The organism is Allomesorhizobium camelthorni (genome assembly GCF_011045125.1).
Classification (GTDB): domain Bacteria; phylum Pseudomonadota; class Alphaproteobacteria; order Rhizobiales; family Rhizobiaceae; genus Allomesorhizobium; species Allomesorhizobium camelthorni.
The window spans coordinates 55,573-163,027 of sequence record NZ_JAAKZF010000007.1 but is presented as its reverse complement, the minus strand read 5'-3'; the positions used below and the strand labels follow the sequence as shown (position 1 = coordinate 163,027).

Sequence of the window (107,455 nt, the reverse complement as noted above, 5' to 3'; positions counted from 1 at the left end):
AACACTTAAGCCTCGCCAGCGCCCTTCGGGCGCGGCAACTCGGCTATTTCTTCCCCGCAAGGGGGAAGATAGGAACCTCAAGCCCCCGCCGAATACGCTGCGATCGCGGCCATGTTGACGATGTCGCTGTCCTTGGCGTTGAGGCTGACGATCTGCACCGGCTTGTTGAGCCCCACCAGAAGCGGGCCGATGACCATCGAGCCGCCGAGCTCCTGAAGCATTTTTGTCGAGATCGAGGCCGAGTGGAAGGCCGGCATGATGAGGACGTTGGCCGGGCCCGACAGGCGGCAGAACGGATATTGCTGCATCGCCTTGGCGTTGAGCGCGACGTCGGCCGCCATTTCGCCGTCATACTCGAAATCGACGCGTCTTTTATCGAGGATTTGAACAGCCTCTTGTACGCGCGCAGAACGCTCGCCGGCGGGATGGCCGAAGGTCGAATAGGCGAGCATGGCCACGCGCGGCTCGTAGCCCATGCGGCGCGCGAAGCCCGCCGCCTCCTCGGCGATGTCGGCCATCTGCTCGGAATTGGGCATGTCGTGGACGGCGGTGTCGGCGACGATGACGGTGCGGCCGCGGCAGAGCGCGATCGACACGCCGATGACGCGGTGGCCAGGCTTGGCCTCGATGACGCGGCGGACATCGTCGAGCGCGGTCGAATAGTTGCGGGTGACGCCGGTGACCACCGCGTCGGCGTCGCCCAGCGCCAGCATGCAGGCTGCGAAATGGTTGCGGTCGTTGTTGATCAGCCGCTGGCAGTCGCGGAACAGGAAGCCTTTGCGCTGCATGCGCTCGTAGAGATAGTCGGCATAGATGGCGTTGCGCCGCGACAGGCGGGCGTTGATGATCTCGATGCCCGGCCGGTCTAGATCGACGCCGGCATGGCTGGCGGTCTCCTTGATGCGATCCTCGCGGCCGACCAGGATGGCGGCGCCCAGCCGCTGGTTGGCGTAGGAGACGGCGGCGCGCATGACCTGCTCCTCCTCGCCCTCGGCGAAGACGACGCGCTTGGGCTGGCGGCGCACGCGGTCGTAGATGCGCTGCAGGGTCGAGGCGATCGGATCGCGGCGGGCGGAAAGCTCCTGCGCGTATTTGTCGAGATCGAGGATGGGCCGGCGGGCGACGCCGGAATCCATGGCGGCGCGGGCGACGGCGACCGGAATGGCCGAGATCAGGCGCGGGTCGAACGGCACCGGGATGATGTAGTTCGGCCCGAATTTCGGGCGGTTGCCCTGATAGGCGGCGGCGACGTCGTCGGGCACGTCCTGGCGGGCGAGATCGGCCAGCGCCTGCGCGGCCGCGACCTTCATGGCGTCGTTGATGGTGGTGGCGCGGACATCGAGCGCGCCGCGGAAAATGTAGGGGAAGCCGAGAACGTTGTTGACCTGGTTGGGATAGTCGGAGCGGCCGGTCGCCATGATGGCGTCGGTGCGGATCTCGGCGACTTCCTCCGGCGTGATCTCGGGATCGGGATTGGCCATGGCGAAGATGATCGGGTTCTTGGCCATGGACTGGATCATGGCCGGCGTCAGCGCGCCCTTGGCGGACAGGCCGAAGATGATGTCGGCGCCGTCGAGGGCTTCGGCCAGCGTGCGGGCGTCGGTCTTTACGGCATGCGCCGACTTCCACTGGTTCATGCCTTCCTCGCGGCCCTGGTAAACGACGCCCTTGGTGTCGCAGAGGATGACGTTTTCCGGCGAGAAGCCCATGGATTTGATGAGCTCGATGCAGGCGATGCCGGCCGAACCGGCGCCGTTGCAGACGAGCTTGGCGGTCTTCATGTCGCGGCCGGTGAGGTGCAGCGCGTTGATGAGGCCGGCGGCCGAGATGATGGCGGTGCCGTGCTGGTCGTCATGGAAGACCGGTATGTCCATCAGTTCGCGCAGGCGGCTCTCGATGATGAAGCAGTCGGGCGCCCTGATGTCCTCGAGGTTGATGCCGCCGAAGGAGGGGCCGAGATAGCGCACGCAGTTGATGAACTCGTCGACATTCTCGGTGTCGACCTCAAGGTCGATGGCGTCGATGTCGGCGAAGCGCTTGAACAGCGCCGCCTTGCCTTCCATGACCGGCTTGGCGGCGAGCGCGCCGAGATTGCCGAGGCCCAGGATCGCGGTGCCGTTGGTAATGACGGCGACCATGTTGCCGCGCGTGGTGTAGTCGAAGGCGCGGGAGGGATCCTCGGCGATCGCCTTGACCGGCACGGCGACGCCCGGCGAATAGGCGAGCGACAGGTCGCGCTGCGTGGCCATCGGCTTGGTCGGGTTGATCTCCAGCTTGCCGGGGCGGCCCGAGGCGTGGAACTCCAGCGCCTCCTGCGCGCTGACGGACGGGCCGGCGTTTTCGGTTTTCTTGGCCATGATTTCGAGCCGTTCCCTTCCCCTGGGGTATTTTCGTTTCTTTTTGTGGAGCGTTCGGGATTAAGGCTACACTTCGCCGCCGTAAAGCGCCAAGCAGGGGGAAGCTTCTTTTTTCGGGGACACGGTGAACGACGAAACGCCGATACGCATCGAGGGCAGCGCGCCGGCAGCAGTCGGCGCGGCGACGCCGATGATGGAGCAGTTCATCGAGATCAAGGCGGCCAACCCGGATTGCCTGCTGTTCTACCGCATGGGCGATTTCTACGAGCTGTTCTTCGAGGACGCCGAGATCGCCAGCCGGGCGCTGGGCATCGTGCTCACCAAGCGCGGCAAGCACCAGGGCCACGACATTCCGATGTGCGGCGTGCCGGTGCATGCCGCCGACGATTATTTGCAGAAGCTGATCGGGCTCGGCCATCGCGTCGCCGTTTGCGAGCAGATCGAGGATCCGGCCGAGGCGAAGAAGCGCGGCTCAAAATCGGTGGTGAAGCGCGACGTGATCCGCCTGGTCACGCCCGGCACCATCACCGAGGACCGGCTGCTGGCGCCTTCGGAATCCAATTTCCTGATGGCGCTGGGCCGCGTGAAGGGGGGCTCCGAAAGCTCCTATGCGCTCGCGTGGATCGAGCTGTCGACGGGCGTGTTCCGCGTCGCCGAGACGAATGCCGAAGCGCTCGCCGCCGACATTTTCCGGGTCGATCCGCGCGAGCTCATCGTGGCCGAGCCGGTGTTCCACGACGAAGAACTGAAGCCGCTGTTCGACATGATCGGCCGGATGGCGAGCCCGCAGCCGCCGAGCCTGTTCGATTCGGCTTCGGCTCCCGGCCGCATCGCCCGCTTCTACGGCGTCGCCACGCCGGACAGTTTCGGCACGTTTTCCCGCGCAGAACTGTCGGCGATCTCGGGCGTCGTCGCTTATGTCGAGAAGACGCAGAAGGCGGAGCGGCCGCCGCTGTCGCGGCCGGAGCGCGAGCAGGCCGGCTCGACGCTGTTCATCGATCCGGCGACCAGGGCCAATCTCGAACTGCTGCGCACCATGTCGGGCGGGCGGGACGGCTCGCTGATCAAGGCCGTCGACCGTACGGTCACCGGGGCCGGCGCGCGGCTCCTGGCCGACCGGCTGATGTCGCCGCTGACCGACCCGAAGGCGATCAATGCGCGGCTTGATTCAGTGGCGTTCTTCGCCTCCGAATCTAGGTTATGCCAGGGCCTCCGCGCGGCTCTGAAAGAGGCAGCCGACATGCCGCGCGCGCTGACCAGGCTGGCGCTCAACCGCGGCGGGCCGCGCGATCTCGGCGCGTTGCGCTCCGGCTTCGAGGCCGCACTTGCGCTCCGGACGCTGTTTGCCGATGCCGAACTGCCGGCGGAACTGAAGGCGGCGCTGGACGCCATCTCGGCGCTGCCGATACGCTTTGCCGATCATCTCGGCGCCGCACTTGCCGACGAGCTGCCGCTGCTCAGGCGCGACGGCGGTTTTGTCCGCGCCGGCTACAACGCCGAGCTCGACGAGATGCGGGCGCTACGAGACGAGGCCCGCAAGGTGATCGCGGCGATGGAGCGCGAGCTGATCGAGGAAACCGGCATCCGCTCGCTGAAAATCCGGCACAACAATGTGCTCGGCTATTACATCGAAGTGACCGCCAACCACCAGGCGCTGATGATGGGGTCGGACGCGGCCAAGGCGCGCTTCATCCACCGCCAGACCATGGCGAACGCCATGCGCTTCACCACCACCGAACTGGCGGAGATGGAGACCAAGATCGCCAACGCCGCCGACCGGGCGCTGGCGATCGAGCTTAGCGTATTCGATGCGCTGACCGCCGAGGCGGTCGGCCATGCCGACGCCATCCGCTCCGGCGCGACGGCGCTTGCGGTGCTCGACGTTTCGGCAGCCCTTGCGGTGCTTGCCAGCGCCGAGGCGTGGCGGCGGCCCGTGGTCGACGACAGCCTCGCCTTCGAGATTTCCGGCGGCCGCCATCCGGTGGTCGAGCAGGCGTTGCGGCGCATGGCCGGCGCGCCGTTCGTGGCGAATGATTGCGATCTTTCGCCGGAGCAGGGCGGCAGGCACGGTGCGATCTGGCTTCTGACCGGCCCGAATATGGGCGGCAAGTCGACCTTCCTGCGCCAGAACGCGCTGATCGCCATCCTTGCCCAGACCGGCTCCTTCGTGCCCGCTAAATCGGCGCGGATCGGCGTGGTCGACCGGCTTTTTTCGCGCGTCGGAGCGTCGGACGATCTGGCGCGCGGGCGCTCGACCTTCATGGTCGAGATGGTCGAGACGGCGGCGATCCTGAACCAGGCGGGCGAGCGGGCGCTGGTCATACTCGACGAGATCGGCCGCGGCACGGCGACCTTCGACGGCCTGTCGATCGCCTGGGCCGCAGTCGAATATCTGCACGAGAAGAATTGCTGCCGGGCGATCTTCGCCACGCATTTCCACGAGATGACGGCGCTCGCCGGCAAGCTGGAACGGCTGCACAACGTCACCATGCGCGTCAAGGAATGGGAGGGCGACGTGGTCTTCCTGCACGAGGTCGCCAAGGGCGCGGCCGACCGCTCCTACGGCGTGCAGGTGGCGCGGCTCGCCGGCCTGCCCGACGCGGTGGTGCAAAGGGCGCGGGATGTGCTGCACCAGCTCGAAGCCGGCGAAACATCCGGCAAAGCCGACCGCCTCGTCGACGATCTGCCGCTGTTTTCGGCGGTGGTGAAGCGCGAGGAGCCGAAGCCGGCCAAGACCGACGCGCTGGGCGCCGCGCTGTCGGCGATCAATCCCGACGAACTCACCCCGCGCGAGGCGCTGGAAGCGCTGTACCGGCTGAAGGAAATGGCGGGGAAGTAGCCGCTGGGCGGTCATGGTGCTCGTCGGGCAGCGCGGCTCTCCACTGGAAGTTGGACCGCAGCCAATTTTTCATCGGCAGGAATTGGGCTATGCTTTGATTCGGCGCAGCCCACGCCACCCTCCTCCGTCGGGAAAGCATAATTCATGCGGGGCCGCCTGATTGTCGAACCGACTGTTCGAGCACCAAGCATAAGGAGGGATTGCGAAAACTGCTCGCACCAGGAGGTTTTTCGATGAAGCTGTCTGCGCCTGTTTATCATTTGAAACGCAAAGCCAAACTTCTATCCCGCGAAGAAAACATTCGACTTCACGAGGCGCTCGACCGGATTGCGGCCAAGGAAGGATTCAGCAGTTGGAGTTTGCTCGCAGCCAACATGTCAGCGACCGCGCCCGTCCGGGAATTGTTTGCGAGGCTCAGTCCCGGAGATCTGGTGCTGGTCGGGGCACGGCCGGCCCAGGGCAAGACCTTGATGAGCCTCCAACTGGCCGTGGAGGCAATGAAATCCGGCTGCCGAAGTGTCTTTTTCACACTTGAATACACCGAAAAAGACGTCCTGGATCGCTTTCGTTCCATCGGGGCAGAACCGGCACATTTCGGCGGGCTGTTCGAATTCGACAATTCCGACGTCATAAGCGCCGACTATATCGTAAACTCGATGGAACCGGCGCCTCGCGGCACGCTGGTGGTCATAGACTACCTGCAGCTGCTCGATCAGAAGCGTGAAAACCCGGAATTGAATGCTCAGGTTCGCAAGCGAAGTCGTTTGCCCGGGAGAGGGGGGTGATCCTCGTCTTTATTTCCCAGATCGATCGGTCATACGATCCGTCGACGAAGCCGTGTCCCGATATCAGCGACGTGCGGTTGCCAAACCCGCTGGATCTGGCGCTGTTCAACTGGATCTGGCGCTGTTCAACAAGACGTGCTTCCTGAACAATGGCGAGGTTCGGTTCCAAGCGGCGAGCTAACGAATCCAGCAAGATCCAACAACTCGCGGGCGGCATCGGTCGCCCGCGACACGTTCTTTCATCTGCAATGTATAAGTAGCTGGGCCATAGCGGGAACCAGCAACAAACATGTCGTTATGCTGCCTGATCGCCGCTCGGTACGCTCGATCATCTCTGACTTATTGTTTCGCCCGGACTCCAAACGTGTTCCTTTGTCATGGAACAAACAGGAACCTGCCGCATTTGCTGCCCCATTTTGGCTGCTAGCTGCCCCGATCATCTACTAACGGGGCAACCGACATAATGATTACGACAAGGGCCGCGACCGCCGCGGCAACGCTGGCGGCCGGGCTGATGCTCGCCGCTTCCACGGGTTCGGCATCGGCGCAGTGCGGCCGCGCGTCCTGGTACGCACTCCATTCCAAGACCGCGTCGGGCGAGCGCATGAATCCATCCGCCATGACCGCTGCCCACCGCAGCCTGCCTTTCGGCACCAAGGTCAAGGTCACCAACAAGAGGAACGGCAAAAGCGTCGTGGTCCGCATCAACGATCGCGGCCCCTTCATCAAAGGCCGGGTGATCGACGTTTCCAAAGGCGCCGCGCAGAAGCTCGGCTTCATCAAGTCCGGTCATACGTCGATCTGTTTGGATCGGCAGTAAGATTCAGGTGAGGCCGGCCTCCGGCTTTCTGCGCTCACGTACTTGAACGTACGTTGCGCTCCGGTTCTCGAAATCCACACTTTCGACTCGGCCTGACCTGAATCCAATCGCCGCAGGCGCTGCTTGGGCAAAGCGGCCTCCTCGATATTCGCCCTCTCTCAGTTTTGAGGTCGGCGCTGCCCCTCACCCTTACCCTCTCCCCGTGAAAAACGGGGAGAGGGGGCGTCATCGCCGATGCCAGTCTCCAGCACAGGCGATTTGCATCAACGCCGATTGTCCAGCCGATGGATGGGTTACAAATTGGACCGGATACATAGGTTACAGTTTTCCCCCTTGTTGGTCCGCAAAACCGGCGGCTGGTCGGGGTTGCAAGGCGGTTTTGCGGACCAGCCTGCCGTGCTTTTCGTCGATGAAGCCGAGGCGATGAGCGTAGAAGCGCATCGCCCATTCGCCGGCCTCGGTCTCCTCAATGGCGACCGGCTCGCCGGCCAGCGTCGCCGCGACGTAGATCTCGCCGCCCCGCCATTTGACGGCGCCGTTGTGGCGCACCTTGCGCACCGCCGCCTCGGCCAGATAGTCGGGCTCGGGCGCGCTGGCCGGCATTGGCCGCGTCGAGGGCCGGTAGTGCTCGGCCGGCGTGTCCATGCCCAGCGCTTCGTGCGGCTGTAGTCGCGGCGGAACGCCTCGAAGGCTTCGGCCTGCGCCGCCCGGTCGAGCGCCGGCGCTTTTGCCAGCGGCAGCATGCTTTCCGTTCTGCTGCGGCTTGCCCGGGTCGATGCGCTCCAGCGCAATCCCCAGCCGCACGAAACGCAGCGACAGCGGCGTCAGCCCGGTGACGCCGGCCGCTGCGAAGGGCGGACCGTTGTCGCTCCTGATGCGCTCCGGCAGGCCGTGCTCGCCAAACAGCCGCTCGAACACCGGCCAAGCCTCCGCCTCCCCGGTCGAGCCGGTCGCCTCCAGCGCCAGAAGATAGCGGCTCCTGGCGTCCATCACCGTCAGCGGCTCGCAGCGCCAGCCGTCGCGGGTGCGGAACCAGCCCTTGTGATCGCCCGTCCACACCGCGTTCGGCGCCTCCGGCTCAGGCCAGGGTCCGTTGCCGGCCCCCTTCCAGCGGGCACGCCGCCGCCCCACCAAGCCCCGCCGCGCAAGGATCGCGCCCGCCGTCGAGGCCGACGGCCAGGCCGTCGCTAGCTCCTGTCGCGAAAGCCGCGCCACAATCTTCTTGGGCCCCCACTGCGGATGTGCCTCCTTCTCCGCCACGATCCGATCGACAACCGCCGCCGGCGTTGCCCGCCCATGCACCAGCGGTGCCCGCGGCAGATCACGCAGACCCTCAGGACCCAGCTCACGGTAGCGCCCAAGCCACTTGTAGCCCGTCTTGCGCGATATCCCGTGCGCCGCGCACAGTCCCGTCATTGTCTCCTCGTCCTCAAGACATGCCGCAACAAACAAAAGCCGCTCGTCCATGACGCCAGTCTCTCGCCGTCCCATCGCCGGTCCTCCCGGCGGACAAGAAAACTGTCACCTATCTATCCGGTCCATTCCGTTACCTATCTATCCGGTTCGGACACGATGTCCCCTCTCCCCGTCCTTACGGGGAGAGGGTAAGGGTGAGGGGCAGCACAAGCGGGATTGGCTATCGCACCAGTCTGTTCGCCGCGGTTTCGGGCATCGCACCGGCAAGGCCGAACCGCCATTGCGAGCGGCCAGATAGGATGAAATCTTCAGCGCCTGCCGCTCAGAGAAGCCGCGTGCGGCAGGACGCTTCCGGTTCGTAGATCAGCACCAGTCGCGGCCGGCCCATGTTGTTTCAGATCGACACTTTCGGCTCGAAGCGGCCGCGCACCGGCAAATCGATAAGGAAGGTCTTGCCGGCATGCGGGTCGGCGCGGCGCACCTCGGCATCCATGCCCTTCCATGCCGAGGTGACGACCAGACGCGCCGCATCGGGGCCGGCGAAAGCCGGGCAGGAGGACTGGCTGGCCGGAATCGAGATCGACCGCAGACGCCTGCCCTCGGGCGACCAGGCGTCGACGGAGCCGGCGCCCCAGCGCGCATTCCACAGCACGCCGTCGGCGTCGACCACCGAGCCGTCGATCCAGCCTTCCTGGCCGCGCCAATCGAGAAAGACGGCAGGCTCGCCGGACGGCATGCCGGTCAGCGGATCGCAGGCGACCCGAAGGAGCAAACCGGAAGGCGTGTCGGTGAAATAGGCGGTGGCGCCGTCCGGCGAAAAGCAGATCGAATTGGGGATCGCGATGTCTGAATAGAGCAGGCGGATCTCGCCGGCGCGGAACCAGTAGATCGCCCCGGCTTTGGAACCCTCGTCCTTGGGCATGGTGCCGATCCACATGGCGCCGGAAGGATGCACCCGCGAATCGTTGGAGCGCGTCAGCGGATTGTCGGCTTCGAGCGGCGTGTGGAGCGTCAGCGCGGCGGTCCTGACGTCGCGCAGATAAAGCCCGTTCTCGGCGACCAGCAATTGCCGGTCGGCGTCGACGAAGGCGATGGCGCTCGCCATGAACGGCAGGTCATGCGCGATGGTGGCGCCGTCCGGGAACGCTTTCTCCATGAGCTTGCGGCCGACAATGTCGAACCAGAACAGCTTGCCGCTATCGGGATCGTAGGACGGCCCCTCGCCGAGTTCGCAGGCGACATCCGAGAAGATCGAGACGGCGGGCTCAGCCATGGGAGGACGGCCCGAAGGCGGCGCGCCAGGCGCTTACCGCGGCCACGGCGCGTTCGCGCACAGCCGCCGCGCTCATGCCGGGCGCAAACAGACTGGAGCCGAGACCGAATGTGCGCACGCCGATCTTCGCATAGTCGGCGAAGTCCTTATCCGAGACGCCGCCGACCGCGCCGATAACCGCATCGGGCGGCAACACCGCCATGATGGCGGCGATGCCCTTTGGGCCGAGAGCGCTGGCCGGGAAGAATTTCAGCGCCGATGCGCCGAGGCGGATCGCCTGGAAGGCCTCGCTGGGAGTGAACACGCCGGGCATGGTGACCAGGCCGTGGTGGGCGGCGCGATGCATGACAGCGGCATCGATATTGGGGCTGACCAGAAGCCTGCCGCCGGCAGCGGCGAGCCTGTCCACGTGCTCGGCGGTCAAAACTGTGCCGGCCCCGAGCAGCGCCGAGGACGGAAGTGCGGCGACGATGCGTTCGATCGACGTGAACGGGTCGGGCGAGTTGAGCGGCACCTCGATCGCCTCGATGCCCGCCTCGTAAATAGCCGTGGCCATGTCGACAGCCTCTTCGGGGCGCAGGCCGCGCAGGATCGCCACCAGGCCGTGGGCGAGCTTTGGAAAGGGGGTGGATGCGGTCATGCCGTCGCTCCCGCAGGCTCGCCCATGCCGAGATGGCGCGCCGCGGCGAAGAGGCCGGCGCGCACCGCCTCGTCAGCCTCGACGGGATGGAACTCGAGGCCAGCAAGGCCAAATGCTGCCTCGTAGAGCGGGCGCAGGGCTCCCGACGCGACCAGGACGACCGGTGCTCCGGACTTGGCGAAACGGCGGGACGCCGAGGCGACTTCCGCCCCTATCAGCAGGCCGGACAATGCGGCCGCCGCCTGGCCGGGTTTTAGGTCGAGCAGCAGCGTCGAGGCGCGGATCCGGAACAGGCGGGCGCTGACATCGCCCGGATCGGATAGGCTGTCCTGGCACCAGCGCCGGAAGAGCGGGTCCGTTGCGGAGACGGCATGCGATTCCGCGCCGAGCGAGTGGCTGAGGATCGAATGGCCGGCCAGCACGGAGAACAGCTCGCCGGTCATGTAGGTGGCGAAGCCGGCGATGGAGCCGTCAGCGATCTCCACCCATTTGGAATGTGTGCCCGGCATGCAGACAATGTGGCTGTCCGAGCCGAGCAGGCTGGCGATGCCGGCAAGCTGGGTTTCCTCGCCGCGCATGACGTCGGGCGATGCCGGATCGCGCTGGGCGACGCCCGGCAGGATGCGGATGTCGCGACGCGAACCGGGAATGGGAGCTGCGCCTGCGAAAATGCCCTGCATGGAGGCGGGGACGGCGACATAGGGCGCTTCGACCCAGCCCTGGCGCGAGCCCGCCATGCCGCAGATGATCGCCGGCAGGTCGACCGGCGCGCCGAGCGCGTCGAGATGTCCTTCGAGGATGCGTCCAAAGCCGTCTGGCCGCGCGGCGAGCATGCCCTCGTCGCTGCGGCGTTCGGCGAGAACGCTGCCGTCCTGGTCGAGCAGCCAGATGCGCAGGCGCGATGTTCCCCAATCGACGGCGACGACGCGGGCGCTCACAGGTAGCCACCATCGACGATCATCGTCTGCGCCGTCAGCTTCAGAGAGGCGTCTGAGGCCAGGAAAAGGCAGGGGCCGACCATGTCCTCGGGCTTCATCACCTCGCGGATGCACTGCTTGGCGACATGCGCCGAAAGCGCCTCGTCGGTCACCCAGAGGGCGCGCTGGCGCTCGGTGATCACCCAGCCCGGCGCGATCGCATTGACGCGAATGCCGTCCGGGCCGAGCTTTCCGGCAAGGCCCTTGGTCAACCCGATGATTCCTGCCTTGGCCGCCGTGTAGGACGGCATGTCGGGATGGTTGATGAGGAAGGAGGTCGAGGTGAAATTGATGATGGAGCCGCGGCCGGCCGCCTTCATGCCCGGCGCGACCGCCTGGGCGGTGAAGAAATGCGGGCGCAGATTGATCGCTTGGTTATCATCCCAAAATTCGGGAGTGACATCCTCGACGGCATGGCGCTGGTCGAAAGCGGCGTTGTTGATCAGCACCGTCGCCGGGCCATGCGCGGCTGCCGCGCGGGCCACGACGGCGCGCAGCGCCTCGATGTCGCGCAGGTCGCAATTCAGGAACAGCGGCCGCGCGCCGGCGCTTTTCTCGACCGCGTCGCACAGCGCTTCGCTCGCCGCCTCGGCGATGTCGATGAAGGCGACCTTGCAGCCCTGCAGCGCGAAGCCTTCGGTGAGTGCGGCGCCTATGCCCGATCCGCCGCCGGTGATGAGGACCGATGCGCCCTCGAGGTCGGGAAATCTGGCCGATGGCATCATGGCGATCTGCTCCGTGCGCTGCGCACGCTGGTTTAGCAGAAACGCAAGCCCGTTCAAGGCGGCGATGCCGTCTATCGCGGGGAGCTAGATCGCCTTGGCGCGGAGCGCGCCGCGGAAGGAATCGCGCAGGTAGCCGAGCGTCGCTTCGGCGTCGACCGGCTTGCCGAAGAAATAGCCCTGCCCGCCGCCACAGCCGAATTCGACCAACCGGTCGGCCTGCGCCTCCTCCTCGATGCCCTCGGCGACCACCTCCATGCCGAGGCCCTCGCACATGGCCAGGATGGCGCGGATGATGTGCTCGGACGGCCGGTCGTCGAGGATGGACGAGACGAAGGCGCGGTCGATCTTGAGCTTGTCGAAATGGAATTCGCGCAGGCGTCCGAGCGAGGACTGCCCCGTGCCGAAATCGTCGAGCGACACCCGGATGCCGCATCGGCGCAGGTCGTCGACGATCTTCTCCGCCGAAGCCGGATCGGTCATCAGACCGGTCTCGGTGATCTCGATCTCGAGGCGGCGCGGGTCGAAGCCGGTCCGGTCCAGGATCGCCAGTATGTGCAGGCCGGTATTCTGGTCGACGAGCTGCGAGGGCGACAGGTTGAACGACAGGAAAAGGTCGCTCGGCCAGTTGCGGGCGGCTTCCGTCGCCTTGCGCAGCACGAGTTGCGACAGCGGCCCGATAATGCCGCGCTCCTCCGCGATGGGGATGAACACAGCCGGCGAAACGAAGCCGAGGTCGCGGTCGGTCCAGCGCGCCAGCGTCTCGAAGCCGATGGTGCGGCGGTCTTTCAGGTCGACGATCGGCTGGAAATGCGGTTCGACCTCGCCGGCCGAGACGGCGCGGCGCAGCGCCTGCTCGATGCGGGTCACGCGCTTGGCCGCTTCCTCCATCTCGCGCGTGTAGACGACGACGCGGCCGCGGCCCGAGCGCTTGGCGTGGTAAAGCGCGGTCTCGGCCTTGTTGACCAGCACTTCCGTCGTCTCGTCGCCGGAGGAAAACAGCGAACAGCCGACCGACGCGGACAGCCTCGCGGTGCGCTCGCCGACATCGTAGGGCGCCGAGAGTATCTCGATCAGCATCTTCGCCTTTTCGGCGGCGGCGTCTTCCGAAAACACCATGGGATAGAGGAAGGCGAATTCGTCGGCGCCTATGCGGGTCACGGCGGAGTGGCCGTCCATGGAAGCGCGCAGCCGCATGGCGACCTGAACGAGAATGTCGTCGCCCGCCTTGCGGCCGAAAAGATCGTTGATCGGCTTGAAGCCGTCGAGGTCGAGAATGCCGACAGTGAAGGGCGCGGGATCCTCGGCGCGGTCGCTGATCAGGCGGTCGACCTTGTCGAAGAATCGGCGATCATTGCCGAGACCGGTCAGCGGATCGGTGAAGGCGAGATCGGAGCTGTCTCTGGTCTGGCCGAGGCCGAACGGCGGCTTCATCTGTATTCCTGGCTTTTACAATGTGCCGCGACCATGGCAGCAAACCGTTTAGGAAACGTATCCCGGGCAATCGCGTTTTGCTGGCAAATGCCGGCTTTGCGCTGACGCAAGGTCAGGGCGGGCTCAGTCCCGGGCTCGCACCCGGTAAAGCCGGAGCGGCTGGTCGGCGGTAGCGTCGACCAATTCCAGCCAATCCGGCGCAGCGCCATCGATGAGCATCGCCAGAAATCCCTCGGGCGCGCGCTGTTTAAGGAACAGGCTTTCAGCATTGGCCGGACACACCGCGACCAAGCCGATGCGGTGGCGCTCGATGATCGACCTCGCATCGTCGGCAGAACCTGTGTGCGCATCGAGAGCCAACCTGAAGCCCTCGACATTGCGGTGATAGGGGCCGGAAAGCGAGCGGTGTCCGCTGTAGGCCAAAATCGGCGAGCCGAGATTGGAGATCGCAAGAACCGTTGCTTCCGGCAATCGGGCCAGCGCCGCATAATCCTGGCGGCCTTCGCAATCGCCGTCGGCCGACCCCTCTGCCGCGTCCGGTGCATTGCGTTCGAAGGCGACGCTGGCTGCGGCGGCCGCGCCGGTCCAGCTCGCATTCAGCGAAACGAGCCACACGGCGATCATTTTTGCCGAGACCCAGCCCGACGGGCTCGCCACCGCCCGCTGGCGCCAGGTTGCTATCCAGGCCGACAGCGGAATGACTGCGAAAGCGATGGAGAATGTCGAGCCCCGCACCTGCCAGACGCTGACCGCGAAGGCGGCGGCGAGAACCGCGCCGACGAGAATGTCCGGCCGGCGCCAAGGCCTGCCGCGAAACGAAACCGCCATCCAGACAAGGCCGATAAGCGGCGTCGTGTAGCGTGCGATGACCGCGCCGGGCTCGGAAGCGATCAGCGTGAATAGCGACTTGGCTTCGGATACGTGATCGAGCCAGTCCTTGCGCAGCCTTTCATCGAGCATCGAATAGGGATCGGCGATGCATTGCGGGAACATCAGAAGGATGACCGCGCCGACCGCCCCGCCAAGCAGAGCCAGCGCCATTAGCCGCCGGGCACGCGTCCGGCTTGCGGCATCGACCGATGCGATGCTGGCCAGACCGAGTCCGGCGAGAGCCGCGACCGCGAACTGCACGACCGAAAAGGCGTCGCACTGCGCAACAGCCCAGCCGGACGCCGGAACCGTGACGAGGAACGCCAGCACCACGATGCCGGCAAAGCCCAGTCCGAAATTTCTGGCGACTTCCGCATCGCCCTTGCCGCCGAGCAGGAACAGTCCGGCCACGCAGAGGCCGATCACGGCAACGTAGGGCGCGGTTTCCATGCCAACCGCCAGCATCAGGGCGGCGCAGGCGCCGGAAAGCACCGCCGCCGGCCGTTTTCCGGGCGCTTCAACCAGCAGGCACAGGCTTGCCGACGACAGCATCAGTTGGACACTGTGATGGTCGAGCGCGCCGGGCGCGAAGATGCCGATGAAGTGGAGGGCGGCCGCGCCGATGACGACGGCAGGCAGAACGGCCGGTTCGTCGCCGAAAATGCGCGCGGTCCGCACGATGAAAAACAGGGTGAGGCAGAAAAGCAGCGCCGGCCACAGGATCAGCGCGACGGTTTCGGCCGCCGCCATGCCGCCGACCAAGGGAGATGCGGCAAGCATGATCGCCGCGATGGGCGCATCCACCAGCCGCGACCAGTGCATGGCGAAGCCGCCTTCGGGTCCCATGCGGTATTGATTGAGATCGAACCAGCCCTGTCCACCGATCATGTCGCGGACTTCGACAAGGCGCATCAGGCTGTCATTGTCGCCGCGAAGGTTATCAAGTGTCTCAAAACCGCCGATCGCCTGGAGCGCGAGCATCGCGATGGTGGCGATGACGGCCAGGCCGATTTCGGTTTTCGGGCGCGGCGCCCGGCCGGCTCCGGGTGTGACTACAGTCATTTCGGTCAACATTCACTGATTTCCCGCTGTTTTGTCGGCTCTTAAACCTAGCTTTAACGGCTTCAACAAATAGTGAATCGATCAGGGAAGCCGGGGCCCGTTCCATGCGGACTGCCGAGCGCGCCACCGGAGACACATATGCCGCTCAGCGTAGAGGACGATTTTGCGATCGCAGTGCTGCTTCCCTGTCACAACGAGGAACAGACTATTGGCGACGTTGTGAAGCGCTTTCGCGACGCGCTTCCAGGGGCGGCGCTTTATGTCTACGACAATAATTCCAGCGACCTGACTGCCCTGAAAGCCCGAGCGGCGGGCGCAACGGTCGTACGCGAATCGCGCCAGGGCAAAGGCAATGTCGTGCGGCGCATGTTCGCCGACATCGAGGCCGATATCTATCTGATGGCTGATGGCGACGGCACCTACGCGCCGGAGGACGCGCCGCTGCTTATCAACACTCTGATGACGGAACGGGCTGACATGGTGGTCGGAACGCGACGCGGCGTCACCGACAACGCAGGCCGAGCCGGCCATGCGGCCGGCAACCGGATTTTCAACGGACTCTACAAGCGCCTGTTCGGCCGTGATTTCACTGACATCTTTTCGGGCTACCGTGCCTTCACCCGGCGCTTCGTCAAGAGCTTCCCGGCAGTCTCCGGCGGATTCGAGATCGAGACGGAGATGTCGGTTCACGCATCGCAGCTCAAATTGCCTGTGAGTGAAATTGCGCTCGACTACGGCCGCCGGCCCGAGGGGTCGACGTCGAAACTTTCGACTTGCCGGGATGGCGCAAAAATCCTTCTGATGTTTGCGTTGCTGATGAAGGAGACGCAGCCGCTTCGCTTCTTCGGGACAGTCGCGGCGCTGTTCCTGATAGCCAGCACCGTACTCGGAGTTCCCGTCCTGATCGAGTTTTTAGAGACCGGCCTTGTGCCGCGCATCCCCACCTGGGTGCTGTCGGTCGGACTGCTGCTGCTTTCGATGCTGATGGTGGTAACCGGCCTGGTGCTCGATTCGGTTTCGCGAGGGAGGGCAGAGCAGAAGCGGATCTTTTACCTCAGCATGCCCTCCGGCCGCCGTGACAATGGCATTCGCCCCCCGCGCATCGACCACCATAAGGCCGCATAACCCGACGCCCCGAGGACCTGATCTTGAACCGAGAAACGACCAACCGCATCCGCTTCGTCCTTGAGGACATCCTGCCGCCGGTCCTGCGCGATTCAAGCCTGTTCCGGACAGTCGCGAAACTCGCCTGGGGCGAACACATCACCCGGCTTGCCGCGTTCCGCGAACGGGCGCCATTTCTGAGCGCCGAGGAATACGAAACGCTGTATCGCGATCATCCGAGGGTTCATGAAGGTACCGACAATTCCGAGGCCTGCATCAGCGAGATCATAGCCAGCACTGTGGGCGATTCGGTTTGTGATGTCGGTTGCGGGACGGGTGTGCTCTTGAAACGCATTCGGCAGGCACGCGGCGGTAAGTGTCGATTTGTCGGAGTCGATTTCGTCGTCGACGATGCTGCAAGAATCGACGGTGTCGAATATTTCTCGGCCAAGATCGAGAATCTGCCGTTCGAGGATGGCGCCTTCGACACGGTGATCTGCACCCACGTCATCGAGCATGTCCTGGAATATCGCCAGGCGATCGCGGAACTGCGCCGCATCGCGCGCAAGCGGCTGATCATCGTGGTGCCGCGCGAGCGCGAATACCGCTACAGCTTCAATCCGCACTTCAATTTCTTCCCCTACACCCATTCGTTCCTGCGCGCCGCGCACCCGGTGCCGCAAAAACACCTCTGCATCGATATCGGCCGGGATATCTTCTACTCCGAAGACCGGCCGGAGGCCTGACGCCGTGAACGGGCTGCCGCTCCCGGTTCTCGCCGGGTTGGTGTTTACGCCATTGCTGATTTCGGCTGGGCAAATCCTGTTCAAGCTGACGAGCGCGCGCGCTGGCGGAACGGACGCCGCTGGGCTGCTTGCCGTGCTTGTCGATCCATATCTGATTGCCGCCTTCGCCATTTACGGAATTGGCACTATCGTCTGGGTTTATGTACTCAAATCAGTGCCGCTGACGGTCGCCTATCCGTTCATGGCCTTGACTTTCTGCGCCGTGCCGCTGCTTGCCTGGTTTCTGCTCGGCGAAACGCTGAGCCTGCGATATGCTATCGGGGCGGGCCTCATCATCGCCGGCCTGCTGGTTGTCAACGCTTGAACTTCGGCCATTGCGACAAGCCATTTCCTATCCGAGGCGCCCAGGCGAACGCTTGACAGGCCTAGGCGCGGCGCGTCATCTGCGCGCGAGCGGGCCAAGCCCGTAGTGCACGCCGGAGATATGCATGAGCCTTAGCATCGCCCTGCAGATGGACCACATCTCGACCGTGTCGATTGGCGGCGATACGAGCTTTGCGCTGGCGTTGGAAGCGCAGCTGCGCGGCCACCGGCTGTTCCACTATACGCCCGATCGGCTGTCGATGGCCGGCGGCCGGGTATTCGCCCGCATCGAGGAGCTTCAGGTCCGCGACGAAAAGGGCAATCATTTCACGCTGGGCGAAGCCGTGCGCACCGACCTTTCGGAAATGGACGTCATCCTGCTTCGCCAGGACCCGCCCTTCGACATGAACTACATTACGACGACGCATATTCTGGAGCGCATCCATCCGAAGACGCTGGTGGTCAACGACCCGGCCTGGGTGCGCAACAGCCCGGAAAAGATATTCGTCACCGAATTTCCCGACCTGATGCCGGAAACGCTGATCACCAAGGATCCGCGCGAGGTGGACGACTTTCGCAAGATGCATGGCGACATCATCGTCAAGCCGCTCTACGGCAATGGCGGCGCGGGCATCTTCCATCTGCACGAGGCCGACCGCAACCTCGCCTCGCTGCTTGAAATGTTCGCGCAGATGTTCCGCGAGCCCTTCATCGTGCAGCGCTACCTGAAGGAGGTGCGCGCCGGCGACAAGCGTATCATCCTGGTCGACGGCGAGGCGGTGGGCGCGATCAACCGCGTGCCGGCCGAGCACGATTCGCGATCCAACATGCATGTCGGCGGGCGCGCAGAGAAAACCGAACTGACGAAACGCGAACGCGAGATCTGCGCCCGCATCGGGCCTTCGCTCAAGGAGCGCGGCTTCATCCTCGTCGGCATCGACGTGATCGGCGACTACATGACCGAGATCAACGTAACCTCGCCGACCGGAATACGCGAGGTGAAGCGGTTTGGCGGCGCCGACATAGCAGCGCTGTTCTGGGACGTGGTCGAGGACAAGCGGCGCTAGGGCGGCATGTTCCCGCGGCCACAACCGGCTGCAATCGAGATGCAGCCGGTGCGTTTATTTTGTTCCTGACTTGTTCTTGCTTTGAGCTGAAATCTGTGATTGTCTGACGCAGGGTCAGTTAGGATCAGGCTGCGCGGGGCGCGCGGCAAGGGGCTCGGGGGACGGCATGGTTTCGCGCGTACGCACTGTCGCGTTTCAGGGCATCGAGGCCGTTCCGGTCGACGTCCAGGTCATGATCGCCCCGGGCAAGGTCAACATGCACATTGTCGGGCTGCCGGACAAAGCGGTGGCCGAGAGCCGCGAGCGGGTGCAGGCGGCACTGCATGCGTCCGGCCTTTCGATGCCTTCGAAGAAGGTGACCGTCAATCTGGCGCCGGCCGACCTGCCCAAGGAGGGCAGCCATTACGACCTGCCGATCGCGCTCGGCCTGATGGCGGCGCTTGGCGCGATACCGGGCGACGCGCTGGCGGGCTATGTCGTACTCGGCGAATTGTCGCTGGACGGGACGATCACGGCGGTGTCGGGCGCGCTGCCGGCGGCAATCGGCGCCAATGCCGACGGCAAGGGGCTGATCTGCCCGGCGGCATCCGGACCGGAAGCCGCCTGGGCCGGCGCCGAGATAGACATTCTCGCGCCGCGCAGCCTGATCGCCATCGCCAATCATTTCCGCGGCACGCAGGTGCTGACGCGGCCGGTGGCGAGCGTGCACGCACCCGCCCGCGACCTGCCGGACCTCGCCGACATAAAGGGCCAGGAAACCGCCAAGCGGGCGCTGGAGGTCGCGGCGGCCGGAGGCCACAATCTCCTGATGGTGGGACCGCCCGGTTCCGGCAAATCGATGCTGGCACAGCGCCTGCCATCGATCCTGCCGCCGCTCAGCCCGCGCGAACTGCTGGAAGTGTCGATGATCGCCTCGATCGCCGGGGAACTCAGCGGCGGCAAGCTCACCGACCGGCGGCCATTCCGCGCGCCGCACCATTCCGCTTCGATGGCCGCGATGGTCGGCGGCGGACTGCGCGTCCGGCCCGGCGAGGTTTCGCTGGCGCATAATGGCGTGTTGTTCCTCGACGAATTTCCGGAGTTCTCGCCGCAGGTGCTGGATTCGCTGCGCCAGCCGATCGAGGCCGGCGAATGCATGATCGCGCGCGCCAATCACCGCGTCACGTATCCGGCGCGCATTCAGCTCATCGCGGCGATGAACCCGTGCCGCTGCGGCATGGCCGGCGAGCCCGGCTATCGCTGCGCGCGCGGGCCGCGCTGCCAGTCCGATTATCAGGCGCGCATATCCGGCCCGCTGCTCGACCGTATCGATCTGCGCATCGAGGTGCCGGCCGTATCGGCGTCCGACCTGATCCGGCCGGCGAGAGCCGAGGCGAGCGAAGCGGTCGCGGCGCGCGTGGCGATGGCGCGCGCCATCCAGCAGGAGCGATTCGCGCGGCTCGGACCGCAGGCGCCGACCACCAACGCACATTGCGCCACCGCGACGATCGAGGAGATCGCCGTGCCCGACGCGCATGGCCTGGCGCTGCTGCGCGACGCCAGCGAGAAACTCGGCTTCTCCGCCCGCGCCTACCATCGCGTGCTGAAGGTCGCGCGGACGCTCGCCGACCTCGACGCCAGCGAGACCGTCGGCCGCATCCATCTGGCGGAGGCGATCTCCTACCGGATCGCGGGCGAAAGGTTGGCTCAGGCGGCGTGAGGGAGGCGGCCAAGGCTGCGGACGGATGGAGGGCGGAGGGTTTTGGGCAAGCGACTGAGGTAAGGCCAAAGAGTGAGGGCGCAAGGAGGACTACCGGCGCACATTCCCGAAGACCGGATTGGTTCAGGGATAGCCGAATCCAATCTCAGCGGCTGATCCATCCGCTGAAGTCGGCATGGACGCCGGTCTGGCAAATGGCAGTCTTATCCAAAGCCGACGACTTTTGGGATCGCGTTTTCTGGCAGGTTCCGAACAGCAAGCCGCCCGCGCCTCCAGGCGCTGTGGCCCGGCAGAACGACTGCCGTACGTAGGACCAGATGGCCGGCTTGCTAAGTGGAGCGCTACTGCACCGAACCGACCAGCGGAGCCTGGCCTTCACGGATGCTGACCCAGCGTCCGGTGTGGTCGCTCGCCTGCCGCTTCAGGAAGCGGTAGCCGGTATTGTCCCACTGGCGCACGACATTGGAGAGGTTGTCGAGGACGAAATCGCCCTTGTCGGTGCGCACGGTCAGGATGGCGTGGCCTTCACCGTCGGCTTTGCGCACGACTGTGATGAGCAGGTTCGAAAGCGAAAGTCCCCGCGCCTTCAGGGAGCGACGCTTCTCGAGCACATAGTCCTCGCAGTCGCCGACGCCGTTCGGATAAGCCCAGACCTCGTCCTTGCCGTAAATGTCGAAATCATTCATCGGGCGGATGGCGCGATTGACCGCGACATTGACGTCCAGCAGAATTTTCCAGAGAGCCCCGGTCATCGTTTCCGGGCCAAGATCGCGCGTCCGGATGGCGCATTCGGCTGGCTGCACCTTGCAGAATTCGTAGTGGCCGATCGGCTGTGAAGTCAGGCCGCCGGTCAACATGGGCGCCGCGGCAAGCGCAGGACTTGCTGACCAGGCGATCATCGCCGCCACCGAGAATATTCCGGCGCACAGAGTTGCGCGCCGCGCCCTTGCACTGGAGTCCATGCCCGTTTGCCCCGCTTTTTTTATTAATGAAAGGTTAAGGGCGATTTGCGGGATATGTCAATTCATGCAGCCGGCTGATCATCCGGATGGTTACCGTTGCGCGGCGAGCGCGACGAATTTGCAACAGAAGGAGCGCGCCGATTCATACCCGCCGAGGCTCAGGCCTTGGCCGCCCGCACGAGGCGCGGCCGCGCAGGCGCTCGGTTCTCGCGCCCGTAGCTGGTTATGAAATCTGCGATGCGCGGAACGATCTCGGCGCGGAAGCGCGAGCCGTTGAAGACGCCGTAATGCCCGACCGCCGGCTGGATGTAGTGGGCGCGCATGTCGGCCGGAATGTTGACGCAGAGGTCGTGCGCGGCCCTGGTCTGGCCGATGCCCGATATGTCGTCGTTTTCTCCCTCGATCGTCAGCAGCGCCACATTGCGGATGGCGGCCGGATCGACCGGTACGTCGCGATGCGTCATCTCGCCCTTGGGCAGGGCGTGGCGGACGAACACGGTGTCGACGGTCTGCAGGTAGAATTCGGCCGTCAGGTCCATGACCGCGAGATATTCGTCATAGAAGTCGCGGTGCTTCTCGGCGCTGTCGCCATCGTTCTTGACGAGGTGCATGAAGAAGTCCTTGTGCGCCGTGATGTGGCGGTCGAGGTTCATGCTCATGAAGCCGGAAAGCTGCAGAAAGCCGGGATAGACCTCGCGGGTGAAGCCCGGAACCGGCCACGGCACTTGCATGATGGCGTTTTCGCGGAACCAGTCGACGCCCTTTTCCTCGGCGAGGATGTTGACGGCGGTCGGGTTGCGGCGCGTGTCGACCGGTCCGCCCATCAGCGTCATCGTCGAGGGAGCATGGCGGTCGCCGCGCGCCTCCATGATCGCCGCGGCGGCGAGCACCGGCACCGAAGGCTGGCAGACGGCCATGACGTGGGTGTCCGGGCCGAGCGCGTGCAGCATGTCGATAATGTAGTCGATGTAATCGTCTAGATCGAAGCGGCCTTCCGACACCGGCACCATGCGGGCATCGGCCCAGTCGGTGATGTAGACGTCGGCATGCGGCATCATCGCCTCGACCGTGCCGCGCAGCAGCGTCGCGTAATGGCCGGACATCGGCGCAACGATCAGAAGCTTCGGATCGGGCAGGCGGCGGGCAGGGACCGCGCGTTCGAAATGGATCAGATCGCAGAACGGCCGCGACCAGACGATCTTCTCGGTCACCGGAACGGTCTTCCAGTCGACGATCGTCTCGGCGAGACCAAAGCTCGGCTTGCCGTAGCGCCGCGTGGTGCGCTCGAAGAGCTCGGCGGTCGCGGCGACCGACCGGCCCCAATGCGTGTGGGAGAGGGGGTTGAGCGGATTGGTGTAGAAGAGTTTTACGGCGTCGGCATAGGCCCTGAAGGGCTGCACGGCCGCGTGATTCATCTCGTACAGCTGGTAAAACATCAATACCCCGTCGCCGTCGATTTTCGAATCGGCCGGCATGAGACCGGCTCCGATCATTAGGCAACGAAGTTAACAACCTTTTGTTGCGGCGCAATAGTTCACGCCGCGTTATTTATTCTCATCCTTTCGTATAAGCTGTTGAAAACCGCGCGATATCGCGATTCGCGCGCGGTCCGCACCTTTTGCGATGCAAAATAGCGGACCGAAGACGGCTTCACGCGCCTTCAACCAGCACGATCTCGCCGTCGGCGAATCGCTGCCTGATCGCCTTTGCCGCCTGGTATTCCGGCGAATTGTAGCAATCGCGGGCGGCCGCCAGTGACGGAAACTCGATGATGACGTTGCGTGTCCGCGCCGTCCCTTCCGCCGCTTCATGAGCGCCGCCGCGGGCCAGGAAAACCGCGCCGAAGCGCTCGAAAGCCGGTTTCGCGGCCGCGACATAGCCCTTGTAGCCCTCAGGATCGCGGACATCCACGCGTGCGATCCAGTATCCTTTCGGCATTTTGTCCTCCCGGTTCGATCGGATGCGTGACCGGTTCAGCCCCGGTCCATCTCCTCGAGAATAGCCCGCGCCGCAGCGCGCCTGTCAACCGAGGCGACGATCGGCCTGGCGACGACGAGATGGCTGGCGCCGGCGCGAATGGCGTCGCGCGGCGTGACCACGCGCTTCTGGTCGCCATGGTCGCTGCCGGCGGGGCGAATGCCGGGCGTGACCACCGCAAGCTCCGGGCCGACGATCTTGCGAACCGCCGCCGCCTCGCCCGCCGAACAGACGACGCCACCCATGCCGGCGGCCAGCGCCTGTTCGGCGCGACGAAGCACCAGAGTGTGCGGGTCGTACTCGTAGCCCGCCTCGATCATGTCAGCTTCGTCCATAGAGGTCAGCACCGTGACCCCGAGCAGGCAGAGGCCGGTTCCCTTGGCCGCCTCGACGGCAGCCCGCATCGCCTTCGGATAGGCATGCAGCGTCAGCATGGAAACGCCCATCCGGGCGACGTTCTCGACGCCCTTGGCGACAGTGTTGTCGATATCCAGCAGCTTCATGTCGAGGAACACCTTCGCGCCGCCGGCCGCCAGTTCGCGGGCGAAGTCCAGCCCGCCGGCGAAGGCGAGCTGGTAGCCGATCTTGTAGAACGAGACGACGCCGTCGAGTTCCTCCACCACCTTGCGCGCCTCGGCGACGGTCGGCACGTCGAGGCCGACGATCAGGCGGTCCCGCATCAGGTTCCCGGTCATCCGAATTCTCCCGTGAAGGTCTCGACCGGCGCCCAATCGCATAATAGGCGGCGGTCGGAAAGCCGGAATGCGAAGACATTGCCGCCGCCCGACGGCTGGTCAGTCGAGCGCGCAATCGGCATGCCGGCGAGATGGCACTTCAGCAGCGTACCAACGCCGCCGTGGCCGACAAAGGCGATTGGCCGATCAGGCGGCCAGCTTTCAAGAGCCGCGTCGAAGGCCGCAACGATGCGGGCCTGTGCGTCGACCGCGCGCTCCCAGCCGCGAAAACTCCGTTCCGGATTGGCGAAGAACCAGTCGGCGGCCTTCTCGAATTCGAGGGGCGGCAGGTAGCCGGTCGCCGAGCGGTCGTTTTCGCCCATCTCCGCAACGGTCCGGAAATCGACGCCGGCGGCCTCGGCGAGTATTGCCGCCGCTTCCTTCGCCTTGCGCTCGGCGCTTGAGACGATGCCGGCGAGCGACCGCACCCACGGCCGCTGCCGGATTGCGAGAAGGCGGGTACGTCCGGTCTCCGACAACCCCCATTCCGGGACGGGAACCGACGCGTCGACCGCCACCTGCGGATGGGTGAGATAGACGCCGATCACCCGTCGGCCCTGAGCGACATCATTTTCGCCCGTTCGATCAGGGTTCGCACGACGGTCTCCATCCTGCGGCGCAGATGCTCGTCCTTGAACTCGCCGTGCTCATCGAAGGCTTCCTGCGCGCGCGGGACCGAGCATTGCGGCGTGATGATCTCGACGCCGCAATTCATCAGCACCGAACGCAAATGGTAGAGACCGCGCGCGCCGGCGAAATTGCCGTCGGAAGACGAGCACAGCGCTGCGATCTTGCCGGCATAGGGCTTGAACGGCCGCCCGCCATCCTTGTGGATCCGGCTGACCCAATCGATCGTGTTCTTGAGCAGCGGCGGGATGGAGGAATTGTATTCGGGACTGGCTATCAGCAATCCGTCATGGGAGGCGATGAGACGCGCCAACTTGAACGCATTCTCGGGAACGCCTTTCTCGACTTCGAGATCCTGGTCCATGATCGGCAGGGGATAGTCGGCAAGCGAGATGCGGGTGACTTCCGCGCCCTGCAGCGCAAGCTCCTTCGTCGCCGCGTCGGCGGTCTTTCCGCTGTAGGCGCCGGTGCGGATCGAGCCGGCGAAGACGAGAATTTTAGGGTTCATGAGCGCTCTCCTGCCCTCCACGGGTATAGGCGAAGCGCCGCCGAGATCAATACTGCAATGGCTTCCGTCTTGGCAGATCGCCGTCTTCCAGCGGCGAGTTCGTCAACAGCCAGCCGAGCGAGGGAACGCGCGACAGGCGTTCAAACTCACTGTAGCTGATCAGCACGCCTTCGGGTTGCCACGGCGTGTGATGATGGTCGGCTCACAGGCGACAACCTCATCAAGGATGCGCGAAAGGGCCGCCTTTGCATCCTTCAGCCGAATCACTTTCATGTCAGCACCTGGGATGACGGCAACTCATGCAAGCCGAGGCGTCAGCGTAGTCAGTTGCGCTTGCGGCGGCGGTAGACCCAGAGCTGCGTCGGCGGAATGTTGCGGATGACGAAGTCGAAATGCTCGACGCTGTAGTCGCCCAGGCCCGGCGGCACCGGCGATTTCGGCCCGTAGGTCAGCTGGATGACCGGTCTGCCTTCGGGGATGCGGTCGAGCAGATCGTTCAGATAGGCGACGCGCCGGGGTACCGGGAAGTTGAGCAGCGGCACGCCGGAGACGACCGAATCGAATTTCTGGCCGCGCATCGCGCCGAGCGTCGCGTCAAGATTGAAGGCATCGCCCTCGATGACGTTCACGCCCGGATAGTTGCGCCGCAGATGGCTGACGAAATCGGCGGAATATTCAACCGCGTAGAGGTTTTCCGGCCTGACGCCGCGCGCGAGGATGGCGCGGGTGATGACGCCTGTGCCGGGACCGACCTCAAGCACGGGAAGGCCCGACGATACATCGATGACCGAGGCCATGCGCCTGGCGGTGACCGAACTGGTAGGCACGATGGAGCCGACAGCCTTGGGTTTGTCAATCCAGCCCTTGAAGAAGCGAAGCTCGTCATCGAACTTCTCCACCAGCGTCTTGCGTATTTCAGACCCGCGTCGCATGGCGTTTCTCCTCCGACTTTACGCTGCGGATACTTAGCAGCAAACTGGTCCAAAGCAAGGCGGCGTCTGGCGTATGATCCGATCCGCCGCGGACGGTCAGCTCTCGCCGAAGGATTCGAAAAAGTCCTTCATCCGGGCAAAGAAGCCGCTCGACTGCGGAGAATTCTCCTTGGAGGAAAGCTGCTCGAACTCCTCCAGCAATTCGCGCTGGCGCTTGGTCAGGTTCTGCGGCGTTTCCACGACAGTCTGGATGTAGAGGTCGCCAATATTGGGCTGGCGCAGCACCGGCATGCCCTTACCCTTGAGGCGGAATTGGCGTCCGCTCTGCGTTCCTTCCGGCACCTTGACGCGGGTCTGGGTGCCGTCGAGCGTCGCCACCTCGAAAGACCCGCCGAGAGCGGCGGTGGTCATCGAGATCGGCACCTTGCAGTAGAGATCGGCGCCGTCGCGCTGGAAGAATTCGTGCGGCTTGACCGACAGGAAGATGTAGAGATCCCCGGGCGGTCCGCCGCGCAGGCCGGCCTCGCCCTCATTGGCAAGCCTGATGCGCGTGCCATCCTCGATGCCGGCCGGAATATTGACCGACAGCGAGCGCTCCTCGGTCACGCGGCCCTGGCCGGCGCATTTCGGGCACGGATCCTTGATGGTCTGTCCGCGGCCCTGGCATTGCGGGCAGGTGCGCTCGATGGAGAAGAAGCCCTGGCTAGCGCGCACCTTGCCGTGGCCGGCGCACATGGTGCAGGTCACCGGTTGGGTGCCGGGCTTGGCGCCAGTGCCAGAGCATTCGGCGCAGGAGATCGAGGCTGGCACGCGGATTTGCGCGGTCTTGCCGGTGTAGGCTTCCTCGAGCAGGATTTCCATATTGTAGCGCAGATCGGCGCCGCGCTCGCGGCCGGAGGACGAGCGGCGCTGGCGGCCGCCCATCATCTCGCCGAAAATATCCTCGAAAATATCGGAGAATCCGCCGCCGCCGAAGCCATGGCCGTTGCCCATGCCGCCATTCTCGAACGCCGCATGGCCGAACCGGTCGTAGGCCGCCCGCTTCTGCGGATCCTTCAGCGTCTCGTAGGCCTCGCCGATTTCCTTGAACCGGTGCTCGCAGGCGGCGTCGCCTGGATTGCGGTCGGGATGAAACTGCATCGCCAGTTTGCGGAAGGCAGCTTTCAGCTCCTTCTCGTCTGCGCCCCTCTGGACCCCGAGGGTCTCGTAGAAATCAGCCTTCATTTTTTCCCGCTGTCCGGATGATCGATGTCAAATCGCATCGCTGGCCCGCTTCGGTTCGGCAGGTGGCTTTCGATTTAGTAAGCCGGAGCCGCCGATTCCATAGCTCCCCAGCCCTTGTCCATGCTTTTTTGAGTTGATCCGAAAAAGGCCCGGCATCGCACCGGGCCCCTTCCGTCAGCTCGTTTAACGCATTCAGGCCGACTTCTTCTTATCGTCGTCCTCGTTGATTTCTTCGAAATCCGCGTCGACCACGTCCGCGCCGTCCTTGGCGGCATCGGCGGCGGCGTCAGCCTCGGCGGCCTCCTTCTGCGAGGCCTCATACATGGCCTGGCCGAGCTTCATCGAAACTTCGGCGAGGCTCTGGCTCTTGGCCTCGATTTCGGCAACGTCGTCGCCTTCGGCCGCAGTCTTCAACGCAGCAATCGCGTCGGAGATAGCGGTGCGGTCGGCTTCCGAGACCTTGTCGCCATATTCCTTCAGCGACTTCTCGGACGAATGTACCAGAGCCTCGGCCTGGTTGCGGGCCTCGACCAGCGCGCGGCGCTTCTTGTCGCTCTCGGCATTGACCTCGGCGTCCTTGACCATCTTCTCGATGTCGGCGTCGGACAGGCCGCCCGAGGCCTGGATGCGGATCTGGTGCTCCTTGCCGGTGCCCTTGTCCTTGGCCGAGACGTTGACGATGCCGTTGGCGTCGATGTCGAAGGTGACCTCGATCTGCGGCACGCCGCGCGGCGCCGGCGGAATGCCGACCAGGTCGAACTGGCCGAGCGCCTTGTTGTCGGCAGCCATTTCACGCTCGCCCTGGAAGACCCGGATCGTGACGGCCGACTGGGAATCCTCGGCGGTCGAGAAGACCTGGCTCTTCTTGGTCGGGATCGTGGTGTTGCGTTCGATCAGGCGCGTGAACACGCCGCCCAGCGTCTCGATGCCGAGCGACAGCGGCGTCACGTCGAGCAGCAGCACATCCTTGACGTCGCCCTGCAGCACGCCGGCCTGGATAGCAGCGCCGAGAGCCACCACCTCGTCGGGGTTGACGCCCTTGTGCGGCTCCTTGCCGAAGAACTGCTTCACCACTTCCTGGACCTTCGGCATGCGCGTCATGCCGCCGACCAGAACTACCTCGTCGATCTCGCCCGCCTTCAGGCCGGCATCCTTCAGCGCCGCCTTGCAGGGCTCGACCGTGCGCTGGATGAGATCATCCACCAGCGACTCGAACTTGGCGCGGGTCAGCTTCATCGTCAGATGTTTCGGACCAGACTGGTCGGCCGTGATGAAGGGCAGGTTGATTTCGGTCTGCGACGCGGACGAAAGCTCGATCTTGGCCTTTTCAGCAGCCTCCTTCAGGCGCTGCAGCGCGAGCTTGTCGTTCTTAAGATCGATGCCCTGCTCCTTCTTGAACTCGGCCGCCAGGTATTCGACGAGGCGCATGTCGAAGTCCTCGCCGCCGAGGAAGGTGTCGCCATTGGTCGACTTCACCTCGAAGACGCCGTCGCCGATCTCGAGCACGGAAATGTCAAAGGTGCCGCCGCCAAGGTCATAGACGGCGATGGTCTTGCCTTCCTTCTTGTCGAGGCCGTAGGCGAGCGCTGCCGCGGTCGGCTCGTTGATGATGCGCAGCACCTCCAGGCCGGCGATCTTGCCGGCATCCTTGGTGGCCTGGCGCTGGGCGTCGTTGAAGTAGGCGGGAACGGTGATGACGGCCTGCGTGACCTTCTCGCCGAGATAAGCCTCGGCGGTTTCCTTCATCTTCTGCAGGATCATGGCCGAAATCTGCGAAGGCGACTGCTTCTTGGCGCCGGCCTCTACCCAGGCGTCGCCGTTGTCGCCCTTCACGATCTTGTAGGGGACGAGCTTCTTGTCCTTCTCGGTCACCGGATCGTCGTAGCGGCGGCCAATGAGGCGCTTGACAGCGAAAATGGTGTTTTCAGGATTGGTCACCGCCTGGCGCTTGGCCGGCTGGCCGATGAGGCGCTCGTCGCTGTCGGTGAAGGCGACGATGGAGGGCGTGGTGCGCGCGCCTTCCGCATTCTCGATGACCTTTGCATCTTTGCCGTCCATGACGGCGACGCAGGAATTGGTCGTTCCCAGATCGATACCGATTACTTTAGCCATTTCTTTCTCTCCGCTAAGCAGGCCGTCAGGACCCGTTAAAGGCGTTCCCGCGACAGCCCCTGTTCACAAGATTTTTCGTCCGGCCGGCCGTGTTTGCGGCGAGCCGAACGAATGTGGCGCGTATATAAGAACAGGCTTGCCTAGGCGCAAGCGTCCGGTGGTGCAGCCGGCAGGCAAACGGCAATTGGTGCTTTCAGTACCGAAGGCCCCGGCTAGACATATTCCCAGCCCTCATGCTCGCCGGCGCGGAAGATGGCGTCGATGGCCTTCTGGTTGAGCACCGAATTCTCGAGCGTGAACACCGGATCCTTGCCGCCGAGGGCTGCCCGCGCGAAAGCCTCGACCTCCAGCCGATACTGCCTCGTTCCGGGAAAACGGAATACCGTCGCCTGGGTATGGGTCTGGTTGTGCAGTTCGATGCGGTGGTGGTCGTAATCGCCGGCATTGAAGGGCGCATGCACTTCGATGAAGCCCTTTTCGCCGTGAAACACAATGAACTGGCGCAGCGCCATTTGCGTAGAGCAGTAGAAAGTCAGGTCGAAGTCGCCGAAATCGGCCTTGGTGCTGGAATAGATGTCGGTGCCGAATTTCTCGTCGCGCTCGACCGTCGCCTGGATGCGCACCGGTTCCTTGCCGGTAACGAAGCGGGTCGCGACGGTCGGATAGACGCCGATGTCGGGCAGCGCGCCGCCGCCCAGCGAAAGCTGGTTGCGCATATTTGTCGGATCGACATTGAAATAGGCGAACGCGCCCTGCACATGGCGCAGCCTGCCGATCGCACCCTCCGCGATCAGATCGCGCACCTTCGCCCATTGCGGGTGGTAGAACACCATGAAGGCTTCGCAGACCAGCACTTTCTTGCGGTCGCGCACCTCGATCAGCTGGTCGATCTCTTTGGCGTTAAGCGCGATCGGCTTTTCGCAAAGCACGTGCTTTCCGGCTTCGGCGGCCTTCAGCGTCCATTCGACATGCTGCGAGGTCGGCAGCGGGATGTAAACGCCGTCCACCGTGTCGGACGCCAGCAGCTCCTCATAGGAGCCGAAGGCGTGCGGCGCCCCGAACCGGTCGGCGAGCGCGCGGGCCTTGGTCAAATCACGGCTGGCGATCGCAGAGACCACCCCGTTTTCCGCATCGGCCATGGCCGGCAGAAGCTGCTCGCGCGCGATCTTGGCCGTCGACAGGACACCCCAGCGAAACATGTTTTTTCTCCTCGTTCAAACGCCGGGGACCGTAGCGAGGCGAGGCTGAAAAGAAAAGACGGGAGTCCCGGCGTCGCCGAACCTCAGATCATGTCGAGCGGCTGCTTCCGGCTGGGCGGCGCAAACAGCCTGTCGAGTTCGGCGATATCGGCGGCGGAGAGGATGATGTCGGCGGCAGCGCGGTTGTCGCCCACATGGCCGAGCGAAGCCGCCTTCGGAATGGCGATGACATGCGAGCGGCGCAGCGTCCAAGCCAGCGCGATCTGCGCCGCTGTCGCCCTATGCCTCTCGCCGATCGCTGTGAGCCGTTTGTCGCGGGTCAAATCGCCCTGCCCGACAGGCGAATAGGCCATGACCGGGATGCCGTCCCTCGCCGATCGCGGCAGCAGGTCGTAGTCGACGCCGCGGCTGGAAAGGTTGTAGAGCACCTGATTCGTCTGCACGAATTCGCCGCCGGGCACGGAGGCCAACTCCTCCATATCGTCCATGTCGAAATTGCTGACGCCCCAGCCAAGGATCTTGCCCTGGCTCTTCAGCGTTTCGAAGGCGGCAACGGTTTCTGCAAGGGGCACGCTGCCGCGCCAGTGCAGCAGGTAGAGCTCGATATGGTCAGTGCCTAGCCGCGTCAGGCTTAGCTCGCAGGCCCGGATGACGCCGGCTCGCGAAGCGTTGGAGGGCAGAACCTTGCTGACCAGAAACACCTCTTCGCGGCGGCCGCCTATCGCCTCGTGCACGACCTCCTCAGCCCCGCCGTCGGCATACATCTCGGCCGTATCGATCAGCGTCATGCCGAGATCGATGCCGAGTCTCAGCGCCGCGACCTCATCGGCGCGGCCCCTGCGATCCTCGCCCATTTTCCAGGTGCCTAGGCCGAGGACCGGCACTTTCGTGCCATCGGGCAATGTGGTCGTGCGGACGGAAGACGACATGGATATTCCTTTCACCGAGTTTGGGCGGTGCGTCTAGCCAGCATGAACGGTATGCCGACCGGAGTGCAATGGCCTACCAGGGCACAACGCTGATTTCCGGCCACTGTTGTTTCGCACGCGCAGCCTTTTCCTCATGAGTCGCCTGGTTGTCGATCACGCGGTTCGGCACGATCCGAAAGGAAAAGATATCGTCGAGGCCGAATGGGGCCGTCACCTCGAACTCGCCGGCCCCTGCCGGGCGAACACCCACTGCATGAGTTTTGGACGAGAAATAGCTGAGTGCATGAGCCGAGGATCGATAGGCCGGGCATTGCCGGCCGAAGCGCTCCGGATACCAGAGATGCACGCGCGCCTGGTTGCGGATTTCGACCGCCACCGGCAACTCGGCGAAGTGCGTCTCGCCGGCCTTGATGACGACGTCCTCCGCCTCCCAGGAAAGGTCGGAAGCATCGAAATAGAACAGATCGATGTCCTTGATGCCGTAGCCAGACGGCTTTCGGGTAAGGCTGTTCCATACCGTGTTGTAGATGGCGCCCGATACGATCATCCAGTCGGCCAGGTCGAAATCGCGAGCAAGCTGGAGCGCCGACCGGGTCAAGCTGTCGGCTTTCAGAATGTCGATCAGGATTGCGCGCTGCTTCTCGAAATCCAGCCCGGAAAACCGAAGATGATCCATCGCTCCGTTGAAAGCGATTCGCGCGGCGACCGCAACATCCGTCCCAACCGGCGCGGCTTGCTGCCGGCACGTGCTGACACGCCCCTGCTAACCCCGCAGCACGCCGCCGGTCTGCTTCTTCACGTTCTCGACGATGCGGCCGGCCAGCGCCTCGAAATCCTCGTCGGTCAGCGTCTTCTCGACCGGCTGGATCGAGACCTCGATGGCCACGGATTTCTTGTCCGCGCCGAGCGAGGCGCCTTCGAAGATATCGAAGACGGAGACGCCGGCGATCAGCTTCCTGTCGGCCGACGCCGCCGCGCGTGTCAGCGTGCCGGCCTCGACGGCCTTGTCGACCACGAAAGCGAAATCGCGCTTCACCGCCTGGAACGGCGAAAGATCGAGGCGCGGCTTGGTCCGGGTCGGCTTCGCCTTGGGTTCGGGCACGGCGTCGACGAACACCTCGAAGCCGCAGAGCGGACCCGACACATCGAGCACCTCCAGCGTCTTCGGATGGAACTCGCCGAAATGGCCGAGCACCGTCTTCGGGCCGAGTTTGATCGTGCCGGAGCGGCCGGGATGATACCAGGCCGGGCCTCCGGTCTCGATCTGCAGCTTGTCCACCGGCGCGCCGCAGGCTTCCAGCGCCGCAAGCGCATCCGCCTTGGCGTCGAAGACGCCGACCGCGCCGGCATCGCCGGCCCAGTGGCGGCCAGACCCTTCGAGTTTCGCCGTGCCGCGGCGGATGCCGGCGGCGACCCGGCGCTGGTTTTCGGGCGCCGCGCCCTCATAGACACCCGACACTTCGAACAGAGCGACGTCGCTCAAGCCCCGGTCGGCATTGCGCTGCGCAGCCGCGATCAGCCCCGGCAGCAGCGAGGGCCGCATGTCCGACATATCGGCCGCTATCGGATTGGCGAGCCTCAGTTCCGGACGGCCGCCGCCGAACGCCTCGGCGTGCTTTGCCGGGATGAACGACCAGGTGACGGCCTCCATCATGCCGCGCACGGCGAGCGCCCGCCGCGCCGCACGGGTGCGGATCTGCAGCGTGGTGAGTATCTTGCCGTTGACCGCGTCGTGGCTGACCAGCGGCTGCGGCGCGATGTTGTCAACGCCGTGAATGCGCATGATCTCCTCGACCAGATCAGCCTTGCCGTCGATATCCGGCCGCCAGGAGGGGACCGCGACATCAACCCTGTCGCCGGATCCCTGTGGCATGAAGCCGAGCCGCGACAGGATGGAGAGGCTTTCCCCCTTGGGAACGTCGACGCCGGTGAGCCGCTTTACTTCCGAGACCGGAAACACAATCGTTCTCAGGTTCTCGCCGGCATAGCCGACCACTTCCTCTTCGGTCGGTTCGCCACCGCAGAATTCGAGCACCATCTTGGTCGCGAGTTCCATTCCCGACACCATGAATTCCGGATCGACGCCGCGTTCGAAGCGATAGCGCGCGTCAGTGATGATGCCGAGTTCGCGCCCGGTGCGGGCAATGTTGAGCGGCTCCCACAGCGCCGATTCTATCAGCACGTCGGTGGTGTTCTCGTCGCAGCCGGAATGCTCGCCGCCCATGATGCCGGCGATCGATTCGATGCCTTTCTCGTCGGCGATGACGCACATTTCGGGCGTGAGTTCATATTCGCGGCCGTCAAGCGCGAGCACCTTCTCGCCTTGCTTCGCCCTGCGCACGGTCAAGTCGCCCTTGACCTTCGCGGCGTCGAAGACATGCAGCGGCCGGCCGCGGTCGAAGGTGATGTAATTGGTGATGTCGACCAGCGCGTTGATGGGACGCAGGCCGATCGCGATCAGGCGCTGCTGCATCCATTTCGGCGACGGCCCGTTCTTCACGCCGCGGACGAGGCGCAGCGCGAAGCCGTGGCAGAGCGGCGGCGTATCGCCGAAATCGAGCCTCACCTTGACCGGGCACATGCCATTGCCGGCATGCGGCATGATCGCGCCGCCGGTCAGCCGGCCGAGCCCGGACGCCGCGAGGTCGCGCGCAATGCCATGGACGCTGGTTGCGTCGGGCCGGTTCGGCGTCAGGCCGATCTCGATGACCGGATCGTCGAGCTTGGCATAGGCCGCGAAGGACGTGCCCACCGGCGCGTCGGCCGGCAGGTCTATGATGCCGGTGTGCTCATCGGAAAGCTGCAGCTCGCGCTCGGAGCACATCATGCCGTGGCTCTCGACGCCGCGTATCTTGCCGACCGCCAGCGTCGTGTCGATGCCGGGAATATAGGCGCCGGGCGCCGCGAAGGCGCCAACCAGCCCCGCCCGCGCATTGGGCGCGCCGCACACCACCTGCACGGGCTTGCCGTCGCCCGTGTCGACGGTCAGCACCTGCAGCTTGTCGGCGTCGGGATGTTTTTGCGCCGTCAGCACCTTGGCGATGACGAAGGGCTTCAGCGCCGCCTTGTCGTCGACGGATTCGACCTCCAGCCCGATCGACGTCAGCCGCTCGACGATTTCGTTGAGCGTGGCATCGGTCTCGAGATGATCTTTCAGCCAGGAGAGGGTGAATTTCATGAGCTCATTTCCAGATGGTTCGAGGTTTCAGCGCTCGATGCTGAACCCGGCAAAGCGGGGCAGGTCGTCGGCAAGATGCAGAAACGGCAAGCGCCGGGCTTCGAATGCGTGCAGCGTAGGCGGATAGCGTTCCGGCGCGTCCATGAAGCCAAGCGACAGATACACCTCGCCGGGCAACTGGTCGTCGCGATAGCCGATCTGGCTGCCGCAATGTCCGCAAAAGCTGCGCTCTACTCCGCCCGCGCGCCATGTTTGCGGCTGGCCCAGCCAAACCAGATCGCCTTCACGAAAGCCCACGAACGCCATGACAGGCGCTCCGGTCTGCTTTCGGCAGTCGCGGCAGTGGCAGTAGGAACACCGGAACGGATCGGCACGAGCTTCCGCGCCAATCAAGCCGCAGCGGCAAGAGCCGGTGTGGGTCTTTTCTCCGTTCATACGATCAAGCAGCCTTTCGAGGTTTCTTTGCGCCTGGCATCTTCCAGCCCAGCGCCATGCTTTTCACAGAAATTCCTTCGTCCATGACTGGCCACCAAACGCCGTCAAACATCAGTTCAATATTGGTTCGATCTTGCGAGGAAGCTTTCTCCAAAAATGGGTACCACCACAGCGGAGCCCTGATCTGTCTCGCGTCCGCAAGGGTCACACAGACCAAGGTCTCGTCGCACCATGCGTCGACCGGTCGAACTTCGTCCGTCTCGAAGTAGGCGCTGTAGTCCACGGTAGGCATCGCTAGCTGCTCAGCCCTCCGAACAGCGTCGGCAGGTCCAGCGGCCTGAAGCCGTAATGCGAGAGCCAGCGCACGTCGGCGTCGAAGAAGGCGCGCAGGTCCGGCATGCCGTATTTCAGCATGGCGATGCGGTCGATGCCCATGCCCCAGGCAAAGCCCTGGTACTCGTCGGGATCGAGCCCGCCAAAACGCAGCACGTTCGGGTGCACCATGCCGCAGCCCAGAATCTCCAGCCAGTCATTGCCTTCGCCGAAGCGCACCTCGCCCGGCCGCGAGCGGTCGCACTGGATATCGACTTCCAGGCTTGGCTCGGTGAACGGGAAATAGGACGGCCGGAAGCGCATCTTCAGGCTCGGCACTTCGAAGAAGGCCTTGCAGAATTCTTCCAGCACCCAACGCATATTGGCGACGTTGGCCGTCTTGTCGATGACCAGTCCTTCGACCTGATGGAACATCGGCGTGTGGGTGGCGTCCGAATCCATCCGATAGGTTTTTCCCGGGATGACGATGCGGATCGGCGGCTTCTGCGCCTCCATGGTGCGAATCTGCACCGGCGAAGTGTGCGTGCGCAAAAGCTTCCGTTCGCCGTCCGGCCCTGGATTGAGGAAAAACGTGTCGTGCATTTCTCGGGCCGGATGGCTTTCCGGGAAATTCAGCGAGGTGAAGTTGTAGTAGTCGGTTTCGATGTCCGGCCCTTCGGCGATCGAAAAGCCCATATCGGCAAAGATCGCGGTGATCTCATCCGTCACCTGGCTGATCGGATGGATGCGGCCGCGCTCGGCCGGCGACTGGCGCACCGGCAGCGTAACGTCGACCTTTTCGGCGATCAGCCGGGCCGAGATCGCGGCGTCCTTGAGTTCGGCCTTGCGGGCGGCGAGCGCTTCGGTGACGCGATTCTTGAGGCCATTGATCGCCGGGCCTTTCAGCTGCCGCTCCTGCGGGCTCATCGAGCCCAGCGTCTTCAGCATGTCGGACACAGAGCCCTTCTTGCCGAGGGCGGAAACGCGCACCGCCTCGATAGTCTGTTCGTCGGCCGCCGACGCTATCTCCGCCATTAGCGAGGCTTCGAGCGTATCGAGGTTGCTTATGGTCTCATTCACGATTTTGATCCGCTTGCTTCGACGGCAATCCGCCGCCGGTTACTGATCCTGTTTTCGGCATAGGAAAAACCCGCGCCAGCCCTGCCAGCGCGGGTTTCCCAAATCAAGTGTCGAAAAGCTTGGGAAGCGCTGGTCTAGGCGACAGCGCTTTCAAAAGCGTTCGGCGTGGTGTTCTTCAGATATTCCAGCGCGACCTTGGCCTGCGCCACGAGCGCGGCGAAGGCCTGCGGCTCATGGATGGCCATGTCGGACAGGACCTTGCGGTCGATCTCGATGCCGGCCTTGTTCAGCCCGTCGATGAAGCGGCCATAGGTCAGGCCGTGCTCGTGCGTCGCGGCGTTGATGCGCTGGATCCACAGGGCGCGGAAATTGCGCTTGCGGTTTTTGCGGTCGCGATAGGCGTATTGCAGCGATTTTTCGACCGCCTGCTTGGCGATGCGGATGGTGTTCTTGCGGCGGCCGTAGAAACCCTTGGCGGCCTTCAAAACCTTCTTGTGCTTGGCGTGGGCGGTAACGCCCCGTTTTACGCGTGCCATGTCATGATCTCCTTAAACGTTGTGGCCGGGGCTCAGAGGCCGTTCGGCAGAAAATTCTTGATGACCTTGCGGGCGTCGGGTTCTGCAAGAACCATGGTGCCGCGGGCATCGCGAATGAACTTGTTTGAACGTTTGATCATGCCGTGGCGCTTGCCGGCGGCAGCCGACAGCACTTTTCCGGTCGCGGTTATCTTGAACCGCTTCTTCGCAGCGGATTTGGTCTTCATCTTGGGCATTTTGCTCTCCGTTTGGGTGCGCTTGATTGCGCTTTTGTGCTTCGGGCAGACCAGGCCCGAAAAGCATTGCGAACCGCCACGGCATGCCCTGCCGGACGGTTCTGAACGCGGCGCTATTACCAGCAAGCTTGCCTTTGTGCAATAGCATGCAAAAGCGCGGAATTGGTCAGTACAACCAGAACAACACCGGTATGACCCCGACCTCCTGTCCACTCTCCACCAGTTCGAAGAAGGGTATGGAGATCAGAAAGGCCAGGCCGTCGATCAGCGTGTGATTGAAAATGCGCGGCGTAAAGGTGACCTCGGCCTGATCGCGGAAAAGCCGGGGATTGGGAAAAAACCGCGGCACCCGTGCGACGTAGTCCTTGTACGGCGCCCCGAGTACGACCATCAAATGCCGTTCCTCGCGCAGTGTGACGATGTAGAACGCGGCTGCACACAAAACCGCGGACGCCACCGCGACGATCACGCTGCCGGTCTGGGAGCCGATCCCGGCGGCCGCTATGGTGGAGAAAAAATACAGCGGATTGCGCATCACCGAATAAGGACCGGTAGCCACTACTTCCGCCGATTTGCGACCGCCAATATAGAGGATAGACCAGAGCCGGCCGCCGATCCCGATCAGGATCAGGGCGATCCCGTGCGCCTCTATGCGCTCGTGCGCCAGTTCATCGTGCAGGGAGCCGCCGAAGACCAGCAAAGTGCAAAATGCGCCGATCAGCAGCGCCAGCAGGATGCGTCGGTGCCGCTGATAGCGGCCCATTTCGTCGAACGACTTTTCACTCGGAGAACGTGCCGCAGCGGCCATGGCGTTGATTTCCCTTTGGCCGCACGGGATGCAGCGGCAACCAGCCTTTGTCGATGCAAGTTGCGGAGAAATCGTGGCAAAACAAAAGGCCGCCGAAGCGGCCTCAAGCTATCGTTCGATGCCAGCGTCAGGGCTAGCGCGGCGCCAGCACCATCATCATCTGGCGGCCTTCGAGCTTCGGCTCCGCCTCGACCTTGGCGATGGGAGCGACCTCTTCCTTGACCTTGTTCAGGAGCTGCATGCCGAGTTCCATATGGGCCATTTCGCGGCCGCGGAAGCGCAGCGTCAGCTTGACCTTGTCGCCTTCCTCGAAGAAGCGCCGCACCGCCCGCATCTTCACCTCGTAATCGTGGGTGTCGATGTTCGGCCGCATCTTGATCTCCTTGATCTCGATGACCTTCTGGTGCTTGCGCGCCTCGGCGGCCTTCTTCTGATTGGCGTATTTCAGCTTGCCGAGGTCGAGGATCTTGGCGACCGGCGGCACTGCGTTGGGGGAGATTTCGACGAGATCGAGACCCGCCTCCTCGGCGGCCAGGAGGGCGTCGTCGATCGACACCTCACCGCGGTTGCTTCCGTCTACATCGATCAGCTGAACCCGGGGAACCCGGATATCTCGGTTGGAGCGCGGGCCTTCCTTGGTAGGCGCCGCTGCTTTAAAAGGTCTGCGAATGGTCGTGGTCTCCTCGAGCCGTTTACGTTCTTGATTAGTCGATTGCGCCTATGTCGGCGCGATGCGGGCCGAGTCAATAGCACAGCGATTCCCAAAAATCACCAGAAACAAAAGGCCGCGTCGACTGTCGGGTCGATGGCATGGTCCGGTCTTTTCGCGGGAATCGAGCTGTGCCACAAGGCTTGCACCGAAGGAGCATCATATGGCGACAGGCAGTCTGGATTTCCAGGAGGTTGGCGGCGAGCAGATCGCGGTCAGGCATCTCGCCGGCCGCGAACCCGGCATCGTCTGGCTCGGCGGCTACGTTTCCGACATGAAGGGAACCAAGGCCGAGGCCCTGCACGAATGGGCCGCCGCCAACGGCCGCGCCTTCCTGCGTCACGATTATTCCGGGCACGGCGAATCCGGCGGCGACTTCGCCGACGGCACGATCTCGAAATGGCTGGCCGAAAGCCTCGCCGTGTTCCGCCGGTTCAGCGCCGGCCGGCAAATTCTCGTCGGCTCGTCCATGGGCGCGTGGATCGCGCTCAGGATGATCGAGGAATTGCGCAAGAGCGGCGAGGGCGAACGCGTCGCCGGCCTGGTGCTGCTTGCCCCGGCGCCCGATTTCACGGTCGAGCTCATGGAGCCGCAGCTGAAGAAAACACAGCAGCGCGACCTGGACAAAAAGGGCTTCTTCGAGGTTCGGTCGAACTATTCCGACGAGCCGTATGTCTATACGCGGGCGCTGTTCGAGGACGGGCGCCAAAACCGGGTGATGACCGGGCCGATCAACACCCATTGCCCCGTGCATGTGCTGCAGGGGATGAAGGACAAGGACGTTCCGCATAGCCACGCGCTGAAGCTCGTGAGCTGCATGCCGGCAGACGACGTGACCCTGTCGCTGGTGCCCGACGGCGACCACCGCCTGTCGCGGCCGCAGGATCTGGCGCTGCTGATCCGCGCGGTCGAGGCGATCCTCGCCCAGGCCGGCGCGTAGCAGATGCGCGTGTCGATCCCGATTTCGGCTTTCGTCGCGGCGATCGTCGGCTTCGGCGGCACGCTGGCGCTGATCATCGCCGCGGCAGACGCGGTCGGCGCGAGCCGGGAGCAGACGGCGAGCTGGGTCACTGCCATCTGCCTGGCCATGGCCATCGAGACGGCTTGGCTCTCTTGGCGCACCAAAATGCCGGTGATCACCGCCTGGTCGACGCCGGGCGCCGCACTCGTCGCCGCGAGCAGCGGATTTTCGATGAACGACGCGGTCGGCGCCTTCATCGTCACCGCAGTGCTCTTGATCGCCACCGGCCTGTTCAAGCCGCTGACGAGGCTCATCGCCAAAATCCCGGCCTCGGTCGCCTCGGGCATGCTGGCTGGCATCGTTGTCAGCTTCGCCATCGGCGCGGTGAAGACAATCCCCGCGGACCCGGTGCTGATCCTGCCGCTGATCGCGGCATTCTTCGCTATCCGGCTCTACAATCCAGCGCTGTCGGTGCTGGCCGTGCTGGTCGGCGGCGGCTTCGCAGCCTTCCTGACCGGCCGTGTCGGAGGCATGCCGCCGCCGGAGCTTTCCTCGCTGACGCTGATCGCGCCGGAATTCTCGGCGACAGCGATCATCGGCCTGGCGCTGCCGCTTTACCTCGTCACCATGGCCTCGCAGAACCTGTCGGGGCTGGCCGTACTGCGCGCCGCCGGCTACCACCCAGAGCCGGGACCGCTAATCTCGGTGACCGGGCTGTTCTCCCTCATCTCCGCGCCGTTCGGTGCGCTCACCACCAATCTCGCGGCGATCTCGGCGGCGATCTGCACCGGCCCCGACGTGCACCCCGACCCGGCGGAACGCTGGAAAACCGGGCCGCTCTACGCGCTCGCCTACCTCGTCTTCGCAGTGTTCGGCGCGTCGCTGGTGGCGATCTTCGCGGTGCTGCCGGAGAGCCTGATCGTGCTGGTCGCCGGCCTCGCGCTGATGGCGCCGCTCGCCAATGCGCTGTCGATCGCGCTCAAGGACGAGAGCAAGCGCATGGCCGCAACCACGGCATTTGCCGTCACCGCCTCCGGTCTTCAACTGTTCGGCATCGGTTCGGCCTTCTGGGGACTGGTGGGTGGATTGGTCGTTCTTGCGCTGGAACGAACGAAAAAGGCGTAATCATTTCCGTCGCTTGTCCGGTTTCGGGGGCCATTGCCTTGAACAATTTGTTCACAATGGCCATCTCGAATCGAAGCAGCCGGGGTTGGCTGCCTCCAACCGAAGGAACGGGAGAAAATGAACACGACCGCATTGATCCGCCCGGCCTGGACGCCGGCGACCATCGCGCTGATGGTGATCGGCTTCATGGTGTTCTGGCCGCTGGGTCTCGCCATGCTCGCCTACATCATCTGGGGCGACAGGCTTGAAGGCTTCAAGCGCGACGCGAACCGGGCGACCGACGGTATTTTCGCCGGCTGCCGCCGCGCTTCCGACAAGGCGCATCGCTGGGGCCACGGTTCGGCCCGCACCGGCAACGTCGCCTTCGACGATTGGCGCACCAAGGAACTCGAACGCCTCGACGAGGAGCGCCGCAAGCTCGACGAGATGCGCGAGGAATTCGATACTTACGTCCGCGAGCTGCGCCGCGCCAAGGACCAGGAAGAGTTCGACCGCTTCATGGCCAACCGCAACAAGTCGACTGCGCCGACCACCAAAGGCCCCGACAAGGATTCGTCCACGGGCTTGCTCGACGAGGCGTAAGCGCCTCGGCCCGACTAATGGAACGGCGTCGCTGAAAAGCGGCGCCGTTTTTCGTTAAGCGCAGGGGGACAGTTTACTTTTTGCCCCTCGACCCAGCCGTCCCAGCGGCAAAGCCCTTCCCCGGCAAGAAAGTAAACTGTCCCCGGCAGCGAATCACGTATCCTCCAAAAATGTCCTTCGGCTTCTTCCGCAATCTCGCAAAGACCAAGCCCGCTCCGGTCCGGGAGCGGGAGCACGCCGTCGCCGGCCGCACGCTGCCGCTCCGCATCGTCGAGAATGACCGCGCGCGGCGGCTGACGCTGCGGATCGACGCCGGCGGGCAGGGGCTGCGCATCACCGTGCCGCCGGGCATATCGGCGCGCGAGGTCGACCGCTTCCTCCACCGTCATCAGGGCTGGCTGGAGCAGCGGCTGGCAAAGGTACCGGACCGGCCGCAGGTCAGGCCGGGCATAAAGATCCCGCTGCGCGGCGTGCCGCACACCATCGTCCATGAACCCGGCAGGCGCGGAACCGTATCGGCGGCCATCGACGAAAGCGGGCCCTCGCTGACGGTGCATGGCGACCGGCTGCATTTGCCGCGCCGCATCGCCGATTTTTTGAAGCGCGAGGCCAAGCGCGAGATCGAGGCGCTGGTCGAAAAGCACTGCGCCAAGGTCGGCCGGCGCGCCAAGGCCATCCGCTTCCGCGACACCACCAGCCGCTGGGGCTCGTGCACCTCGGACGGCACGCTGTCCTTCTCCTGGCGCATCATGATGGCGCCGCCGCCGGTGATAAATTACCTGGTGGCGCATGAGGTGGCGCATCTCAAGGAGATGAACCACGGCCCGAAATTCTGGAAACTGTGCGAGGAACTCTGCCCCGACACCGACCGCTGCAAGGCCTGGCTGAAGCGCAACGGCGGCGCACTGCAGGCGATCGCGTTCGAATGAGCGATAGGTGGATAGTGCAAGCGGCCGCCCCAGGAGCGTTCGATTTCCAAACTCGCTACTCCCGAGTATTACTCGCTCCCTTTTAGCCGCTCATCCATAAAATCGAGAAATGCTTGAACGCGCGGGGAGCGAAAGCGGCCCTTCGGCATCAGCACCCAGAGCGAGATCCTGTCCGAGCGATTGATATCTGCAAGGATTTCGACCAGCCGACCATCGCCAACGGCTTGCCCAACCACAAAATCAGCCAGGCGAACGATGCCGTGGCCCTCAATCGCCATGTCGAACAGCATGCCGACATTGTCGCAGGCAAAGTTCCCTTTCGGCAGATATCGGACGACACTGCCATCTTGGGCTGCGAGCGGCCAGGTGGTGGGCGGGGATGCTCCCGACAGCGCGATACAATTGTGTTGCGCCAGTTCAGCAGCCGAACGCGGCGTTCCCGCCCGCGCCAGATAGGATGGGGCGGCGCAAATCAGCCGCCGGCCCTCCGCCAACTTGCGAACCACCATGTCGGACCCGGCCGACGGGCTGCCGCGAATGACGATGTCTACTTGCTCTGCGACTGGGTCTATGAGGCGGTCGGTCAGAGTGAGATCGACCGTAACCTCCGGAAAGCGTTGCAGGAATGCCGGCACCGCATGCAACAAGGTTTGCCTGGCAAAGCCGGTGCTGGAATTGATGCGCAAGTGGCCTTTCGGCTTGTTGCGAGCCGATGAAACATCAGCCTCGGTGCGGCCGATAAGCTCGAGGACCTCGCGCGCCCGCTCAAGATAGAGCGAGCCTTCCGAGGTCAGCGCTAGCCTTCTCGTCGTACGGGTCAAAAGCCGCACGCCGAGACGGTCTTCGAGACGAGACACCAGTTTCGACAGCGCCGATGGCGTGACGCGCAAATCCTCGGCTGCCTTGGCGAAGGAACCAAGGTCCACGATGCGCGCGAAGGCGTTCATGTCGTCCGATGCTGCTATATTCATGATCCTAAGTCATGAGTGTGGTCTCAATCTAATTGATTATGTGCAGCCATGGAAATGATATCGAGTGGCATGACTCTCGACGGAGGTTGCCATGCGCTCAGACATCGAAATGCCGCAACCGGCCAATCTGGTACCGTTGCCACCGATCGACTATGACCATTTTCGAGCGATTGCCGTGATTGAGCGCCGGAAGGCCATCGCTGCCTTTCCAGGCAGCGTTCGCCGCTGGATGAAGTCAACCTTTCAACGGCTGTTCTCGACTTCGCCGACTTTTCGGCCACTTCCCGCTCATGCCACCGGACATCAAAATCTGTGGCTGAAGACCGACGAGCCGCTGGCGGCGGCGCTGACCGAACCACAATTCTAGCTCTCACGGCAGCGCTACCCGGCTGGCAGTGACACGGTTTTCGCCTTTGGCACCGCGGACAATGCCCCAGATCACCTGCCGGTCCGAGCGGTCCCAGGCAATGCCCTGGCCGGTGATGTCGAGCGATATGGTTGCAGCCCAGCGCAGCATCGAGCCCGCTTCCGGCAGCGTCACCGCATAGGCCTCGGCTTTGTCATGGCCGGTGATCCATAGCCGTCCGTCCGGTCCCCAGGAGCCGCCGGAATTGCTCATGTCGCCGAATTTTTCGAGGAGCGCCTTCGGCAGGATCCATGCCTCGGCGACCCGCCATTCGTCGTCGAAACGCACGATCTGCGTGTGCTGGTTGCCATCGGCAAAGGGGATTTGCGCCAGGGGCTGGTTGTAGTTCGCGAAGGCGCCCCACCAGACGCCATTGTAAAAATCCAGCCAGGTGAGCGAACCGCGGTCGATGCCGAAACTGTGGCTACCGACGTGCCTGAGCGTCGCGGCGTCCCAGATTTCGACCGAACTCACCATCGGCCATCCGGGATAATTGGAATGGGCGGCATAAAGCTTGCCGTCGACCACCACGCCGCTATCCAAGTGAACCATCGGACCGTCGCTCGGCCCTTTCCACTCGGCAACCCGGTCGCCCGTCTTTTTGTCGTATTTGACGATCGCACGGTTATCGATGGCGTAGAAGAAGCGGTCGTCGACCGCGACTGCCTGCCGTGCTTCGGGCGCCTTGAAGGATGCAACGCGCTCGGCAGGCACGGTGATCGGCTCTTCGGCAGCTGCCGGCGCGCAAAGCAAGCTCGCCGCGACGGCGGCGGCGCGAAGAGGCCCGGCTGAGAGCTTGAGCATATGGCTTTCCCGGCACGTTGCTGCGAGCATTGCCGAATGCGACATCCTGCGGGCCCAGGATAAACGTCAAACACGCCTCGGCAAAACGGGACTGGCCTATCGGGCGCGATACGGCAAATTGCTCGACTCTTCGGCCATTTCGTGCGACTTCCCCGCAATGCCACTCGACATCAAAATCTGCGGCCTGAAGACCGAGGACGCGCTGGCCGCGGCGCTGGCCGGCGGTGCGAGCCATGTCGGGTTCATTTTTTTCCCGAAGAGCCCGCGCAACATCGAACCCGCGGAAGCTGGGCGGGTTCGTGAAGCAGCGCGCGGACGAGCCACGGCGGTCGCCGTCACCGTCGATGCCGACGACGCTGCGCTCGATGCGATCGTAGCCGCGATGTCGCCCGACATGCTGCAGCTTCACGGCAAGGAAACGCCGGAGCGCGTTGCCTATGTGAAAGCCCGCTACGGCCTCCCGGTGATGAAGGCGTTTTCCGTGCGGGAGGCGGGCGATCTCGAGCCGATCGCGCTTTATCGCGGCGTGGCCGACCGTTTTCTCCTCGACGCCAAGCCGCCGGCTGGCTCCGAGCTTCCGGGCGGCAATGGCGTGCCGTTCGACTGGCAGCTGCTTGCAGGCATCGACGCCGGCGTGGACTATCTGCTTTCGGGCGGCCTCAACGCCGCCAATATCGGCGAAGCGCTGCGGCTAACCAATCCGCCCGGCATCGACATCTCGTCGGGCGTTGAAAGCGCGCCGGGCGTCAAGGACGCGGCGCTGATCGACGACTTTTTCCGGGCGGTGCGGACGGCGCAGGCGCGAAGCGTGGCCTGACGAGTTGCCGGCAACGGCCCAAGGGGACAGTTTACTTTTTGCCCCTTACGCGACATAGCGAGCGCTCGGGCTTTTCCGGGGCAACAAAGTAAACTGTCCCCGGCGCCTACTCGCGACGATTCAGGATTTCCGATGAACAAGCCGGCAGAACCCAATTCCTTCCGCACCGGTCCGGACGAACAGGGCATGTTCGGCATTTTCGGCGGCCGCTTCGTCGCCGAGACGCTGATGCCGCTGATCCTCGAGCTCGAGCGGCACTGGAACGAGGCCAAGGACGATCCAGAATTCAAGGCGGAGCTGAACGCGCTGTCGACCTTCTATGCCGGCCGGCCTTCAAAACTCTATTTCGCCGAGGGGCTGACGCGGCATCTTCGCGAGGTTTCTTCCGCCAAGGGCCTGAGCGGCGGCGCAAAGATCTATTTCAAGCGCGAGGATCTGAATCACACCGGCTCGCACAAGATCAACAATTGCCTCGGCCAGATTCTGCTGGCCAAGCGCATGGGCAAGAAGCGCATCATCGCCGAGACCGGCGCAGGCCAGCACGGCGTCGCCTCGGCGACGGTCGCGGCGCGCTTCGGCTACCCCTGCGTCGTCTATATGGGCGCGACCGATGTCGAGCGGCAGAAGCCGAATGTCTTCCGCATGAAGCTGCTGGGCGCGGAGGTGCGGCCGGTGAGCGCCGGCCACGGCACGCTGAAGGACGCCATGAACGAGGCGCTGCGCGACTGGGTGACCAATGTCGAGGACACCTATTACCTGATCGGCACGGCCGCAGGCCCGCATCCCTATCCGGAGCTGGTGCGCGACTTCCAGTCGGTGATCGGCACAGAGGCGCGCGCCCAGATCCTGGAGCAGGAAGGACGGCTGCCCGACGCGATCATCGCCGCCGTCGGCGGCGGCTCCAACGCCATCGGCCTTTTTCACCCGTTCCTCGACGACCGCAGCGTAAAGATCATCGGCATCGAGGCGGGCGGTCGCGGGCTCGACGGCGTCGAGCATTGCGCCTCCATGAACGCCGGCAAGCCCGGCGTGCTGCACGGCAACCGCACTTACCTGCTGCAGAATGCCGACGGGCAGATCCTCGACGGTCATTCGATCTCGGCCGGGCTCGACTATCCCGGCGTCGGGCCGGAGCATTCCTGGCTGCGCGATACGGGGCGCGTCGACTATGTGCCGATCCTCGACAACGAGGCGCTGGAGGCGTTCCAACTGACCACGCGGGTTGAAGGCATTATCCCTGCGTTGGAATCGGCGCATGCCATCGCCCACGCCGTCAAGCTCGCGCCGACCATGACCAAGGACCAGATCGTGATCGTCAATCTGTCCGGCCGCGGCGACAAGGACGTCCACACCGTCGCCGGCATGCTGGGCATGGAGATTTGACGGGTCCGATCTTCGAAGGCCCCGTCAGAGCAGCGACAAGAACCTGAAAGATTTGAGCCAGACCACCGGCTGTGCTAGCTTGCCTGAACAAATCGTGGGCAATTCGATATGGTCAGACGAGAAAGCACGACAAGTGATTTGGAGACCGAGCAAGCTGGCGACCCGTCGTTTGCGAACGGGCCGCATCGCGACTACGCTTCCTATTTGAGGAGCTCCGAAGCCGAGCGCAGGCTGTTGAAAGAACGCATAGCCGAGGCAGACAAAGGCGTATTTATCTCGGCCGAGGCGATGCATCGCTGGATCGAAAGCTGGGGCACGGATAACGAATTGCCGCCGCCGGAACCGGATGTCTTCCTGAAGCCTCGCCGTTCATGAGGCTGGTCTACCTCGCTTCGGCCAACGACGATTTGGCTTGGTTTCAGGAATATTATGGCAGCATCTTTCACACAGGTTCGGAGCACGCTACCAGGCAATACGTTAAAGCTGTTGCCACCCTTTCCGACCACCCTTACATCGGCAGGTCGGTGGGCGAGACAGGGCTGCGCAGTTATAGTATTCCGCGTCTTCCATTCGCGATCATCTATCGCGTAACCAAAGACCATATAGAGGTAGTCCGCGTTTGGGATCAGCGTGCCGATCCAGCGAAACTCGGACTGCAGGAAGAAGGCGCTACCTTGATCGACACCCGCATCGACCGCCGCATGGCGAAGCTGAAGGCCGAGGGCCGCCCGGCGCTCGTGACCTATTTCATGGGCGGCGACCCGGATTACGACACGTCGCTGTCGATCATGAAGGCGCTGCCGAAGGCCGGCAGCGACATCATCGAACTCGGCATGCCGTTTTCCGATCCGATGGCCGACGGCCCGGCGATCCAGGCGGCCGGCCTGCGCGCGCTGAAGGGCGGACAGACACTGGTGAAGACGCTCAAGATGGCGCGTGAATTCCGCACCGGCGACGACGAGACGCCGATCGTGCTGATGGGCTACTACAATCCGATCTATATCCACGGCGTCGACCGGTTCCTCGCCGACGCGAAAGCTTCAGGGATTGACGGGCTGATCGTGGTCGACCTGCCGCCCGAGATGGACGAGGAACTCTGCATCCCCGCGGTGAAGGCCGGGATCAATTTCATCCGGCTGGCGACGCCGACGACCGACGACAGGCGCCTGCCCAAGGTGCTCCAAAACACCTCGGGCTTCGTCTATTACGTGTCGATGACCGGCATCACCGGCTCGGCGCTCGCCGATACGGCCAAGGTCGCGGCCGCCGTGACCCGCATCAAGAGCCACACCGATCTCCCGGTCTGCGTCGGCTTCGGCGTCAAGACCGCCGAGCAGGCGCGGGTGATCGGGGCTTCGGCCGACGGCGTCGTGGTCGGCACGGCGATCGTCAATGCGGTGGCCAATGTTCTCGGCCCGAGGGGCGAGAAAACCGCCGATCCGGCCGAGGCCGTGGCGACGCTGGTCAACGGGCTTTCGCAGGGCGTCCGCTCCGCCCGCCTTGCACCCGCCGAATAGTTTCCCATTTTACCCAGACCACGGGAAAAACGATCATGAACTGGATCACGAACTACGTCCGCCCGAAGATCAACTCGATGCTGGGCCGGCGCGACATGCCGGAAAACCTCTGGATCAAGGATCCTGAGAGCGGCGAGATGGTTTTCCACAAGGATTTGGAGTCGAACCAGTTCGTCATCCCGTCCTCCGGCCATCACATGAAGATCTCGGCCCGGGAGCGGCTGAAGTTCTTCTTCGACGACGGCCGTTTCGAGGTCCTCGAAAACCCGAAAGTGCCGGTCGATCCGCTGAAATTCCGCGACGAGAAGCGCTATGTCGACCGGCTGAAGGATGCCCGCACCAAGACCGGCATGGAGGATGCGATCCTCAATGCGCTGGGCACTATCGAGGGCTTGCCGGTCGTCGTCACGGTCCAGGATTTCGCCTTCATGGGCGGCTCGCTCGGCATGGCCGCAGGCGACGCCATCATCCGCGCGTTCGAGGTCGCGGTGGAAAGGCGGCGGCCGATGATCCTGTTTGCAGCGTCCGGCGGCGCGCGCATGCAGGAGGGCATCCTGTCGCTGATGCAGCTGCCGCGCACGACAGTCGCCGTCGACCGGCTGAAGGAAGCCGGGCTGCCCTATATCGTGGTGCTCACCAATCCAACCACCGGCGGCGTCACCGCCTCCTACGCCATGTTGGGCGATGTCCATATCGCCGAGCCGGGGGCGCTGATCGGCTTTGCCGGCCCACGCGTCATCGAGCAGACCATCCGCGAAAAGCTGCCCGACGGCTTCCAGCGCGCCGAATATCTGATGGATCACGGCATGGTCGACATGGTGGTCTCGCGCCTCGAGCTCAAATCGACGATCGCGCGGTTGTTGAAGATCCTGATGAAGACGCCGGAGGAAGCGAAAGCGCTGGAGCCAGAAATCCTGCCGCCCGCCACCATTTCCGCCGAGGTCCGGCCGCAGGCCTGAAGCGACATTTAACGCCGCGGTCTGACATTGCGCGCAAGCCCGCGCTTGCCTAGGACTTCCTCATGACAACGCTCCTGGCCGACCGCGAAATCGACCGCCTGCTGGCGCTTCACCCGAAAGGCTTCGACCTTTCGCTGGAGCGGATCACGCGGTTGCTCGACCGTCTCGGCAATCCGCAGGACAAGCTGCCGCCGGTCATCCACATCGCCGGCACCAACGGCAAGGGCTCGGCCGCCGCCTTTGCGCGGGCCTTGCTCGAAGCCGAAGGTCTGCGCGTCCATGTCCACACCTCGCCGCATCTGGTGAACTGGCACGAGCGCTACCGGATGGCGGCGAAAGGTGGCGGCAGGCTGGTCGACGACGCGGTTCTGGCCGAGGCGATCTCGCGCGCCGCCGAGGTCAATCGCGGCGAGGCGATCACCGTCTTCGAGATCCTGACCGCCGTCACCTTCATGCTGTTTTCCGAGCATCCGGCGGATGCGGCCATCATCGAGGTCGGGCTCGGCGGCCGCTTCGACGCGACCAATGTGATTTCGCGGTCGGCCGCCAGCCTGATCATGCCGATCTCGCTCGATCACCAGTCGTTTCTCGGCGACCGCGTCGAACTGATCGCCTCCGAAAAGGCCGGCATCATCAAGCCGGGCTGCCCGGTCGTGATCGGCGCGCAGGAAAGCGGGATCGCGCAGGAGGTCCTCGTCGAGGTGGCCGAGCGTCTCGGCTGCCCGGTTTCGATCTATGGTCAGGACTACCTCGCCTATGAGGAGAACGGCCGCATGATCTACCAGGATCAGTCCGGCCTGATGGATCTGACGCCGCCGCGCCTGCCAGGCCGCCACCAGTTCGCAAACGCCGCCGCCGCGATCGCGACCGTAAAGGTTGCCGGCTTCGAGATCGGCCACCGCGCAACCGACCGCGCAATGGCAAGCGTCGCCTGGCCGGGCCGCATGCAGCGCCTGCCGCAGGGCCGGCTGTCGGATCTTGCGCCCGAGGGCGCAGAAGTCTGGATCGACGGCGGCCACAATCCGGGCGCCGGCCTCGTCATCGCCGAGGCGCTGGTCGAGCAGGAGGAAAAGTTCAGCCGGCCGTTGTTCCTTATCTGCGGCATGATCAACACCAAGGACCAGACCGGCTACTTCCGCGCCTTCGAAGGCATGGCGCGCCATGTCTACACGGTTCCGGTCAGCATGAGCGAGGCCGGCGTGCCCAATGCGGAACTCGCCGTGCGCGCCATCGAGGCCGGCCTTTCAGCCGAACCGGTCAGTTCTGTCGCCAATGCGCTGATGCTCTTGCGCGACACCTGGGACGAGAGCGAGACGCCGCCGCGCATCCTTATCGGCGGGTCGCTCTATCTGGTGGGCGCGGTACTGGCCGAAAACGGCACGCCGCCGACTTGACGACGGCGGCACAAGGCCCGGCCTTCCTCAGTCGGCATGCGCCGCCGTTTCGATCGCTTCGGCCACCCATTCGTTCAGGCTCTTGTCTTCAGCCGCCGCAGCAACCACGGCTGCCTCATGCGTCCTGGGGTCCAGGCGGACGTTGAATCGGCCGGAAAACTCGCGGAACGGCGCGATACCCTTTTCCCTGCACATGTCGAGAAACACCTGCAGCGACTTGCGCCCCTCGGCGAACAAGGCCTCGACGCTCTCGGCATAAAAGTCCGCGCCTCCAGCCAAGCCGAGAAATTCGCCGCGGAACATCCCGATTTCCGGATCCAGCGACACAACCGCCTTGTGGCCGTCTATCTCGATAACGTTCTTCATGGCCTAACTCCGTGGCTGTCGAGCCATTTCCTGATGCTGGCGACCGCACCGTCTTCCAATACCACAGTAAAGCGAAGGTCTCATTTCGCGTGTGCCAAAACAAAAAGCCCGGCGCGAGGCCGGGCTTTGCTTGTGCGATACGTTACGAGGAATCAGGCGACGTTGCCGCTGATCCAGTGCGACAGCGCGGTCTTGGGCAGCGCGCCGACCTTCATGTCGGCGACTTCGCCGTCCTTGAAGATCATCAGCGTCGGGATCGAGCGGACGCCGAACTGCGCCGCGATCTCCGGATTCTCGTCGATATTGACCTTGGTGATTTTCACCTTGCCGGCCATTTCGGTCGAGATTTCCTCCAGCGACGGACCGATCATCTTGCAGGGACCGCACCATTCGGCCCAGAAATCAACGACGACCGGACCGGCGGCGTCGAGCACATCCGCCTTGAAGCTGTTCTTGTCGACCTTCACAGTGGCCATGATGAAATCCTTTCAGGGTTCGAGGTGGCACCACATGTGGTGCCGGAGGCGGATGGCTTCAAGCAGAGTTTGTGTCACGCCTGCGTGAGTCGGACAAGAGCCTCGTCCATCACGGCTGCGGGAAGCTCGATCAGCCGCGGCTCCTCGGTGAAGAGAAGCGCCGCCGTGACGGTTTTGCCGGGGTAGAGCAGTGCAAGCAAGGCGCGGTAGAGCGCGAGCTGCACGATGTAGGCCGGCGGCACGGCATCCAGCGTCTGCGGGGCGGGGCGGTTGCTTTTGTAGTCGACGATCTGCACTTCGCCGGCGGTGATCGCGAGACGGTCGATTGTGCCGGAAACCGCGCGCTCCTTGCCCCTGACTTTCAGCCTGCCCATGACCGAGACCTCGGCGCGCGAACCTTCGGCAAACAGCGGTGAAAAGCGAGGCGAGGCGAGGATCGCCTCGACCGAGGCCAGTGCGGCTTCGCGCTCTCCAGCCGGCCAGCCCGCGCCGGCGCGCTCGAGATAACGCCGGCCGGCGGCGTTGCTCTCGGCTGCGGGCAGGGTGGGCAGCATCTGCAAAAGCTTGTGCAAAGCGATGCCGCGGGCGATGGCGAAGCCCGGCTCCACATCCGGATCGAGCACCGGCGAGCGGCCGGAAATCACCGGCTCCCTGGTCTCGTCGATCAGCACCGAGGCGCCGGACGGCGAAAGCGGCTTCGGTAGCGCCTCCGAAGGGGGCAGATTCTCGAACAGGCGTGGCGGGATTTCCACGACGGTCCGCTGTTTTTCGGCTGCCGCCTCCGCCGCGAAGCCGGTTGCTGGTCCGGTGCTGACTCGGAAACGGCGGACGGGATCGCCGCCGGCAGGGTGCGGGCGCTCTTCGCTGTGCACGGAGCCGCCAAGCGCGCCGCTGACGATGGCGTGCCAGGTCGTGTCGTTCTGGCCGCGCTTGCCGTGATAGCCGCAGACGATCAGCCGGTCCTCGGCGCGGGTCATGCCGACATAGAGCAGGCGGCGGTATTCGTCGTCGGCGCGCTCCCTGATGCGAAGCGCAGCCTCCCGCGAAACGCCGTTGGCGATGTCGGCGGACGATCGCCACAGATAGGCCTTGACGTGGCGAAGCTCGCCGCGCGGCTCGAACGGCACCAGGCGCGGCAGATGCTGCTCGCTGAAAGGCGCCGCCCCGCCGTCGACCAGGAACACCACCGGCGCTTCCAGGCCCTTGGCGGCGTGCACGGTCATGATGCGCACCTCGTCGCGCGTCTGGTCCATCTCGCGCTTGATGTCGGGGCCGGCGCTTTCGAGCGTCGCCAGGAAGGCTTCCAACCCCGGCAGGCCGGCGCGCTCCTCGGCGAGGCAGAAATTCAGGAACTCGTCGAGAATGTCGCCGGCTTCCTGGCCGAGCCTTGCGATCATGCGGCGGCGCACGCCGTCGCGGCCGAGCACGCCCGAATAGAATTCGAAGACCGGCTTGAAGGCGGCCTCGCCGGCCCAGGCATCGAGTTTCTCGGCGATCAGGCCCAGCCTGATGTCGGTCTCGCCGTGCTTGCGCAGCGAAGCAGCGAGCGACAGCCCCTTGCCGCGACCGGCGGCGAGCGCGAACAGATCGTCCTCGCTGAGCGCGAAGACCGGGCTCCTGAGCACCGCGGCCAGCGACAGATCGTCCTCGGGCTGGATCAGGAAACGCCCGAGCGCGATCATGTCCTTGACCGCGATATGGCCGGGCAGGCTCAGCCGGTCGGCGCCCGCCACCGGGATCTGCCGGTTTTTCAGGCTGCGCGCCAGCGCGTGGACGAAGCGGTCGCGCTTGCGCACCAGGACCATGACATCGCCGGCGCTCAGCCTTTTGCCGGTCCCCTCGATGATCTCGCCGGACCGGATCCAGTCCTGGATCGTGGCGGCCACCTGCTCGGCTACCCGCACCGCTGGGGCCTGCGCGTGGTCGATAGCCTCCCGCCAATCCTCCGGCTCCTCTATCGCGGCGGCGCCGACAGACGGCCAGACCTCGACATAGCCGGGCTCGTTGTCGCGGATCGCCTTGTGCCCAGGCGGGTCCGGATCGTGCGACAGGCCGCGGCGGGCCTGCTCGCTGGCAAAGACCAGGTCGACCGCGGCCAGCACGTCGCTGGTCGAGCGGAACGACCAGGTCAGCCCAACCCTCTCAAAGCTGCCATTCGCCCCGCGGATTTTTTGTGAGAATTCATGGCCCGTCTCTGCGAAGGATTCGGGCGCCGCCCCCTGGAAAGAATAGATCGACTGCTTTTCGTCGCCGACGGCAAACACCGTGCGGTGGACATTGTCGCGCGCGCCGAAGCCGGCAAAGAACTCCTCGGCCAGCCGCTTGACCACGTTCCACTGGTCCGGGCTGGTGTCCTGCGCCTCATCCAGCAATATGTGGTCGATGCCCTTGTCGAGCTTGTACTGCACCCATGGCCCTGCATCCTGGCGCGCCAACAGCCGCACGGTGCGGGTGATCAAATCGTTGAAGTCGAGGAAACCGCGCCCGGCTTTCAGTTGCTCGTAGCGGGCGATCAGCCAGTCGGCGATGGTCAATGCGGCGCGCGTGCCTTCGAGCATGCGAAACAGCGCCAGCCGGTCGCAGGCGGCCATGATCGCATCCGTGGCCTCCGCATAGCGCTGCGGCAGGTCCGGCAAACGGGCGAGCAGCCTCTTGGTGAACAATCTGCCGGTAGCATAAGGCTCGCCATCGCCCTTGAGAAAGCCGCGCGCAAGCAATTGAAGGCGCCTCACCGGGTCGGTTTCGGCGAAGGCGAGAACCGCGTCGGGCAGGATATCCTTGATCACCGAACGTGCGTCGACCTCCTCGGCGTCGGTTGCGAACCGCTCGAAGAACTCCAGCGGGAAACCGGGAAGCGGCCAAGCCATCGAAGCGATGCCCTCGGCGCTGTCCTCCGGCGTGAAATCGAATTCCGAAAACAGTGCCTCGTAAGGCGCGGGGTCGCCGCCCGCGGCGTCTATCAATATGCGGAGGCTGTCGCGCTTCTGCACGATCTCCTGCAGCAGCATGTCGAGGCCCCATTCGCCGCCGCGCTCCAGCACCGCCGCGAAAGCCTCGGCGAGTTCGGGATTGCCGGCCGCAGCGCCAGTGATCATCTCGCGCCGCGCGGTGGCGAACAGCGTCTGCTCCATCGCCGGATCGAGCATCTCGAAATGCGCGGCGATGTTGGCTTCCAGCGGAAACTGGTGCAGCACCGATTCGCAGAATGCGTGGATGGTCTGGATCTTCAGCCCGCCGGGGGTCTCCAGCGCCTGCGCGAACAGGCGGCGAGCGCGCCGCATCTTCTCGGCGTCCGGCTTCCTGCCGTCCAGATCCTCGATCCGTTGCGCAAGTTCGTCGTCGCCGAGCATCGTCCAGGACGACAGGCTGGAAAAGACGCGGTTCGACATGTTCGCGGCGGCGGCGCGGGTATAGGTCAGGCAAAGTATCCTGGAGGGGTCGGTACCCTCCAGCAAAAGCCGGATGACGCGCTGCGCCAGCACGTGCGTCTTGCCGGAACCGGCGTTTGCCGACACCCAGACGGAATGCTGCGGGTCGGAGGCCTTGGCCTGGCGCTCGGCGGTCTCGAAGGGGACTGTGAACTTCTTCTTCATTCGCCGGTGTCCAGATCGTCCGGCCCGTCGCCGCCGGCCGACCACTCCAGGACCCGCGCAAGATGATCGTAGTCGCCGTCGGTCTCGCCTTCCCGGAATGGCAGCGCCCGCGAAAGATAGCCGGCTTCAAGATTGTTGTAGTGCTCCAGCAGCGCCTCAAGCCGCTCCCAGGCTTCCTGCGAAAGCGCCGGGCCGGACTTGGGCGTCCCGTTGACCCGCAGGATCGATTCCTCAAGCACCAGGCCGTTGGCTTTCAGCCGCACGAATGCGAGTTCCGCCGGCGTACGGCTGCCGAGTTCCCGGAACGCGCCGCGCTGCAGCAGCGCGCCCTCCAGCGCCAGCTGCGGCGCAAGCAAAGTGTGCGCCTGCATTTTCGACGGCGAGGAGCCGGTCTTGTAGTCGATAATGTCTGCCATGCCGGCCGGCAGCAGGTCGATGCGATCGGCGTAGCCCGACAGCGTCACGCCCGAGCCGCCGACCTGCATTGCTTCGGCACGCGCCTCCGGATGGCGGCTGACCACGTTCGCGGCGCGGCTGCGCTCCCAGGCGATGAATTCCGCAGCCATCTTCATGAAGCGCGGCCACCATATGGCCTCGACGTCCTCCGGCAGCGCGCACTCGGCAAAGCTCTCGCGGCCAGCCTCGATAAGCAGCTTGTAAGCTTCTTCGTTGCGCGGATCTGCAACCGTTTCGGAAAAGCGGTGAAGTATCTTGTGGAACAGCGTTCCGCGTTCGGCCGCGCCGGGGTCGCGCACCAGCGGATCGATCGGCGCGAGGCTGAGTATCTTGCGCGCATAGATGGCGTAGGGATCGCGCCGCAGCGTCTCGATCTCGGTCACGGAAAAATGACGCGGACGAATGTCGAGCGGCGGCTTCGGCGCGGGCCGTTTGGCGAATCTGACCGGCGCGCCGGCATCGAGCGCCCGCGCCCAGTCGAGCAGGGCTGCGCCCCGCGCGCGCATGATCCCGGCCTGATCGGGTCCGGCGAAGGCCAGCAGGCGCTGCAGCCAGCGCGACGGAACGGCGGGCGCGTCGCCCGAACGCGCCGAGCGCGACAGGATTATGTCTTCCGTTCCCATCGCCATCTGGAAATCATGCGCCGACTGGCCGATCCGGCGCTCCGGCGGTTCGAGGTCGATGCCGGTCTTCATGACGCGCGACATGAAACGGTCGGCCTGCGGCTTGCGCGGCCAGATGCCTTCGTTCAGACCGCCGACGACCAGCGTGTCGACCGACTGCAGCCGGGCTTCAAGAGCGCCCCAGATCGAGATGCGGCTGTCGGTTGCGTGAGCCGGCTTGACGATCTCGGGCGCAAGCAGCGCCTCCAGCACGTCCGGCCATTCCGCCGCGTCGAAAGTGAGCGACGCCGTCGAGGCGACCAGCCCGCGCAGCAATTCGGCAAGCTTTTCGCCGGCGTCGCCGGCATAGAGCGTGTCATTTCCGCCTCCGGGACCGCGCGCGAAATTTTCGAGCGCCATCGCAGTGGCGCGCATGATCGCCGTCAGTTCGACCTCGCCGGCCTCCCGGAATGGAGCAAGCGGTGCGATGGCTTCGGCGAGCCGCCGCAACACGCTGCGCGCCGCGTTGATGCGCCGCTCGCTCAAGCGGCCGAACCAGGCCGGCTGCCTGTTCTGGCTGGCCAAACCGGCAAGCCGCACGTCGAACAAATCAACCAGCTCATGAATGTCCGGCCTGCCCGTGCCGCCGCGCAGCGCGACCAGCTCGATCGTTTCCACCGCCGCCCTGACAGAGCTCCGCTCCAGCCCGAGCGAGATCAGCGGATGCTTGAGCAGCGACAGCAGCGACAGCGGATCGCCAGGGCTGAACGCCGCCTTGACCAGCAGGCGCAACAGCGCTCCGGGCGCGGTGTTGGCGAGCGGGACGCCGCCGGAATCGTCGGCGCGCACGCCGAAGCGCAGCAGTTCGGCCGAGACCCGACGCGCCAGGTTCCTGTCGCCGGTGACCAGCGCGGCGGTGCGGCCCGGCGCCTCGACGGCTGCCTTCAGCGCGACCGCGATGGCCGCCGCCTCGTCCCGCTCATTGGCGGCTTCCAGGAGCGTCACACCGGAGAGCGCGTCGGCCAATTCGCCGGAATTCATGGCGATGCGCCGCCCGGCCCAGTCGTCGGTGGTTTCGGCCGGCCTTAGAGCCTCGCCGACCAGAGCCGCGCGGTCCGACATCGCCTTTTTGGGCGAGCCTATCTCGTCGACATCGGCACGCAGGATGCCGATCTTCTGCAGGAGCTTTGCCAGGCCGTATTGCGGGTGGCCTAGAACCGACGCTTGGGGCACGAGGTCCGAGATGATCGCCCAGGACCGCTCGTCGAGCGACTTATCCAATCCGGGCAGCACCACGGCGCCGTTCGGCAACCGGGCGATCGCCGACAGCAGCTCGGCGGTTGCTGGAATGGAGCCGGTGGAGCCGGCCGCTATCACCGGGCCGGCGGGCGGATTTTGCCGCAGCCGCTCAGCCTCCAGCCGGATCAACGCGCTTCGATGCGCGGCCGGGTTCGACTGCCCGCGCTCGGCGAGCAGCGCCGGCCACGCCGAGGTGACGATTTCGAGGAAATCGAGCGTCACCTGCCACCAATTGGCAAGGTCGCCGGAAACCAGTTCGCCGAGCTTCTTCCAGTCCGAACCCTCTGTCTCGATCTCGTCCATCAGTGCGGCGAGGTCGCGCGCCAGCCAGATGGCGTCGGCGGTCGACGCCGGCACGACGATGTCTTCTTCGAACAGGGCCGCGACATGTGCGGGCAGGCGGCGCTTCCAGGCGCGCACCATCGGCGCGAGCAGCAGCAGCCGGTCGGCCGGCGCGATCGGCGGCAAAAGATCGATCGCGCCGGCGCTTCCGGGAGCAAAGATCGCCTCGTCCTCGTCGAATTCGCCGAGCGGCCGGATCACCGGCAGGATCGCCGAGCGCCCGCCGGCCATGTCGACGAACACGCCCCGCAGCTCGCGTGCGGCGCGGCGGGTCGGCACGTAGATCGTCACATCGGCCAGATCCAGAGGATCGCCGTCGAAGCGGAAGCCGGGCACGAGCCGGCCGCCATTCAGCGCCTCGGCCATGGTCGGCAGGAAGGCGACGCCGGGCGGGATTGAAAACACCCGCGGCGGCTTTCCGCCGCCGGTCATGCGCCGACCACTTGAGCCCGCGCGACAGCCGCCTCGGCCGGCGCGATCGCGTCCGGGGTGCCGACCGTGATCCAGCTGCCATTCATGCGCAGACCGAACAGCCGGCCCGCCGCGATGGCACGGTCGAAATAGAGATTGAGCGACTGTTTCGCGATTGCTGCGCCGGCAAAGATCCCGGGGTGTACGATCGCCGCCCCGGCATAGATCAGGCCGGATGGGTCGCCGCCGGCGCGGGACAGGCGGCCATCGGGCGCGACCAGGAAATCCGTGCCGCCGCTATGGCCGGTGGCCGATCGCAGGTCGGCGAGCATCAGCAGCATGTCCATCTTCGACGCATCCCACGCCGCAGCCAGCCTGCCGAGATTCGATTCCGCCTCATCGACCCAGAAGGTATCGGCGTTGACGACGTAGAAGGGTTTTGGCCCGAGCTCCGGCAGCGCCTTGACGATGCCGCCGGCCGAATCGAGCAGCGCCTCGCTTTCATCGGAAATGACGATCCTCGGCTTCTGCCGCCGGCTTACATGGGCGACGATCTGTTCGGGCAAATAGTGGACGTTGACGACGGCCTTGGCGACGCCGACTTCGGCCAGGCTGTCCAGGCCCCAGTCGAGCAGAGACTTGCCGGCGACCTCGATCAGCGGCTTCGGCTTTGTGGCGGTGATCGGCCGCATGCGGATACCGAGGCCGGCGGCGAGGACCATCGCGGTATCAGGCGCGCCGTTCATTCCGCGGTATCTCCAAGCAGGCCGTTGCGGCTGTAGAAATCCTTGAGCCCGGCAAGCGCCGGATGCGCGAGAGCCCGGCTGAGGTAGTCGCGGATGCGCGGTAGATGGCGCAGATAGTCCGGCTTGCCGTCGCGCTCGTTAAGACGCACGAAAATGCCGAGGATCTTGGAATTGCGCTGCGCCGCCATCGCCGCATAGGCTTCGCTGAAGCCCGCCTCGTCGAACGGACCCGCCGATCGGCGCGCGGCGACGTAGGCGTCGTAGGTCGAATGCTCGATTTCAGGCGAAACGGTCACGCGCGCATCCATGGCCAGCGATGCCAGATCATAGGCCGACGGCCCGATCAGCGCATCCTGGAAATCGAGTACGCCGATGCGGTCGTGACCGTGGCGTTCAGCCTGCCAGATCAGGTTCGGCGAGTGGAAATCCCGTAACATCAGCGTCTTTTCCGCGTCTTCCAGTCGCCCGAAGATTTCGCGCCACGCTTCCTTGAAACCTGCGCGAACCTCATCATTAGCCGGCTTACCGGTTACGAACGGAATATACCAGTCGACCAGCAGTTCGGCCTCGATCATCATGGCATCTTGGTCGAAAGGCGGAACGACATGGTGCACGCCCTTCGCCGCTTCCATACGGCTTGGCCATTTCCGGCCATGCATCATGGCGAGCAGTTCGGCCGCCGCGGCATAGCGCGCCGCCACCGGCTTTCCGGCGTCAAGAAAGCTGCCGGAGCCGAGATGCTCGATCAGCAGAAAGCCCTGTTTGAGATCGGCGGCGAAAATTTCGGGAACCGCCACGCCCCCTGCCTTCAGCGCGCGGTCGATGGCGACGAAAGCCGAGACGGACTGCGCCGTGTGGGCGATCTCGGCATAGGGTTTGCCGTCGCGGACGGGCGGGCCGAGCACCAGCTTGGGCGAGTTCATCAGCACCAGCTGTGGCTGGCCATTGCCATCGACTATCTCGTAGGAGCGCGCCGATGCGTCGCCGGTGAAGTATTTCCGCTGCGCACCACCATGGCCTGACTGCGCCAGAAAATCGCGCGCAGCGAGCGAGCGGCCGATGCGCTCGATGGCAGCGCCTTTGCCGGTAATCCGGGCAAGCCGGCCGGCGTCCTGATGGGTGAGTTCGACATGAACGGCGCTTTCCGGCAGGCGGCCTACCGCCCGATCAGGCCATTCGACCAGGGCCGCACCCTGAGCGACCGCGTCGTCGAAACCCAGTTCGTTAAGCTCGGCCGCCGAGGCCAGCCGGTAAAGATCGAAATGATGGACCGGAATGCGGCCCTCATAGGCCTGCACAAGGGTGAAGGTGGGGCTCGGCACCTCCAGCTCCGGGTCGCCGGCCAGCGCCCGGATCAGTCCGCGCGCCAGCGTCGTCTTGCCCGCCCCGAGATCGCCTTCGAGCGCCAGCACATCGCCGGCGCGCAAGGCCAGAGCCAGATCCGCGCCAAGCATGGTCGTCGCACGCTCGTCGGGGAGGAACCGCTCAAGGGTCGAAAAATCCATCAGGCAGCACTACTCCGCCGCGGCGCGGACGCCGCTCGGTGCTGCCGGAAACTCGCAAGCCACGGTGGTGCCGCGGTCCCGGCCGGTGTCGATGCGCACCTTGCCGCCATGCAGTTCGACGAAGCTCTTGACGATAGACAGGCCGAGCCCGGCGCCGCGCCGCCTGCCGCCATTGACCCGCGGCTCGAAGCGCCGGAACACCGTGTCGAGGATTTCGGGCGGCATGCCCGGCCCGTCGTCATGCACGGAAAATTCGACCCCATGCGGCAACTGCCGGCAGGAAAGCGTGATCGTGCTCGCCTCGGGCGCATAGTTCACGGCGTTGCTCAACAGATTATACAGTATCTGGCGGATGCGGGTCTCGTCGCCGTGGAAGGTCTTCGGCGCGCCGGCCGCGTCGATCTCAAGCCGGATCGAATGCTCCTCCAGCCGGTCGGACACAAGTTCGGCCGCCGCCGCGATGGTCTGGTCGATACGAACCTCGGCTATCTCCAGCTCCATGATGCCGGCGTCGACGGTGGCGAGGTCGAGAATGTCGTTGACGATGGTGAGCAGCACGGATGACGACGAGCCGATATGCTCGACATATTCGCGCTGGCGCGGCGCCAGCGGCCCGGTGGCGGCCAACGACAAGAGCTCGGTGAAACCGATAATGTTGGTTAGCGGCGAGCGCAGCTCATAGGACACGTGCTGGACGAAATCGTTCTTGAGCTGGTCGGCCTTCTGCAACGCCTCGTTCTTCTCCTTCAGCGCGCGCTCGACAGCGACGCTGTCGGTCACGTCGACGAAGGTCATCATGACCTGGCCGTTGGGCAGGTGGATGACGGCGTAGCGCAGCACCGTGCCGTTCACCAGTTCGGTCTGGCCATGCCGGTCGCGCCGCTCGTCGTCGAAGCCGGTCACCGCCGCAACGAAGCCGCCCCAGGGGCTGTCCTTGGCGAGCGCCTCGCACTGGGCGCGGATCGCCGATATGTGCGTCTTCTGGCCGACAATGTCGGCCGGCAGCCCCCACAGGCCGGTAAAGGCCGGATTCGAGAGCCTGATACGGCCGTCGGGCCCGAACACGGCGACGCCTTCGGCCAGATTGTCGAGCGTCTCGCCCTGCACCCTGACCACCGTATTGTAGCGGCTTTCGAGGTTCATTTTCTCGGTCAGGTTCTCGAACACCCAGGTCACGCCACCCTTGGGCTGCGGGTTGGCGACGACGCGGATCGTGCGGCCGTCGGGCAGATGCCACCAATGCTCCTGGGTCTCGACCGCGCGATAGGCGGCAAGCAGGTTTTCCTTCCAGCGCCGCCATTCCGGCTGTTCGGCGATCTTGCCTTCGCTGCGCAACCGGTCGAGCAGCAGCGCATTATCCGGCGCGCTGGCCAGGAAGCCGCCATCGAGATCCCAAAGCTTCTGGAAGGCCTGGTTGAAGAAGCGCAGCTTTTGACCGCTGTCGAAAATCGCCACCGCGGTGGTGAGCTGGTCGAGCGTGTCGGCATGGCTGCGGACGGTCCGCTCGTATTCCTCGCGGATCGCCTCGATGGCGCTCATGTCGGTGGCGATGCCGGCCGAGCCTTCGCCGCCGGCGTAATTGGTGACCGTGAAGACCTTGCGGTCGCCGCCGATCACGGTCGAAAGCTTCTGTTCGAAGACCGGCGTGGCCAGATGCTGGCGGGCGATCGCCTCGCGCGCCGGCGTGCCGAGAAACTCCCTGCCTTCGCTGATCGCGGCCTCGGGGCTGGAAGTCTCCACGGCTTCCGCATAGGCGCGATTGACCCATTTCAGCCGCCCGTCGGCCGAGCGGATCCAGAACGGCATCTTCAGCGCATCGATCAGCCCGAGCATGTTCTCGTGCTCGGCCGAGAGCCGCTGGTTTTCCAGCCGCAGCCGCGCCTGGTTGCGCTGCGCCTCCGACAGCGACATGAACTTTATCAGCACATGGGCAGGAGTCTTGCGGCCCTGGACCTCGAGCGGTGCGCCGCTTTGCGTCTCGACCACGAGGTCGAAGGCGGCGGACCTTTCGCGCAGCCCGGCCATTGCGTGGTCGAGCGCTGCCGCCGAGCGCGGCATCAGCCAGCGCCCGAAGGCCAGGAAGGCCGCGCGATCCTCGGGCGCGCCGGTCTCCGCCGGCAAGGCACCGATCAGTTCCGGCTTCTGCTTCTCCGACGCCCACACCACCACACGCTGGTCGCGCAGATTGAGGAGCGCATCGGAACGCTGCAGCGATGCGTTGAGATCGGCGATGCGGTTGCGCAGCTCTACATTCTCGGCCGATGTCCGGGCCCGTTCGCGGATCAGGACGATGGCCGAGATCAGAGCCGCGCCCATCACGCCGGCGAACATGGAAATCTGGATCACCTCGACCGTGCCGACCGAGAGGCCGGACGAGCGCACGACGGCTTCGGTTTGCGCGAAGGCCAGATCGGTGGCGAGAAGCGTGGAAAGCGAGGTTGCGCCGAGCAGGCGCCGAACGGGGGAACGCGCGAACAGGCGCTTCGGCCATGCTCCGCCGAACCGCGCGCCGGTATGTGAATCATTGCGGCCGCCGGTAACGGCCAGTCCCGCTCTACGCGGGTATTCCCCCGGCATGCCTTGTTCCTCTCCGCCGTCCGATTTCAAGACCGCCCGGCAATGCCCCGGCGGTTCGCCCAAGAGCCGAAGCATCGCGAATCACGTCACCATACAGTCTGGGCGAATCGGCGTGAAGAAGGCCGCGGCGCAAAAAGAAAAACCGGGCGAAAGTCAATCGCCCGGCTTCAATATCTGGTAGTTTGGTAAACGCAGATCAGTATCTGTAGTGTTCCGGCTTGAACGGACCCTGCTGCGTCACGCCGATATAGGCAGCCTGCTCGCCGCTGAGCTCGGTAAGCTTCGCGCCGAGCTTGTCGAGGTGCAGCCGGGCGACCTTTTCGTCGAGGTGCTTGGGCAGGACATAGACCTCGTTCTTGTAGGCGCCGGGCTTGGTCCACAGTTCGATCTGCGCCAGCACCTGGTTGGTGAAGGATGCCGACATGACGAAGCTCGGATGCCCCGTCGCATTGCCGAGATTGAGCAGCCGGCCCTCGGAAAGCAGGATCATCCGCTTGCCGTCCGGGAAGGAGATCATGTCGACCTGCGGCTTGACGTTGGTCCATTTCAGGTTGCGAAGCGCCGCCACCTGAATCTCATTGTCGAAATGGCCGATATTGCCGACGATCACCATGTCTTTCATCATGCGCATGTGGTCGAGCGTGATGACGTCCTTGTTGCCCGTAGTGGTGATGACGATGTCGGCGGTTGGGGCCGCATCTTCCAGCGTCACGACCTCGAAGCCGTCCATGGCCGCCTGCAGCGCGCAGATCGGGTCGACCTCGGTAACCTTGACGCGGGCGCCGGCGCCCTTGAGCGAGGCGGACGAGCCCTTGCCGACGTCGCCATAGCCGCAGACCACGGCAACCTTGCCGGCCATCATCGTGTCGGTTGCGCGACGGATGCCGTCGACCAGCGATTCCTTGCAGCCATACTTGTTGTCGAACTTCGACTTGGTGACCGAATCGTTGACGTTGATCGCCGGGAAGGGCAGCAGGCCCTTCTTCTGCAGCTGGTAGAGCCGGTTGACGCCGGTCGTGGTCTCTTCGGTGACGCCGCGGATCGCGGCTTTCTGCCTGGCGAAGAAGCCCGGCGTCGCCGCCATGCGCTTCTTGATCTGGGCAAACAGTATCTCTTCCTCCTCGCTGCCCGGATTGGACAGCACGTCCTCGCCGGCTTCGGCGCGCGCGCCGATCAGAATGTACATCGTGGCGTCGCCGCCATCGTCGAGGATCATGTTCGACGTGCCGCCATCGGCCCACTGGAAGATGCGGTCGGTGTATACCCAATAATCTTCCAGCGTCTCGCCCTTGACCGCGAACACCGGAACGCCGGAGGCGGCGATGGCTGCGGCGGCATGGTCCTGCGTGGAGAAGATGTTGCAGGAGGCCCAGCGGATTTCGGCGCCGAGCGCCTTCAGCGTCTCGATCAGCACCGCGGTCTGGATGGTCATGTGCAGCGAGCCGGTGATGCGCGCGCCCTTTAGCGGCTTGGCCGAACCGAATTCTTCGCGGCAGGCCATCAGGCCGGGCATTTCGGTTTCGGCGATCTCGATTTCCTTGCGGCCCCAGTCGGCGAGCGAAATGTCGGCGACGATGTAATCCTTATCTGCCATGGCAGCGCTCCGGTGAAATGAGTTTGACGCGCGCCCCGGCGCAAAGCCGTTCAAAAGGCGCAATTTATCGGCGCCTGACTAACAGATAAGCCGGCCTCCGACAATGGGATATAAAGAAATCTTTATTCGTGCATGTCCCGGAGGGACGCCAGCGTCAGTATTCTTCGCCGAACCGGGTCGCGATCAGTTCCTCGAGCGCCGCCATGACCTCATGCGCCTCCGGTCCTTTTGCGGTCACGCGGATGGAGCATCCGGGGCTGGCGGCAAGCATCATCAGACCCATGATCGAGGTGCCGCCGACCTTCACCCCATCGCGTTCGACGTCGACCGACGCCTGGAATCCGCCGGCGACCTGGACGAATTTGGCCGAGGCGCGCGCGTGCAGGCCTCGCTGGTTGACGATCTGGAACTCCCGGCTGACGACGCCGTCCTCACTCGAAAACGGCATTCCGCTCATTTGGTGCTCAGGAGCTGACTGGCTACATTGATGTATTTGCGGCCGGCGGTCTGCGCTTCCTCGAGCGCGCCGGCCATATTGTCGGCCTTGCGCACGCTGGTGAGCTTGATCAGCATCGGCAGGTTCATGCCGGCGATCACCTCGATGCGACCCGGCTCCATCACCGAGATCGCCAGATTGGACGGCGTGCCGCCGAACATGTCGGTCAGCACCACGACGCCGGCTCCGGTATCGGTGTGCGCGACGGCGTCGACGATGTCGCGCCGGCGCTGCTCCATATCGTCATCGGCGCCGATGGCGACGGTTGCGAAATTCTGCTGCGGCCCGACGACATGCTCGACGGCATGGCGGAACTCTTCGGCCAGCTGACCGTGCGTTACAAGCACGAGTCCGATCATTCTGCGGCAGCTCCCGTCACGGCTCTTGTCATGAGCTCATCTTGAATGCCCGGCGCTCCATTCCATTTCCGGGATGGCGGGAGCGCTATCTTGGCGACGCGGCCAGCGTTGACAAGCCCCAAATTGCGGCTGTGCCGGCCATATTGACGCATTTTGGCCATTGGTGCGGTCGGTTTTCACGCGAATGGCGGCAGGGAAAGCCGCGCGGCGACCGCGGCCGCCGCGCCGGCCGCATTGCGTTCCGCAAGGTCAACGCAGGCGACCTCGCAGCCGGCGAGCGCGACCGTCGCCTCCTCCGGAAACCGCTCGGTGGCGTCGGCCGGCGCCAGCCTGACCACAAGGTCGACAACGGCGGACGGCTCGGCCGGGATCGGCCGCGGACCGAGACCGCGGACCTCGACCAGCCCGCTGATCGTCGGGGGTGCGCTGCAGACCACGCGCCCGCCACGATTGGAGAGAAAGACCTGATCGTCCGAGACAAGCCGGGCGAATATTCCCTCGCGCCTTGCCTGGGCGATGAGAGCCAGCGCCAGCGCGGTCTTGCCGGAGCCGGCGCCGCCGGTAATCAGCACGCCGCGGTCGCCGAGGATGACCGCAGTCCCATGCATGTTCTGCGGCGTCATTTTCAGCCTTCGGCGGGAAGCGTCATGACGAAGCGCGCGCCCTTCATGTCGCCCGGCTTGACGCCCGGAATGTTCTCCGCCGTCAGTGAGCCGCCATGCGCCTCGGCGATCTGCCGGCTGATCGACAGGCCGAGGCCCGAATTCTGGCCGAAAGCCTCGCCCGACGGGCGGTCGGTATAGAAGCGCTCGAATATGCGGTCGATGCTGTCGGCGCGGATGCCGGGGCCGTTGTCGTCGATGGTGACGATGATGAACTTGCCCTCGCGCGCCAGCGAGACGTTGATGTGTCCGCCCTCTTCCGGCACGAAGGAGCGGGCGTTCTCGATCAGATTGGTGATGACCTGGCCGAGCCGCAGGTCGTGGCCGTTGACGTAGTAGCCCTTGACGCCCTGCGGCAGCTTGGCAGCCTTGAAGTCGATAGTCATCTTGCGCTTCTGGCGGCCGGCATCCTGCGACACCGAGACGAGGTCGCCGACCAGCTTCTTCATGTCGACCCGTTCGGCGTCCTCGCGCGCCAGTTCCGCATCGAGCCTGGAGGCGTCGGAAATGTCGGTGATCAGCCGGTCAAGGCGGCGGACATCGTGCTGAATGACATCCATCAGCCGCTCGCGCGATTCCGCGCTCTTTGCCAGCGGTAGGGTCTCCACGGCGCTGCGCAGCGAGGTCAGCGGGTTCTTCAGCTCATGGCTGACATCGGCGGCGAAACTCTCGATCGCCTCGATGCGGGCATAGAGCGCGTTGGTCATGTCGCGCACCGCGATGGACAGATTGCCGATCTCGTCCTGGCGGTCGGAGAAATCCGGAATTTCCTCGCGGTTCTTGACGCCGCGCCGCACCCTGACGGCGGCGGCCGAGAGCCGGCGCAGCGGGTTGGCGATGGTCGAGGCAAGCAGCATTGACAGGATCACCGTGACCAGCGCCGCCACGCCGAAGACGCGCAGGATGGCCTTGCGCTCGGCGGCAACGATCTTGTCGATGTCGCCGCCCTCGGTCGACAGCATCAGCACGCCGAGCACACCGCGAAACCGTTGGATGGGAACCGCGACCGATACGATCTGCTCGCCCTGCTCGCTGACCCGGACGATGGTGGACGGGCTGCCGGTCAGCGCGTTCATCACTTCCGGGAACGCCGCGCCATTGCCGCCCGGCTGTTCGCGGTAGATCGGCAGGTCGGTGTCGCGGAAGAAGTCGAACACAGCCTTTTGCAACCGTTCCAGGATGTCCGGCTCTTCCTCTTGCACCGGCGGCAGGTCGTAGCGCAGGATTTGGCCGCGCGAGTAGAGATGCCGCGAATCGAGGAGCAGGTTGGCGTCGCGGTCGTAGATGCGGGCGCGCGTTCGGGTCGGCGAGATCAGCCGCCGCAGCACCGGCGCAACGCGCTCGGGATTGATCGGGAAGTCGAGATTGTCGAGCTGGTCGGAGCCGGGGCCGATGCTTTCGCCCGCCTGCAATTCGAGCAGCTTTTCCGGATCGATGCTGATCGAATCGGTCTCGACCGTCGCAGAGGCCGCGATGGCGCCGGCGATGATCTCGCCCTGGGTCATCAGGCTTTCGACGCGCGCGTCGATCAGGCCGTCACGGAACGTGTTGAGATAGAGGATGCCGACGACGAGGACGCCGAGGCCGGCCAGGTTGAGGAAGAGGATGCGGCGCGTCAGGCTCGAAAAGACATAGTGGCCGAGGAAGCGCCGCAGGGGCACGGTCACGTTGGATAGAAGCGAAGGCAGAATCCGGCGCGGCCGCTTCGCGGCGGCCGCCGGCTTCTTCAACTCCACTTCCATGGCCATTTGGAACGCCGCTTAAGCCTCGCGGAACCGGTAGCCGACGCCGTATAGCGTCTCGATCATCTCGAAATCGTCGTCGACGGCCTTGAACTTCTTGCGCAGGCGCTTGATGTGGCTGTCGATGGTGCGGTCGTCGACATAGACCTGCTCATCATAGGCCGAATCCATCAGCGCGTCCCGGCTCTTGACGACGCCCGGACGCTGCGCCAGCGAATGCAGGATCAGAAATTCAGTGACAGTCAGCGTCACTGGCTCGCCCTTCCAGGTGCAGGTGTGGCGCTCCTGGTCCATGACCAGCTGTCCGCGCTCGAGCGAGCGGGCCTGCTGGTTCGGCGTCTTGGCCGCGGCCTCGCGGGCCGATGCGCGGCGCAGCACCGCCCGGACCCGCTCGACCAGCAGGCGCTGCGAGAACGGTTTGCGGATGAAATCGTCCGCGCCCATCTTCAGCCCGAAAAGCTCGTCGATCTCGTCATCCTTCGAAGTCAGGAAGATGACCGGCAGATCGGTCTTCTGCCGCATGCGGCGCAGAAGCTCCATGCCGTCCATGCGCGGCATCTTGATGTCCAGGATGGCCAGGCTCGGCGGACGAGCAGCCAGACCTTCCAGCGCCGAGGCGCCGTCAGTGTAGGTTTCGACGCGATAGCCTTCCGATTCCAGGGCTATGGAAACCGAGGTCAGAATGTTGCGGTCGTCGTCGACCAGCGCGATTGTCGCCATTTCAAGCTGCTCCCTCATGAGCGGGTGTCCCTTCCTTGGTCGAGAAGGGGCTATTGGGGGACAAATTGGGTACAAAATGTGGCACATCAACCGGCCGATGTCACAGCCGGGCTGCCACAATCTCTCCGCCCCGAGCCGTTTCTTTACCTGTTTGGCCCAGAGATCACAACGCCTTATACCACCGAAACGATGCGGCCTAATGGCCGATCTAACCGATTTAAACAAAATTCAAAAACCTTAAATCGATTAATAGTTTGAAATCGTTTGGCTTTTCTGTTTGAGACCAGGCGTGCCCTAGGATCTGTTCCAGTTGGCGCAAAGCGGCGGCGGGCATCTGAAGGGGCTCACATGACGGAAACAGGAAAACGAAACCCCGCCTGCGGGATCGACGCGGCCGGCCTGAAAACCAGCGGAAGAGTGCATTACAATTTCAATGCCGCGGCGCTCTATGAAGAAGCGATACGCCGCGACGAGGCCCGGCTGACGGCGCATGGCGCGCTCGTCGCCTATACCGGACAGCACACCGGGCGCTCGCCCAAGGACAAGTTCGTCGTCCGCAACGCCGCGACCGAAGCACATGTCTGGTGGGACAACAACAAGCCGATGAGCGAGGCGCATTTCGATGCGTTGCTTGCCGATTTCACCGCGCATGCGGCCGACAAGGACCTCTTCGTGCAGGATCTGGTCGGCGGCGCTGATGAGAACCAGAAGCTGCCGGCGCGCGTCGTCACCGAATATGCCTGGCATTCGCTGTTCATCCGCAATCTGCTCATTCGCCCGGCGGCGGAGGAACTGGATCGCTTCGTGCCGAGCATGACGATCATCGACCTGCCCTCCTTCCGCGCCGACCCGGTGCGGCATGGCTGCCGCACCGAAACGGTTATTGCCGTCGATTTGACCCGCATGATCGTGCTGATCGGCGGCACCTCCTACGCCGGCGAGATGAAGAAGTCGGTGTTCACCGCGCTTAATTACCTGCTCCCCTCGCGCGGGGTCATGCCGATGCACTGCTCGGCCAATGAAGGGCCGGACGGCGATGCCGCTGTGTTCTTCGGCCTTTCGGGAACCGGCAAGACCACGCTTTCGGCCGATGCTTCGCGCACCCTTATCGGCGACGACGAGCATGGCTGGGGGCCGGATGGCATCTTCAACTTCGAGGGCGGCTGCTACGCCAAGACGATCCGCCTCTCGGAGGAGGCCGAGCCGGAGATTTTCGGCACGACCCGCCGCTTCGGCACCGTGCTTGAAAATGTTGTGCTTGACGACAATCGCGTGCCGGACTTCGACGACGGCTCCCTGACCGAAAACACGCGCTGCGCCTATCCGCTGGACTTCATCGCCAATGCCAGCAAGAGCGGCCGCGCGGGCCATCCGAAGAACATCATCATGCTGACCGCCGACGCGTTCGGCGTGATGCCGCCGATCGCCAGGCTCACGCCGGCGCAGGCCATGTATCACTTCCTTTCCGGCTACACCGCGAAGGTCGCCGGCACTGAAAAGGGCGTCAACGAACCGGAAGCGACGTTCTCGACCTGCTTCGGTGCGCCTTTCATGCCCCGGCATCCTTCCGAATACGGCAATCTGCTGCGCCGGCTGATCGCCGAACACGGCGTCGATTGCTGGCTGGTCAACACCGGCTGGACCGGCGGCGCCTATGGAACGGGCAAGCGCATGCCGATCAAGGCGACGCGGGCGCTGCTTGCCGCTGCGCTCGACGGCTCGCTGAAGAACGCGGAATTCCGCACCGACCCGAATTTCGGCTTCGCCGTGCCGCTTTCCGTTCCCGGCGTCGATGCGGCGATGCTCGACCCGCGCTCGACCTGGGCCGACCGCCAGGCCTATGACCGGCAGGCGAAGAGGCTCGTCGGCATGTTCATCGACAATTTCGGCAAGTTCGAAGCGCATGTCGACGCCGCCGTTCTGAGTGCTGCGCCGCGCGTGCAGGAAGCCGCGGAGTAGCTGGTCTCACAGCTCGCTTTTTTGAAGGCCCGGCATTTGCCGGGCCTTTTTCTTTTGGCTAAACCGTTCAATTGCGAGGACGGAGGAACCCATGCCCGAGCTGAAAGAAATTCCGCTGCGCTTCCGCGGGTATGCCGAGCCGGACATGTCGCGACGCGCTGCGGAGTTCCGCGAACTGATGTCGAGGCGGCGGACGGTCCGGCATTTTTCCGACCGCCCGGTGCCGCGCAGCCTGATCGAGGATTGCGTGATGACGGCGGCGACCGCGCCATCCGGCGCCAACCAGCAACCCTGGACCTTTGTCTGCATTTCGGACGCCACGATGAAGAGCCGTATCCGCAAGGCCGCCGAAGAGGAGGAGCGCGAATTCTATAGCGCCCGCGCCTCGCAGGAATGGCTCGACGCGCTCGGCCCGCTCGGCACCGACGCTGAAAAGCCGTTTCTGGAAACCGCGCCATGGCTGATCGCGATCTTCGGCCAGCGTTACGGCCTTGGTCCGGATGGCGGAAAGGTCAAGCACTACTACGTGCCCGAATCGGTCGGAATCGCCACCGGTCTGCTGATTGCCAGCCTGCATAATGCCGGGCTCGCCTCGCTCACCCACACGCCGTCGCCGATGGGTTTTCTCAATGCGATTTGCGGCCGGCCGGACAATGAGAAGGCGATCATCCTGCTCGTCGCCGGCTACCCGGCGGACAACGCGAAAGTGCCCGACATACGGCGCAAGGGAGCGGACGAGATCATCGTCTGGCGCGAGTGACCGAGCGCGACGGCATATCGGTAGCGCCCGATGTCTTCATAAGCGAGGACGAACTGGTCGAGAATTTCATCCGCTCGTCGGGTCCGGGCGGCCAGAACGTCAACAAAGTGGCGACCGCCGTTCAATTGCGCTTCGACGCAAGGAATGCGCCGGGCCTTCCCGAGCGCGTGCGGGAGCGCACGATAAGCCTGGCCGGCCAGCGCGCCACCAAGGACGGCGTCATCGTCATCGAGGCTGGCCGGTTTCGTACGCAGGAGCAGAACCGCGCCGATGCGCGCGCCAGGCTGACCGCACTTGTCGCCAAGGCCGCCGAGCCGCCGCCCAAGCCGCGCAAGAAGACCCGGCCGACCAAGGGTTCGGTCGAGAGGCGGCTGCAGAGCAAGGCCGGACGCTCCACCGTCAAGAAACTGCGCGGCAGGGTCGACAGCGACTGAGCGCCTCCTCAATTTATACGCGAGCCGACATGGCTTCCATTTTTGCATGGCAAATGCCAAATTTGCCGTCGCGCGGGGGCGCAAGGAGATGTGGCATGGGAATATTCGATTTTGTGAAGAATGTCGGCGAGAAACTGGGCTTCGGCGATGACGACGACGAGGCGGCGAAAGCCGCTGCCGTGAAGAAGGAACTCGAATCCCACAAGCTCGGCACCGACAAGGTCGATGTGGCGGTCAAAGGCGACAAGGTCATCCTCAAGGGTGTCGTCAAGGACCAGTCGATCTTCGAGAAAGCGGTCGTCGCCGTCGGCAACACGCTCGGCATTTCGAAGGTCGAGGCCGACGAGCTTAAGGTCGTGGCTCCCGATTCGGGCCTGAAGCTCGACGGCAATGTCGACATGACGGCGCTGGTCGCGGCCGCCAAGCCTGCGAAGCAGCCGGTCTTCTATACGGTCAAGAAAGGCGACAATCTTTCGAAGATCGCGGAGGCGAGCTACGGCAAGGGCAAGGCGTCGAAGTACACCGTCATTTTCGAGGCCAACAAGCCGATGCTGAAGCATCCGGACAAGATCTATCCGGGCCAGGTGCTGCGGATTCCCGACATCGAGCAGGCGTGACGCGCCCCGGGGCCGCCAATGTTCCGGTGCGTCCTTCGAGGCTCGCTGCGCTCGCACGTCAGAATGAGGAGGGCGGCGGTGCACCTCCTTATTCTGGAAAGCGCATGCTGGCTGTCCAGGTATTGAGTGCAGCGTTACGGCACGAGAATGGGCTAAGCGCCCTCATCCTGAGGTGCGACCCTGAGCTTGTCGAAGGGGAGCCTCGAAGGACGCACCTATATAAGGGCCATGATCCAGGTGCTTCCCAAAGGCGTTCGCCACATTCCGGGCTACCTCGACCGCGATGCGCAGGAAGCGCTGGTTGAGGACATTCGCAAGGTGGTGCTGGCAGCGCCGCTCTATGTTCCCGTCATGCCGCGCACCGGCAAGGAAATGAGCGTGCGCATGACCAATTGCGGGTCGCTCGGCTGGGTGACCGACAAGGAGCGCGGCTACCGCTACCAGCCGACGCATCCTGTGACCGGCGAACCGTGGCCGCCGATCCCGGACGCGCTGCTGCGCCTCTGGCAGGAAGTCGCCGGCTACCCGCACTCGCCGGAAGCCTGCCTGGTCAACTTCTATACGGATGCGGCGAAGATGGGCCTGCATCAGGACCGCGACGAACTCGACCTCGCCGCGCCGGTCGTGTCGGTCTCGCTCGGCGGCGATTGCCTGTTCCGGGTCGGGCAGACCAGCCGCGACGGCCCGACAAAGTCCTTCCGGCTGCGGAGCGGCGACCTGGTCGTGCTCGGCGGCGAGGGCCGGCTTGCCTTCCACGGCGTCGACCGCATCTACTCGGCGACATCGACGCTCTTGAAGAATGGCGGGCGAATCAATCTTACGCTGAGGCGGGTGACGCCTCCCGGCTCTTCCTAACCGATTCTACAGTCTTTCCGTGTAGGTGGCTCGGTGTGACAATTGCAGCGCCGGATCACGTTTCGATGACGAATCGCAAGTCCAAAAGCTTTCCTGACCAGAGCAGTGCGCCAATTCGCACCAACGCTGCGGCCTTGTGATGTCCAGCCTCGCGACAACACTGAAGCCGTTTCGCAGCAAAGATAGCGGCACGAGCGACGCGGAGCGGCGCTTCAAGATCGGCCTGCTCGTGCTCGGTTTTTGCCATCTCGTCTACTTCTGCGTAGCGAAATACAGCGAAGCCTCCGGAATTACCGGTGTTCTCTACCCGCAAGGTGACCCGGTCGGTGGGGACTTCATCAATCTTTGGAGCGTGGCGAAGCTCATCCTGTCGGATCGCATCCCTGACATCTATCAGGTCGATCATTTCATGGCCTTTCAGGATTCGGTCACAGGTGGAGCGAATATCGGCCTGCGCCTATGGGCGTACCCTCCGCATTCGCTGCTGCTGGCTTGGCCGTTCGGATTGATCGGCTATTACGCGGCGCTGGCGATCTGGTCCATGATCGGCTTGGCGGTGCTGATCGCCGGCGCCCGGCGCTTTGGTTTCGATCGGTTTGAGATCGCCATAATTCTCACATCGCCAGCGACTGTCTTGAACCTCTATTATGGGCAGTCCGGCAGCCTCGCGACCGGTCTGATGCTCCTGGCGCTATCGGCACGCACCGGACGCGATCCGGTCTCGATAGCCGCGGCGGCGCTGCTGACGATCAAGCCGCAAGTCGGATTTCTGCTGCCGCTGCTGTGGGCGTTCCAGCGCCGCTGGTGGATGATCGCGTGGACCGCACTCGCTATGGCTGCCCTCTTGGCGCTGGCCGTCGCACTGTTCGGCCTCGATCCATGGCGCGACTACCTCGGCGACACGCTGCCAGCACTGAACGCGCTCGAGCGCGAGGGTAGCGGACCTTTCATGACAATGATCCCCTCTACTTTCATGGCGATGCGCATCGTCACCGGCAATTCGGCGTCTGCGATGCTCATTCATTTCGGCTTCGCGGCCCTCGTCGCGGCTGTGCTCGTCTTTCGGCTGTGGCGGGTTGAGGACTCCGACCGTCGTGCCGCAATGGTGCTTATCGCCACCGCTCTGATGACGCCCTATATTCACAACTACGATCTGGCTCTGCTGCTTTGCGGTGCGCTGCTGATGGCCCGCCGCTGGTCGTTCTCTGAAAAGCGGCCACTCCGGGGCGAGTTGCTGGTGATGATCGCCTGGGCGCTGCCTCAACTCGTCGTCTTGGCGCTGCCTCAACTCGTCGTCTTGCTGAACACGATCGGCCTGCCGATCTCGCCCCTGCTCATCTTGCCGCTGCTGTTCATGGCTTGATGACTAGATGACAATTTGATTGTTCAAAGAATCGCCAACCGGCCAGCGACTGCCAATTCTCCACTCACAGCTTCCTGAGCGCCACTTCCTCGACCAGATGATCGGCGGCCTTACGCAGGATCAGATCGGCGCGCGGTCGTGTCGGCAGGATGTTCTCGCGCAGGTTCTTCAGGTTGATGTTGGCCCACAGCCCCTCGTGCTTGGCGGGCTCGCCTTCCACGGCGTCGACCACATCCGGCGATATCCACGCTCTTGAAGAATGGCGGGCGGATCAATCTGACGTCGAGAAGGGTGACTAGGCCCGGCACGATCTAAGCACTCTGTTGAGATTCTTGCGCTAAGAGCCTTCCCATCAACGCAAACGGCGAGGACCGGGCGTGACACGATCGCGGTGCTGGCAGGGGTGGAGGATTGTAGCACGCGAGAGCAGGCGCCTTGTGCGCGGGGATGCCGGACTCTACCTGCTGGTGGTCGCCTACACCGCGCTTGGGCTTCTGGCGCTGAGCGCCACCGGTAGGGGGGAGAGCGCGGCTTATGGTGTCTATGTCGCCAAATGGTTCACCTTATTCGGCTTCCTGTTCCCCGTGCTCAACCTCCTCCTGGTCTATGCCATCGTCATCCATCGCGTTGACCGTCGCCGCACGCTGGCGCTGCGCCTGGCGTTTTCGACCGAACGCCTTGCCTGCCTTGTCGCCGGCGTCGCGCTGCTGCTCTCCATGATGCTGTTTCAAGGCACTTACACATCCCTCAAGAACGCGCTGCCCCACTGGCAAGGCGGGTTTCCGCACGACCGTCTCCAGGCCGATATCGATCGCTGGCTCCATTTCGGCGTCGACCCTTGGATCTGGCTCTACCGGATTGGCGAGCACGACCTCGTGCGCCTGGTCCTGGAATGGAACTACAACGTGCTGTGGTTCGCATTGTGCTTCGGAGCCCTGTTTTATGTCGCCACGTCGCCTCGCACTCGCAGGATGCGGACACGCTACCTCGTCTGCTTCATGCTAGTGTGGGTCGTGTGCGGCAATCTTCTCGCCGGGCTGTTCCTATCAGCGGGGCCGGCCTTCTACGGCGCGGTGACTGGCGACGAAGGCCGCTTTGCGGCGCAGCTCGCCTTCCTTGCCCATGGTGCACAGAGCACCAACTCGGCTGTCACCTACCAGACTTATCTCTGGTCGCTCCACCAATACGGGACTGCGGGTTTCGGCTCGGGTATTTCGGCGTTCCCGAGCGTGCATGTGGCCCTGGCAGCACTCAATGCTCTCTTCCTGTGGGACCATTCGAGCCGGCTGGGGCTTGCCGCCTTCGCCTATGTAGCGGTCATCGTCGCGAGTTCGGTCTACCTGGCGTGGCACTATGCGATCGACGGCTATGCCTCGATCGCCATCGTTGCCGTGATCTACTTCGGGGTCAAGCATATAGAGGCATGGGCGACGGGAGAACGGCAGGCTCACAGCTTCCTGAGCGCCACTTCCTCGACCAGATGATCGACGCCCTTGCGCAGGATCAGATCGGCTCGCGGGCGTGTCGGCAGGATGTTCTCGCGCAGGTTCTTGAGATTGATGTTGGCCCACAGCCCCTCGGCGATGGCGCGGGCCGCGTCTTCCGACAGTTGCGAATAGCGGTGGAAGAAGGATTGGGGATTGCGGAACGCCGTCTCCCGGAGCCGCATGAAGCGGGTGATGTACCAGTTGTGGATCATCTCCTCGTCGGCGTCGATATAGATCGAGAAGTCGAAGAAATCGGAGACGAAGGGCACGTATTTGCCGTCCTTGGGCAGGTCGCCCGCCTGCAGTACGTTGAGGCCCTCGAAGATCAGAATGTCGGGCCGGTCGATGGTGACATACTCGCCGGCCACCACATCGTAGGTCAGATGCGAATAGACGGGCGCGCGCACGTTCGGCTGGCCGGATTTGATCGCCGACAGGAAGCGCAGGATCGCCCCGACGTCGTAGCTGTCCGGAAAGCCCTTGCGCTCCATCAGGTTTTCGCGGCGCAATATCTCGTTGGGATAGAGGAAGCCGTCGGTGGTGACGAGGTCCACCTTGGGGCTTGACGGCCAGCGGGCGAGCAGTTCCTTCATGACGCGCGCCGTGGTCGACTTGCCGACCGCCACCGAGCCGCCCATGCCAATGATGAAGGGCGTCTTGACGGCATCGTTCGAATTGAAAAAAACCTTGCGCTGGCGAAACAGCAATTGGCTCGCTTCGACATGCGCCGAAAGTAGCCGCGACATCGACAGATAGATGCGCCGCACCTCGTCGAGGTCGATCGGATCGTAAAGCGAACTCAGCCTGCCAACTTCGCTCTCGGTCAGCGTCAGTGGCGTGTCGGCACGAAATTCCGCCCAGCGTTCCGCCGAAAAAAACCGATAAGGCGAATATTTCTCGGTCGGGACGAGTTGATCCATCGCTTTTCCCACATTGCGCCGGCCTGTTCAGCTCCGGTCGCGCGCCGCCTTTTCGGCCGTGCCCGACCGCGCGGTGCGCCGCTCCAGTTCGGCCATCACATCCGAAGTCGAGACGCCTGCGATCGTCAGCACAACCAGCCAATGATAAAGAAGATCGGCGCTTTCCGAAATGACGGCTTTGGCGTCGCCCTTGACGGCTGCGATCACCGTCTCGACCGCCTCCTCGCCAAGCTTCTGCGCCGCTTTTTCGATACCGCGCTCATAGAGCTTCGCCGTCCACGATTCCGGATCGCCGGAGCGGGCGCGCGTTGCTATGATCCTCTCCAGATCGGCGAGCGAAAAATCCGTCATCGAAAAAACCCTGTATGACGGTCAGGCGATGGAGTCCAGCCGCATCGGCAGGCCGGCGGCGGCCATATGGGCCTTGGCCTCGGCTATGGTGAACGTTCCGAAATGGAAGATCGAGGCGGCGAGCACCGCCGTCGCATGGCCGTCGCGAATGCCCGAGACCATGTGGTCGAGCGTGCCGACGCCGCCGGACGCGATAACCGGGGCGCGCACCGCATCGGCAACCGCGCGGGTCAGCGCTATGTCGTAGCCTGCCTTGGTGCCGTCGCGGTCCATCGAGGTGAGCAGGATCTCGCCGGCGCCGAGGTCGACCACACGCCGCGCAAACTCGATCGCGTCGATGCCGGTTTTTTCCCGGCCGCCATGAGTGAAAATCTCCCAGCGGTCGGCTTCGCCCGGGCCCGAAACCTTCTTGGCGTCGATGGCGACGACAATGCACTGGTTGCCGAACTTGTCGGCGGCCTCGGCGACGAAATCCGGGTTTTTCACGGCGGCCGTGTTGATCGAGACCTTGTCGGCTCCGGCGAGCAGCAGCTTGCGAATGTCGGCGACCTGACGCACGCCGCCGCCAACGGTCAGCGGCATGAAACATTGCTCGGCCGTGCGGGCGACGACATCGAAGATCGTCTCGCGGTTTTCCGACGAGGCGGTGATGTCGAGGAAGCAGAGCTCGTCCGCGCCTGCCGCATCATAGGCTTTGGCCGCCTCTACCGGATCGCCGGCGTCGATCAGATCGACGAAGTTGACGCCCTTGACGACGCGGCCGTCCCTGACGTCCAGGCAGGGGATGACGCGAGCTTTCAGCATTATGATTTCCTCAGCGCCGCGAGAAAGTCGACCAGAAGCGTCGAGACCGCCGACGGGACCTTCCGGGCTACGTCGACCGATGGATCGTATGCCGAGATTGTCATGCCGGAAACCGGAAAGGACTGCGCCAGGTCGCAGACAGTCCTTCGAAGCTGCGCTGGATAAGGCCCGCCCGGTGTAGCGTAGCGATTCACAAGCAGCGTCTCCGGATCATGGACGTCAAGATCGAGATGCAGGTGGAGACGGCTAGCTCCAGCCGCAATGAGTTTGCCGGCCTGACCGACCGCTTCCTCGCAAGGCGCGCGAACGACCGGCAGTCTATCGAGCAGCAATTTCTCGTCTGGGTCGAGATCGCGCGCATCGACCAGCAGGCAGCGTTCTGGCTCGATCGCTCGGAAGCCCGGTATCGCAGCCGTCATCGGGCGCCAGCACAGTCCCAGAATGGAAGACAGAGCCATCCCGTCCAGAAATCCAAAACTGGACGTTTCCGGCGTGTTGATATCGCCATGCTGATCGAACCAGGCAATTGAGTCTGCGTCTTCGCCGGCGACCGCACCCGCGGCGGTCAGGCAATTGCCGGAAAGGACGATCGGGAACCGTTCATCTTCGCATGCAGCGCGAACCTGCGCGGCAACAGCAGAGCAAACGGCAAAGCCGGTTGCAATTTCTCTTCCCGGAACATCTCCGACCCTGTCTATGTCGTGAACGATCAGGTCGTGGCCACGAGACTGGAGGGCGTCGACAAGTCCGGCGGAAAGCAGCGCTTCGGGGCCAAGTCCACATCCGGACCGATAGTGACCGCTGTCGTAGGGCGCCAGTACTATGGCGAGTTTCATCGTTGCGCTCCTAAGGTCGATCAGCGCGCAAGATCGCCAGCGCTTCCTGCGGGTCGATGCGCCCGTCATAGAGCGCGCGGCCCGATATCGCACCTTCCAGCTTTTCCGCGTCGGGCATAGTCATGCGCACGATGTCGGCGATCGAGGCGAGGCCGCCCGAGGCGATCACCGGGATCGACACGGCGTCTGCGAGCTCGATCGTCGCTTCCCAGTTGATGCCGGCCAGAATGCCGTCGCGGTCGATATCGGTATAGATGATCGCCGCGACGCCCGCGCCCTCGAATTTTTGCGCCAGCTCGATCGCGCCGAGTTCCGACGCCTCGGCCCAGCCCTCGACCGCAACCTTGCCGCCCTTGGCGTCGATGCCGACCGCGACCTTTCCGGGAAATTTCTTGCAGGCCTCCCTGACCAGATCGGGATCACGCACCGCCACCGTGCCTAAAATGACCCGCGCCAGCCCCTTGTCGAGCCAGCCTTCGATGTCGGCCAGCGTGCGGATGCCGCCGCCGAGCTGCACCGGGTTTTTCGTGGCCGCAAGGATCGCCTCGACCGCCGCGCCGTTGACGCTGCCGCCGGCGAACGCCCCGTTCAGGTCGACGACATGCAGCCATTCGAATCCCTGGTCCTCGAAAGTCTTGGCCTGGGCCGCGGGATCGGCATTGTAAACCGTGGCCTGCTCCATATCGCCGAGCTTCAGGCGCACGCATTGGCCGTCCTTCAGGTCGATGGCGGGGAAGAGTATCACCGCCTCAAGCGCCTTCGACTATCGCGAAATGCGCGTTCGAATAGGCCTGCCTGAGTTTCAGCGCCGCCTGGTATTCCGGCGAGTGATAGCAGTCGAGCGCGGTCTGGTAGGAATCGAACTCGACCACCACCAGGCGCGTCGCCGCCGGTCCCTCGAAGACCTGCCCTTGGCCGCCGCGCACCAGAAACTTCCCGCCGTATTTGTCGAAGGCCGCTTTGTTGGCGGCGATGTATTTCGGATAGTTTTCCGGGTCGGTCACGTCGACCATCGCCATCCAGTAGCCTTTCTTGCTCATGGTCTCCACCTCAGGAAGTTGGCGATCAGCGCCAGGCCCAGCGCCTGGCTCTTTTCGGGATGAAACTGCGTGCCCGCAAGATTGTCGCGCGCGACGGCCGCGGTAACCGGCCCGCCATAGTCGGTCACGGCAAGGATTTGCGCGGGATCGGTGGCGTCGAGATGATAGGAATGGACGAAATAGGCGTGCAGGCCGCTCTCGCCGGTCGCAATGCCGTCGAACAGCGGGTGCGTGTGTTTCAGGTGAATCGTGTTCCAGCCGATCTGCGGGATCTTCAGCGCCGGGTCGGCCGGCGTGATCTCCTTCACGTCGCCGGCGATCCAGCCGAAACCTTGCGTGACAGTTTTCTCCAGCCCGCGCCCGGACATAAGCTGCATGCCAACGCAGATGCCGAGGAAGGGCCGCCCCTTCGCGATCGCCACTTCCTCGATCGCCTCATCCATGCCCTCCACCGCCGCGAGGCCGGCGCGGCAATCGGCATAGGCGCCGACGCCCGGCAACACGATGCGGTCGGCGCTGCGCACGCGCCCGGCATCGGCCGTCAGGTCGATCTCGGCCGCGACCCCGGCTTCCCGCGCTGCGCGCTGGAACGCCTTGGTGGCCGAGCGCAGATTGCCCGAGCCGTAATCGATGATCGCGACCCGCATGTCAGGCTTTTCCGGGATAATTGAGCAGACCGAGCGCCGGACCGGAGCGCCGGGGCAGCGCTGCCGGCTGCGGCGAAGCGGGCGGGCTCGGCTCGCGCGGCTCGCCGCGTTCAAGCCGCTCGGCATCGAAGAGGTAACGCGCCTCGGCATCGTCGAACGAATCCGCCTCGACCACGCCCCATTCACACCAGCCGCGGCGGCGCAGCGCCGCAAGGCGAAGCGCGGCGCCCTCGATGCCGACATAGACCGAGACGAGCAGCGACAGAAGCGTGCCGGCAAAGCCGAGATCCGCTACCTCGCCAACCGTCGCGAGCACCATCGCCGCGGCGAAAGCTACGATCGCCTCGATCCACAGCCGGTGCCAGAGCAGCCATATCGGCGGCGTCAGGAACCCGAACAGATGGAAGCCGTCGCGCACGAGCACGGCGTCGGCGCGGGTGGGCGGCTCCATGACGACATAGACCGCCACTACTAGCCTCCCAGCGTGCCCTTGGTCGAGGGCACAGCGTCGGGCTGGCGCGGATCGCGCTCCAGCGCCGCGCGCAACACTCGCGCCACCGCCTTGAAACAGGTTTCGGCGATGTGGTGGTTGTTGGCGCCATAGAGGTTGGCGACGTGCAGCGTCGCGCCGGCATTCTGCGCCAGCGCCTGGAAGAATTCGCGCACCAGTTCCGTGTCGAACGTGCCGATCTTCGGCGAGGAGAACGAAACGTCCCAGACCAGGAGGGGCCGGCCTGAGACGTCGATCGCGGCTCGCGTCAGCGTCTCGTCCATGGCAAGGTCGATCGAGGCGTAGCGCATAATGCCGCGCCGGTCGCCGAGCGCCTTGGCCAGCGCCTGGCCGATGGCGATGCCGCAGTCCTCCACCGTGTGATGGTCGTCTATGTGCAGGTCGCCCTTGGCCGTGACCTTCATGTCGATCAGCGAATGCCGCGACAGCTGGTCGAGCATATGATCGAAGAAGCCGACGCCGGTCGCCATTTCAGAGCGGCCGTCTCCTTCGATATCGACGGAGACGGCGATCTCGGTTTCCCTGGTCTTGCGGCTGATCTCGGCGGAGCGGGAGGCCATCGGGCGGTCCTTGCGTTTCAGGAATGCGAGCCTTCTATCAGCATGATCCTGCGAAGGAAAGTTGGCTGGTCGGCGTGCAATGATGAGGTGCGCTGTGGCGTCAGGCTATCCTTCTCGCATAGCAAAGGGGAGAGATAAAGCGCCCGGTCGCGCTCGACGGTTCGTCAGCCGCCACCCCGGTTCCACCCTCTGCCGCGGGCGCCGAACATCTCATAGCCGCCGGGCTTCACCGCGACCGTGTCCTCGAGCTTGATGAAGCCACGCGTCGGGTGCAGCATGGTGGTCTCGACCGATAGCACCATGCCCGCCTCCAGCGGCCGCGCAGCATCCACGCCCTCATAGGTCACCGGGTGGTTGGTCATCAGGAACGGCGCCTCATGGGTGATGAGGCCCATGCCGTGCGCGAAGAAGTCGGTGGAGGCGGCGCTCGGTGAGGCTTTCAGCACGGCCTCAGCATGGGCGATCATATCGCCGCCGAGAACGCCGGGCGCGATCCTGGAGAAGGCTGCCTGCTGAACCGCTTCGATCTCGGCCAGCAGGTCCTGCAATTGTTGGTCCGGCTCGCCGAGCACCGCCATGCGGCAGAGGTCGCCGATATAGCCGTGATAATTGCCGCCGGAATCGAGCGACATCACCTCGCCGGGCTGCCAGGCTTGCGGCGAGACGGCGCGATTATGGCTCGAGCCAAGCGTCAGCAGCGCATATTCGAAGGTCAGGCCGCGGTTCGTCTCCTCGCGGCGGAGCGCATCGACGATCTCCTGCTTCGTCGACCCCGGCCCCTGGCCCGCAAACACCGCCAGCATGGAATCGGTTATCAGTTCCGAGGCCATGCGAAGCTTATCGAGCTCCTCCGGCGTCTTCAGCGCCCTCATCCTTTCCAGCATCGAAGTCGCGTCCACCAGCTTCGCGTCGAGCCGGTCCTGCAGCACGCCATGCGCGTCGGCCGGCAGGAATGGCGGCTCGATGCCGATCCGCGCACCGGCCTTGCCGATCTTCTTGAGGTGCTCGATCGCGAGGCCTGCGGCGTCCAGCGTCCCCCATGTCGCGGTGTGGACCGACGGCGTCCAGAACCGATTGTTGTGATGCTCGCCGCCTTCCATGCGATTGCCGATATAGGCGGCATGCTCCGGCCGGCCTTTTTCATAGATGACGACCGGCAGATAGCGGCTGTGCCCGATCGCATCCATGGCGGCGAAGAAGATGAATTTGTAGCCGCCCAGCAGATACTGGACATTGTGCTTGGAGGTGGCGACCAGGACATCGAGGCCGGCCTCTTCCATGAGGCGGTCGACGCGGGCCTGATCGAACGGGATTCCGATGCCGGAACTTTTGCCGGAAGGTGCATTCATGATCTCTCTCCCTGGCCGCATATATAACTGGTAGGACCAGTTATATGCAATATCCAGCCGGCATGCGGGAGGCCTCAGGCCGCCGGCGATTCCCGAGCCGCCGCGCGCTTGCGGGCAAGTTGCAGCCCGGCAATAAGTGCGGTTGCCGCCAGTGCCGCTCCGACAGGGATCAGGCTGGACGGCTGGTCGGCCTTTTTCAGAACGGCCGTGACATCGTAGCCCACATCGAGTCCGATGCGCTTGGCATAGGAGCCGAAGGCGACATTGGTGATCATCAGCGTATCGCCGGCCGGAGTGACCGTGAGGCCGATGGCACGCAGCCGCTCCAGCGGCTCGGCCGGCTCGCCGAGCGGCACGTTGACCGTCTTGCGCACGTCGTCGCCCATCAGGTCGATGCCCTCGACGATGAAGTTGATCCGAGCATCCTCCGGCGCCTGCTCGACCGCCGACAGGAACTCGCTGGCCGGCAACTCGTCATAGGGAGGCGACACCTGGTTCAGCCACCAGTCCGGCCGGAACAGGGTGAAGCAGACGAGCAGCAGGACAGCGCTTTCCCAGAGCCTGCTCTTCGTCACGAAAAAGTTCATCGTCGCCGCCGAGAAGATCAGGATGGCGGCGAGCGAGACCGCGGCGACCCATATCGTCTGCGGCCAGGTGTCGACGCCGATCAGCAGTATGGCTGGATTGAAGATGAAGACGAAGGGCAGGATCGCCGTGCGCAGCGAATAGAACGCACCCTGGAAACCGGTGGCGATAGGGTCTTCCTTGGAAATCGCCGCCGCGGCGAAGGCGGCAAGCCCGACCGGCGGCGTGATGTCGGCCATGATGCCGAAATAGAAGACGAAGAGATGCACGGCGATCAGCGGGATCGCCAGCCCCGCCTGCGCGCCGAGATCGACCACCACCGGCGCCATCAGCGTCGCCACCAGTATGTAGTTGGCCGTCGTCGGAATGCCCATGCCGAGCACGAGGCTGATCGCGGCGACGAGGATCAGCATCAGGATGACGTTGCCGCCCGAGATGAACTCGACAAGTTCCGTCATCATCAGTCCGAGGCCGGTCAGCGTGATCGTGCCGACGACGATGCCCGCCGTGGCGGTGGCGACCCCGATGCCGATCATGTTGCGCGCGCCGAGCGCCAATCCGTCGGTCAGATCCCATGCTGCGGCGCGCACCGAGCTTGGGAAATGCTCCTTCCGGAAAATCGCCATAAGCGGCCTGCGGGTGGCGACGATGCCGAGGATCGTGACCGTCGCCCAGAAGGCCGACAGGCCGGGCGAAAGCTGCTCGACCATCAGGCACCAGAGCAGAACGGCGATGGGTATGAGAAAGTCCAGCCCGGTCCGGGTCACGTCCCAGGCGCGCGGCAGTTCCAAAATCGGCGCGTTCGGGTCGTCGAGTTCCAGGTCCGGATAGCGCGACGAATACCAGATTGTCGCGACGTAGAGGACGATGCCGGCTATGGCGAGCAGGGTCGGCGCGGCTGTGCCGAAGGTGGCCTGGATGGCGACGATGCCATAGTAAAGGATGCAGACCGCGAGGATGCTGCCGGAAAGCCCGAGCCCCATGCGCAGCCAGCGCTCCCGCCGCGGCGTCGGACGTTGCGGTATAGGCTGCATGTCGAGCTTCACCGCTTCCAGATGCACCATGTAAAGCAGCGCCAGATAGGAGAACACGGCCGGCAGCACCGCATGCTTGACGATCTCCGCATACGGGATGCCGACATACTCGACCATCAGGAAGGCCGCCGCGCCCATGACCGGCGGCATGATCTGGCCGTTGATCGACGCGGTCGCCTCGATCGCGCCGGCCTTCACGCCGGACAGGCCGGTGCGCTTCATCAGCGGTATGGTGAAGATGCCGCCGGAGACAACATTGGACACGGACGAGCCGGAGACGACACCGTTCAGCGCCGAGGAGACCACCGCAACCTTTGCCGGGCCGCCACGCAGATGGCCGAGCAGAGCGATCGAGATCTGCATCATCCAGTTGCCCGCGCCGGCCTTTTCCAGAAGCGTGCCGAACAGCACAAACAGGAAGACGAAGCTTGTCGAGACGCCGAGCGCGATGCCGAACACGCCCTCCGTGGTCAGCCATTGATGGTTGAGGAATTTGACCAGCGAGGCGCCGCGATGCTGGATAACATCCGGCATGTACTGGCCGGCAAAGGTGTAGAAGATGAACACCGAAGCGACGATGACCATGGGCAGGCCGAGCGCGCGGCGGGTCGCTTCGAGGAGAAGCAGGATGCCGACCGTGCCGGTGACGAGGTCGAGCGTCGTCGGCTGGCCCGGACGCCCGGAAAGCTGGACGTAGAACAGGAACAAATAGGCGCCGGCAAAGGCGCCGACGAACGCTAATACCCAATCCAGAAGGGGAACGCGATCGCGCGGCGAGGATCTGAGCGCCGGATAGGCGGTGAAGGTCAGGAACAGCGCGAAACCGAGATGGATGGCGCGGGCCTCAGTATCGTTAAGGATGCCGAAGCCGAAAACGAAAGCCAGGGGCGAGGCGTACCAGAGCTGGAACAGCGACCAGGCGACCGCTACCCAAAGCAGCACCTGTCCGGTGAGCCCGGCCGCATGGCGCCCGCCCGTATCGACCTCGGCTACCAGTTGCTCGAGTTGCTCGAGGTCTACGTCGGCCGTCTGTTCCTTGACTTCGCTCATGACGCCCTCCCTTTTTATGGATTGTCGCCGGCAGGCTCCCCACGAACCCGCCGGCGTATCGTCAGGTTGCGAAGCTTACTTCAGCCAGCCCTTTTCCTTGTAGTACTTTTCCGCGCCGGGGTGCAGAGGCGCCGAATTTCCGTCAGCGACCATCTTCTCCGGGTCGAGATTGGCGAATGCCGGGTGCAGCGACTTGAACTCGTCGAAATTCTCGAACGTCGATTTCACGAGCTGGTACACTGTCTCCTCGGGAACATTGGCCGAGGTGACCAGCGTGGCGAGGACGCCGAAGGTTTCGACGTCGTCGGGGTTGTTGTTGTAAAGACCACCCGGAATGGTCGCCTTGGCGTAATAGGGGTTGTCGGCGACAAGCTTGTCGACCACTTCGCCCGTCAGCGGCACCAGCTTCGCGGCGCAGGTGGTCGTCGGATCCTGGATGTTGGCCGAAGGATGGCCGACGCCGTAGAAGAAGCCGTCGATCTTGCCGTCGCAGAGCGCCGGGCCGTGCTCGTCGGCCTTCAGTTCCGAAGCGAGCGAGAAGTCGGCCAAGGTCCAGTCCATGGCGCCGAGCAGGCGCTCCATCGAGGACCGGGTGCCTGAGCCGGGGTTTCCGACATTGAAGCGCTTGCCCTTGAAGTCCTCGAACTTGGTTATGTTCGCATTCGGATGCGCCAGCACGGTGAAGGGTTCCGGATGGATCGAGAACACGGCCCTCAGATCGGTATGCGCGCCGCCGTCCTTGAAGGATTCCTCGCCCTTCGATGCGTTGTACTGGACGTCCGACTGGGCCATGCCGAAGTCGAGTTCGCCTTCCTTGATCGTGTTGACGTTGAAGGCCGAGCCGCCGGTCGATTCCACCGAGCAACGGATGCCGTGGGTCTTGCGATCCTTGTTCAGCAGCCGGCAGATCGCGCCGCCAGCGGCGTAATAGACGCCTGTCACGCCGCCGGTGCCGATCGTCACGAAATTCTGCTGCGCCATCGCGCCGCCAGAAAACAGCAGCGCGGCCGACAAGGCCACGGCCTGCGCTCCGCGATGCATAATGCGGTCATGTTTCATCTAGTTCTCCCTTGGTGTTGCGTGCCGATGCGGCCATCGCGCTTTTTGTATCGAAGGCACGTCGCGCCATGCTACGATTGTTGCGCTTTATCAATCAAGGGGAATACTTGTTACATGGATGGGCGCGACACGGGTTTCGAGGAGGTCCAGGGCCGCATACTGGCCGATCTGCCCGAACTGAGCTCGGAACTGCGCAAGGCGGCGCGTTTCCTGGTCGATCATCCCGACGAGGTGGCGCTGGTGTCGATGCGGGTGCTGGCCTCGCGCTCGGAGGTGACGCCCACGACATTCGTGCGGCTGGCGCGGCGGCTGGGTTTTGGCGACTGGGCGGCGCTGCGAAAACCTTTCGAGGATCGCCTGCGCTCAGGCAACGCGCCCTTCGCGGCCAAGGCCGATGCACTGGTGAAGCGCGGAGCAGAAGCGATCTTCGCTGAATCGCTGCGGACGATATCGGCCAATCTCGCCGCGGCCGAAGCGGTCAACGGCGGCGACGAAATCGCCAGGGCCTGCGCCATACTGGAGCGGGCGCAGCGCATACGCGTCGCCGGATTCCGCAGCTGCCGCGCACCGGCCCACGCGCTCGTCTATCTCTGCCGGATGTTCCGGCGCGACATCACGCTGCTCGGCGGCGACGGCGGCGCGCTGGAGGCGGAACTGGCTGCGCTCGGTAAGAGGGAAGCCATCGTGGCGATCGGCTTTTCGCCCTATTCGCGCGAACTCGGGCCGGTGGTGGAAGCGGCGCGGCGGCATGGCGTGCCTATCGTCGCAATCGCCGACAGCATGGCGGCCCCGGTCGCACGGCATGCGGAGGTAACCTTGCGCTTCTCGACCGACAGTCCGTCCTTCTTCCCTTCCGTGGCGGCCGCAATGGCCATCGTCGAAGCTCTCGCCGCGACGATGCTGGCGCGCAGCGGTCCGGCCGCCGCCGAGCGGGTCAGGGAGACGGAACTGGAGCTGCAGGCTTTCGGCGCGTATCTGGCGGAGTGAAAGCCTATACGGTGACAGCTGCGTCGATTGCGTCGCCGAGCCGTTCGACGACGGCATCGATCGTCGCGGCGTCTATGATGAAGGGTGGAGCGATCAGCACGTGGTCGCCGTTTACGCCGTCGATCGTGCCGCCGCCGGGATAGGCCGCAAGGCCTCGCGCCATCGCCTCGCGCTTGATCTTCGCATTGAGCTTCAGCTTCGGGTCGAAGGGCGCTTTGGTGGAGCGGTCCTGGACCAGCTCGACGCCCATGAACAGGCCGCGCCCGCGGATGTCGCCGACATGCGCATGATTGCCGAAGCGTTCGCCGAGCCGCCGCGAAAGATGCGCTCCCATGGCCCGGACATTGGCGAGCAGATCGTCGCGCGCAATGACCTCCTGGACGGCCAGCGCGGCGGCGCAGGCCATCGGATGGCAGATATAGGTGTGGCCGTGCTGGAACAGGCCGGAGCCGTTGGCGAAGGCGTCGAAAATCTTTTGGCTGAGCAGCACCGCGCCGATCGGCTGGTAGCCGCCGCCGAGCCCTTTCGCCACCGTCATCAGGTCGGGCGCGACGCCATCCTGCTCGCAGGCGTGCAGCGTGCCGGTGCGGCCCATGCCGCACATCACCTCGTCGAGGATCAGCAGGATGCCGTAGCGGTCGCAGATGGCGCGGATGCGCTTCAAGTAGTCGGCGACCGGCGGCACCGCGCCCGCCGTCGCGCCGACCACCGGCTCCGCCACGAAGGCCATCACCGTCTCCGGGCCAAGCTCCAGCACCTTGTCTTCCAGCGCCTGCGCGGCGCGCGCGGCATAGCTTTCGTCGCTCTCGCCCGGCTCCTGGAACCGATAGGCGTAGCAGGGGTCGATGTGGTGCGTCTCGATCAGCAGCGGGCGAAACTGCGTGCGCCGCATTTCGTTTCCGCCGGTGGCCAGCGCGCCGAGCGTGTTGCCGTGGTAGCTCTGGCGGCGGGCGATGATATTGCGCCGCTGCGGCTCACCGGTCTCGACGAAATACTGCCGCGCCATCTTCAGCGCCGCCTCGATCGCCTCCGAGCCGCCGGAGACGAAGTAGGCATGGCTGATGCCCTGCGGTGCGCCCGCCACCAGCATCTCGGCCAGCCGCTCGGCGGGCTCGTTGGTGAAGAAGCTCGTATGCGCATAGGCGAGCCTGTCCGCCTGGGCATGCAAAGCCGCGGTCACATCCGGATGGCCGTGGCCGAGGCACGACACCGCCGCGCCGCCCGAAGCGTCGATGTAGGAACGCCCGTCGGCATCGAGGAGATGCGCCCCCTGGCCGCCGACGGCCACCGGCAGGCTGGCATGGATCTGGCGATGCAGGATTTTGGTCATGATGTCCTCGGAGGGCCGGCTAGATTACGGCAAGAACCTAGACCCGCCGCCGGAAAGATGCAACATATGTTACATCATCGCTTGAAATGAAACAAATGGATTGATCGCGTGACCGAACCTGACCTGAACGTTGCCGCTCCCGTCGCCATCGCGGTCGCGCCCAACGGCGGCCGGCGCACCAAGGCCGACCACCCGGCGCTGCCCATGACGCCGGATGAACTTGCCGCGACGGCTGCAAGCTGCCTGGAGGCGGGCGCGTCGATGATACATGCGCATGTGCGCGACCTGGAAGGCGGGCATCTACTGGACGCCGATGCCTATCGCGCCGCGATTGCCGCGATCCGTGCTGCCGTGGATGACCGGCTGGTGATCCAGATCACCAGCGAGGCGCTTGGCATATATTCGCCCGCCGAGCAGATGGAGGTGGTTCGCAAGGTGCGGCCGGAGGCGGTGTCGCTCGCGCTGAGGGAATTGCTGCCGGACGAGAGCCACGAGGCCGGTTTCGCGGAGTTTCTGGGCTGGCTGCGCCGTGAAAAAATCATGCCGCAGATCATCCTCTACACGCCCGAAGAGGCGGTAAAGCTCGCCGGACTTAAGGCGCGAGGCCTGGTCCCGTTCGAGGATATTCCGGTGCTGTACGTGCTCGGCCGCTATACCGCCGGCCAGAGATCGTCGCCCGGCGACCTCCTGCCGTTCCTAGCGCCCGGCATGCCGCGCTTTGGCCACTGGTCGGTCGGCGCTTTCGGCGCGCGCGAGACTGCCTGCGTCACGGCCGGAGCGCTGCTCGGCGGCCATGTGAGGGTCGGGTTTGAAAACAATCTATTCCTACACGACGGTTCGCAGGCGTGGGACAATGCGCAACTGGTAGCGGCTGCTGCTGCGGCTGTCTGCGCCTGCGGTCTGCGCCCCGCGACCGCGGAAGAACTGCGCCAGGACTGGCAGCGGATCGTCTGATCAGGCGTCGGGTGGGCCTAGCTGGAACTACTCGCTTGCGCGGTCGACGGGTCGATCTGCAGATTCTTCGGCAATGGTAGACTTGAGCATCGCATATGCATCTCGCGGGCGAGTAGCTTTCGTTGCTTTTCCTGGTGCTCTTTGCCAGCTGCTACGAGCGCAAGCCCATACGGGCCAATCAAGAGACCGGCCGTCCAGTTGAGGTTCCTCTCCTTGTAGTTCAAAGCCTGCACGCGGATTTGTTCGCACTGCGGCGAACGCCATTTTGGGTCTTGGATCGAGAGCGTGGCTGCATAGTCGGCGGGCGAGGTCGTGCAACCGGCGACCATTGCCGCCACAACGCCTACCGCGATCCAAATCTTAGCGGTTCGCATCATTTCCGGTCGAGCCTTCTCCGGCTTGCCATCCTTCGGTGAAGCCATCGAACCGCATTGCCCACACATGATGTTGAAAAAATCTACGGGCCGTTAACCCGTCGAAATTTGGTGGAGCCAAGCGGGATCGAACCGCTGACCTCCTGCATGCCATGCAGGCGCTCTCCCAGCTGAGCTATGGCCCCATTCCGGCTTGAAGGCCGGCGCCGTTTCCGGCGGGAATTCCGGTTCGGGCATCTGGCCCGAGCCGTCATCGAAGGCGGCTTCTAAACCGGCTCCGTTCGCAGATCAAGCCTTTGCATCAGGCTTTGATCGAATTGTGCGGCGCCGCGGCATCACGGCCAGCGCTACCGCATTCCCGGCTCAGACGTCGTCGTCGTCGCCGACGCCGATAATGTCGGAAACGTCGTCGTCGTCTTCCTCTTCGTCTTCGAGGAACACGTCTTCGTCATCGTCGCCGAGGTCGACATCTTCCTCGTCCTCGATCTCGGGAAGATCGTCGGCGGTCTTGGCCTCGTCATCGGCCTCCTCGAGCGAAACGACTTCCGCGCCTTCCTCCTCGGTGTCGAGTTCCTTCTCCTCGACTTCTTCTTCCTCTTCGAGGGCCTTGCTGCTTGCGGAATCGAAATAGGACCGCGGATAGGTCTTCCCGGTGTAGGGGGAGACGATCGGGTCCTTGTTCAAATCATAGAACTTCCGACCCGTTTCCGGGTCGATGCGCTTTGTACCGAGTTCGGATTTCGCCACTGCTGAGCCTCGTCCTTGAAAGTCGGTCCCCTTAGCGGCTGATTCCTGGTCTGTCAAAGCCAAAATCCCGGCTTTGCGGAACGGCCGTCGCGGGGGATGACCAAGGCTCCGACGCATGATAGGAACCGCCGCGAAGATAAGGAAAATGCGGGTTTTCGCCGCCGTTTCCGCATGAGGAAGAATATGGCGCACAACTCGCCCGCACAGCCGGCAACGGCAAAAAAATCGGCGGCACTGGCCGGAACGGTCCGGATGCCCGGCGACAAGTCGATCTCGCACCGCTCATTCATGTTCGGCGGGCTGGCTTCCGGTCAGACGCGCATCACCGGCCTGCTCGAAGGCGAGGACGTGATGCGCACCGGCGAGGCGATGAAGGCGATGGGCGCGCGCATCGAAAAGCGTGGCTCCGAATGGATCATCGACGGCACGGGCAATGGCTGCCTGCTTGAGCCGACCGCGCCGCTCGATTTCGGCAATGCCGGCACCGGCTCGCGGCTGACCATGGGCCTCGTCGGCACATACGATATGGAGACAACCTTCATCGGCGACGCCTCGCTGTCCGGCCGGCCGATGGGCCGCGTGCTCGACCCGCTGCGCGAAATGGGCGTCCAGGTGCTCAAGGCTTCGCCGGGCGACCGCATGCCGATCACGCTGCGCGGGCCGAAAACCGCTGCGCCGATCTCGTACCGCGTGCCGATGGCCTCGGCGCAGGTCAAATCCGCCGTGCTTCTCGCCGGGCTGAACACGCCGGGCATTACGACAGTGATCGAGCCGGTGATGACTCGCGACCACACAGAGAAGATGCTGAAAGGTTTCGGCGCGAACCTCGAAGTGGAGACCGACCGCGACGGCGTTCGGCATATCCGCATCGAAGGCCAGGGCAAGCTCGTCGGCCAGACCATCGCCGTGCCCGGCGACCCGTCTTCGGCGGGCTTTCCGCTGGTGGCGGCGCTGATCGTGCCTGGCTCCGACATTATAATCGAAAACGTGCTGATGAACCCGACCCGCACTGGCCTCATCACGACGCTTCTGGAAATGGGCGCGTCCATCGATCTGCTCAATCCGCGCAATGCCGGTGGCGAGGATGTCGCCGATTTGCGTGTTCGCTCGTCGCAACTGAAAGGCGTCGGCGTTCCGGCCGAACGCGCGCCGTCGATGATCGACGAATATCCGGTGCTGGCCGTCGCCGCATCATTCGCCGAGGGCGAGACGCTGATGCAGGGGCTGGAAGAACTGCGCGTGAAGGAATCGGACCGGCTTTCGGCGGTCGCCAATGGCCTGAAAGCGAACGGCGTCGACTGCACCGAGGGCGAGGCTTCTCTCGTCGTGGGCGGAAAGCCGGGCGGCAAGGGACTTGGCGGCGGTCTGGTAAAGACCCATCTCGACCACCGCATCGCCATGAGCTTTCTTGTCATGGGCCTCGCCGCCGAAAAGCCGGTCACCGTTGACGATAGGGCCATGATCGCGACGAGCTTCCCGGAATTCATGGGCCTGATGACCGGAATGGGAGCGGAGATCGACTGACATGTACCAGCCACCGCAGTTTCGCGAAGACGACCTAACCGTTCAGCATTCGTTGATCCGCGCCCACCCGCTCGGCCTGCTGATATCGGCCGGGCCTGATGGGCCGACGGCGAATGCCTTGCCTTTTCATCTGGTCGCGGAGGGCTCGCCGAAAGGAGTGCTCCAGGTCCACATGTCGCGCGCCAACGGGCAATGGAAGAAAATCGCAGCGGGCGCGCCGGTGCTTGTCGTCTTCCAGGGCGACAACGCCTACATCACGCCCTCTTGGTACGCGACCAAGCGCGAGACCGGCAAGGTCGTGCCGACCTGGAACTACGCCATCGTCCAGGTGCGCGGTACCGCGAAGGTCATCGACGACACCGGGTGGCTGCGCACCCAGATCGAGGCGCTGACCGGCGAGCACGAAGGTCTCCGTCCTACGCCCTGGTCGGTCGGCGATGCGCCGGATGCGTTCGTTGGGGCCCAGCTCAAGGGCATCATCGGCGTGGAGATCGCGATCACCGAGATCGAAGGCAAATGGAAGGTCAGCCAGAACCGGCCTAAGGCGGACATTGCCGAGGTCATCGAGGGGCTGGGCGCTGCCACTGAGGTTCACGCCAATCCGGGAATGGCCGACCTCGTGCGGCGCTATGGTGACGATCTATGATGGTGTCACCGCTGACGGCACCATGATCGCGACCAGCTTGCCGGAGTTCAGGGGCTGAGGGTCGGGCTCGGCGCGGAGTTCAAATGATTGCCTTGGCCAATTGACAGAATGAGCGAACACTGACTCATGATGATTGCGGTAACCAGGAGCAACAGCATGGATGCGCTGATCGGCGTTGGCCTCTACACCCCAGCGGAAGCTGGCCGGCTCTTGCAAGTGCCGCCGCCTAAAATTGTAAGGTGGATGCGCGGCCATAACATTGGCAACAAACAATATGCTCCGCTTTGGAAGCCAGAAATCGAACTTGGCGACGAGCGCATTTTTCTGGGATTCCGCGACCTCATGGAGGTTCGCGTTGCTAATGCGTTTATTAAAGCTGGACTTTCGGCAATTAGAGTGCGCGCTGCCATCGAGCTAGCGCAGGAAATAATAGGACAGGATCACCCGTTGTCCACTAATCGGTTCCGGACAGATGGAAGAGAGATATTCCTGCAGGTGATAGAAACGGATGAGACGGGCGAACAGCGGGAAAAATTGCTCAACCTGTTTAGACGTCAGTATGAATTCAAAGGAATAATTGATCCTATTCTAAGAACCGTAGATTTTGACGATGACGGACAACCCATGTTGTGGTGGCCGAGAGGTCGGCAAGGCCAGATCGTAGTCGATCCCGCCAGGGCTTTCGGCCAACCAATTGACTCATCCTCCAGTGTTCCTACTGCTATTCTTGCAGCGGCCGCGCGTATAGAAGGTGTCAAGGGTGCGGCCCATGCTTATGAAGTATCAGAAGCATCGGTCGTCAGATCGATCGAATTTGAAGAACAGGTCGGGCAACGGCTAGCTGCGTGAGAGTGCTGTTTGACAACTGCACGGCTCCGGTGTGGGCTTCAACGCTCCACGGCTTCATCAGCCTTTCGGGCCATGCAGCTAGTCATATCAAGGATGTCAAAGGTCTGCCAAAAGGGCGGCATTCTGCCGATATTGATTGGATAAACCATCTACGCAAAAGCCCTGAGGGTTGGATTTTCATATCTGGCGATGGGAGAATTCTCAAGAACGCGGCGGAGCGCGCGGCGCTTCGATCTGCCGGCTTGCATGGCTTTATTCTCGCTCCAGCATATCAGAAGACTCCGATGCATCAGGTGGCCGCGACGCTGGTTTGGAAATGGCCTGAGATTTTACAAGTGACAGAACTTTTGGCCGCGCCCTCCATGCACGAAATCCCGATAGGAAAAAACACCAAACTTCGGCAGTTGCTTTTCTAACCAGAGTAGAGTTTAGCCTCGTTGCAGACCCCACTTACCATAGCCATCGACGGTCCCGCCGCCTCCGGCAAGGGTACGCTCGCCCGGCGGTTGGCGGATTATTACCACCTGCCGCATCTCGACACCGGCCTGACCTACCGGGCGGTGGCGCATATGCTGATCCGGAATGGCTGGCCGCTGGACGACGAGGCGCACGCCATCGAAGCTGCAAGGCAGGTCGATCTCGCCAGTCTGGACAAGCATGCGCTCTCCGCGCATGAGGTCGGCGAGGCAGCCTCGCGCGTGGCGGTCATTCCTGAACTGCGCCGGATATTGGTCGAAAAGCAGCGGGCCTTCGCCCGAAATCCGGCCGGCGCGGTGCTTGACGGACGCGACATAGGAACCGTCGTCTGCCCCGATGCCGATGTGAAGCTCTACGTCACGGCGAGCGCGGAAGTGCGTGCGGAACGGCGGCTGCGTGACATCGAATCGCGCGGCGGCAGGGCGGATTTCGCTGAGATCCTGGCCGACATCGTGCATCGCGACGAGCGCGACATGGGCCGCGCCGACTCGCCGCTCAAGCCCGCCGCCGACGCGCACTTGCTCGACACGTCGGAAATGTCTATAGAAGCCGCGTTTCTGGCAGCCAAAGCCATCGTGGACGATGCCTTGGCCAAAAGAGACAAGGCCTGAAATCCGGCCGGTCGCGTTTTCCCTGAGGGGAACTGCCGCACTGGATTTGGACCAAGCACCAGCATGCCTGCATTCTCATGCGCCGGAAATCGCCGCGAAAGCGGCACCAGGGCCTTTTGGTCCGGAATACGGGCAAGCTAAACGCAACGCAAACAACGGCGCCGGCTCCAGCGACAATGCTGGAGCGTTCCAGGAGAAAATATGTCAACTGCAAACCCCTCTCGCGATGATTTCGCGAGCATGCTCGAAGAATCCTTTTCCGACGGCCATTCCGGCGAAGGTCAGGTCGTCCGCGGCATCATCACCGCGATTGAAAAGGACATGGCCATCATCGATGTCGGCCTCAAGGTCGAGGGCCGCGTGCCGCTGAAGGAATTCGGCGCCAAGGCCAAGGACGGCCAGCTCAAGGTCGGCGACACGGTCGAGGTCTATGTTGAGCGCATCGAGAACGCGCTGGGCGAAGCCATGCTGTCGCGCGACAAGGCCCGCCGCGAAGAAAGCTGGGTCAAGCTCGAAGAGAAGTTCACCAAGGGTGAGCGCGTCGAAGGCGTCATCTTCAACCAGGTCAAGGGCGGCTTCACCGTCGATCTCGACGGCGCCGTGGCCTTCCTGCCGCGCAGCCAGGTCGATATCCGTCCGATCCGCGACGTTTCGCCCCTGATGCACAACCCGCAGCCTTTCGAGATACTGAAGATGGATCGCCGCCGCGGCAACATCGTCGTTTCGCGCCGCACCGTTCTCGAGGAAAGCCGCGCCGAACAGCGTTCGGAAATCGTGCAGAACCTCGAAGAGGGCCAGGTGGTCGAAGGCGTGGTCAAGAACATCACCGATTACGGTGCGTTCGTCGACCTCGGCGGCATCGACGGCCTGCTGCATGTCACCGACATGGCGTGGCGCCGCGTCAACCATCCGACCGAGATCCTCAACATTGGCCAGACGGTCAAGGTGCAGATCATCCGCATCAACCAGGAAACCCACCGCATCTCGCTCGGCATGAAGCAGCTCGAGAGCGATCCGTGGAGCGAGATCGGCACCAAGTTCCCGATCGGCAAGAAGATCAAGGGCACCGTCACCAACATCACCGACTACGGCGCGTTCGTCGAGCTGGAGCCGGGCATCGAGGGCCTCATCCACGTTTCGGAAATGTCGTGGACGAAGAAGAATGTGCACCCCGGCAAGATCCTGTCGACGACGCAGGAAGTCGACGTGGTGGTGCTCGAGGTCGATCCGGCAAAGCGCCGCATTTCGCTCGGCCTCAAGCAGACGCTCGAGAATCCGTGGGAAGCGTTTGCGCGCAACCATCCGGTCGGCGCGATCGTCGAGGGCGAGGTCAAGAACAAGACCGAGTTCGGCCTGTTCATCGGCCTCGAAGGCGACGTGGACGGCATGGTCCACCTCTCCGACCTCGACTGGAACCGTCCGGGCGAGCAGGTCATCGAGGAGTACAATCGCGGCGACATGGTCAAGGCGCAGGTACTCGACGTCGACCAGGACAAGGAGCGCATCTCGCTCGGCATCAAGCAGCTGGCGCGCGATGCGGTCGGCGAGGCTTCGACCTCGGGCGACCTGCGCAAGAACGCGGTCGTCACCTGCGAGGTCACCGGCGTGAAGGATGGCGGGCTGGAAGTCCGGCTCGTCGACCACGGCATCGAAACCTTCATCAAGCGCAACGATCTGTCGCGCGACCGTGACGAGCAGCGCCCCGAGCGCTTCACAGTCGGTCAGAAGGTCGATGCGCGCGTCATCGTCTGGGACAAGAAGACCCGGAAGATACAGGTCTCGATCAAGGCGCTGGAAATCGCCGAGGAGAAGGAAGCGGTCGCCCAGTACGGCTCGACCGATTCCGGCGCGTCGCTCGGCGACATCCTGGGCGCTGCGCTCAAGAACCGCGGCGGCAAGGACGAGTAATCGTCCTTATCTCCCGAAGTTGTAGAAAAGCCCCGCCGGATCGCTCTGGCGGGGCTTTTTCTTGAGCTTCGCTGGTCGCGCTCGCCCACGGGCATATCAGTTACGCGTCGTTGTTTTCCGGAATTGGGCTCGCATTTGTCTTCACGGCCTTTGCACCGGCGAGCTCGAAGCTCGCCGAAATATATCAGCGCCCGGGCCACCGCAGCCTTCTGCCGAATATCTCCTGATCGTTCCAGGCTCGGCCGTGAGCGATCAGGCGACCTCTATCTCGATGAGATAGGTTCTGCCCGAGGCCCGCCTGAGCGCCGCCGGGAGATCGGAGACATTTGCAACCCGCTCGGCCGCTACGCCATAGGCTTCGGCGAGCTTGCAGAAATCCGGCGGCGCGGGCGAAACGCCGACCGGCTCGACGCCGACATCGCGCATCGAGGTTTCGATCTCGCGATAGCCGCGATTGTTCCAGACCACGAAAATGACCGGGGCTCCCGCGTCCAGCGCCGCGCCCAATTCAGGTAATGTGAACTGGAAGCCGCCATCGCCGGTCAGGCAGACCACCGGCGCTTTCGGTTCGGCGAGCGCCGCTCCAATCGCCGCCGGCGGCCCGTAGCCCAGCGCGCCGAAGCCGGTTGCTGCGTTGAACCAGCCGCCCGGCCGGTCGTGGTCGTAATAGAGATTGGCGGCATAGACGGGCTGCGTTGAATCCCCGACGATGATGGAGCCGGGCAGCGTGTCGCGGATCATCTCGACCACCGAGACTTGCTCGCGCATGGCTGGGCCTATCTCGGCGAGGGCGGCGTCTCTTGCTTGCTTGGCGCGGGCAGCGCCGCCTGACCGGGTTCTGCCGGCGGTTTTTGACCCGGCCATTGCGGCAGCAAGCGCTTCGAGCGCTGTCGCACAATCCGCCTGGATGCCAATGATTGCGGGATGGCGCATGAGTTGATCTGCCCCGACGTCGATTCGGATCAGTAGGGCCGGCAGCACGAAGCCGCCATCGGCATACATGTCGTAGTCAGTCGGTCCGAATTCCGTTCCGGCGGCGATGACAAGATCCGATTCCGCCATCAGCGCACGGACGGCCTGAAGGCTCGGGCTGGCGTGAACGCCGAGCGGATGGCGATGGAGCAGCCCACGGGCATTGGCCGTGGTGACGACGGGCGCGTCGAGGCGCTCGGCAAGTCTCGCCAGTTCGGCTCCGGCCCGTTTGGCGCCGCCGCCGGCAAGGATCAGCGGGTTTTCGGCCGCAAGTGCCAGCCTCGCCGCCTCGGCAATTGCGGCTTTGTCAGGCGCTGGGGGCACAACGTTGCCTGGAAGCATCGCCAGTTCGCCGGCGGGCTTGCCCATCACATCGGTCGGTATCTCGATATGCACCGGACCGGGCCGCGCGGTTGCAAAAAGCGTGAAGGCGCGCGCCAGAATTTCAGGCAACTCGGACGCCTGCTCGATACGGTGCGAGAACAGCGCCACCTTCTCCATCATGCCGCGCTGGTCCGGCAATTCGTGGAGATAACCGAGCCCCTTGCCGAGGGTGCCGGTGGCGTTGACGCCGGATATGACCAGCATCGGGACGGAATCGGCGCGCGCCTGGCCCATGGCTGTGATTGTGTTGGTCAGGCCGGGACCGGTGATCACGAACGCGACGCCCGGACGTCCCGAAACGCGGGCGTAGCCGTCGGCCATGAAGCCCGCGCCCTGCTCGTGACGCGGCGTGACGTGGCGTATCTTCGAGCGCGCAAGGCCGCGGTAGAGCTCGACCGTATGGACGCCGGGAATGCCGAACACGGTGTCGACGCCGTGCGCCTCGAGCAGCGAGATCAGCGCCTCGCCGACGGTTTTCTCGTTGCTCACCGCCGCAGCACCGGGCGTGTCAGGCAGGTCGGCCCGCCCTCGCAGGCGATGCACAGCGCGTCCGCCTCGAAAGTCTCGACCGCGCAGCCGGCCGCCTCCATGGCTGCCCTGGTTTTGGGAAAGCCCGCGACGGCGATGACCTGGCGCGGCGCAGTCGGCAGCACGTTGAGGCTGAGGCCGTGGGAGAGGTGGAACTCCTCGGCGTCGCCCTCAACCAGCTCGATGCCGCGCGTCTTGAGCATCTGGTAGAACGCGGCGGGCAGAAGCGGCGCATAGACCAGCGCGAGATCGTCGGCCAGCGGGCTGATCACCGACATCAGGTGAAGGCAGGCCTCCTCGCCATGCCAGAGCGGCAGGTCGTAGCCGTATACCTCGACGCCGAGCGGCGACAGCAAATTTGCGACCTGCTGGATGCCGTCTTGGTTTGTGCGCACGCCGCGGCCGATGGCGAGCGTCTTGGCGTCGACCCAAACGCAGTCGCCACCCTCTACGGTCCCCGGATCTTCGACCCTGCCGAGGATCGGCACGCCCATGCGCCTGTAGGCGGCCTCGTGCAGCGAAGGTTCGGTGCGCCGCAGCGCCTTGCCCATGGAAAGGATGATCGCGCCATGATCCGTCATCAGCGACGGATCGTGGGTAAACACCGAGTCGGCCAGTCCATCCTGGCTATCGTCGAGCCATTCGATCGAAGCGCCGGACGCAGCGACGAGATCGGCCAGCGCCTGGTGCTGTTTCGCCGCGTGTTCAGCATCGAAGCCCGGTCCGTAATGCCAGGTTTCCCGGTCCGCGCCGTTCATCGCGCTGCCGGCGCGGCGCATCAGCACCCGCTTCAGCGGCGCCGCCATCGATTGCGATCCGAACATTTTTCCGGTCTGCAGGTTCAAATCGTCCTCCCGGTTTGCCAACAACATGAAGCCACTAAACATTTTGCGCGACCGCCCGGCAAGGGCCACGGTAGGCGGGTTGACGGAGGCAAGCCGCCGGGTCCATCCTGTCGCAGGGACGTGAGTTTGTGACTTGGGTAATGGGTACGGGATTCCACCGGAATCGAAATCGCCGCAAGGGCAATACGGCATGAGCAACGCCGGTGCAGAGGCGCTTTCGGCAGGCGCGGCCAATGAGGCGGCCGAGGCCATTCACGTCGAGAACCTGCACAAGAAGTTCGGCCAGCTGCATGTCCTGAAAGGCGTCTCGATGTCGGCGCGCGACGGCGAGGTCGTGGCGATCATCGGCGGCAGCGGCTCGGGCAAGTCGACGCTGCTGCGCTGCATCAACTGCCTGGAAAATCCCACCAGCGGCCTCATCCGTGTCAATGGCGAGGAGATCCGGCTGAAACCGGACCACCACGGCGGCAGCGTACCGGCGGATCGCCGCCAGATAGAGCGCATCCGCTCCAGGCTCGGCATGGTCTTCCAGAGCTTCAATCTCTGGAGCCACATGACGCTGATCGAAAACGTCATCGAGGTGCCGGTGCATGTGCTCGGCGTCAAACGCGACGAGGCCATCGCCGGCGCGGAAAAGCTGCTGGAGCGGGTGGGGCTCTCGGAAAAGCGCGACGTCTATCCGGCCTTTCTGTCGGGTGGCCAGCAACAGCGCGGGGCTATCGCCCGGGCGCTCGCGGTCCAGCCGCGCGTCATGCTTTTCGATGAGCCGACTTCCGCGCTCGACCCCGAACTGGTTGGCGAGGTGCTGAAGGTGATCGCCGATCTGGCGCGGGAAGGCCGCACCATGGTGCTGGTGACGCACGAGATGAAGTTCGCACGCCAGGTCGCGAGCCATGTCATCTATCTCTATAACGGGCTGGTCGAGGAGGAAGGGCCGCCGGAGCAGATTTTCGGCGATCCAAAGTCCGAAAAGCTGAAACAATTCATCCGCAACATCCACTGATTGCGGGCGAATAGTGGGAACATATCAACCAAAAACAAAATGGGAGTGCGTGACATGAAGAACATACTGAAAACCGCCGCGCTGGCGCTGGCTTTTGGAATAGCGGGCCTCGCCGCCGCTAGCGCCGAACCGGTCAAGGTGGGCTTTTCGCCGGAAGCCTATCCGCCATTCTATTCCGCGGACGCCTCGGGCAACTGGACCGGCTGGGAGGTGGAGATCGTCCATGCGATCTGCGCGGAGGCCAAGTTCGAATGCGAGCTGACCCCGATCCCGTGGGACGGTCTCATTCCGGCGCTGACGACGAAGAAGATCGACACGATCATGAATTCGATGTCGATCACCGATGAGCGCAAGAAGACGATCGACTTCTCAGACAAGTACTACAACACGCCGACCGCGATTGTTGGCCCCGAGAGTGAAAAGTTTGGCGCGACGCCCGAAGACCTCAAGGGCAAGATCATCGGCGTCCAGGTTTCCACGACGCACTCGGCCTACGCCAAGAAGCACTTCACGGAAGCTGCGGAAATCAAGGAATACCAGACCCAGGACGAGGCCAACCAGGATCTCGCCGCAGGACGCATCGATGCGACGCAGGCCGATTCGATCGCGCTCGACGCCTTCCTGAAATCCGAGCAGGGCGCCGCCTGCTGCGACCTCAAGGGCTATGTCGCCGAAGATCTTGAAATCCTTGGGCCGGGCGTTGGCGCCGGCGTGCGTAAGGAAGACACGGAGTTGAAGGAAAAGATCAACGCCGCGATCAAAGCCATCCGCGCCAACGGCAAATATGACGAGATCACCAGGAAGTACTTCGACTTCGACATTTTCGGCAGCTGACCGGCTGTGATGGGCGGCGGCTGCGCGGATGAAAAGTCCGTTGCAGCCCCGTTCACAGCGAAGGCGGGATTAACCCGCTCGACAAAGTAGGACCGGGCCGATCGAAGCGTTTCTTCTTCCGCTGTCGCAGGCGAGTATTTTCGATCTCTTGGCGCTAGAGCCGCCGGGCTGGGGCGGCAATCTGTTGCGCGGGCTGACCAACTCGGTGATCATCGCGGTCGGCGCCTTCGGCTTCGGCCTCGCCATCGGAACCGGCGGCGCCTACGGCAAGCTGTATGGCGGGCCGATCACGCGCGATCTGCTGGAAGTCTACACCACGATCGTCCGCGCGGTGCCGGAGCTGGTGCTGATCCTGCTGCTCTATTTCGCGGGAACCGACCTGATCAACCGAGTTCTCGAAGCCTTCGGATACGCACGCATCGACGTTAACGGCCTTGTCGCCGGCATCTGGGTGCTGGCTTTCGTGCAAGGCGCGTATTCGACCGAGGTCATTCGCGGCGCGATCCTGGCCATTCCGCAAGGCCAGATCGAAGCCGCCCGCGCCTACGGCATGTCGCCCGGACTGCTTCTGCGCCGCATCACTCTGCCTGCCATGCTGCCGTTTGCCATACCCGGTCTGGCCAATCTCTGGCTGATCGCCACCAAGGATACGGCTCTGCTTGCGATCGTCGGCTTCAGCGAACTCACCCAGGAGACGAGGACTGCGGCCGGCCAGACCAAGGCCTATTTCACCTTTTTCATGGCGGCAGGTGTGCTGTATCTCCTGCTGACGCTGTTCTCCAACGTCATTATCGCTCAGGTCGAGCGCTGGGCCCGGCGTGGCATGCCGCGAATCGCCGGGGGTGGCCAATGAGCACCACCCATACCGCAAGCGGCCTCGTCGATACCGCAGCGCGTGCTTCGCTCTGGCTGCAGCCGCATCGCATCGTGCTGATCGCCGTGGCCCTGGGGCTGGTGGCGTCGGCTGCAATCTTCATGCGCTGGGACTGGATCCCGGCCTATTACGATCTGGCGCTCCGGGGTATCTGGCGGACGATCTGGATACTCATCGTCACCGGCATACTCGGCTTTGCGCTGGCGGTTCCGCTTGGCCTTGTTCAGGTGACAGGCCCGCGCTGGCTTGCATGGCCGGCCAACGCCTTCTGCACCGTGATCCGAGGCACGCCGCTGCTGCTGCAGCTCTGGCTTCTCTATTACGGGCTGGGCTCGCTGTTCCCTCAATTTCCCTGGGTCCGCGACTCGTTTCTCTGGCCGTACCTCAGACAGGCATGGCCCTATGCGGTGCTGGCGCTGACGCTCTCCGTCGGCGGCTACGTCGGCGAGGTCATGCGCGGCGCATTCGCCGGCGTGCCGCGCGGCCAACTGGAGGCGGCGCGCGCCTATGGCATGCGCCGCCGGACGGTCTTCCGCCGCATCTGGCTGCCGCAGGCGATCTACAGCGTGCTGCCGACGCTGACCGGCGAGGTGGTGCTTCTGCTCAAGGCGACGCCGCTGGTGGCGACCATCACCGTCGTCGACATCTACGCAGTCGCCTCGCGGGTGCGGCAGGACACGTTCATTGTCTATGAGCCACTGCTGCTGCTCGCGCTGATCTATCTCTGCATAACCGGCATCATCGTCTTCGCCTTCCGCAAGCTCGAAGCGAGGATCCCGGCGCGGCTTGGTTAGATCGCATGATTGGAACCGTGACGATCGGCATGGAAGAAGCGCTGGCGCTCTGCGAAAACGCAGCGAGGGCCGCCGGCGCGAACACGGAAGTCGCTATTTCGCTGGCCAGATCCGCTGTCGCCGCCGAAGCCGAGGGGCAGGCATCAGTCGGGCTGGCGCATTTCGTCGACTATCTGGAAGCGTTGGAGGCCGGACGTATCGACGGCCACGCCACGCCCGACATCACGCGCCCGGCCGGCGCGATCATCCTGTCCGACGCCAGAGGCGGCGCGGCGCATCCCGGTTTCGACCGCGCCTTCGACGACCTCGTCGATACGGCCCGGAAATTCGGTGTCGCCATTTTCAGCCAGAAGAACGCCTTCACCTGCGGCGCGCTCGGCTATTTCGCCGGGCGGCTTGCCGAGCGGGGGCTGGTTTCTATAGCGGCTACCAACGGGCCAGCGCTGGTTGCCGGCGCCGGCGGCACGAAACCTGTCTATTGCACCAATCCACTCGCTTTCGCTGCGCCGGCGGCGGGAGTGCCGCCGCTGCTGATCGATCAGTCCTCGAGCGCCACCGCTTTCGTCAACATCCGCAAGGCGGCCCATGCCGGTCAGAGCATCCCGGATGGCTGGGCGCTGGACGCGGCGGGCAACCCGACCACCGATGCAAGCGCTGCGGTCAAAGGCGCGCTGCTCGCCTTCGGCGGCAGCCGCGGCGCCAACATCGCTTTGATAGTGGAAGTCTTGTCAGCCGGGCTGTCGGGCGCGAACTGGTCGCTCGACGCGCCGCCCTTCGCGACCGGCTCGGAAGGACCCGGCACGGGGATGTTCGTGCTCGCCATCGAACCGAAATTCCTCGACCCGGATTTCGAGGCGCGGCTGCGATCGCAGATGGACCGGCTGTCCGGAGAATACGGTGTCCATGTCCCAGGCAGGGGTAAAGTTGCCATGCGGCAGAAATCTCGCGAACGAGGTTTCGCGGTTCCGCAACCAGTCTATGACGAGATCGCCCGCCGGGCAGACCAGCTCTTTCTGAGGTAGCCAACTTCGGACTTCGCAACATCTGCTGCAGTGGCAAGATGAATGCGATCAGGCCTCGTCGTTCCGTTAACGTCGTCATAGCCGAAACCATACGGATAGGTTAAGCTTGGGCCAGAACTGCATCGGCGAAATGCAGCATCATTTGAGGGGGCCGTGATGACTTCCAGACTCAAGACGCTGCGTTCCACTATCCTGGCTGTGGCGCTGTTTACGCTGGTCGGCCTAATCGGGACGAGCGCGACATCGCTCGCGCAGGCGCAATCCGCGACGCCTGCAGCCAATGAGAAGATACAGGAACTCATCCGCCTTCTGGACGATCCCGACGTTCGCGCGGCTCTGGAAGCGGCCAAGCCGGCTGCCACTGAGCAGGAACAGCCCGCGGCGGCGCAGATCGCCGCCTGGGAGAACGGTATTCGCGGACACCTCACCGAGATCGCGAAAGCGTTTCCGAGACTCCCGGAAGAAGCCGCCAACGGCCTCGCGGTTGTCCGCTCGCAGATCGAGAATCACGTATTCGGAATGGTCTGGATGCTCCTAGGCGGTCTGATCGCGCTCGGCTTCGGCGCGGAATGGGTGTTCAGGAGAATGGCGTTTGGGGCGCCGGGGAATTCCATCGGGGCAGGCTCCCTTTCCACGCCGCGGCGCGTGAACCTCGCTGTCAGCCTGCTTTACGAGATCGCGCCCATCGTCGTTTTCACCATCTTCAGCGCGGGCGTCTTTCTTATCGTTTCCTGGCCGCCTTTGCTGCGCCTGATGGTGCTGACATACTTGGTCGCGTTCATCGCCTTCCGGCTAGTGGCGGCCATCAGCCGCATCGTGCTCGATCCGCCCGTCGGTGCCGGCGTGCGTGAGGACGGCGCTTCGTCGCGGCTGCTCCCCCTGGATGACGGCGAAGCGCACTTCTGGCACCGCAGACTGACTGTTTTCACCGGCTATCTGTTGGCCGGATGGGCGACAATCAGCCTTCTTTCACCGCTCGGCTTTTCCGAGCCTGCGAGAAGCCTGCTCGCCTATCTGGCAGGTATAGGCCTGGTGCTGCTCGCCATCGAAATCGTGTGGCGTCGTCTCGGCGTGCAAATGGCGACTCAGGGAAGTCGCGCGCGAGATTGGCTGCTCAGCATCTATATCGTCGCTCTTTGGGGCCTCTGGGTCGCCGGCCTCAACGGCCTTTTGTGGCTCGGCATCTATGCACTGCTGTTGCCCCGTCTGCTGACGGTCACCGGCCAGGCGGCCGCCTCGGTCGCCGAGCGCAAGGACGCTTCCACTTCGGCAAATTCGTTCCGGACCGTATTGATCGTGCGCGGCGCGCGTGCCCTTGTGATCTTGCTCGCCGTGCTGTGGTTGGGTCTGATCTGGCGCATGAATCCCAATGCCCTGACTGAGAGCGATTCCGCGGCCAGCCGCATCTTGCTCGGCCTGCTTCACGGCATCGTAATCCTGCTCGTCGCCGACCTGCTCTGGCATATGGCGAAGACCTATATCGGCCGGAAGCTCGAAACGGCGACCGTGGACGGCTCAGTCAGTCCGGCTGAGGCGGCGCGCAGGGGTCGCCTGCGGACATTGCTGCCGATTTTCCGCAACATGCTCGGCGTCTTTATCGCCACCGTGGCTGTCCTCATCGTCCTTTCCGGGCTCGGGGTACAGATAGCCCCGCTGATCGCCGGCGCCGGCATATTCGGCGTGGCGATCGGCTTCGGCTCGCAGACCCTGGTCAAGGATGTGATCAGCGGCGTGTTCTACATGTTGGACGATGCTTTCCGGGTCGGCGAATACATCCAGAGCGGCAGCTACAAGGGGACCGTCGAATCGTTCAGCCTGCGCTCGGTCAAGCTGCGCCATCACCGCGGTCCGGTGTTTACGGTGCCGTTCGGAGAACTTGGCGCGGTGCAGAACATGAGCCGCGACTGGGTCATCGACAAATTCAGGATCCGCGTCCCGTTTGATACCGACATTGCCAAGGTGAAAAAGCTGCTCAAGGGCGTCGGAGCTGAGTTGAAGGCGGATCCCGAACTGGGGCCCGAAATCCTCGAGACAGTCAAGATGAAGGGTGTCGAGGAGATCGGCGATTTCGGCATCCAGTTGAGCTTCGCCTTCATGGCCAAGCCTGGGCACCAGTCGGTCGTGCGGCGGCGTGCTTACACCATGATCCAGCAGGCGTTCGCGGCGAACGGCATCCAGTTTGCCCAGCCCACGGTTCAGGTGGGGGGTGACGAGAAGTCGGCGGCGGCCGCCGCCACGACCACCTCAATGATGCGCCAGAAGGCAGCCGAAGCGGTGCAGGCCTGACGTTTCAGGCGCCGCGGCGCGCGACCAGTGGAAAGTAGTCTTCGAGTTCCGGCGCGGGAAAATGCACCGTCTCGCCGATCTCGGCCGAACGGTGGAGCCCCATTAGAATCTCGACGACCCCGAGCCCGTCCTCGAATGTCTCCAGCGGCGTTTCGCCTTTGCGGAAGCATTCCACCATGTGCCGGTTCTCATCGGTATAGCCATAGATGCCGGCCTCGTCCTCCAGCACCGGCATCAGCCCCTGCTCGGCGTTCGCCCGCTACGCTGTCGAATAGCGCGATGCGATTTCAACGGGATTTTGAGGGTGGAGCTTCGTCAATTTTGAGCAGACGGACCAGCTTGGGGGTCAGCCCTGGCGAGCCGACTTGTTTACTGCTCGTTCCACACCCCATCGCCCCAGTCGAGACGTCTCGCAGTCTTGAAAGCCGCGCCTTCGCGCCGAGTGATTAGCTGCTCGGTCGCAGTGCCGTCGGCCTGGCATAGCTTCAGCCGCACTGTCCCGCTCGCCGTCTGCGGCGGCGCCAGCACGCGCGAGGCGGTTGCATCGGCGAGCGTTCTGGAAGCAGCAAAGAAAACGTATTTCTCGTCCTCCCACGGCACGTCGCCGCTCTTGGTGAGGCGATGCAGCCTGGAGCGCGCGACGCGGCGCGAGAAATGGCACCAGTCGGGCGCTGAGAGCGGGCAAGCGGCGCTATGCGGGCAGGGCGCGGCGAGATGGGCGCCGGCCGCGATGAGCCGCGAGCGGACCACGAGGATGCGCCGCCACCCAGCCGGCGTGCCGGGTTCGACGACGACAAGCGTGTCCCGCGTCAGCGCCCA

At 64.2% G+C, this 107,455-nt stretch carries 99 protein-coding genes, 1 tRNA gene and 6 pseudogenes (1 of these 106 cut by a window edge); 41 read left to right on the top strand and 65 right to left on the bottom strand.

The genetic code is table 11. The annotated features are described in order from the left end of the window. Nucleotides 1–77: 77 nt before the first annotated feature. A complete protein-coding gene (locus tag G6N73_RS08780; protein WP_165026194.1) occupies nt 78–2,357 on the bottom strand; it encodes an NADP-dependent malic enzyme in 2,280 nt (759 codons plus the stop codon). 190 nt (nt 2,358–2,547) lie between these two features. Between G6N73_RS08780 and mutS the strand changes: the two genes are divergently transcribed. From mutS to G6N73_RS08765, 3 genes and pseudogenes are all read left to right on the top strand, one after another. Then, nucleotides 2,548–5,196 (top strand): DNA mismatch repair protein MutS, encoded by a 2,649-nt coding sequence (gene mutS, locus G6N73_RS08775; RefSeq protein WP_206078756.1) that lies wholly within the window; start codon nt 2,548–2,550, stop codon nt 5,194–5,196. A gap of 233 nt (nt 5,197–5,429) precedes the next feature. After that, nucleotides 5,430–6,162, top strand: a pseudogene (locus G6N73_RS08770) (DNA helicase). 282 nt (nt 6,163–6,444) lie between these two features. Further along, on the top strand, nt 6,445–6,801 hold the full coding sequence (locus G6N73_RS08765) for a septal ring lytic transglycosylase RlpA family protein (RefSeq protein ID WP_165026189.1): 357 nt from the start codon (nt 6,445–6,447) through the stop codon (nt 6,799–6,801). A 318-nt stretch (nt 6,802–7,119) separates the two neighbouring features. Here the strand turns inward: G6N73_RS08765 and G6N73_RS08760 are convergent. From G6N73_RS08760 to G6N73_RS08730, 7 genes and pseudogenes are all read right to left on the bottom strand, one after another. Then, nucleotides 7,120–8,292: pseudogene (locus tag G6N73_RS08760) on the bottom strand (helix-turn-helix domain-containing protein). 319 nt (nt 8,293–8,611) lie between these two features. Next, the gene (locus tag G6N73_RS08755) at nt 8,612–9,490 is read right to left on the bottom strand and encodes an SMP-30/gluconolactonase/LRE family protein (RefSeq protein WP_165026186.1); all 879 of its coding nucleotides are present in this window, start codon (nt 9,488–9,490) and stop codon (nt 8,612–8,614) included. Then, complete coding sequence (locus G6N73_RS08750) at nt 9,483–10,130, bottom strand: 2-dehydro-3-deoxy-6-phosphogalactonate aldolase (protein WP_165026184.1); 648 nt, start codon at nt 10,128–10,130, stop codon at nt 9,483–9,485. The genes G6N73_RS08755 and G6N73_RS08750 overlap by 8 nt, the downstream gene beginning before the upstream one ends. Next, the gene (locus G6N73_RS08745; RefSeq protein WP_165026181.1) at nt 10,127–11,068 is read right to left on the bottom strand and encodes a 2-dehydro-3-deoxygalactonokinase; all 942 of its coding nucleotides are present in this window, start codon (nt 11,066–11,068) and stop codon (nt 10,127–10,129) included. Before G6N73_RS08745 ends, G6N73_RS08750 begins: the two co-directional genes overlap by 4 nt. Continuing rightward, nucleotides 11,065–11,832 (bottom strand): SDR family NAD(P)-dependent oxidoreductase, encoded by a 768-nt coding sequence (locus G6N73_RS08740; protein WP_165026178.1) that lies wholly within the window; start codon nt 11,830–11,832, stop codon nt 11,065–11,067. Before G6N73_RS08740 ends, G6N73_RS08745 begins: the two co-directional genes overlap by 4 nt. Before the next feature lie 84 nt (nt 11,833–11,916). Beyond that, entirely contained in the window at nt 11,917–13,263 is a 1,347-nt protein-coding gene (locus tag G6N73_RS08735) for a putative bifunctional diguanylate cyclase/phosphodiesterase (protein WP_165026176.1), read from the bottom strand. A 123-nt stretch (nt 13,264–13,386) separates the two neighbouring features. Further along, the gene (locus tag G6N73_RS08730; protein WP_165026173.1) at nt 13,387–15,207 is read right to left on the bottom strand and encodes a GtrA family protein; all 1,821 of its coding nucleotides are present in this window, start codon (nt 15,205–15,207) and stop codon (nt 13,387–13,389) included. A gap of 126 nt (nt 15,208–15,333) precedes the next feature. Here G6N73_RS08730 and G6N73_RS08725 point away from each other — a divergent pair, with 126 nt between their 5' ends. The 5 genes from G6N73_RS08725 (at nt 15,334) to G6N73_RS08705 (ending at nt 20,174) form a co-directional block, all read left to right on the top strand. Continuing rightward, the gene (locus G6N73_RS08725; RefSeq protein ID WP_165026171.1) at nt 15,334–16,320 is read left to right on the top strand and encodes a glycosyltransferase; all 987 of its coding nucleotides are present in this window, start codon (nt 15,334–15,336) and stop codon (nt 16,318–16,320) included. 23 nt (nt 16,321–16,343) lie between these two features. Next, nucleotides 16,344–17,045 (top strand): class I SAM-dependent methyltransferase, encoded by a 702-nt coding sequence (locus tag G6N73_RS08720; RefSeq protein WP_165026169.1) that lies wholly within the window; start codon nt 16,344–16,346, stop codon nt 17,043–17,045. A gap of 4 nt (nt 17,046–17,049) precedes the next feature. Further along, on the top strand, nt 17,050–17,409 hold the full coding sequence (locus G6N73_RS08715) for an EamA family transporter (protein ID WP_165026167.1): 360 nt from the start codon (nt 17,050–17,052) through the stop codon (nt 17,407–17,409). Between the two features lie 124 nt (nt 17,410–17,533). After that, on the top strand, nt 17,534–18,475 hold the full coding sequence (gene gshB, locus G6N73_RS08710; protein WP_165026164.1) for a glutathione synthase: 942 nt from the start codon (nt 17,534–17,536) through the stop codon (nt 18,473–18,475). Nucleotides 18,476–18,641: 166 nt separating this feature from the next. Then, nucleotides 18,642–20,174 (top strand): YifB family Mg chelatase-like AAA ATPase, encoded by a 1,533-nt coding sequence (locus G6N73_RS08705; protein ID WP_165026161.1) that lies wholly within the window; start codon nt 18,642–18,644, stop codon nt 20,172–20,174. Between the two features lie 341 nt (nt 20,175–20,515). On the opposite strand, the gene G6N73_RS08700 is transcribed toward G6N73_RS08705, so the two are convergent. The 21 genes from G6N73_RS08700 to infC form a co-directional block, all read right to left on the bottom strand. Then, on the bottom strand, nt 20,516–21,136 hold the full coding sequence (locus G6N73_RS08700) for a transglutaminase-like cysteine peptidase (protein WP_165026158.1): 621 nt from the start codon (nt 21,134–21,136) through the stop codon (nt 20,516–20,518). A 158-nt stretch (nt 21,137–21,294) separates the two neighbouring features. Next, entirely contained in the window at nt 21,295–22,572 is a 1,278-nt protein-coding gene (locus tag G6N73_RS08695) for a polyhydroxyalkanoate depolymerase (protein WP_165026253.1), read from the bottom strand. 214 nt (nt 22,573–22,786) lie between these two features. Beyond that, nucleotides 22,787–23,074: a DUF1330 domain-containing protein gene (locus tag G6N73_RS08690; protein WP_165026155.1), complete on the bottom strand. Its 288-nt coding sequence runs from the start codon at nt 23,072–23,074 to the stop codon at nt 22,787–22,789. Nucleotides 23,075–23,109: 35 nt separating this feature from the next. Then, a complete protein-coding gene (gene pyrF / locus G6N73_RS08685; protein WP_165026152.1) occupies nt 23,110–23,808 on the bottom strand; it encodes an orotidine-5'-phosphate decarboxylase in 699 nt (232 codons plus the stop codon). Continuing rightward, nucleotides 23,805–24,395: a histidine phosphatase family protein gene (locus G6N73_RS08680; protein WP_165026149.1), complete on the bottom strand. Its 591-nt coding sequence runs from the start codon at nt 24,393–24,395 to the stop codon at nt 23,805–23,807. Before G6N73_RS08680 ends, pyrF begins: the two co-directional genes overlap by 4 nt. Then, nucleotides 24,392–24,982, bottom strand: coding sequence for an NADPH-dependent FMN reductase (locus G6N73_RS08675; protein ID WP_165026146.1), 591 nt, complete (start codon nt 24,980–24,982; stop codon nt 24,392–24,394). The genes G6N73_RS08680 and G6N73_RS08675 overlap by 4 nt, the downstream gene beginning before the upstream one ends. Before the next feature lie 159 nt (nt 24,983–25,141). Next, entirely contained in the window at nt 25,142–25,255 is a 114-nt protein-coding gene (locus G6N73_RS38245) for a type II toxin-antitoxin system Phd/YefM family antitoxin (protein WP_343044572.1), read from the bottom strand. 50 nt (nt 25,256–25,305) lie between these two features. Next, nucleotides 25,306–25,914, bottom strand: coding sequence for a phospholipid N-methyltransferase PmtA (pmtA, locus tag G6N73_RS08665; protein WP_165026143.1), 609 nt, complete (start codon nt 25,912–25,914; stop codon nt 25,306–25,308). A gap of 96 nt (nt 25,915–26,010) precedes the next feature. Next, the gene (gene dnaJ / locus G6N73_RS08660; protein WP_165026140.1) at nt 26,011–27,138 is read right to left on the bottom strand and encodes a molecular chaperone DnaJ; all 1,128 of its coding nucleotides are present in this window, start codon (nt 27,136–27,138) and stop codon (nt 26,011–26,013) included. Between the two features lie 192 nt (nt 27,139–27,330). Continuing rightward, entirely contained in the window at nt 27,331–29,250 is a 1,920-nt protein-coding gene (gene dnaK, locus G6N73_RS08655; protein WP_165026138.1) for a molecular chaperone DnaK, read from the bottom strand. A 212-nt stretch (nt 29,251–29,462) separates the two neighbouring features. Next, complete coding sequence (locus tag G6N73_RS08650) at nt 29,463–30,449, bottom strand: Gfo/Idh/MocA family protein (protein WP_165026135.1); 987 nt, start codon at nt 30,447–30,449, stop codon at nt 29,463–29,465. A gap of 83 nt (nt 30,450–30,532) precedes the next feature. Continuing rightward, nucleotides 30,533–31,378 (bottom strand): aldo/keto reductase, encoded by an 846-nt coding sequence (locus tag G6N73_RS08645; RefSeq protein ID WP_165026132.1) that lies wholly within the window; start codon nt 31,376–31,378, stop codon nt 30,533–30,535. A gap of 73 nt (nt 31,379–31,451) precedes the next feature. Beyond that, nucleotides 31,452–32,054, bottom strand: coding sequence for a nucleotidyltransferase family protein (locus tag G6N73_RS08640; RefSeq protein WP_165026129.1), 603 nt, complete (start codon nt 32,052–32,054; stop codon nt 31,452–31,454). A gap of 87 nt (nt 32,055–32,141) precedes the next feature. Beyond that, complete coding sequence (gene pheT / locus G6N73_RS08635; protein WP_165026126.1) at nt 32,142–34,556, bottom strand: phenylalanine--tRNA ligase subunit beta; 2,415 nt, start codon at nt 34,554–34,556, stop codon at nt 32,142–32,144. 27 nt (nt 34,557–34,583) lie between these two features. Next, on the bottom strand, nt 34,584–34,991 hold the full coding sequence (locus G6N73_RS08630) for a GFA family protein (RefSeq protein WP_165026123.1): 408 nt from the start codon (nt 34,989–34,991) through the stop codon (nt 34,584–34,586). Between the two features lie 4 nt (nt 34,992–34,995). Beyond that, nucleotides 34,996–35,274 (bottom strand): DUF2442 domain-containing protein, encoded by a 279-nt coding sequence (locus G6N73_RS08625; RefSeq protein ID WP_425484065.1) that lies wholly within the window; start codon nt 35,272–35,274, stop codon nt 34,996–34,998. Between the two features lie 11 nt (nt 35,275–35,285). Continuing rightward, nucleotides 35,286–36,371 (bottom strand): phenylalanine--tRNA ligase subunit alpha, encoded by a 1,086-nt coding sequence (pheS, locus tag G6N73_RS08620; RefSeq protein ID WP_165026250.1) that lies wholly within the window; start codon nt 36,369–36,371, stop codon nt 35,286–35,288. 146 nt (nt 36,372–36,517) lie between these two features. Then, the gene (gene rplT, locus G6N73_RS08615; RefSeq protein WP_165026118.1) at nt 36,518–36,919 is read right to left on the bottom strand and encodes a 50S ribosomal protein L20; all 402 of its coding nucleotides are present in this window, start codon (nt 36,917–36,919) and stop codon (nt 36,518–36,520) included. Nucleotides 36,920–36,951: 32 nt separating this feature from the next. Further along, nucleotides 36,952–37,155, bottom strand: coding sequence for a 50S ribosomal protein L35 (gene rpmI, locus G6N73_RS08610; RefSeq protein ID WP_008834382.1), 204 nt, complete (start codon nt 37,153–37,155; stop codon nt 36,952–36,954). 166 nt (nt 37,156–37,321) lie between these two features. Then, nucleotides 37,322–37,963, bottom strand: a complete 642-nt coding sequence (locus G6N73_RS08605; protein ID WP_165026115.1) for a methyltransferase family protein — start codon at nt 37,961–37,963, stop codon at nt 37,322–37,324. Nucleotides 37,964–38,096: 133 nt separating this feature from the next. Next, nucleotides 38,097–38,633 carry a translation initiation factor IF-3 gene (infC, locus tag G6N73_RS08600; RefSeq protein WP_165026247.1) on the bottom strand — a complete coding sequence of 179 codons (537 nt, stop codon included), beginning with the start codon at nt 38,631–38,633 and terminating at the stop codon, nt 38,097–38,099. A gap of 202 nt (nt 38,634–38,835) precedes the next feature. Between infC and G6N73_RS08595 the strand changes: the two genes are divergently transcribed. From G6N73_RS08595 to G6N73_RS08580, 4 genes are all read left to right on the top strand, one after another. Next, nucleotides 38,836–39,612 carry an alpha/beta hydrolase gene (locus G6N73_RS08595; RefSeq protein ID WP_165026112.1) on the top strand — a complete coding sequence of 259 codons (777 nt, stop codon included), beginning with the start codon at nt 38,836–38,838 and terminating at the stop codon, nt 39,610–39,612. A 3-nt stretch (nt 39,613–39,615) separates the two neighbouring features. Then, complete coding sequence (locus tag G6N73_RS08590) at nt 39,616–40,758, top strand: benzoate/H(+) symporter BenE family transporter (RefSeq protein WP_165026110.1); 1,143 nt, start codon at nt 39,616–39,618, stop codon at nt 40,756–40,758. A 117-nt stretch (nt 40,759–40,875) separates the two neighbouring features. Next, a complete protein-coding gene (locus tag G6N73_RS08585) occupies nt 40,876–41,340 on the top strand; it encodes a DUF2852 domain-containing protein (RefSeq protein ID WP_165026107.1) in 465 nt (154 codons plus the stop codon). A gap of 170 nt (nt 41,341–41,510) precedes the next feature. After that, nucleotides 41,511–42,269 carry a M48 family metallopeptidase gene (locus tag G6N73_RS08580; RefSeq protein WP_165026105.1) on the top strand — a complete coding sequence of 253 codons (759 nt, stop codon included), beginning with the start codon at nt 41,511–41,513 and terminating at the stop codon, nt 42,267–42,269. Between the two features lie 68 nt (nt 42,270–42,337). Here the strand turns inward: G6N73_RS08580 and G6N73_RS08575 are convergent, their stop codons facing one another. Then, nucleotides 42,338–43,240, bottom strand: coding sequence for a LysR family transcriptional regulator (locus tag G6N73_RS08575; RefSeq protein WP_246251772.1), 903 nt, complete (start codon nt 43,238–43,240; stop codon nt 42,338–42,340). A gap of 91 nt (nt 43,241–43,331) precedes the next feature. Between G6N73_RS08575 and G6N73_RS08570 the strand changes: the two genes are divergently transcribed. After that, complete coding sequence (locus tag G6N73_RS08570; protein WP_165026103.1) at nt 43,332–43,607, top strand: hypothetical protein; 276 nt, start codon at nt 43,332–43,334, stop codon at nt 43,605–43,607. 3 nt (nt 43,608–43,610) lie between these two features. Here G6N73_RS08570 and G6N73_RS08565 read toward each other — a convergent pair whose 3' ends face one another. Continuing rightward, nucleotides 43,611–44,450, bottom strand: coding sequence for a cycloisomerase (locus G6N73_RS08565; protein WP_165026101.1), 840 nt, complete (start codon nt 44,448–44,450; stop codon nt 43,611–43,613). A 157-nt stretch (nt 44,451–44,607) separates the two neighbouring features. On the opposite strand from G6N73_RS08565, the gene G6N73_RS08560 reads away from it, so the two are divergent. The 6 genes and pseudogenes from G6N73_RS08560 to G6N73_RS08540 all read left to right on the top strand — a co-directional run bounded on the left by G6N73_RS08560 (nt 44,608) and on the right by G6N73_RS08540 (nt 50,520). Beyond that, complete coding sequence (locus tag G6N73_RS08560) at nt 44,608–45,267, top strand: phosphoribosylanthranilate isomerase (protein WP_165026099.1); 660 nt, start codon at nt 44,608–44,610, stop codon at nt 45,265–45,267. Nucleotides 45,268–45,399: 132 nt separating this feature from the next. Further along, nucleotides 45,400–46,650, top strand: a complete 1,251-nt coding sequence (trpB, locus tag G6N73_RS08555) for a tryptophan synthase subunit beta (RefSeq protein WP_165026097.1) — start codon at nt 45,400–45,402, stop codon at nt 46,648–46,650. A 371-nt stretch (nt 46,651–47,021) separates the two neighbouring features. Next, nucleotides 47,022–47,276: pseudogene (locus tag G6N73_RS38530) on the top strand (type II toxin-antitoxin system RelE/ParE family toxin); the annotation flags it as partial. Between the two features lie 51 nt (nt 47,277–47,327). After that, entirely contained in the window at nt 47,328–48,167 is an 840-nt protein-coding gene (gene trpA, locus G6N73_RS08550) for a tryptophan synthase subunit alpha (protein ID WP_343044573.1), read from the top strand. A gap of 35 nt (nt 48,168–48,202) precedes the next feature. Beyond that, complete coding sequence (gene accD / locus G6N73_RS08545; RefSeq protein WP_165026093.1) at nt 48,203–49,126, top strand: acetyl-CoA carboxylase, carboxyltransferase subunit beta; 924 nt, start codon at nt 48,203–48,205, stop codon at nt 49,124–49,126. Nucleotides 49,127–49,188: 62 nt separating this feature from the next. Then, nucleotides 49,189–50,520 carry a bifunctional folylpolyglutamate synthase/dihydrofolate synthase gene (locus tag G6N73_RS08540; RefSeq protein WP_165026091.1) on the top strand — a complete coding sequence of 444 codons (1,332 nt, stop codon included), beginning with the start codon at nt 49,189–49,191 and terminating at the stop codon, nt 50,518–50,520. Nucleotides 50,521–50,547: 27 nt separating this feature from the next. On the opposite strand, the gene G6N73_RS08535 is transcribed toward G6N73_RS08540, so the two are convergent. The 13 genes from G6N73_RS08535 to G6N73_RS08475 form a co-directional block, all read right to left on the bottom strand. After that, nucleotides 50,548–50,886: a type II toxin-antitoxin system HicB family antitoxin gene (locus G6N73_RS08535; RefSeq protein WP_165026088.1), complete on the bottom strand. Its 339-nt coding sequence runs from the start codon at nt 50,884–50,886 to the stop codon at nt 50,548–50,550. Nucleotides 50,887–51,038: 152 nt separating this feature from the next. Further along, nucleotides 51,039–51,362 carry a thioredoxin gene (gene trxA, locus G6N73_RS08530; RefSeq protein ID WP_165026084.1) on the bottom strand — a complete coding sequence of 108 codons (324 nt, stop codon included), beginning with the start codon at nt 51,360–51,362 and terminating at the stop codon, nt 51,039–51,041. Between the two features lie 74 nt (nt 51,363–51,436). Beyond that, a complete protein-coding gene (addA, locus tag G6N73_RS08525; protein WP_165026082.1) occupies nt 51,437–54,955 on the bottom strand; it encodes a double-strand break repair helicase AddA in 3,519 nt (1,172 codons plus the stop codon). Further along, complete coding sequence (addB, locus tag G6N73_RS08520) at nt 54,952–58,086, bottom strand: double-strand break repair protein AddB (RefSeq protein ID WP_165026080.1); 3,135 nt, start codon at nt 58,084–58,086, stop codon at nt 54,952–54,954. Before addB ends, addA begins: the two co-directional genes overlap by 4 nt. After that, nucleotides 58,083–58,811, bottom strand: coding sequence for a nucleotidyltransferase family protein (locus G6N73_RS08515; RefSeq protein WP_165026077.1), 729 nt, complete (start codon nt 58,809–58,811; stop codon nt 58,083–58,085). Before G6N73_RS08515 ends, addB begins: the two co-directional genes overlap by 4 nt. Beyond that, the gene (gene tsaE, locus G6N73_RS08510) at nt 58,808–60,316 is read right to left on the bottom strand and encodes a tRNA (adenosine(37)-N6)-threonylcarbamoyltransferase complex ATPase subunit type 1 TsaE (protein ID WP_165026074.1); all 1,509 of its coding nucleotides are present in this window, start codon (nt 60,314–60,316) and stop codon (nt 58,808–58,810) included. Before tsaE ends, G6N73_RS08515 begins: the two co-directional genes overlap by 4 nt. 9 nt (nt 60,317–60,325) lie before the next feature. Beyond that, complete coding sequence (locus G6N73_RS08505) at nt 60,326–62,893, bottom strand: sensor histidine kinase (protein WP_165026056.1); 2,568 nt, start codon at nt 62,891–62,893, stop codon at nt 60,326–60,328. 196 nt (nt 62,894–63,089) lie between these two features. Beyond that, a complete protein-coding gene (ahcY, locus tag G6N73_RS08500; RefSeq protein WP_165026054.1) occupies nt 63,090–64,487 on the bottom strand; it encodes an adenosylhomocysteinase in 1,398 nt (465 codons plus the stop codon). Nucleotides 64,488–64,641: 154 nt separating this feature from the next. Further along, nucleotides 64,642–64,944 (bottom strand): HPr family phosphocarrier protein, encoded by a 303-nt coding sequence (locus G6N73_RS08495; RefSeq protein WP_206078739.1) that lies wholly within the window; start codon nt 64,942–64,944, stop codon nt 64,642–64,644. After that, nucleotides 64,941–65,342, bottom strand: coding sequence for a PTS sugar transporter subunit IIA (locus G6N73_RS08490; protein ID WP_008834403.1), 402 nt, complete (start codon nt 65,340–65,342; stop codon nt 64,941–64,943). The genes G6N73_RS08495 and G6N73_RS08490 overlap by 4 nt, the downstream gene beginning before the upstream one ends. A gap of 176 nt (nt 65,343–65,518) precedes the next feature. Further along, entirely contained in the window at nt 65,519–65,965 is a 447-nt protein-coding gene (locus tag G6N73_RS08485) for an HPr kinase/phosphorylase (protein ID WP_165026052.1), read from the bottom strand. 2 nt (nt 65,966–65,967) lie between these two features. Then, nucleotides 65,968–67,752 (bottom strand): sensor histidine kinase, encoded by a 1,785-nt coding sequence (locus G6N73_RS08480; protein ID WP_165026050.1) that lies wholly within the window; start codon nt 67,750–67,752, stop codon nt 65,968–65,970. Between the two features lie 12 nt (nt 67,753–67,764). Continuing rightward, nucleotides 67,765–68,466 (bottom strand): response regulator transcription factor, encoded by a 702-nt coding sequence (locus G6N73_RS08475; protein ID WP_008834406.1) that lies wholly within the window; start codon nt 68,464–68,466, stop codon nt 67,765–67,767. A gap of 348 nt (nt 68,467–68,814) precedes the next feature. On the opposite strand from G6N73_RS08475, the gene G6N73_RS08470 reads away from it, so the two are divergent. The 6 genes from G6N73_RS08470 to G6N73_RS08445 all read left to right on the top strand — a co-directional run bounded on the left by G6N73_RS08470 (nt 68,815) and on the right by G6N73_RS08445 (nt 74,454). Further along, nucleotides 68,815–70,425 (top strand): phosphoenolpyruvate carboxykinase, encoded by a 1,611-nt coding sequence (locus G6N73_RS08470; RefSeq protein WP_165026047.1) that lies wholly within the window; start codon nt 68,815–68,817, stop codon nt 70,423–70,425. A 91-nt stretch (nt 70,426–70,516) separates the two neighbouring features. Continuing rightward, nucleotides 70,517–71,185, top strand: a complete 669-nt coding sequence (locus tag G6N73_RS08465) for a nitroreductase family protein (RefSeq protein ID WP_165026045.1) — start codon at nt 70,517–70,519, stop codon at nt 71,183–71,185. Next, the gene (gene arfB / locus G6N73_RS08460) at nt 71,182–71,619 is read left to right on the top strand and encodes an alternative ribosome rescue aminoacyl-tRNA hydrolase ArfB (protein ID WP_165026043.1); all 438 of its coding nucleotides are present in this window, start codon (nt 71,182–71,184) and stop codon (nt 71,617–71,619) included. Before G6N73_RS08465 ends, arfB begins: the two co-directional genes overlap by 4 nt. 95 nt (nt 71,620–71,714) lie before the next feature. After that, nucleotides 71,715–72,236 (top strand): peptidoglycan-binding protein LysM, encoded by a 522-nt coding sequence (gene lysM, locus G6N73_RS08455; protein WP_165026041.1) that lies wholly within the window; start codon nt 71,715–71,717, stop codon nt 72,234–72,236. Between the two features lie 231 nt (nt 72,237–72,467). After that, complete coding sequence (locus tag G6N73_RS08450; RefSeq protein WP_165026238.1) at nt 72,468–73,091, top strand: alpha-ketoglutarate-dependent dioxygenase AlkB; 624 nt, start codon at nt 72,468–72,470, stop codon at nt 73,089–73,091. A 139-nt stretch (nt 73,092–73,230) separates the two neighbouring features. Continuing rightward, the gene (locus G6N73_RS08445; protein WP_165026039.1) at nt 73,231–74,454 is read left to right on the top strand and encodes a glycosyltransferase family 87 protein; all 1,224 of its coding nucleotides are present in this window, start codon (nt 73,231–73,233) and stop codon (nt 74,452–74,454) included. A gap of 64 nt (nt 74,455–74,518) precedes the next feature. Here the strand turns inward: G6N73_RS08445 and G6N73_RS08440 are convergent. Next, a pseudogene (locus G6N73_RS08440) lies at nt 74,519–74,650 on the bottom strand (type I pantothenate kinase); the annotation flags it as partial. On the opposite strand from G6N73_RS08440, the pseudogene G6N73_RS08435 reads away from it, so the two are divergent. Both G6N73_RS08435 and G6N73_RS08430 read left to right on the top strand, forming a co-directional pair. Then, nucleotides 74,648–74,769 (top strand): annotated as a pseudogene (locus G6N73_RS08435) (alpha-ketoglutarate-dependent dioxygenase AlkB); the annotation flags it as partial. The pseudogenes G6N73_RS08440 and G6N73_RS08435 sit on opposite strands and share 3 nt — an antisense overlap. A gap of 122 nt (nt 74,770–74,891) precedes the next feature. Next, nucleotides 74,892–75,938: a phosphatase PAP2 family protein gene (locus G6N73_RS08430; protein WP_165026037.1), complete on the top strand. Its 1,047-nt coding sequence runs from the start codon at nt 74,892–74,894 to the stop codon at nt 75,936–75,938. Here the strand turns inward: G6N73_RS08430 and coaA are convergent. The 12 genes from coaA to G6N73_RS08370 form a co-directional block, all read right to left on the bottom strand. After that, complete coding sequence (gene coaA / locus G6N73_RS08425; protein WP_165026034.1) at nt 75,902–76,861, bottom strand: type I pantothenate kinase; 960 nt, start codon at nt 76,859–76,861, stop codon at nt 75,902–75,904. The genes G6N73_RS08430 and coaA overlap by 37 nt on opposite strands. A 27-nt stretch (nt 76,862–76,888) precedes the next feature. Further along, the gene (locus G6N73_RS08420; protein ID WP_165026032.1) at nt 76,889–77,212 is read right to left on the bottom strand and encodes a phosphoribosyl-ATP diphosphatase; all 324 of its coding nucleotides are present in this window, start codon (nt 77,210–77,212) and stop codon (nt 76,889–76,891) included. A 21-nt stretch (nt 77,213–77,233) separates the two neighbouring features. Beyond that, nucleotides 77,234–78,019 carry an imidazole glycerol phosphate synthase subunit HisF gene (gene hisF, locus G6N73_RS08415; RefSeq protein WP_165026218.1) on the bottom strand — a complete coding sequence of 262 codons (786 nt, stop codon included), beginning with the start codon at nt 78,017–78,019 and terminating at the stop codon, nt 77,234–77,236. After that, complete coding sequence (locus G6N73_RS08410) at nt 78,016–78,852, bottom strand: arginase family protein (RefSeq protein ID WP_165026029.1); 837 nt, start codon at nt 78,850–78,852, stop codon at nt 78,016–78,018. The genes hisF and G6N73_RS08410 overlap by 4 nt, the downstream gene beginning before the upstream one ends. Before the next feature lie 10 nt (nt 78,853–78,862). Continuing rightward, nucleotides 78,863–79,597 (bottom strand): 1-(5-phosphoribosyl)-5-[(5-phosphoribosylamino)methylideneamino]imidazole-4-carboxamide isomerase, encoded by a 735-nt coding sequence (hisA, locus tag G6N73_RS08405; protein ID WP_165026027.1) that lies wholly within the window; start codon nt 79,595–79,597, stop codon nt 78,863–78,865. A 4-nt stretch (nt 79,598–79,601) separates the two neighbouring features. Next, complete coding sequence (locus G6N73_RS08400) at nt 79,602–79,892, bottom strand: DUF1330 domain-containing protein (RefSeq protein WP_165026024.1); 291 nt, start codon at nt 79,890–79,892, stop codon at nt 79,602–79,604. Next, entirely contained in the window at nt 79,889–80,539 is a 651-nt protein-coding gene (hisH, locus tag G6N73_RS08395) for an imidazole glycerol phosphate synthase subunit HisH (RefSeq protein WP_165026021.1), read from the bottom strand. Before hisH ends, G6N73_RS08400 begins: the two co-directional genes overlap by 4 nt. A 1-nt stretch (nt 80,540) precedes the next feature. Further along, nucleotides 80,541–81,008, bottom strand: a complete 468-nt coding sequence (locus G6N73_RS08390) for a DUF2628 domain-containing protein (RefSeq protein WP_165026019.1) — start codon at nt 81,006–81,008, stop codon at nt 80,541–80,543. 2 nt (nt 81,009–81,010) lie between these two features. After that, nucleotides 81,011–81,610, bottom strand: coding sequence for an imidazoleglycerol-phosphate dehydratase HisB (gene hisB, locus G6N73_RS08385; protein ID WP_165026016.1), 600 nt, complete (start codon nt 81,608–81,610; stop codon nt 81,011–81,013). A 164-nt stretch (nt 81,611–81,774) separates the two neighbouring features. Beyond that, nucleotides 81,775–82,959, bottom strand: coding sequence for a M24 family metallopeptidase (locus G6N73_RS08380; protein WP_165026014.1), 1,185 nt, complete (start codon nt 82,957–82,959; stop codon nt 81,775–81,777). Nucleotides 82,960–83,033: 74 nt separating this feature from the next. Further along, nucleotides 83,034–85,628, bottom strand: a complete 2,595-nt coding sequence (locus G6N73_RS08375) for a TRAP transporter permease (protein ID WP_165026011.1) — start codon at nt 85,626–85,628, stop codon at nt 83,034–83,036. Between the two features lie 75 nt (nt 85,629–85,703). After that, nucleotides 85,704–86,687 carry a TAXI family TRAP transporter solute-binding subunit gene (locus G6N73_RS08370; RefSeq protein ID WP_165026009.1) on the bottom strand — a complete coding sequence of 328 codons (984 nt, stop codon included), beginning with the start codon at nt 86,685–86,687 and terminating at the stop codon, nt 85,704–85,706. Nucleotides 86,688–86,801: 114 nt separating this feature from the next. Here G6N73_RS08370 and G6N73_RS08365 point away from each other — a divergent pair, with 114 nt between their 5' ends. Beyond that, a complete protein-coding gene (locus G6N73_RS08365) occupies nt 86,802–87,674 on the top strand; it encodes a MurR/RpiR family transcriptional regulator (protein WP_165026006.1) in 873 nt (290 codons plus the stop codon). Nucleotides 87,675–87,678: 4 nt separating this feature from the next. Here G6N73_RS08365 and G6N73_RS08360 read toward each other — a convergent pair whose 3' ends face one another. Then, nucleotides 87,679–89,004 carry an aspartate aminotransferase family protein gene (locus G6N73_RS08360; protein WP_165026004.1) on the bottom strand — a complete coding sequence of 442 codons (1,326 nt, stop codon included), beginning with the start codon at nt 89,002–89,004 and terminating at the stop codon, nt 87,679–87,681. A 108-nt stretch (nt 89,005–89,112) separates the two neighbouring features. Here G6N73_RS08360 and G6N73_RS08355 point away from each other — a divergent pair, with 108 nt between their 5' ends. Continuing rightward, entirely contained in the window at nt 89,113–89,958 is an 846-nt protein-coding gene (locus G6N73_RS08355) for a 3-keto-5-aminohexanoate cleavage protein (protein WP_165026001.1), read from the top strand. 17 nt (nt 89,959–89,975) lie between these two features. Here the strand turns inward: G6N73_RS08355 and G6N73_RS08350 are convergent, their stop codons facing one another. From G6N73_RS08350 to G6N73_RS08340, 3 genes are all read right to left on the bottom strand, one after another. Then, entirely contained in the window at nt 89,976–90,332 is a 357-nt protein-coding gene (locus tag G6N73_RS08350) for a hypothetical protein (RefSeq protein ID WP_165026215.1), read from the bottom strand. Nucleotides 90,333–90,441: 109 nt separating this feature from the next. After that, nucleotides 90,442–90,517: transfer RNA gene (locus G6N73_RS08345), tRNA-Ala, on the bottom strand. A gap of 178 nt (nt 90,518–90,695) precedes the next feature. Beyond that, nucleotides 90,696–91,079 carry a TIGR02300 family protein gene (locus tag G6N73_RS08340; RefSeq protein ID WP_165025998.1) on the bottom strand — a complete coding sequence of 128 codons (384 nt, stop codon included), beginning with the start codon at nt 91,077–91,079 and terminating at the stop codon, nt 90,696–90,698. Nucleotides 91,080–91,262: 183 nt separating this feature from the next. Here G6N73_RS08340 and aroA point away from each other — a divergent pair, with 183 nt between their 5' ends. The 6 genes from aroA (at nt 91,263) to rpsA (ending at nt 97,094) form a co-directional block, all read left to right on the top strand. After that, nucleotides 91,263–92,603, top strand: coding sequence for a 3-phosphoshikimate 1-carboxyvinyltransferase (aroA, locus tag G6N73_RS08335; protein WP_165025996.1), 1,341 nt, complete (start codon nt 91,263–91,265; stop codon nt 92,601–92,603). Nucleotide 92,604: 1 nt separating this feature from the next. Beyond that, nucleotides 92,605–93,249 carry an FMN-binding negative transcriptional regulator gene (locus G6N73_RS08330; RefSeq protein WP_165025993.1) on the top strand — a complete coding sequence of 215 codons (645 nt, stop codon included), beginning with the start codon at nt 92,605–92,607 and terminating at the stop codon, nt 93,247–93,249. 156 nt (nt 93,250–93,405) lie between these two features. Beyond that, nucleotides 93,406–94,098: a hypothetical protein gene (locus tag G6N73_RS08325; RefSeq protein WP_246251769.1), complete on the top strand. Its 693-nt coding sequence runs from the start codon at nt 93,406–93,408 to the stop codon at nt 94,096–94,098. After that, nucleotides 94,095–94,514: a PIN-like domain-containing protein gene (locus tag G6N73_RS08320; RefSeq protein WP_165025991.1), complete on the top strand. Its 420-nt coding sequence runs from the start codon at nt 94,095–94,097 to the stop codon at nt 94,512–94,514. The genes G6N73_RS08325 and G6N73_RS08320 overlap by 4 nt, the downstream gene beginning before the upstream one ends. 21 nt (nt 94,515–94,535) lie before the next feature. After that, nucleotides 94,536–95,186 (top strand): (d)CMP kinase, encoded by a 651-nt coding sequence (gene cmk / locus G6N73_RS08315; RefSeq protein WP_165025988.1) that lies wholly within the window; start codon nt 94,536–94,538, stop codon nt 95,184–95,186. Nucleotides 95,187–95,387: 201 nt separating this feature from the next. Then, nucleotides 95,388–97,094, top strand: a complete 1,707-nt coding sequence (rpsA, locus tag G6N73_RS08310; RefSeq protein ID WP_165025986.1) for a 30S ribosomal protein S1 — start codon at nt 95,388–95,390, stop codon at nt 97,092–97,094. Between the two features lie 252 nt (nt 97,095–97,346). On the opposite strand, the gene G6N73_RS08305 is transcribed toward rpsA, so the two are convergent. Together G6N73_RS08305 and G6N73_RS08300 are read right to left on the bottom strand one after the other, a co-directional pair. After that, nucleotides 97,347–98,939: a 5-guanidino-2-oxopentanoate decarboxylase gene (locus G6N73_RS08305; RefSeq protein ID WP_165025983.1), complete on the bottom strand. Its 1,593-nt coding sequence runs from the start codon at nt 98,937–98,939 to the stop codon at nt 97,347–97,349. Continuing rightward, nucleotides 98,936–99,784 (bottom strand): dimethylarginine dimethylaminohydrolase family protein, encoded by an 849-nt coding sequence (locus G6N73_RS08300; protein WP_165026209.1) that lies wholly within the window; start codon nt 99,782–99,784, stop codon nt 98,936–98,938. Before G6N73_RS08300 ends, G6N73_RS08305 begins: the two co-directional genes overlap by 4 nt. A 229-nt stretch (nt 99,785–100,013) precedes the next feature. On the opposite strand from G6N73_RS08300, the gene G6N73_RS08295 reads away from it, so the two are divergent. The 6 genes from G6N73_RS08295 to G6N73_RS08270 all read left to right on the top strand — a co-directional run bounded on the left by G6N73_RS08295 (nt 100,014) and on the right by G6N73_RS08270 (nt 106,636). Further along, entirely contained in the window at nt 100,014–100,826 is an 813-nt protein-coding gene (locus G6N73_RS08295; RefSeq protein WP_165025981.1) for an ABC transporter ATP-binding protein, read from the top strand. A gap of 54 nt (nt 100,827–100,880) precedes the next feature. Further along, on the top strand, nt 100,881–101,660 hold the full coding sequence (locus G6N73_RS08290; protein ID WP_165025978.1) for a transporter substrate-binding domain-containing protein: 780 nt from the start codon (nt 100,881–100,883) through the stop codon (nt 101,658–101,660). 121 nt (nt 101,661–101,781) lie between these two features. Continuing rightward, a complete protein-coding gene (locus G6N73_RS08285; RefSeq protein ID WP_206078743.1) occupies nt 101,782–102,513 on the top strand; it encodes an ABC transporter permease in 732 nt (243 codons plus the stop codon). Then, entirely contained in the window at nt 102,510–103,328 is an 819-nt protein-coding gene (locus G6N73_RS08280; RefSeq protein ID WP_165025975.1) for an ABC transporter permease, read from the top strand. The genes G6N73_RS08285 and G6N73_RS08280 overlap by 4 nt, the downstream gene beginning before the upstream one ends. A 5-nt stretch (nt 103,329–103,333) precedes the next feature. Then, nucleotides 103,334–104,350, top strand: a complete 1,017-nt coding sequence (locus tag G6N73_RS08275; protein ID WP_206078736.1) for an Ldh family oxidoreductase — start codon at nt 103,334–103,336, stop codon at nt 104,348–104,350. Nucleotides 104,351–104,506: 156 nt separating this feature from the next. Continuing rightward, a complete protein-coding gene (locus G6N73_RS08270) occupies nt 104,507–106,636 on the top strand; it encodes a mechanosensitive ion channel family protein (protein WP_165025973.1) in 2,130 nt (709 codons plus the stop codon). A 4-nt stretch (nt 106,637–106,640) separates the two neighbouring features. Here G6N73_RS08270 and G6N73_RS08265 read toward each other — a convergent pair. After that, nucleotides 106,641–106,895, bottom strand: a pseudogene (locus G6N73_RS08265) (gfo/Idh/MocA family oxidoreductase); the annotation flags it as partial. A 110-nt stretch (nt 106,896–107,005) separates the two neighbouring features. Continuing rightward, nucleotides 107,006–107,455, bottom strand: partial view of a small ribosomal subunit Rsm22 family protein gene (locus G6N73_RS08260; protein ID WP_165025972.1) — the 3' end only. 522 nt of this gene lie beyond the right edge of the window; only the last 450 of its 972 coding nucleotides appear in the window; its start codon lies off the right edge, out of view; it ends in the stop codon at nt 107,006–107,008.

What these genes read in the sequence shown, in the direction of transcription:
- G6N73_RS08780 (WP_165026194.1), bottom strand. Translation starts at nt 2,357, where the DNA reads ATGGCCAAGAAAACCGAAAACGCCGGCCCGTCCGTCAGCGCGCAGGAG.
- mutS (WP_206078756.1), top strand. Translation starts at nt 2,548, where the DNA reads ATGATGGAGCAGTTCATCGAGATCAAGGCGGCCAACCCGGATTGCCTG.
- G6N73_RS08765 (WP_165026189.1), top strand. Translation starts at nt 6,445, where the DNA reads ATGATTACGACAAGGGCCGCGACCGCCGCGGCAACGCTGGCGGCCGGG.
- G6N73_RS08755 (WP_165026186.1), bottom strand. Translation starts at nt 9,490, where the DNA reads ATGGCTGAGCCCGCCGTCTCGATCTTCTCGGATGTCGCCTGCGAACTC.
- G6N73_RS08750 (WP_165026184.1), bottom strand. Translation starts at nt 10,130, where the DNA reads ATGACCGCATCCACCCCCTTTCCAAAGCTCGCCCACGGCCTGGTGGCG.
- G6N73_RS08740 (WP_165026178.1), bottom strand. Translation starts at nt 11,832, where the DNA reads ATGATGCCATCGGCCAGATTTCCCGACCTCGAGGGCGCATCGGTCCTC.
- G6N73_RS08735 (WP_165026176.1), bottom strand. Translation starts at nt 13,263, where the DNA reads ATGAAGCCGCCGTTCGGCCTCGGCCAGACCAGAGACAGCTCCGATCTC.
- G6N73_RS08730 (WP_165026173.1), bottom strand. Translation starts at nt 15,207, where the DNA reads ATGTTGACCGAAATGACTGTAGTCACACCCGGAGCCGGCCGGGCGCCG.
- G6N73_RS08725 (WP_165026171.1), top strand. Translation starts at nt 15,334, where the DNA reads ATGCCGCTCAGCGTAGAGGACGATTTTGCGATCGCAGTGCTGCTTCCC.
- gshB (WP_165026164.1), top strand. Translation starts at nt 17,534, where the DNA reads ATGAGCCTTAGCATCGCCCTGCAGATGGACCACATCTCGACCGTGTCG.
- G6N73_RS08705 (WP_165026161.1), top strand. Translation starts at nt 18,642, where the DNA reads ATGGTTTCGCGCGTACGCACTGTCGCGTTTCAGGGCATCGAGGCCGTT.
- G6N73_RS08700 (WP_165026158.1), bottom strand. Translation starts at nt 21,136, where the DNA reads ATGGACTCCAGTGCAAGGGCGCGGCGCGCAACTCTGTGCGCCGGAATA.
- G6N73_RS08695 (WP_165026253.1), bottom strand. Translation starts at nt 22,572, where the DNA reads ATGTTTTACCAGCTGTACGAGATGAATCACGCGGCCGTGCAGCCCTTC.
- G6N73_RS08690 (WP_165026155.1), bottom strand. Translation starts at nt 23,074, where the DNA reads ATGCCGAAAGGATACTGGATCGCACGCGTGGATGTCCGCGATCCTGAG.
- pyrF (WP_165026152.1), bottom strand. Translation starts at nt 23,808, where the DNA reads ATGACCGGGAACCTGATGCGGGACCGCCTGATCGTCGGCCTCGACGTG.
- G6N73_RS08675 (WP_165026146.1), bottom strand. Translation starts at nt 24,982, where the DNA reads ATGAACCCTAAAATTCTCGTCTTCGCCGGCTCGATCCGCACCGGCGCC.
- G6N73_RS38245 (WP_343044572.1), bottom strand. Translation starts at nt 25,255, where the DNA reads ATGAAAGTGATTCGGCTGAAGGATGCAAAGGCGGCCCTTTCGCGCATC.
- pmtA (WP_165026143.1), bottom strand. Translation starts at nt 25,914, where the DNA reads ATGCGACGCGGGTCTGAAATACGCAAGACGCTGGTGGAGAAGTTCGAT.
- dnaJ (WP_165026140.1), bottom strand. Translation starts at nt 27,138, where the DNA reads ATGAAGGCTGATTTCTACGAGACCCTCGGGGTCCAGAGGGGCGCAGAC.
- dnaK (WP_165026138.1), bottom strand. Translation starts at nt 29,250, where the DNA reads ATGGCTAAAGTAATCGGTATCGATCTGGGAACGACCAATTCCTGCGTC.
- G6N73_RS08650 (WP_165026135.1), bottom strand. Translation starts at nt 30,449, where the DNA reads ATGTTTCGCTGGGGTGTCCTGTCGACGGCCAAGATCGCGCGCGAGCAG.
- G6N73_RS08645 (WP_165026132.1), bottom strand. Translation starts at nt 31,378, where the DNA reads ATGTCGTCTTCCGTCCGCACGACCACATTGCCCGATGGCACGAAAGTG.
- G6N73_RS08640 (WP_165026129.1), bottom strand. Translation starts at nt 32,054, where the DNA reads ATGGATCATCTTCGGTTTTCCGGGCTGGATTTCGAGAAGCAGCGCGCA.
- pheT (WP_165026126.1), bottom strand. Translation starts at nt 34,556, where the DNA reads ATGAAATTCACCCTCTCCTGGCTGAAAGATCATCTCGAGACCGATGCC.
- G6N73_RS08630 (WP_165026123.1), bottom strand. Translation starts at nt 34,991, where the DNA reads ATGAACGGAGAAAAGACCCACACCGGCTCTTGCCGCTGCGGCTTGATT.
- rplT (WP_165026118.1), bottom strand. Translation starts at nt 36,919, where the DNA reads ATGGCACGCGTAAAACGGGGCGTTACCGCCCACGCCAAGCACAAGAAG.
- rpmI (WP_008834382.1), bottom strand. Translation starts at nt 37,155, where the DNA reads ATGCCCAAGATGAAGACCAAATCCGCTGCGAAGAAGCGGTTCAAGATA.
- G6N73_RS08605 (WP_165026115.1), bottom strand. Translation starts at nt 37,963, where the DNA reads ATGGCCGCTGCGGCACGTTCTCCGAGTGAAAAGTCGTTCGACGAAATG.
- G6N73_RS08595 (WP_165026112.1), top strand. Translation starts at nt 38,836, where the DNA reads ATGGCGACAGGCAGTCTGGATTTCCAGGAGGTTGGCGGCGAGCAGATC.
- G6N73_RS08590 (WP_165026110.1), top strand. Translation starts at nt 39,616, where the DNA reads ATGCGCGTGTCGATCCCGATTTCGGCTTTCGTCGCGGCGATCGTCGGC.
- G6N73_RS08585 (WP_165026107.1), top strand. Translation starts at nt 40,876, where the DNA reads ATGAACACGACCGCATTGATCCGCCCGGCCTGGACGCCGGCGACCATC.
- G6N73_RS08580 (WP_165026105.1), top strand. Translation starts at nt 41,511, where the DNA reads ATGTCCTTCGGCTTCTTCCGCAATCTCGCAAAGACCAAGCCCGCTCCG.
- G6N73_RS08575 (WP_246251772.1), bottom strand. Translation starts at nt 43,240, where the DNA reads ATGAATATAGCAGCATCGGACGACATGAACGCCTTCGCGCGCATCGTG.
- G6N73_RS08570 (WP_165026103.1), top strand. Translation starts at nt 43,332, where the DNA reads ATGCGCTCAGACATCGAAATGCCGCAACCGGCCAATCTGGTACCGTTG.
- G6N73_RS08565 (WP_165026101.1), bottom strand. Translation starts at nt 44,450, where the DNA reads ATGCTCAAGCTCTCAGCCGGGCCTCTTCGCGCCGCCGCCGTCGCGGCG.
- G6N73_RS08560 (WP_165026099.1), top strand. Translation starts at nt 44,608, where the DNA reads ATGCCACTCGACATCAAAATCTGCGGCCTGAAGACCGAGGACGCGCTG.
- trpB (WP_165026097.1), top strand. Translation starts at nt 45,400, where the DNA reads ATGAACAAGCCGGCAGAACCCAATTCCTTCCGCACCGGTCCGGACGAA.
- accD (WP_165026093.1), top strand. Translation starts at nt 48,203, where the DNA reads ATGAACTGGATCACGAACTACGTCCGCCCGAAGATCAACTCGATGCTG.
- G6N73_RS08540 (WP_165026091.1), top strand. Translation starts at nt 49,189, where the DNA reads ATGACAACGCTCCTGGCCGACCGCGAAATCGACCGCCTGCTGGCGCTT.
- G6N73_RS08535 (WP_165026088.1), bottom strand. Translation starts at nt 50,886, where the DNA reads ATGAAGAACGTTATCGAGATAGACGGCCACAAGGCGGTTGTGTCGCTG.
- trxA (WP_165026084.1), bottom strand. Translation starts at nt 51,362, where the DNA reads ATGGCCACTGTGAAGGTCGACAAGAACAGCTTCAAGGCGGATGTGCTC.
- addA (WP_165026082.1), bottom strand. Translation starts at nt 54,955, where the DNA reads ATGAAGAAGAAGTTCACAGTCCCCTTCGAGACCGCCGAGCGCCAGGCC.
- addB (WP_165026080.1), bottom strand. Translation starts at nt 58,086, where the DNA reads ATGACCGGCGGCGGAAAGCCGCCGCGGGTGTTTTCAATCCCGCCCGGC.
- G6N73_RS08515 (WP_165026077.1), bottom strand. Translation starts at nt 58,811, where the DNA reads ATGAACGGCGCGCCTGATACCGCGATGGTCCTCGCCGCCGGCCTCGGT.
- tsaE (WP_165026074.1), bottom strand. Translation starts at nt 60,316, where the DNA reads ATGGATTTTTCGACCCTTGAGCGGTTCCTCCCCGACGAGCGTGCGACG.
- G6N73_RS08505 (WP_165026056.1), bottom strand. Translation starts at nt 62,893, where the DNA reads ATGCCGGGGGAATACCCGCGTAGAGCGGGACTGGCCGTTACCGGCGGC.
- ahcY (WP_165026054.1), bottom strand. Translation starts at nt 64,487, where the DNA reads ATGGCAGATAAGGATTACATCGTCGCCGACATTTCGCTCGCCGACTGG.
- G6N73_RS08495 (WP_206078739.1), bottom strand. Translation starts at nt 64,944, where the DNA reads ATGAGCGGAATGCCGTTTTCGAGTGAGGACGGCGTCGTCAGCCGGGAG.
- G6N73_RS08490 (WP_008834403.1), bottom strand. Translation starts at nt 65,342, where the DNA reads ATGATCGGACTCGTGCTTGTAACGCACGGTCAGCTGGCCGAAGAGTTC.
- G6N73_RS08485 (WP_165026052.1), bottom strand. Translation starts at nt 65,965, where the DNA reads ATGACGCCGCAGAACATGCATGGGACTGCGGTCATCCTCGGCGACCGC.
- G6N73_RS08480 (WP_165026050.1), bottom strand. Translation starts at nt 67,752, where the DNA reads ATGGCCATGGAAGTGGAGTTGAAGAAGCCGGCGGCCGCCGCGAAGCGG.
- G6N73_RS08475 (WP_008834406.1), bottom strand. Translation starts at nt 68,466, where the DNA reads ATGGCGACAATCGCGCTGGTCGACGACGACCGCAACATTCTGACCTCG.
- G6N73_RS08470 (WP_165026047.1), top strand. Translation starts at nt 68,815, where the DNA reads ATGACGGAAACAGGAAAACGAAACCCCGCCTGCGGGATCGACGCGGCC.
- G6N73_RS08465 (WP_165026045.1), top strand. Translation starts at nt 70,517, where the DNA reads ATGCCCGAGCTGAAAGAAATTCCGCTGCGCTTCCGCGGGTATGCCGAG.
- lysM (WP_165026041.1), top strand. Translation starts at nt 71,715, where the DNA reads ATGGGAATATTCGATTTTGTGAAGAATGTCGGCGAGAAACTGGGCTTC.
- G6N73_RS08445 (WP_165026039.1), top strand. Translation starts at nt 73,231, where the DNA reads ATGTCCAGCCTCGCGACAACACTGAAGCCGTTTCGCAGCAAAGATAGC.
- coaA (WP_165026034.1), bottom strand. Translation starts at nt 76,861, where the DNA reads ATGGATCAACTCGTCCCGACCGAGAAATATTCGCCTTATCGGTTTTTT.
- G6N73_RS08420 (WP_165026032.1), bottom strand. Translation starts at nt 77,212, where the DNA reads ATGACGGATTTTTCGCTCGCCGATCTGGAGAGGATCATAGCAACGCGC.
- G6N73_RS08410 (WP_165026029.1), bottom strand. Translation starts at nt 78,852, where the DNA reads ATGAAACTCGCCATAGTACTGGCGCCCTACGACAGCGGTCACTATCGG.
- G6N73_RS08400 (WP_165026024.1), bottom strand. Translation starts at nt 79,892, where the DNA reads ATGAGCAAGAAAGGCTACTGGATGGCGATGGTCGACGTGACCGACCCG.
- hisH (WP_165026021.1), bottom strand. Translation starts at nt 80,539, where the DNA reads ATGCGGGTCGCGATCATCGATTACGGCTCGGGCAATCTGCGCTCGGCC.
- hisB (WP_165026016.1), bottom strand. Translation starts at nt 81,610, where the DNA reads ATGGCCTCCCGCTCCGCCGAGATCAGCCGCAAGACCAGGGAAACCGAG.
- G6N73_RS08380 (WP_165026014.1), bottom strand. Translation starts at nt 82,959, where the DNA reads ATGAATGCACCTTCCGGCAAAAGTTCCGGCATCGGAATCCCGTTCGAT.
- G6N73_RS08375 (WP_165026011.1), bottom strand. Translation starts at nt 85,628, where the DNA reads ATGAGCGAAGTCAAGGAACAGACGGCCGACGTAGACCTCGAGCAACTC.
- G6N73_RS08370 (WP_165026009.1), bottom strand. Translation starts at nt 86,687, where the DNA reads ATGAAACATGACCGCATTATGCATCGCGGAGCGCAGGCCGTGGCCTTG.
- G6N73_RS08365 (WP_165026006.1), top strand. Translation starts at nt 86,802, where the DNA reads ATGGATGGGCGCGACACGGGTTTCGAGGAGGTCCAGGGCCGCATACTG.
- G6N73_RS08360 (WP_165026004.1), bottom strand. Translation starts at nt 89,004, where the DNA reads ATGACCAAAATCCTGCATCGCCAGATCCATGCCAGCCTGCCGGTGGCC.
- G6N73_RS08350 (WP_165026215.1), bottom strand. Translation starts at nt 90,332, where the DNA reads ATGCGAACCGCTAAGATTTGGATCGCGGTAGGCGTTGTGGCGGCAATG.
- aroA (WP_165025996.1), top strand. Translation starts at nt 91,263, where the DNA reads ATGGCGCACAACTCGCCCGCACAGCCGGCAACGGCAAAAAAATCGGCG.
- G6N73_RS08330 (WP_165025993.1), top strand. Translation starts at nt 92,605, where the DNA reads ATGTACCAGCCACCGCAGTTTCGCGAAGACGACCTAACCGTTCAGCAT.
- G6N73_RS08325 (WP_246251769.1), top strand. Translation starts at nt 93,406, where the DNA reads ATGGATGCGCTGATCGGCGTTGGCCTCTACACCCCAGCGGAAGCTGGC.
- rpsA (WP_165025986.1), top strand. Translation starts at nt 95,388, where the DNA reads ATGTCAACTGCAAACCCCTCTCGCGATGATTTCGCGAGCATGCTCGAA.
- G6N73_RS08300 (WP_165026209.1), bottom strand. Translation starts at nt 99,784, where the DNA reads ATGGCGGCGCCGCTGAAGCGGGTGCTGATGCGCCGCGCCGGCAGCGCG.
- G6N73_RS08295 (WP_165025981.1), top strand. Translation starts at nt 100,014, where the DNA reads ATGAGCAACGCCGGTGCAGAGGCGCTTTCGGCAGGCGCGGCCAATGAG.
- G6N73_RS08290 (WP_165025978.1), top strand. Translation starts at nt 100,881, where the DNA reads ATGAAGAACATACTGAAAACCGCCGCGCTGGCGCTGGCTTTTGGAATA.
- G6N73_RS08280 (WP_165025975.1), top strand. Translation starts at nt 102,510, where the DNA reads ATGAGCACCACCCATACCGCAAGCGGCCTCGTCGATACCGCAGCGCGT.
- G6N73_RS08275 (WP_206078736.1), top strand. Translation starts at nt 103,334, where the DNA reads ATGATTGGAACCGTGACGATCGGCATGGAAGAAGCGCTGGCGCTCTGC.
- G6N73_RS08270 (WP_165025973.1), top strand. Translation starts at nt 104,507, where the DNA reads ATGACTTCCAGACTCAAGACGCTGCGTTCCACTATCCTGGCTGTGGCG.